This is a genomic window from Deinococcus phoenicis (genome assembly GCF_000599865.1).
GTDB lineage: Bacteria > Deinococcota > Deinococci > Deinococcales > Deinococcaceae > Deinococcus > Deinococcus phoenicis.
This window is the reverse complement of the sequence record NZ_JHAC01000025.1, coordinates 1-110,421: the sequence shown is the minus strand read 5'-3', so window position 1 is coordinate 110,421 and position 110,421 is coordinate 1. Positions and strand designations below refer to the sequence as shown.

Annotated in this window: 108 protein-coding genes, 3 tRNA genes and 1 pseudogene (1 of these 112 only partly in view); 68 read left to right on the top strand and 44 right to left on the bottom strand. The window is 69.5% G+C overall.

Annotated elements, in window-relative coordinates; translation table 11 throughout:
* Positions 1-1,108, top strand: the 3' portion of a protein-coding gene (locus tag DEIPH_RS08060) for an endonuclease (protein WP_034356544.1). It extends 836 nt beyond the left edge of the window; the window shows 1,108 of its 1,944 coding nt (coding positions 837-1,944); the start codon falls outside the window, past its left edge; its stop codon occupies positions 1,106-1,108.
* A gap of 31 nt (positions 1,109-1,139) precedes the next feature.
* Complete coding sequence (locus DEIPH_RS08055) at positions 1,140-1,544, top strand: hypothetical protein (protein WP_034356541.1); 405 nt, start codon at positions 1,140-1,142, stop codon at positions 1,542-1,544.
* Between the two features lie 141 nt (positions 1,545-1,685).
* Here DEIPH_RS08055 and DEIPH_RS08050 read toward each other — a convergent pair whose 3' ends face one another.
* Positions 1,686-1,979, bottom strand: coding sequence for a hypothetical protein (locus tag DEIPH_RS08050; protein WP_034356538.1), 294 nt, complete (start codon positions 1,977-1,979; stop codon positions 1,686-1,688).
* Positions 1,980-2,154: 175 nt separating this feature from the next.
* Here DEIPH_RS08050 and DEIPH_RS08045 point away from each other — a divergent pair, with 175 nt between their 5' ends.
* The 4 genes from DEIPH_RS08045 (at position 2,155) to DEIPH_RS08030 (ending at position 4,692) form a co-directional block, all read left to right on the top strand.
* A complete protein-coding gene (locus DEIPH_RS08045) occupies positions 2,155-2,679 on the top strand; it encodes a hypothetical protein (protein WP_051517240.1) in 525 nt (174 codons plus the stop codon).
* Position 2,680: 1 nt separating this feature from the next.
* Complete coding sequence (locus DEIPH_RS08040; protein ID WP_034356533.1) at positions 2,681-3,310, top strand: ComF family protein; 630 nt, start codon at positions 2,681-2,683, stop codon at positions 3,308-3,310.
* 92 nt (positions 3,311-3,402) lie between these two features.
* Complete coding sequence (locus DEIPH_RS08035) at positions 3,403-3,921, top strand: hypothetical protein (RefSeq protein ID WP_034356530.1); 519 nt, start codon at positions 3,403-3,405, stop codon at positions 3,919-3,921.
* A gap of 72 nt (positions 3,922-3,993) precedes the next feature.
* Positions 3,994-4,692, top strand: a complete 699-nt coding sequence (locus tag DEIPH_RS08030; RefSeq protein ID WP_034356527.1) for a DUF2259 domain-containing protein — start codon at positions 3,994-3,996, stop codon at positions 4,690-4,692.
* A gap of 53 nt (positions 4,693-4,745) precedes the next feature.
* Here DEIPH_RS08030 and DEIPH_RS08025 read toward each other — a convergent pair whose 3' ends face one another.
* The 4 genes from DEIPH_RS08025 to DEIPH_RS08010 form a co-directional block, all read right to left on the bottom strand.
* On the bottom strand, positions 4,746-6,401 hold the full coding sequence (locus tag DEIPH_RS08025; RefSeq protein WP_034356524.1) for a VOC family protein: 1,656 nt from the start codon (positions 6,399-6,401) through the stop codon (positions 4,746-4,748).
* 180 nt (positions 6,402-6,581) lie between these two features.
* Complete coding sequence (locus DEIPH_RS08020; RefSeq protein WP_034356521.1) at positions 6,582-7,076, bottom strand: MarR family winged helix-turn-helix transcriptional regulator; 495 nt, start codon at positions 7,074-7,076, stop codon at positions 6,582-6,584.
* A 77-nt stretch (positions 7,077-7,153) separates the two neighbouring features.
* Complete coding sequence (gene gdhA / locus DEIPH_RS08015; protein WP_081790838.1) at positions 7,154-8,545, bottom strand: NADP-specific glutamate dehydrogenase; 1,392 nt, start codon at positions 8,543-8,545, stop codon at positions 7,154-7,156.
* 125 nt (positions 8,546-8,670) lie between these two features.
* On the bottom strand, positions 8,671-9,954 hold the full coding sequence (locus DEIPH_RS08010; protein WP_034356518.1) for a PLP-dependent aminotransferase family protein: 1,284 nt from the start codon (positions 9,952-9,954) through the stop codon (positions 8,671-8,673).
* Positions 9,955-10,113: 159 nt separating this feature from the next.
* On the opposite strand from DEIPH_RS08010, the gene DEIPH_RS08005 reads away from it, so the two are divergent.
* The 3 genes from DEIPH_RS08005 (at position 10,114) to DEIPH_RS07995 (ending at position 12,421) form a co-directional block, all read left to right on the top strand.
* A complete protein-coding gene (locus tag DEIPH_RS08005) occupies positions 10,114-10,671 on the top strand; it encodes a LabA-like NYN domain-containing protein (protein ID WP_034356515.1) in 558 nt (185 codons plus the stop codon).
* A gap of 20 nt (positions 10,672-10,691) precedes the next feature.
* Positions 10,692-11,792 carry a tRNA preQ1(34) S-adenosylmethionine ribosyltransferase-isomerase QueA gene (queA, locus tag DEIPH_RS08000; protein WP_034356512.1) on the top strand — a complete coding sequence of 367 codons (1,101 nt, stop codon included), beginning with the start codon at positions 10,692-10,694 and terminating at the stop codon, positions 11,790-11,792.
* Between the two features lie 89 nt (positions 11,793-11,881).
* Positions 11,882-12,421 carry an ankyrin repeat domain-containing protein gene (locus DEIPH_RS07995; protein ID WP_034356509.1) on the top strand — a complete coding sequence of 180 codons (540 nt, stop codon included), beginning with the start codon at positions 11,882-11,884 and terminating at the stop codon, positions 12,419-12,421.
* A 3-nt stretch (positions 12,422-12,424) separates the two neighbouring features.
* Here DEIPH_RS07995 and DEIPH_RS07990 read toward each other — a convergent pair whose 3' ends face one another.
* The gene (locus tag DEIPH_RS07990) at positions 12,425-13,417 is read right to left on the bottom strand and encodes a GNAT family N-acetyltransferase (RefSeq protein WP_034356507.1); all 993 of its coding nucleotides are present in this window, start codon (positions 13,415-13,417) and stop codon (positions 12,425-12,427) included.
* Between the two features lie 98 nt (positions 13,418-13,515).
* Here DEIPH_RS07990 and DEIPH_RS07985 point away from each other — a divergent pair, with 98 nt between their 5' ends.
* Positions 13,516-15,591, top strand: a complete 2,076-nt coding sequence (locus tag DEIPH_RS07985) for a M3 family metallopeptidase (RefSeq protein WP_034356504.1) — start codon at positions 13,516-13,518, stop codon at positions 15,589-15,591.
* A 367-nt stretch (positions 15,592-15,958) separates the two neighbouring features.
* A complete protein-coding gene (locus DEIPH_RS07980; protein WP_034356502.1) occupies positions 15,959-16,462 on the top strand; it encodes a CAP domain-containing protein in 504 nt (167 codons plus the stop codon).
* A gap of 37 nt (positions 16,463-16,499) precedes the next feature.
* On the opposite strand, the gene DEIPH_RS07975 is transcribed toward DEIPH_RS07980, so the two are convergent.
* The 6 genes from DEIPH_RS07975 to DEIPH_RS07950 form a co-directional block, all read right to left on the bottom strand.
* Positions 16,500-17,267, bottom strand: coding sequence for a 3-hydroxybutyrate dehydrogenase (locus DEIPH_RS07975; RefSeq protein ID WP_034356500.1), 768 nt, complete (start codon positions 17,265-17,267; stop codon positions 16,500-16,502).
* Positions 17,268-17,337: 70 nt separating this feature from the next.
* The gene (locus DEIPH_RS07970) at positions 17,338-18,315 is read right to left on the bottom strand and encodes a serine hydrolase domain-containing protein (protein WP_034356497.1); all 978 of its coding nucleotides are present in this window, start codon (positions 18,313-18,315) and stop codon (positions 17,338-17,340) included.
* Positions 18,316-18,483: 168 nt separating this feature from the next.
* On the bottom strand, positions 18,484-21,507 hold the full coding sequence (locus DEIPH_RS07965) for a transcriptional regulator (protein WP_034356494.1): 3,024 nt from the start codon (positions 21,505-21,507) through the stop codon (positions 18,484-18,486).
* A 28-nt stretch (positions 21,508-21,535) separates the two neighbouring features.
* The gene (locus tag DEIPH_RS07960; protein WP_034356492.1) at positions 21,536-22,051 is read right to left on the bottom strand and encodes a chromate transporter; all 516 of its coding nucleotides are present in this window, start codon (positions 22,049-22,051) and stop codon (positions 21,536-21,538) included.
* Positions 22,048-22,641 (bottom strand): chromate transporter, encoded by a 594-nt coding sequence (locus DEIPH_RS07955; RefSeq protein ID WP_034356489.1) that lies wholly within the window; start codon positions 22,639-22,641, stop codon positions 22,048-22,050. The genes DEIPH_RS07960 and DEIPH_RS07955 overlap by 4 nt, the downstream gene beginning before the upstream one ends.
* 108 nt (positions 22,642-22,749) lie before the next feature.
* Complete coding sequence (locus DEIPH_RS07950) at positions 22,750-23,508, bottom strand: spermidine synthase (protein ID WP_051517239.1); 759 nt, start codon at positions 23,506-23,508, stop codon at positions 22,750-22,752.
* Between the two features lie 136 nt (positions 23,509-23,644).
* Here DEIPH_RS07950 and DEIPH_RS07945 point away from each other — a divergent pair, with 136 nt between their 5' ends.
* The 4 genes from DEIPH_RS07945 to DEIPH_RS07930 all read left to right on the top strand — a co-directional run bounded on the left by DEIPH_RS07945 (position 23,645) and on the right by DEIPH_RS07930 (position 27,049).
* Entirely contained in the window at positions 23,645-24,652 is a 1,008-nt protein-coding gene (locus DEIPH_RS07945) for an ABC transporter ATP-binding protein (protein ID WP_034356486.1), read from the top strand.
* A gap of 129 nt (positions 24,653-24,781) precedes the next feature.
* Positions 24,782-25,585 (top strand): ABC transporter permease, encoded by an 804-nt coding sequence (locus DEIPH_RS07940; RefSeq protein ID WP_034356483.1) that lies wholly within the window; start codon positions 24,782-24,784, stop codon positions 25,583-25,585.
* Between the two features lie 94 nt (positions 25,586-25,679).
* Positions 25,680-26,468 (top strand): ABC transporter permease, encoded by a 789-nt coding sequence (locus DEIPH_RS07935; protein WP_034356480.1) that lies wholly within the window; start codon positions 25,680-25,682, stop codon positions 26,466-26,468.
* On the top strand, positions 26,468-27,049 hold the full coding sequence (locus DEIPH_RS07930; protein WP_034356477.1) for a hypothetical protein: 582 nt from the start codon (positions 26,468-26,470) through the stop codon (positions 27,047-27,049). The genes DEIPH_RS07935 and DEIPH_RS07930 overlap by 1 nt, the downstream gene beginning before the upstream one ends.
* Positions 27,050-27,176: 127 nt before the next feature.
* On the opposite strand, the pseudogene DEIPH_RS19255 reads toward DEIPH_RS07930, so the two are convergent.
* Positions 27,177-27,464 (bottom strand): annotated as a pseudogene (locus tag DEIPH_RS19255) (GNAT family N-acetyltransferase); the annotation flags it as partial.
* A gap of 81 nt (positions 27,465-27,545) precedes the next feature.
* Between DEIPH_RS19255 and DEIPH_RS07925 the strand changes: the two are divergent.
* The gene (locus DEIPH_RS07925) at positions 27,546-28,649 is read left to right on the top strand and encodes an NADH:flavin oxidoreductase/NADH oxidase (RefSeq protein WP_034356843.1); all 1,104 of its coding nucleotides are present in this window, start codon (positions 27,546-27,548) and stop codon (positions 28,647-28,649) included.
* 49 nt (positions 28,650-28,698) lie between these two features.
* Here the strand turns inward: DEIPH_RS07925 and DEIPH_RS07920 are convergent, their stop codons facing one another.
* Entirely contained in the window at positions 28,699-29,409 is a 711-nt protein-coding gene (locus tag DEIPH_RS07920; RefSeq protein WP_051517238.1) for an ABC transporter ATP-binding protein, read from the bottom strand.
* 205 nt (positions 29,410-29,614) lie between these two features.
* Between DEIPH_RS07920 and DEIPH_RS07915 the strand changes: the two genes are divergently transcribed.
* Positions 29,615-30,307, top strand: coding sequence for a Crp/Fnr family transcriptional regulator (locus DEIPH_RS07915; protein WP_034356474.1), 693 nt, complete (start codon positions 29,615-29,617; stop codon positions 30,305-30,307).
* Between the two features lie 40 nt (positions 30,308-30,347).
* On the opposite strand, the gene DEIPH_RS07910 is transcribed toward DEIPH_RS07915, so the two are convergent.
* Positions 30,348-31,535 (bottom strand): class I SAM-dependent rRNA methyltransferase, encoded by a 1,188-nt coding sequence (locus tag DEIPH_RS07910; protein WP_034356471.1) that lies wholly within the window; start codon positions 31,533-31,535, stop codon positions 30,348-30,350.
* Positions 31,536-31,624: 89 nt separating this feature from the next.
* On the opposite strand from DEIPH_RS07910, the gene DEIPH_RS07905 reads away from it, so the two are divergent.
* Positions 31,625-32,350 carry a MerR family transcriptional regulator gene (locus tag DEIPH_RS07905; protein WP_051517237.1) on the top strand — a complete coding sequence of 242 codons (726 nt, stop codon included), beginning with the start codon at positions 31,625-31,627 and terminating at the stop codon, positions 32,348-32,350.
* A 73-nt stretch (positions 32,351-32,423) separates the two neighbouring features.
* On the opposite strand, the gene DEIPH_RS07900 is transcribed toward DEIPH_RS07905, so the two are convergent.
* On the bottom strand, positions 32,424-33,641 hold the full coding sequence (locus DEIPH_RS07900) for a saccharopine dehydrogenase family protein (protein ID WP_034356468.1): 1,218 nt from the start codon (positions 33,639-33,641) through the stop codon (positions 32,424-32,426).
* 198 nt (positions 33,642-33,839) lie between these two features.
* Between DEIPH_RS07900 and DEIPH_RS07895 the strand changes: the two genes are divergently transcribed.
* The 9 genes from DEIPH_RS07895 to DEIPH_RS07860 all read left to right on the top strand — a co-directional run bounded on the left by DEIPH_RS07895 (position 33,840) and on the right by DEIPH_RS07860 (position 41,117).
* Positions 33,840-34,121 carry a hypothetical protein gene (locus DEIPH_RS07895; protein WP_034356465.1) on the top strand — a complete coding sequence of 94 codons (282 nt, stop codon included), beginning with the start codon at positions 33,840-33,842 and terminating at the stop codon, positions 34,119-34,121.
* A 108-nt stretch (positions 34,122-34,229) separates the two neighbouring features.
* Positions 34,230-35,573 (top strand): 3-phosphoshikimate 1-carboxyvinyltransferase, encoded by a 1,344-nt coding sequence (gene aroA / locus DEIPH_RS07890; protein ID WP_034356462.1) that lies wholly within the window; start codon positions 34,230-34,232, stop codon positions 35,571-35,573.
* 132 nt (positions 35,574-35,705) lie between these two features.
* Entirely contained in the window at positions 35,706-35,948 is a 243-nt protein-coding gene (locus tag DEIPH_RS07885; protein WP_034356837.1) for a hypothetical protein, read from the top strand.
* A gap of 54 nt (positions 35,949-36,002) precedes the next feature.
* Positions 36,003-37,097: a PQQ-dependent sugar dehydrogenase gene (locus tag DEIPH_RS07880; protein ID WP_034356459.1), complete on the top strand. Its 1,095-nt coding sequence runs from the start codon at positions 36,003-36,005 to the stop codon at positions 37,095-37,097.
* A 67-nt stretch (positions 37,098-37,164) separates the two neighbouring features.
* Positions 37,165-38,199: a hypothetical protein gene (locus tag DEIPH_RS07875; RefSeq protein ID WP_034356456.1), complete on the top strand. Its 1,035-nt coding sequence runs from the start codon at positions 37,165-37,167 to the stop codon at positions 38,197-38,199.
* A 19-nt stretch (positions 38,200-38,218) separates the two neighbouring features.
* On the top strand, positions 38,219-38,995 hold the full coding sequence (locus DEIPH_RS07870) for a nitroreductase family protein (RefSeq protein WP_034356454.1): 777 nt from the start codon (positions 38,219-38,221) through the stop codon (positions 38,993-38,995).
* A gap of 1 nt (position 38,996) precedes the next feature.
* The gene (locus tag DEIPH_RS19775) at positions 38,997-39,362 is read left to right on the top strand and encodes a hypothetical protein (protein ID WP_152544857.1); all 366 of its coding nucleotides are present in this window, start codon (positions 38,997-38,999) and stop codon (positions 39,360-39,362) included.
* Between the two features lies 1 nt (position 39,363).
* Complete coding sequence (locus tag DEIPH_RS07865) at positions 39,364-40,545, top strand: trans-sulfuration enzyme family protein (protein WP_034356451.1); 1,182 nt, start codon at positions 39,364-39,366, stop codon at positions 40,543-40,545.
* A gap of 26 nt (positions 40,546-40,571) precedes the next feature.
* Positions 40,572-41,117, top strand: coding sequence for an endonuclease dU (locus DEIPH_RS07860; protein ID WP_034356834.1), 546 nt, complete (start codon positions 40,572-40,574; stop codon positions 41,115-41,117).
* Positions 41,118-41,289: 172 nt separating this feature from the next.
* Here the strand turns inward: DEIPH_RS07860 and DEIPH_RS07855 are convergent, their stop codons facing one another.
* From DEIPH_RS07855 to DEIPH_RS07845, 3 genes are all read right to left on the bottom strand, one after another.
* Positions 41,290-42,387: a M48 family metallopeptidase gene (locus DEIPH_RS07855; protein WP_051517236.1), complete on the bottom strand. Its 1,098-nt coding sequence runs from the start codon at positions 42,385-42,387 to the stop codon at positions 41,290-41,292.
* 43 nt (positions 42,388-42,430) lie between these two features.
* Positions 42,431-43,579 (bottom strand): YjgN family protein, encoded by a 1,149-nt coding sequence (locus DEIPH_RS07850; protein ID WP_034356450.1) that lies wholly within the window; start codon positions 43,577-43,579, stop codon positions 42,431-42,433.
* Between the two features lie 149 nt (positions 43,580-43,728).
* Positions 43,729-44,004: a cold-shock protein gene (locus DEIPH_RS07845; protein WP_034356447.1), complete on the bottom strand. Its 276-nt coding sequence runs from the start codon at positions 44,002-44,004 to the stop codon at positions 43,729-43,731.
* A gap of 168 nt (positions 44,005-44,172) precedes the next feature.
* Here DEIPH_RS07845 and DEIPH_RS07840 point away from each other — a divergent pair, with 168 nt between their 5' ends.
* The 3 genes from DEIPH_RS07840 to DEIPH_RS07830 are packed head-to-tail and all read left to right on the top strand — an operon-like array spanning position 44,173 to position 46,063.
* On the top strand, positions 44,173-44,640 hold the full coding sequence (locus DEIPH_RS07840) for an NUDIX hydrolase (protein ID WP_034356444.1): 468 nt from the start codon (positions 44,173-44,175) through the stop codon (positions 44,638-44,640).
* A 20-nt stretch (positions 44,641-44,660) separates the two neighbouring features.
* On the top strand, positions 44,661-45,200 hold the full coding sequence (locus DEIPH_RS07835) for a gamma carbonic anhydrase family protein (RefSeq protein ID WP_051517235.1): 540 nt from the start codon (positions 44,661-44,663) through the stop codon (positions 45,198-45,200).
* Positions 45,197-46,063 carry a hypothetical protein gene (locus DEIPH_RS07830; protein WP_034356437.1) on the top strand — a complete coding sequence of 289 codons (867 nt, stop codon included), beginning with the start codon at positions 45,197-45,199 and terminating at the stop codon, positions 46,061-46,063. Before DEIPH_RS07835 ends, DEIPH_RS07830 begins: the two co-directional genes overlap by 4 nt.
* A 47-nt stretch (positions 46,064-46,110) precedes the next feature.
* On the opposite strand, the gene ispH is transcribed toward DEIPH_RS07830, so the two are convergent.
* The 3 genes from ispH to DEIPH_RS07815 all read right to left on the bottom strand — a co-directional run bounded on the left by ispH (position 46,111) and on the right by DEIPH_RS07815 (position 50,614).
* Complete coding sequence (gene ispH / locus DEIPH_RS07825; RefSeq protein WP_034356434.1) at positions 46,111-47,106, bottom strand: 4-hydroxy-3-methylbut-2-enyl diphosphate reductase; 996 nt, start codon at positions 47,104-47,106, stop codon at positions 46,111-46,113.
* Positions 47,107-47,387: 281 nt separating this feature from the next.
* Positions 47,388-48,872, bottom strand: coding sequence for a phospholipase D-like domain-containing protein (locus DEIPH_RS07820; protein ID WP_034356432.1), 1,485 nt, complete (start codon positions 48,870-48,872; stop codon positions 47,388-47,390).
* A gap of 68 nt (positions 48,873-48,940) precedes the next feature.
* Positions 48,941-50,614, bottom strand: coding sequence for a glycerol-3-phosphate acyltransferase (locus DEIPH_RS07815; protein WP_034356429.1), 1,674 nt, complete (start codon positions 50,612-50,614; stop codon positions 48,941-48,943).
* An 83-nt stretch (positions 50,615-50,697) separates the two neighbouring features.
* Between DEIPH_RS07815 and DEIPH_RS07810 the strand changes: the two genes are divergently transcribed.
* Entirely contained in the window at positions 50,698-51,141 is a 444-nt protein-coding gene (locus DEIPH_RS07810; protein WP_235183195.1) for a hypothetical protein, read from the top strand.
* Positions 51,138-51,479, top strand: coding sequence for an RNHCP domain-containing protein (locus DEIPH_RS07805; RefSeq protein WP_034356424.1), 342 nt, complete (start codon positions 51,138-51,140; stop codon positions 51,477-51,479). Before DEIPH_RS07810 ends, DEIPH_RS07805 begins: the two co-directional genes overlap by 4 nt.
* A gap of 193 nt (positions 51,480-51,672) precedes the next feature.
* On the opposite strand, the gene DEIPH_RS07800 is transcribed toward DEIPH_RS07805, so the two are convergent.
* Positions 51,673-52,452 carry a substrate-binding periplasmic protein gene (locus tag DEIPH_RS07800; protein ID WP_034356422.1) on the bottom strand — a complete coding sequence of 260 codons (780 nt, stop codon included), beginning with the start codon at positions 52,450-52,452 and terminating at the stop codon, positions 51,673-51,675.
* Positions 52,453-52,648: 196 nt separating this feature from the next.
* On the opposite strand from DEIPH_RS07800, the gene DEIPH_RS20400 reads away from it, so the two are divergent.
* From DEIPH_RS20400 to DEIPH_RS07750, 11 genes are all read left to right on the top strand, one after another.
* Positions 52,649-52,822: a hypothetical protein gene (locus tag DEIPH_RS20400; protein WP_162833996.1), complete on the top strand. Its 174-nt coding sequence runs from the start codon at positions 52,649-52,651 to the stop codon at positions 52,820-52,822.
* On the top strand, positions 52,819-53,739 hold the full coding sequence (locus DEIPH_RS07795) for an MBL fold metallo-hydrolase (protein ID WP_034356420.1): 921 nt from the start codon (positions 52,819-52,821) through the stop codon (positions 53,737-53,739). Before DEIPH_RS20400 ends, DEIPH_RS07795 begins: the two co-directional genes overlap by 4 nt.
* Entirely contained in the window at positions 53,739-54,992 is a 1,254-nt protein-coding gene (purD, locus tag DEIPH_RS07790) for a phosphoribosylamine--glycine ligase (RefSeq protein WP_034356418.1), read from the top strand. The genes DEIPH_RS07795 and purD overlap by 1 nt, the downstream gene beginning before the upstream one ends.
* A gap of 81 nt (positions 54,993-55,073) precedes the next feature.
* Positions 55,074-55,156, top strand: a tRNA-Leu gene (locus DEIPH_RS07785).
* 15 nt (positions 55,157-55,171) lie between these two features.
* Positions 55,172-55,396 carry a preprotein translocase subunit SecG gene (secG, locus tag DEIPH_RS07780; protein ID WP_011530477.1) on the top strand — a complete coding sequence of 75 codons (225 nt, stop codon included), beginning with the start codon at positions 55,172-55,174 and terminating at the stop codon, positions 55,394-55,396.
* A gap of 311 nt (positions 55,397-55,707) precedes the next feature.
* Positions 55,708-57,492 (top strand): ABC transporter substrate-binding protein, encoded by a 1,785-nt coding sequence (locus DEIPH_RS07775; RefSeq protein WP_034356415.1) that lies wholly within the window; start codon positions 55,708-55,710, stop codon positions 57,490-57,492.
* An 83-nt stretch (positions 57,493-57,575) separates the two neighbouring features.
* Positions 57,576-58,559, top strand: coding sequence for an ABC transporter permease (locus tag DEIPH_RS07770; protein ID WP_161636047.1), 984 nt, complete (start codon positions 57,576-57,578; stop codon positions 58,557-58,559).
* Positions 58,560-58,577: 18 nt separating this feature from the next.
* Positions 58,578-59,714 carry an ABC transporter permease gene (locus DEIPH_RS07765; protein WP_034356408.1) on the top strand — a complete coding sequence of 379 codons (1,137 nt, stop codon included), beginning with the start codon at positions 58,578-58,580 and terminating at the stop codon, positions 59,712-59,714.
* Positions 59,715-59,805: 91 nt separating this feature from the next.
* Positions 59,806-60,852 (top strand): ABC transporter ATP-binding protein, encoded by a 1,047-nt coding sequence (locus DEIPH_RS07760; RefSeq protein ID WP_034356406.1) that lies wholly within the window; start codon positions 59,806-59,808, stop codon positions 60,850-60,852.
* Positions 60,849-61,877: an ABC transporter ATP-binding protein gene (locus tag DEIPH_RS07755; RefSeq protein ID WP_034356404.1), complete on the top strand. Its 1,029-nt coding sequence runs from the start codon at positions 60,849-60,851 to the stop codon at positions 61,875-61,877. Before DEIPH_RS07760 ends, DEIPH_RS07755 begins: the two co-directional genes overlap by 4 nt.
* A gap of 135 nt (positions 61,878-62,012) precedes the next feature.
* Complete coding sequence (locus DEIPH_RS07750) at positions 62,013-63,302, top strand: DUF4139 domain-containing protein (RefSeq protein WP_034356401.1); 1,290 nt, start codon at positions 62,013-62,015, stop codon at positions 63,300-63,302.
* Positions 63,303-63,510: 208 nt separating this feature from the next.
* Here the strand turns inward: DEIPH_RS07750 and DEIPH_RS07745 are convergent, their stop codons facing one another.
* Complete coding sequence (locus tag DEIPH_RS07745; protein WP_034356398.1) at positions 63,511-64,251, bottom strand: methylenetetrahydrofolate reductase; 741 nt, start codon at positions 64,249-64,251, stop codon at positions 63,511-63,513.
* The gene (metH, locus tag DEIPH_RS07740) at positions 64,248-67,940 is read right to left on the bottom strand and encodes a methionine synthase (RefSeq protein ID WP_034356395.1); all 3,693 of its coding nucleotides are present in this window, start codon (positions 67,938-67,940) and stop codon (positions 64,248-64,250) included. Before metH ends, DEIPH_RS07745 begins: the two co-directional genes overlap by 4 nt.
* 312 nt (positions 67,941-68,252) lie before the next feature.
* Here metH and DEIPH_RS07735 point away from each other — a divergent pair, with 312 nt between their 5' ends.
* The 3 genes from DEIPH_RS07735 (at position 68,253) to DEIPH_RS07725 (ending at position 69,443) form a co-directional block, all read left to right on the top strand.
* Complete coding sequence (locus tag DEIPH_RS07735; RefSeq protein WP_034356392.1) at positions 68,253-68,537, top strand: hypothetical protein; 285 nt, start codon at positions 68,253-68,255, stop codon at positions 68,535-68,537.
* A gap of 94 nt (positions 68,538-68,631) precedes the next feature.
* The gene (locus DEIPH_RS07730) at positions 68,632-68,844 is read left to right on the top strand and encodes a hypothetical protein (protein WP_034356389.1); all 213 of its coding nucleotides are present in this window, start codon (positions 68,632-68,634) and stop codon (positions 68,842-68,844) included.
* Complete coding sequence (locus DEIPH_RS07725) at positions 68,841-69,443, top strand: hypothetical protein (protein WP_235183194.1); 603 nt, start codon at positions 68,841-68,843, stop codon at positions 69,441-69,443. Before DEIPH_RS07730 ends, DEIPH_RS07725 begins: the two co-directional genes overlap by 4 nt.
* Positions 69,444-69,461: 18 nt before the next feature.
* On the opposite strand, the gene DEIPH_RS07720 is transcribed toward DEIPH_RS07725, so the two are convergent.
* Positions 69,462-70,385, bottom strand: a complete 924-nt coding sequence (locus tag DEIPH_RS07720) for a prephenate dehydratase (RefSeq protein WP_034356383.1) — start codon at positions 70,383-70,385, stop codon at positions 69,462-69,464.
* Positions 70,386-70,454: 69 nt separating this feature from the next.
* Between DEIPH_RS07720 and DEIPH_RS07715 the strand changes: the two genes are divergently transcribed.
* On the top strand, positions 70,455-71,891 hold the full coding sequence (locus DEIPH_RS07715; RefSeq protein ID WP_235183193.1) for an amidase family protein: 1,437 nt from the start codon (positions 70,455-70,457) through the stop codon (positions 71,889-71,891).
* A 213-nt stretch (positions 71,892-72,104) separates the two neighbouring features.
* A tRNA-Val gene (locus DEIPH_RS07710) sits at positions 72,105-72,179 on the top strand.
* Positions 72,180-72,266: 87 nt separating this feature from the next.
* Here DEIPH_RS07710 and DEIPH_RS07705 read toward each other — a convergent pair.
* Complete coding sequence (locus tag DEIPH_RS07705) at positions 72,267-72,662, bottom strand: Hsp20/alpha crystallin family protein (RefSeq protein ID WP_034356380.1); 396 nt, start codon at positions 72,660-72,662, stop codon at positions 72,267-72,269.
* A 334-nt stretch (positions 72,663-72,996) separates the two neighbouring features.
* Between DEIPH_RS07705 and miaA the strand changes: the two genes are divergently transcribed.
* Together miaA and glgC are read left to right on the top strand one after the other, a co-directional pair.
* On the top strand, positions 72,997-73,908 hold the full coding sequence (gene miaA, locus DEIPH_RS07700; RefSeq protein ID WP_152544856.1) for a tRNA (adenosine(37)-N6)-dimethylallyltransferase MiaA: 912 nt from the start codon (positions 72,997-72,999) through the stop codon (positions 73,906-73,908).
* Between the two features lie 253 nt (positions 73,909-74,161).
* Positions 74,162-75,403: a glucose-1-phosphate adenylyltransferase gene (glgC, locus tag DEIPH_RS07695; RefSeq protein WP_034356377.1), complete on the top strand. Its 1,242-nt coding sequence runs from the start codon at positions 74,162-74,164 to the stop codon at positions 75,401-75,403.
* A gap of 100 nt (positions 75,404-75,503) precedes the next feature.
* Here the strand turns inward: glgC and DEIPH_RS07690 are convergent, their stop codons facing one another.
* On the bottom strand, positions 75,504-77,150 hold the full coding sequence (locus DEIPH_RS07690; protein ID WP_034356374.1) for a methylmalonyl-CoA mutase family protein: 1,647 nt from the start codon (positions 77,148-77,150) through the stop codon (positions 75,504-75,506).
* A gap of 199 nt (positions 77,151-77,349) precedes the next feature.
* Here DEIPH_RS07690 and DEIPH_RS07685 point away from each other — a divergent pair, with 199 nt between their 5' ends.
* The gene (locus tag DEIPH_RS07685) at positions 77,350-78,036 is read left to right on the top strand and encodes a TetR/AcrR family transcriptional regulator (protein WP_051517234.1); all 687 of its coding nucleotides are present in this window, start codon (positions 77,350-77,352) and stop codon (positions 78,034-78,036) included.
* Between the two features lie 51 nt (positions 78,037-78,087).
* Here the strand turns inward: DEIPH_RS07685 and DEIPH_RS19250 are convergent, their stop codons facing one another.
* Both DEIPH_RS19250 and DEIPH_RS07675 read right to left on the bottom strand, forming a co-directional pair.
* Positions 78,088-79,449, bottom strand: coding sequence for a 3-oxoacid CoA-transferase (locus DEIPH_RS19250; protein WP_034356373.1), 1,362 nt, complete (start codon positions 79,447-79,449; stop codon positions 78,088-78,090).
* Positions 79,446-80,771, bottom strand: coding sequence for a thiolase family protein (locus DEIPH_RS07675; RefSeq protein ID WP_081790837.1), 1,326 nt, complete (start codon positions 80,769-80,771; stop codon positions 79,446-79,448). Before DEIPH_RS07675 ends, DEIPH_RS19250 begins: the two co-directional genes overlap by 4 nt.
* 206 nt (positions 80,772-80,977) lie before the next feature.
* On the opposite strand from DEIPH_RS07675, the gene pgi reads away from it, so the two are divergent.
* Positions 80,978-82,657: a glucose-6-phosphate isomerase gene (gene pgi, locus DEIPH_RS07670; protein ID WP_034356369.1), complete on the top strand. Its 1,680-nt coding sequence runs from the start codon at positions 80,978-80,980 to the stop codon at positions 82,655-82,657.
* Positions 82,658-82,877: 220 nt separating this feature from the next.
* Here pgi and DEIPH_RS07665 read toward each other — a convergent pair whose 3' ends face one another.
* Positions 82,878-83,666 (bottom strand): phosphatase PAP2 family protein, encoded by a 789-nt coding sequence (locus tag DEIPH_RS07665; protein WP_034356366.1) that lies wholly within the window; start codon positions 83,664-83,666, stop codon positions 82,878-82,880.
* A gap of 76 nt (positions 83,667-83,742) precedes the next feature.
* Here DEIPH_RS07665 and DEIPH_RS07660 point away from each other — a divergent pair, with 76 nt between their 5' ends.
* Positions 83,743-85,344, top strand: coding sequence for an ABC transporter ATP-binding protein (locus DEIPH_RS07660; protein ID WP_034356363.1), 1,602 nt, complete (start codon positions 83,743-83,745; stop codon positions 85,342-85,344).
* Between the two features lie 57 nt (positions 85,345-85,401).
* On the opposite strand, the gene DEIPH_RS07655 is transcribed toward DEIPH_RS07660, so the two are convergent.
* Positions 85,402-85,890, bottom strand: coding sequence for a hypothetical protein (locus DEIPH_RS07655; RefSeq protein WP_051517233.1), 489 nt, complete (start codon positions 85,888-85,890; stop codon positions 85,402-85,404).
* A gap of 105 nt (positions 85,891-85,995) precedes the next feature.
* On the opposite strand from DEIPH_RS07655, the gene DEIPH_RS20155 reads away from it, so the two are divergent.
* Entirely contained in the window at positions 85,996-86,442 is a 447-nt protein-coding gene (locus DEIPH_RS20155) for a hypothetical protein (RefSeq protein WP_161636046.1), read from the top strand.
* Between the two features lie 141 nt (positions 86,443-86,583).
* On the opposite strand, the gene miaB is transcribed toward DEIPH_RS20155, so the two are convergent.
* From miaB to DEIPH_RS07630, 4 genes are all read right to left on the bottom strand, one after another.
* Positions 86,584-87,963 carry a tRNA (N6-isopentenyl adenosine(37)-C2)-methylthiotransferase MiaB gene (gene miaB, locus DEIPH_RS07645; protein WP_034356353.1) on the bottom strand — a complete coding sequence of 460 codons (1,380 nt, stop codon included), beginning with the start codon at positions 87,961-87,963 and terminating at the stop codon, positions 86,584-86,586.
* A gap of 80 nt (positions 87,964-88,043) precedes the next feature.
* Complete coding sequence (locus tag DEIPH_RS07640; RefSeq protein WP_034356350.1) at positions 88,044-88,520, bottom strand: hypothetical protein; 477 nt, start codon at positions 88,518-88,520, stop codon at positions 88,044-88,046.
* A gap of 249 nt (positions 88,521-88,769) precedes the next feature.
* Positions 88,770-89,588: a hypothetical protein gene (locus tag DEIPH_RS07635; RefSeq protein ID WP_034356346.1), complete on the bottom strand. Its 819-nt coding sequence runs from the start codon at positions 89,586-89,588 to the stop codon at positions 88,770-88,772.
* A gap of 188 nt (positions 89,589-89,776) precedes the next feature.
* On the bottom strand, positions 89,777-90,970 hold the full coding sequence (locus DEIPH_RS07630; protein ID WP_034356343.1) for an amidase: 1,194 nt from the start codon (positions 90,968-90,970) through the stop codon (positions 89,777-89,779).
* Positions 90,971-91,048: 78 nt separating this feature from the next.
* Here DEIPH_RS07630 and DEIPH_RS07625 point away from each other — a divergent pair, with 78 nt between their 5' ends.
* The 3 genes from DEIPH_RS07625 (at position 91,049) to kynU (ending at position 93,442) form a co-directional block, all read left to right on the top strand.
* On the top strand, positions 91,049-91,531 hold the full coding sequence (locus DEIPH_RS07625) for a hypothetical protein (protein ID WP_034356340.1): 483 nt from the start codon (positions 91,049-91,051) through the stop codon (positions 91,529-91,531).
* 79 nt (positions 91,532-91,610) lie between these two features.
* On the top strand, positions 91,611-92,264 hold the full coding sequence (locus DEIPH_RS07620) for a cyclase family protein (protein ID WP_200868163.1): 654 nt from the start codon (positions 91,611-91,613) through the stop codon (positions 92,262-92,264).
* Positions 92,261-93,442 (top strand): kynureninase, encoded by a 1,182-nt coding sequence (kynU, locus tag DEIPH_RS07615; RefSeq protein WP_034356336.1) that lies wholly within the window; start codon positions 92,261-92,263, stop codon positions 93,440-93,442. The genes DEIPH_RS07620 and kynU overlap by 4 nt, the downstream gene beginning before the upstream one ends.
* 105 nt (positions 93,443-93,547) lie before the next feature.
* Here the strand turns inward: kynU and DEIPH_RS07610 are convergent, their stop codons facing one another.
* The 3 genes from DEIPH_RS07610 to DEIPH_RS07600 all read right to left on the bottom strand — a co-directional run bounded on the left by DEIPH_RS07610 (position 93,548) and on the right by DEIPH_RS07600 (position 94,808).
* A complete protein-coding gene (locus tag DEIPH_RS07610) occupies positions 93,548-94,012 on the bottom strand; it encodes an acyl-CoA thioesterase (RefSeq protein ID WP_034356333.1) in 465 nt (154 codons plus the stop codon).
* Positions 94,009-94,356 carry a 4a-hydroxytetrahydrobiopterin dehydratase gene (locus tag DEIPH_RS07605; RefSeq protein WP_034356330.1) on the bottom strand — a complete coding sequence of 116 codons (348 nt, stop codon included), beginning with the start codon at positions 94,354-94,356 and terminating at the stop codon, positions 94,009-94,011. The genes DEIPH_RS07610 and DEIPH_RS07605 overlap by 4 nt, the downstream gene beginning before the upstream one ends.
* A 71-nt stretch (positions 94,357-94,427) precedes the next feature.
* Positions 94,428-94,808, bottom strand: a complete 381-nt coding sequence (locus tag DEIPH_RS07600) for a hypothetical protein (RefSeq protein WP_034356327.1) — start codon at positions 94,806-94,808, stop codon at positions 94,428-94,430.
* A 146-nt stretch (positions 94,809-94,954) separates the two neighbouring features.
* Here DEIPH_RS07600 and DEIPH_RS07595 point away from each other — a divergent pair, with 146 nt between their 5' ends.
* The 3 genes from DEIPH_RS07595 to mutL all read left to right on the top strand — a co-directional run bounded on the left by DEIPH_RS07595 (position 94,955) and on the right by mutL (position 100,115).
* Positions 94,955-95,731 (top strand): hypothetical protein, encoded by a 777-nt coding sequence (locus DEIPH_RS07595; protein WP_034356324.1) that lies wholly within the window; start codon positions 94,955-94,957, stop codon positions 95,729-95,731.
* Positions 95,732-95,848: 117 nt separating this feature from the next.
* Positions 95,849-98,371 carry a DNA mismatch repair protein MutS gene (gene mutS / locus DEIPH_RS07590; protein ID WP_034356322.1) on the top strand — a complete coding sequence of 841 codons (2,523 nt, stop codon included), beginning with the start codon at positions 95,849-95,851 and terminating at the stop codon, positions 98,369-98,371.
* 82 nt (positions 98,372-98,453) lie between these two features.
* Positions 98,454-100,115 carry a DNA mismatch repair endonuclease MutL gene (gene mutL, locus DEIPH_RS07585; RefSeq protein ID WP_034356320.1) on the top strand — a complete coding sequence of 554 codons (1,662 nt, stop codon included), beginning with the start codon at positions 98,454-98,456 and terminating at the stop codon, positions 100,113-100,115.
* A gap of 81 nt (positions 100,116-100,196) precedes the next feature.
* Here the strand turns inward: mutL and DEIPH_RS07580 are convergent, their stop codons facing one another.
* Positions 100,197-100,670 (bottom strand): hypothetical protein, encoded by a 474-nt coding sequence (locus DEIPH_RS07580; RefSeq protein ID WP_034356317.1) that lies wholly within the window; start codon positions 100,668-100,670, stop codon positions 100,197-100,199.
* A gap of 70 nt (positions 100,671-100,740) precedes the next feature.
* On the opposite strand from DEIPH_RS07580, the gene gltX reads away from it, so the two are divergent.
* The 3 genes from gltX (at position 100,741) to DEIPH_RS07565 (ending at position 103,902) form a co-directional block, all read left to right on the top strand.
* A complete protein-coding gene (gene gltX / locus DEIPH_RS07575; RefSeq protein WP_034356314.1) occupies positions 100,741-102,183 on the top strand; it encodes a glutamate--tRNA ligase in 1,443 nt (480 codons plus the stop codon).
* A gap of 101 nt (positions 102,184-102,284) precedes the next feature.
* Positions 102,285-102,704 carry a cobalamin B12-binding domain-containing protein gene (locus DEIPH_RS07570; RefSeq protein ID WP_034356312.1) on the top strand — a complete coding sequence of 140 codons (420 nt, stop codon included), beginning with the start codon at positions 102,285-102,287 and terminating at the stop codon, positions 102,702-102,704.
* 13 nt (positions 102,705-102,717) lie between these two features.
* Positions 102,718-103,902, top strand: coding sequence for an MFS transporter (locus tag DEIPH_RS07565; protein ID WP_034356309.1), 1,185 nt, complete (start codon positions 102,718-102,720; stop codon positions 103,900-103,902).
* 321 nt (positions 103,903-104,223) lie between these two features.
* Here DEIPH_RS07565 and DEIPH_RS07560 read toward each other — a convergent pair.
* The 4 genes from DEIPH_RS07560 to DEIPH_RS07545 all read right to left on the bottom strand — a co-directional run bounded on the left by DEIPH_RS07560 (position 104,224) and on the right by DEIPH_RS07545 (position 106,971).
* Positions 104,224-104,313: transfer RNA gene (locus tag DEIPH_RS07560), tRNA-Ser, on the bottom strand.
* Positions 104,314-104,367: 54 nt separating this feature from the next.
* Positions 104,368-104,931, bottom strand: a complete 564-nt coding sequence (locus DEIPH_RS07555) for a DUF402 domain-containing protein (RefSeq protein WP_034356307.1) — start codon at positions 104,929-104,931, stop codon at positions 104,368-104,370.
* The gene (gene purN, locus DEIPH_RS07550) at positions 104,928-105,500 is read right to left on the bottom strand and encodes a phosphoribosylglycinamide formyltransferase (protein ID WP_034356304.1); all 573 of its coding nucleotides are present in this window, start codon (positions 105,498-105,500) and stop codon (positions 104,928-104,930) included. The genes DEIPH_RS07555 and purN overlap by 4 nt, the downstream gene beginning before the upstream one ends.
* Before the next feature lie 88 nt (positions 105,501-105,588).
* A complete protein-coding gene (locus tag DEIPH_RS07545; RefSeq protein WP_034356302.1) occupies positions 105,589-106,971 on the bottom strand; it encodes a dipeptidase in 1,383 nt (460 codons plus the stop codon).
* 193 nt (positions 106,972-107,164) lie between these two features.
* Here DEIPH_RS07545 and hspR point away from each other — a divergent pair, with 193 nt between their 5' ends.
* From hspR to DEIPH_RS07520, 5 genes are read left to right on the top strand one after another with little or no spacing between them, the layout of a single operon-like run.
* Positions 107,165-107,881, top strand: coding sequence for a heat shock protein transcriptional repressor HspR, fused homodimer type (hspR, locus tag DEIPH_RS07540; protein ID WP_034356300.1), 717 nt, complete (start codon positions 107,165-107,167; stop codon positions 107,879-107,881).
* The gene (locus DEIPH_RS07535; protein ID WP_081790836.1) at positions 107,878-108,348 is read left to right on the top strand and encodes an NUDIX domain-containing protein; all 471 of its coding nucleotides are present in this window, start codon (positions 107,878-107,880) and stop codon (positions 108,346-108,348) included. Before hspR ends, DEIPH_RS07535 begins: the two co-directional genes overlap by 4 nt.
* A complete protein-coding gene (locus tag DEIPH_RS07530) occupies positions 108,345-109,217 on the top strand; it encodes a metallophosphoesterase (RefSeq protein WP_034356297.1) in 873 nt (290 codons plus the stop codon). Before DEIPH_RS07535 ends, DEIPH_RS07530 begins: the two co-directional genes overlap by 4 nt.
* A gap of 37 nt (positions 109,218-109,254) precedes the next feature.
* Positions 109,255-109,785 carry a phosphoribosyltransferase family protein gene (locus tag DEIPH_RS07525; protein WP_034356294.1) on the top strand — a complete coding sequence of 177 codons (531 nt, stop codon included), beginning with the start codon at positions 109,255-109,257 and terminating at the stop codon, positions 109,783-109,785.
* Between the two features lie 34 nt (positions 109,786-109,819).
* A complete protein-coding gene (locus DEIPH_RS07520) occupies positions 109,820-110,365 on the top strand; it encodes a phosphoribosyltransferase family protein (RefSeq protein ID WP_034356291.1) in 546 nt (181 codons plus the stop codon).
* Positions 110,366-110,421 lie beyond the last annotated feature (56 nt).

Sequence of the window (110,421 nt, the reverse complement as noted above, 5' to 3'; positions counted from 1 at the left end):
GGGCCGCACCCTGCGCCGTGACGGCCAGCCCCTCCAACCCGGCGACCCCGACACGCTGATCGACTGGATCGCCAACGAGGGCGTGCGCGTCAGCCGCATCGTGGAGGACCTGCGCGCCCGGCCCGATGCCACGGGGAATGCCCTGGTCGCGGAGGTGCTGGCCGCGAACCGTCCGCCCGTGGTGGGGACGCCCGGGGGGCAGGAGAGGGGTGCCGCCTCCCGCGTGCTGGACCTGGGGGCTGTCACCGTGGGGGCGGACGGCGTGGTGGCTATCCCCCTCACCCTGCGGATGAGCGTGAACGGGGGAGAGGCGCAGCGGCCTGGCCCCGTTCCGTCCCCGGCCCGGCCCTACCTGGACCCGCAGGACGCCGGGCAGGCCGCGGCCTATTACGCGGGCCTCCCCGAAGGCGGCACTCCCCAGGCCCGTTTCCTGGCCCTCTCGGAACTCGTGACGCGCACGCACACCCGCACGCCCAGTTACGACCCGGCAGACGAGCTGTATCCCTGGGTGGACCTCTGGCCGGATGGAAAGTTGCGGAGCCTCTACTCGGCCCGCGAACATCGCCCGGAAGAACTGATCGCCGCCGACCGCGCCGCCCAGGAACGGCGCGCCGCCCTGGCCGCCCGCGAGAATCTCCGTGTGGACGCGCTGGAAGACGCGCTGCCGTACAACTGCGAACACGTCGTTCCGCAGTCGTGGTTCGGCAAGCGCGAGCCGATGCGCGGCGACCTGCACCACCTCTTCGCCTGCGAACCCGGGTGCAACTCCTTCCGGGGGAATACGCCCTACTTCGATTTCCCCGACTACGGCGAGGCCCTGCGGACCGACTGCGGCCGGCGCGACCCCGGCGAGTTCGAACCCGCCCACGGCAAGGGGGCCGCCGCCCGCGCCACCCTCTATTTCCTGCTGCGGTATCCCGGCGTGGTCCGGCAGTACGCCGGGCGCCATCTGGCGACGCTGCTCGCCTGGCACGCCGACGAGCCGCCCGCCGACTGGGAGCGCCACCGCAACGCCGCTATTTTTGAGCGGCAGGGCAACCGCAATCCGCTGATCGACCATCCGGAGTGGGCGCAGGGGGTGGCGTGGGGCGAGGGGCTGGGGCGCTGAAACGCCCGCCCGCGCGCTGTACCCTCCTCGCATGAAGACCTCTCCCACCTCCGCCCGCACCGACAAGGGTGTGCGCGGCTTCGATCTCGACCTGCACGTCACCTTTGCCCGTCCGCTGGCCCGCGAGTCGGCCCTGGCCGTGCTGCGCGCCGCCGAGGGCTTCACGGTGGACCTGTATGCCCCGCACGGCCAGCCGGACGCGCCCGTGCCCTCCGCCCGCCTGACCGGCCCCCTGCGCGACCCGGAAGCGGTGCGCGCCGCTCTCCGCGCCTGGCTCCAGGGCGAGGCGCGGATGGTCGAGGTCGGTCTGCACGGCTTCCTGCGGTCCTCCACCGGCCAGACCGACTGGATGCCCTGGCGGCGTAATGTGGTCCTGCCCCGCGCGGACGTCGGGCGCGTGGCCTTCGAGGAGGGCGTGAAGTACGTGCTGGAATAGAGCATTTGTCAAAAAGAGACTTCTTTTTGACCGAGCGAAGCGAGTGAAAGAGGGAGAGCGTTTGGGAGAATGGAGCCGGAGGAGGCGCTTTTTCTCCTCCGGCGTAATTCGGACAAATGCTCTAAGTTCCGGTGGGCGGTGTCAGGCGCTGAGGGGCAGCACCAGCGCCCGCGCCTTGGCCGCCTCGTCGAGCTGGGGGCGCAGCACCAGGACATGCAGCCGCACGTCGGGGCGCAGCAGGTACGGCAAGCAGGTGTAGGTCAGGGTCAGCAGCGCCTTGCGGGCCTGGGCCTCCGCGTCCCCGTGCGGAATGCCGCGCAGCACCAGCACGGCCTGCGCGCCGCTTCCGCTGGCCCACACGTCCACCGTGCCGAGCTGATCGACGCCCTGGTGGTCGCGGTACTCGAATTGATGGGCCTGCCTGAGCAGCTGCATTCCTCTTCACTCTCCTGGTCTGGCTCCTGACCCGCCTGGTCTGGAGCCGTGCTGCCCAGTGCCCCCTGTTGGGTCCCGGTCCAGCTGAACTGTCGCTACCTGCCCAGGGTAAGGGCTGAACATGTGGCCTTTGTCCCGCTGCCCCGCTCCGTTGCCACCGCTCTACAATGGCGGGATGACGGGGGGAGGCCTCAGGGAGATGCTGCTGGAGTTCCAGGGGTACGTCCTGGCCTACCGGCTGCGGACGGCGGTGGGGGGCCGCGTCCTGCCGGCGGGGGCGCTGCTGACCCTCGCGGAATACGCGGCGCGGCGGCTGGAACGCCAGGACCTCGCGCGGCGGCTGGTGCAGACCGGGCTGGACCCCCGGCAGGTGCAGCGGCTCGAAGCCCTGTCCGGCGAACTGATGTTCGGCTTCTGGCTGAACCCCGCCGAGGTCGCCGCCTTCCTGCGGGCCGCGCGGCGGCAGGGCGGGCACCCGGCCCTGGGCGACCCGGCCGCCTTTGCCGTCCTGCTGACTTCCGCCGAACAGGCGCGGCTGGGCGACCTCGGTGTGCGGCTGGTGTGCGCCCATCACCTCACCTGCCTGTCGCTGGCCTCGCCGCTGCTCGATCCGGACGCGCTCACGGACGTCTGGCAGCGCGTGGAGGCCACCACACCGCCCCTGTTCGTGGACGAACTCGCGCTGGCCGGTCAGGTCTAGGATGCCCGCCCTGGACCTCCTGCGCGCGCTTCTGCCGCGCCGTTGCCCCGGCTGCGACGGCCAGCTCGGGCGGGAGGCGGGCCTGTGCGCCCGCTGCCGCGCTGGCCTGCGGCCCCGGGTCGAGGCCCATTCGCCCCTGTCACCCCGTGCAGCAGGTCACCTCGTCACGCTGGGCGAGTACCGGGGCGTGACCCGCCGCGCCGTCCGCGCCCTGAAGTTCGGCGGGGCGCGGGACCTGGCCGGCGCGCTCGGCGGGGCGCTGGCAGACGGCGTTCCGGCGGCGTGGAACGTCCGCGCCGTCGTCCCCGTACCGCTGCACCCGGGCCGCGAGCGGGAGCGGGGCTTCAACCAGTCGGAGCTGCTGGGGCGGGCGGTCGCCGCCTCCCTGGGGGTGCCGTGTGTCCCCGCGCTGCGCCGCACCCGCGCCACGGCCCAGCAGGCCCGCTTGCACGCCGCCGAACGGGGGACGAACCTGGCCGGGGCGTTCCAGGCCGATACCTGCCGCCTTCCGCCCGGCCCGGTCCTGCTGCTGGACGACGTGATGACCACCGGCAGCACGCTCCTCGCCTGCCGGGACGCGCTGCACGCGGCGGGCGTGCCACAGGTGTACTGCGCGGTCGTCGCCCGCTGAAGGCTTTTCCCTGACCTGCGCCTGACGCCTCCTGCCGCCCTGTTCACGTCCGGCGCAGCGGCAACTCATGCGGGCGCGCTACCGTGCGGCCCATGAAGGTTTCCCTGCCCGCCACGCTCGCCGCCGCCCTGCTGAGCAGTGCCCTTGCCGGCACGGCGGGTGCCCAGACCCTCGTGCCTTTCAAGGACCCCAAGTTGCCCTTCACGGTCAGCCTGCCCAAGGGTTGGCTCGGGGCGAACTTCGCGGACGGCAGCAGCGGCGTGAGCGTCGTGTCGGCCAAGGCCCCGCCCGCCACCCTGATCCGCCTGCTGTTCATGCCCAAGAACGGCAAGGCCGCCGACGTGAACCAGGAGTTCCAGGGCTTCGAGGCGGGCGTGAAGCAGACCGGCGGCACCCTCCAGCAGCTCAGCAGCAAGGCGGCCCGCTACGGCGGCGTGAGCGGCGTCGAGCGCGAGTACAGCCTGACCCATCCCAAGGGCAAATTGCGCCTCCGCATCTGGTTCGGCAACGGCGCGAAAAACCTCTATTCCTTCCAGGTGACCGACACGCCCGAGCGGTACGCGGCCAGCAGTGCCCTGTTCAGCAAGGTGCTCGCCAGCGTCCGCTTCTGATCCGGCGTGGGTGGGCGGCCGACCGGAGGGGTGCCCCCTTTCCTCCCGGCCGCCCACCCGGTACGGTAGGCCATGCGCCCTCTGCTGACCGCCGCGCTGGCCCTGCTGGCCCTGGCCCCGACCGCCCGCGCGGGTGACCGCCTGGACGTGCTGCGGGTGGCGTTCTCGCCCTACGGCACCCGGGCGCTGGTCGTGACGGGGGGCGTGCAGGACGGCAGCGGCTTCAGCGTCGCGGCGCTCACGGTTCTGGGCACGGGGAACGGCCAGAACCTCCTGAGCGCGCAGGCCCGTTCCGAGACGCGGCCCGTGCCGACAGTCGTGACGGCCCTGCTGGCCCGTGAGCGGCCCCGCCTGATTCCCCTGGGCCTGGTGCCGGGCAAGACCCCGCCGCCCGTCTATGTCCGCACCTTTCCTGCCCTGGCCCCGGTCTGGGCCGAGGGGGTGCGGGCCGGGGCCAGCGCGACCACGCCCGTCCGCCTCTGGAGCCGCCCCGTCCCCGTTCGCCTGGCGGTGCAGCCTCTGCCTTCCCGCTGCCCCTACCCGAAGGCGCTGCCCCCCGGCGAGCGCCCCGCCGGGTTTACCCTGAGCGTGAACGGCCAGACGGTCCATGCCGACCGCGCGCTGCCCCCGGAGCGGCTCTGCGCGGCCCGCTACGCGCTCGACCGCGTGTACGTGCAGGGCAACCGCGCCATTTTTATCGTCCGGGCCTACACGCCGGGGTTCGAGGGGCCGAACGCGGAGGTCGTGGCGGTGGCGGCAATGTTGCGGTAGGGCCGGGAGGCGGGGCGCGGTGGCTGCCTTCCCGCGCCCCACCTCCCGTGGCCTCAGAGCCGCCCTGCCACCCCCTGCATGATCTCCCGCACCGCGTCCAGTTCATCTCGGTTGATGCTGTGGCCCAGGCCGGGATACACCCGGTCGTCTACCCGCGCGCCGCGTGCACGGAGCTGGGCCGCGCTCTCCTGAAAGCGCGCAAGGGGAATATGCGCGTCGTCGGGTGCGACGCCCATGAACACGGGCGTGCCACCCAGAGGGTCCGTGCGGTCCAGCGTGATCAGACCGCCGCTGAGGGCGACGACGCCGCCCAGCGGTTGTCCCGCCCGGCTGGCGTATTCCAGCGCCAGGCAGGCCCCCTGCGAGAAGCCGCCCAGCACCACGTTCTGCGGGGGGATACCCTGCGCCTCCAGTTCGGTCAGGACGGCGTCCACCGTGGCGAGGGCGCGGTCCAGCTCCGGCTGGTTGCGCTCCACGGGGGCCAGAAAGGACAGCGGATACCAGCTGTTTCCCTCCGCCTGCGGGGCGAGGTACGCGAAGGCACTCAGGTTCAGGTCGTCCGCGAGCGAGAGGATGTCCGGTGCCGTGCCGCCCCGCCCGTGCAGCAGCACCATCGCCACCCGCGCTTCGCCCAGCGGGCGGCCCGCCGCGTACACCTGCACGCCCTGAGGTTCAGGCGTGGCCTGAATGGCCCCGTTCGGCTTCAGCTCCCGCGTGCCGAGGGTCACGCCGTACTCGCGGTTCACGATCTTCGGCACATGCGCCTCGATGGTCGCGCGCCTCGGCTCGAACCACTCGGGCAGTTGGAGGTGTTTGCCGAGTTCCCCCACCGGTTCGTCCCCCACGAAGCCGGGCGCGTCGGTGGCGATCTCGAACAGGACGCCATTCGGCTCCCGGAAATAGATGGAATGGAAATACTGGCGGTCCTGCACGGGCGTGGGGCGGTAGCCCGCTTCGCCCAACCCCGTCAGATAAGCCGCCTGTTCGGCGTCGTCGCGGGTCCGCAGGGCGACATGGTGGATGCTGCCCGCCCCGAAGCTGCCGCGCGGCTGGCCGGGCCGCTCGACCACGTCCACGAACAGGCCCACGCCGTCCCCGCTGCCCCGGAAGCGGGTGCGCATGCCCTCGGCGTCCGGCTCGCGGCCCGCCTCCGTGAAGCCGAGCTGCCCCACCAGCAGGTCGCGCACCGGACCCGTGTCCCGCACCCAGGCCGTGACCGAATGAAAGCCGCGCAGGGCGTGTTCGGCGGGCACCGGGCTGCCGGGCCAGGGCTGCACGGGCTGGCCGTCCTCGAACACCAGTTCCACCCAGGTCCCGTCGGGGTCCTCGAAGGTCAGCACCCGGTCCCCAAAACGCTCACCCTCCGCGAACGTGACGCCCTGCCCCTCCAGGCGGGCCTTCCAGTAGCCTTCGCTGGTGCGGGGGGCGCTGTAGGCGGTCGCCACCACCTCGCCGTTGCCGCGCACGCCCTTCGCCGCGTCCGGCCAGGGAAAGTGGGTCATGACCGTGCCCGGTTGCCCGGTCAGGTCGCCGTAGTAGAAGTGGTAGGTGCCGGGATCGTCGAAGTTGACGGTCACCTTGACCAGCCGCTGCCCCAGCGTCTGCGAGTAAAAGTCGATGTTGCGCTGCGGGTCCGACGCCATCACCGTGACGTGATGCAGACCCTGGACCGGCGTGGTGCCGGGGAAGTGGGGGGAAGAAAGCGTCATGCTCACAATATAGTTTAATGTTAAGCGAATTGCTGTGATGGTCGCACCTTGAGGCCCGGATCCTGGCGAGCGCGAGCCGGGGCAGAACGCGGTCTGGAGGAGGTCGGGGTTCACGGACTCGGGGCCGACCGGCAAGGTCCCTGGCACGTCGCCCGGACGTGCGGCCAGCCCTCCCGGACTCTAGAGATCGCGCCGCTTTTGCCGGAGCGGGATTTCGTCCTCAGCTCCGACCAGCCCGCGCCCCAGCTTGCGGGTCAGAGCCGTCAACTGGTCCAGTTCCTCCGGGGCCAGAACCGCGAACACGTCCTGAATACCGCGCACATGGTCGGGCAGCACGCGCGTGACCAGTGCCTCGCCCGCCGCCGTCAGGAACACGTTCATCATGCGCCGGTCCTGGGGATTGCGCTCGCGGCGCACCAGGCCGTCCCGCTCCAGATTGTCGATCACCATGGTCAGGTTGCCGCTGGACCGCAGAATCTTGTCGGCCAGCTGGCGCTGGCTGAGCGGCCCCAGGTGATACAGCGCCTCCAACACGCCGAACTGGCTGATCGTCAGCCCGTGGTCCGTCAGGTGACGGTTCGCGGTCACCTCGACCGCGTGCGCCGCACGCCACAGCTTGATATAGGCGTCGAGCGCGGCGCGTTCCTGCGGTGAACCTGCGTAACGGGTGGGCATGCCGGCTATGGTCGGGGCAGAGGGGGCGGGAAATCAAGCGCTGGCCGGGTACGGGGTGGTCCTACTGGGTGGTCCGGTCAGACGATGCCCTGCGCCAGCATCGCGTCCGCCACCTTGATGAAGCCGCCGATGTTCGCGCCCCTCACGTAATCCACCGTTCCGTCGGGGCGGGTGCCGTACTGCACGCAGACGTTGTGGATGCTGCGCATGATGCCGTGCAGGCGCTGATCGACTTCCTGCGCCGTCCACGAGAGCCGCATCGCGTTCTGGCTCATTTCCAGGCCGCTCACCGCTACGCCCCCGGCGTTGGACGCCTTGCCCGGCGCGTAGAGAATCTCCTGCTCGGTGAAGATGTGGACCGCTTCCGCCGTGGAGGGCATGTTCGCGCCCTCGGCCACCAGGATGCAGCCGTTCTGAATCAGGGTGCGGGCGTCCTCGCCGTTCAGCTCGTTCTGGGTGGCGCAGGGCAGGGCGATGTCACAGGGAATAGCCCAGGGCGTCTGGCCGGGCCGGTACTCCAGCCGGAACTGCTGCGCATACTCCTCCAGGCTTCCCCGGCGGACATTTTTCAGGTCCATCAGGGCGTGCCATTTCTCCTCGGTCAGTCCCTCGGGGTCGTACACGGTGCCCTGCGAGTCGCTCCACGAGACGACCTTCGCGCCCAGGCTCATGCTCTTGAGGGCCGCGTACTGCGCCACGTTCCCCGAGCCGCTCACCGTGACCCGTTTCCCGGCGAAGTCATCGCCCCGGCTGTTCAGCATCTCCTGCGCGAAATAGACCGTGCCGTACCCGGTGGCTTCCGGGCGGATCAGGCTGCCGCCATACTCCGGCGCCTTGCCGGTCAGCACGTAGCCGCCCTGCCGCGTGATGCGCTTGTACTGGCCGTACAGGTAGCCGATCTCGCGCGCCCCCACGCCGATGTCCCCGGCGGGCACGTCGAAATCCTCCCCGATGTGGCGGTACAGCTCGGTCATGAAGGACTGACAGAAGCGCATCACCTCGCCGTCGCTGCGGCCCTTGGGGTCGAAGTCGCTGCCGCCCTTGCCCCCGCCCATCGGCAGGGTCGTGAGGCTGTTCTTGAAGACCTGCTCGAAGGCCAGGAACTTCATCACGTCCAGCGTCACGCTGGGGTGAAAGCGGAGGCCGCCCTTGTACGGCCCCAGCGCGCTGCTCATCTGCACCCGGAAGCCCCGGTTGACCTGCACCTCGCCCTGATCGTCCACCCACGGCACCCGGAAGAGGATCGCCCGCTCGGGTTCCACCATCCGCGAAAGCAGCCCCGCTTGGCGGTACTCGGGATGCTCCTCCAGAAAGGGCCACAGGCTCTCGGCCACCTCGCGCACCGCTTGCAGGAAGTGCGGCTGGTGCGGGTCACGCCCGGCCACGCTGTTCAGGAACTCCTCCAGGCCCGTTCCTGCTTTCCTCCCGGTTTTTACACCGGCACCGCCCTTCGCGAGAACCGTTTCCATAGGTGGGACAAGGGTAAAGGCAACACTCGGGGGGGCAGGGGAGGCGGTCTAGTTTTTTGTTAGACGTATCCTTTTTTCAAAGGTTGGCAGCTGGGCAGGCGTGGGGCAGCCGCCCGAGGCGCGCCTCAGCGCCCCGACTGCCCCTGGGCCGCCCGGTATTCCTCCGTTGCCAGCCGGATGCACGCGGCCACCCCCTGCATCGCCGTGCGCACGTCCTCTGCGGGCGGGCGGGTGGGAGCGAGGCGGAGATTACGGTGATGGGGGTCCTGTCCGGCGGGATACGTCGCCCCGGCGGGCGTGAGGCTGACCCCGGCAGCGTCGGCCAGCTCCACCACCCGGTCCGCGACCGGCTCTGCCGTGTCCAGGCTGATGAAGTAGCCGCCCTTCGGCAGCGCCCAGGTGGCGTACTCACCTCCCTCTCCCAGTTCGGCACGCAGTACCTCGTCCACGGCGCGGAATTTGGGGGCGATGATGGCGGCGTGGGCCTGCATCAGCCCTTCCAGGCCGCCGGGGTACTCCGTCAGGAACTTCACGTGCCGCGCCTGCTCCACCTTGTTCGGGCCGATGGACTGCGCGTTGAGGTACTTCGAGAGCCACTTGATGTTGTCCTCGCTGCTCGCCACGAAGCCCAGGCCCGCGCTGGCGAAGGTGACTTTAGAGGTGCTGGCGAACACGAAGGCGCGGTCGGGGTGGCCCGCGTCCCGGCACAGCGCCACGAAGTTCACGGGTTCGGCGCGGTCCTCTTCCGAGAGGTGGTGGACCCGGTAGGCGTCGTCCGCGAAGACGGTGAAGTCGGGGGCCGCCGCCTGCACGCCCGCCAGCCACCGCGCCTTTTCCGGGCTGATCGTCTCGCCGCCGGGGTTGGAATAGGTCGGCACGAACAGCACGCCCTTCACCGAGGGGTCCGTGCCGGCCAGCCGCTCGATGGCGTCCACGTCCGGGCCGTCGGGCTGCATGTCCACCGTCAGCAGCTCGAAGCCCAGCGTTTGCAACAGCAGGAAGTGGCGGTCGTAGCCTGGAACAGTCACGATCATCTTCGGGGCCTGCGCAAGCCAGGGGCCGATGCTGCCGCGTACCCCGTGCAGCAGGGCGAAGGTCAGCACCAGGCCCTGGAGTTCCAGGCTGGAGTTGTTCCACACCAGCACGTTCTCGGCCTTCACGTCGAGGTAATGCGCGAACAGCGCCCGTGCCGACGGCAGGCCCGCTACCCCGCCCGGATAGTTCCGCAGGTCCAGGCCGTCCATCCGGGTGTCGTCCTCGCCCAGCGCCGTCAGCAGGCCGTTCGAGAGGTCGAAGTCGGCGTCGGCGGGCTGCCCGCGCTGCATGTTGAGCGTAAGCGCGCGCGCTTTGAAGGCTTCGTAGGCCTGGCGGGCCGTGGCGACGGCCGGGGGGGAGGCTTCCTTCGTCATGCCTTCACGTTACCCGCGCCGCGCCCACAGGGGGAGGGGGGCTGCTTAGCGGGGCGTTGGCGCACCCTTGCGGCGGGGCACGCGGGCGGCCTATGCTGCGGCGCGGCCTGGCCCCGTTTTCGCCCCCCTTTTTGATCTCGCCCCAACAGGAGAAGTCTAATGCACTACGTCGTTTCCCGCCCACGCGTGGGCGTTTTTATCGATACCCAGAACCTCTACCACTCGGCCCGCGACCTGCTGGAACGCACCGTCAACTTCGAGACGATCCTGAAGTGCGCGGCCGAGGGTCGGGAGCTGGTCCACGCCATCTCCTACACGGTGGAGCGCGAGGGCGAGGCCACCGCGCGGCCCTTCATCTACAAGCTCTCGGCCCTGGGGTACAAGGTGCGGCGCATGAACCTCACGCTCCACCACGTCACGGAGGGCGGTAAGGCCATCTACGAGGGCAACTGGGACATGGGCATCGTGGCCGACATGGTGCGCCTGATGGACCACCTCGACGTGGTGGTGCTGGGCAGTGGCGACGGCGACTTCACCGACATCGTGGAGGTGTTGCAGGAACGCGGCAAGCGGGTGGAGGTCATCGCCTTCCGCGAACACACCGCCCAGAAGCTGATCGACGCCGCCGACCGCTTCACCCATCTGCCCGACATCGAGGAGGCGCTGATGCCCGCGCGCCAGAAGGTGGACAGGGCCGAGAAGGTGGAAAAGTCCTGAGCCATGAGCCAGGAGCAGCCATGAGCACGGAAGAGCCTCGGATTCAGGACGCCGACGCTGTCCTGGCGCGCCTCGCCTTTGACCTGCCCCAGGCGCGGATTGCCCAGACGGGAGCCGAACCGCGCGACTCGGCGCGGCTGATGGTGGTGACGCAGGGCGGCCTCACGCACCGCGTCTTCCGTGACCTGCCGGAGCTGCTGCGGGCCGGGGACGTGCTGGTCTTCAACGAGAGCCGGGTCATTCCGGCGCGGGTGCTGGCGCGCAAGCCCGTCACGGGGGACGGCCTCGGCGGCGGGCAGGTCGAGGTGCTGCTGCTGCGCGAAGAAGAACAGAATGTCTGGTCGGCCTACCTCAAGCCCGCCAAACGGGCCGGGAAGGAGCTGTGGCTGGGGCAGACCGGGGGCGTGCAGCACCGCGCGGAGGTGGTGGGCGTGCTGGAGGACGGCGCACGCCTGCTGCGCTTCGACCACGACATCAAGCCCCACCTGGACGAGATCGGGCGGCTGCCGCTCCCGCCCTACATCGACGCCGGGGCCAGTGACGAGACGTGGCGCGAACGCTACCAGACGGTGTACGCCCGCGACCCCGGCAGCGTGGCCGCACCCACGGCGGGCCTGCACTTCACGCCCGAATTGCTCGCGCGGCTGGACGCGCTGGGGGTGGAACGGCATGCGGTCACGCTGCACGTGGGCGCGGGGACGTTCCGGCCCATCACGGGCAGCGTGGCCGACCACGTGATGCACGCCGAACGGTACGCGATCAGCGCGGGGGCGGCGGGGGCGATCAACCGCGCGAAGGCGGAAGGCCGCCGCGTGGTCGCCGTCGGGACCACCACCGTCCGCGCCCTGGAAAGCAGCGCCGACGAGGACGGCACCGTCAAGCCCGGCGAGGGCGACACCCGCATCTTCATCACGCCGGGGACGCCCGTGCGGGTGCCCGACCTCCTCATCACGAACCTGCACTTGCCGGGCAGCACGCTGCTGCTGCTGGTCGCCGCCTTCGCCGGGGAAGGACGCATCCGGGCCGCCTACGACGCCGCGCTCGCAGGGGGCTACCGGTTCTACTCGCTGGGAGACGCGATGCTGCTCGAACGGCAGGGGGCGTCGGCGGCCCGTCCCTGACTCTGGGCTGGCGTCGGGAGAACTCGCCAGACCGGGAGGGCCGCCTGACCCACCGCACAGCCCACCGTACAGTCCACAAGGAGACCGACATGCAGGACGCTTCCGAAAAGAACCCCGCCCCGGCGCTCGATCAGGAGACGCTGGACTATTTGCAGGCCGTCTTCGAGCTGGTCCGGTCCGGGGACGCCGGCCGCCTCGGCCCACTGCTGGACCGGGGCGTGCCCGCCAACCTGCTCAACCAGAAGGGTGACAGCCTGCTGATGCTCGCCAGCTACCACGGCCATCTGGACACCGCGAGGCAGCTGCTGGAGCATGGGGCCGATCCCGAACTGCACAACGATCAGGGACAAACGCCGCTCCAGGGCGCGGTCTTCAAGGGCGACGAGGCGATGGCCCGGCTGCTGCTGTCGCATGGGGCCAGCGTGGAAAGCGCCGGACCCGACGGGAAGACGGCGCTGATGATGGCGGCCATGTTCAACCGGACTCAGCTGGTCGAGCTGCTCCTCGAACACGGGGCCGACCTTCAGGCGCGCGATGCCCGGGGGCTGTCGGCGCTGGACGTGGCGCGGATGATGGGTGCGCCCGATACCGTACCCCAGCTCGAAGAGCGGCTGCGGCAGGTGCCCTGAGCGTCACCCCTGGGTCGCCGCCCGCAGCAACGTCACCGTTGCCGCCTCCCGCACGAAGCCCAGCCGCTCGTTGATGGCGAGCATGGGGCGGTTGACGGCGTGGTTGCTGGTGCGGGCGTGGGTAAAGCCCCGCGCCAGCGCCGCGCGGGCCGCCGCGAGCTTCAGGGCGTAGGCGACCCCGTGCCCGCGCCACGCCGGGAGGACGCCGGTCAGGCCGTTGTGCAGCGTGCCGGGGCGGGTGAGCACCGGGAGAGACAGCTCGCTGACGCCGACCCATTCGCCGTCCGGGGCGACCGCGACGAACAGCCCGGCGGGATGGACCTGCTCCGCTGCCCGGCGCTGCCACGTCTCGAAGGGCCACACGCTGATCTGCGTCGTGCTGGGCACATCGCGCAGCAGGGCGGCGATCAGGGCATACAGGCGGCGCTGCGCGGCCTCGTCGAAGGTGCCCACCAGGTTGCCGAGGGGCTGGATGCGGACGCCTGCCGCCTGCGCCTTGGCCTCCTGCCAGGCAAAACGCGCGAAGTCCAGCGTCCGCAGGTCGAGGGTGCTGGGCCACATCCGGTCGTGTTCCCGGTAGCCGTGCGCCTCGGAGAAGGCTTTTTCCCACCAGTCCTCGCGGACCCGCGTGACCAGGGTGTGCGCGCCGTGCTGACGGGCCTGGGCCTCCGCGTGGGCCAGCAGCGCCTCCGCGAGCGGGCCTCCCGCGAGGTCCGGCCGCGTGCGGACCGTCACGTCCAGCCAGCCCGGGTGGCCGTCCATGCGCGGCACGCCGGTTTCGGCCAGGCCGACGATCTCCGTGCCCTGCCAGGCCAGCGTCCGGACGTGGGGTTCTCCCTCCAGGCGGCGGGCGTCCTGCCGCTCGATCTCCCCGGGCGCGACGGGCGATTCGGGGTGGGCCAGGCTCAGGAACGCGGCCACGCGGGCGGTCTCCGTGGGCGAGGCGGGGCGCAGGGTCAGGCCGGACGGCAAGGCTGGGGGCGAGGTCGGGACCATGGGGCAGGACAGCACAGCGGGCCACGCCGCGCCATCCGCCGTTTGGCGCAGTCCATTGGCGGCCTCTCCTCATTGCGCCGCTCTCTATACTCGCCCGTATGACACAAGCGCCCGATGCGCCCACAGAGCGCCAGGACAGCCGGAGTGACAATCCCCTGCTGAACGTCGGCTTCCGCATTCCCTTCGACCGGATTCGGCCCGAACATGCCGAACCCGCCGTGGACACGCTGCTGGCGCGGACCCAGGAGAGGCTGGAGACGCTGGCGCGGGCGGGCGAGCGGAACTACGAAGGGTTCATGGCCGACCTCGACACGCTGACCGAGCAGCTCGACACGGTGCGCGTGATCGTGGGCCACCTCGACGGCGTGGTGAGCAGCCCCGAGTGGCAGGCCGCCAAGCGCGCGATTCTGCCCAAAGTCACCGAGTTCTCCACCCAGCTCAGCCTGCACCCCGGCCTGTGGGCGGCGCTGAAGGGCTTTGCCGCGACAGAGGCGGGGCGCGGCCTCGACCCGGTGCGCGCCCGGCACCTGAAACTGACCATCGACGAGTTCCGCCGTCAGGGCGCCGACCTGCCCGAAGAGCAGAAAGCCCGTCTGCTGGCGGTGAATACCCGGCTGGCCCAGGTCACCAACGACTTTTCCAAGAACGTGCTGGACGCGACCGCCGCCTACGAGCTGTATGTGCCCGGCGAGCGGCTGGCGGGCGTGCCGGAGCGTGTGCGGGAAGCGACCCGGCTGGACGCCGAGAAGCACGGCCAGGCGGGCCACCGCCTGACGCTGCACCAACCCACGCTGGAACCCGTCCTCACCTACGCCGACGACCGCGAGTTGCGCCGTGAACTGTGGCTCGCGCAGAACTCGGTGGGCGTGGGCGTGGGCCGCGACAACCGCCCGCTGGTGGGCGAGATTCTGCGGCTGCGGCGCGAACAGGCCCGGCTGCTGGGCTTCCGTGACTTCGCGGATTACGTGCTGGAAGACCGTATGGCGGGCGGCGGCGAGCGGGCGCTGGGCTTCGAGCGCGACCTTGAAGCCCGCATCCGGCCCTTCTTCGAGCGCGAGAACGCCGAGCTGGAAGCCTTTTACCGGGGGCAGGCGGGAGCGGACGCGCCCCCGCTCGAAGCCTGGGACGTGGGCTACTGGGCCGAGAAGCAGCGTCAGGCGAAGTACGACTTCGACGAGGAGGCGCTGCGCCCCTACTTCGCGCTGGACAACGTGCTGGCGGGGATGTTCGAGATCGTGAAGCGGGTGTTCGGGATCACCGTCCGCGAGGCCCAGGCCCCCGGCTGGCACCCCGAGGTGCGCTACTACGACATCTTCGACGAGGCGGGCACCCACGTCGCCTCCTTCTACACCGACTGGTTCCCCCGCGACACCAAGCGCAGCGGCGCGTGGATGAACGCCTTCGTGACCGGCGGCCCGCGCGAGCAGGGTGTGGACCCGCACCTGGGGCTGATGTGCGGCAACATGACGCCCCCCAGTGCAGGCACGCCCGCCCTGCTGTCCATCCGCGAGGTCGAGACGGTCTTCCACGAGTTCGGGCACCTGCTGCACCACGCCCTCTCGCAGGTGGAGGTCCGCAGCCTCAGCGGCACGCGCGTGGCCTGGGATTTCGTGGAACTGCCCAGCCAGATCATGGAAAACTGGGTCATGGAGCGCGAAGCCCTCGACCTCTTCGCCCGCCACTACCAGACCGGCGAACGGCTGCCCGACGCCCTCTTCGGGCGCATGGTGGCGGCCCGCAACTACCGCGCGGCGAACGCGGCGATGCGCCAGCTTTCCTTCGGCACGGTGGACCTGTCGCTGCACGTCGAGTTCGACCCGGGCGCGCCCGGCGCCGACCCCATCCGCGAGGCGCGGGAGATCATGGCCCGCTTCTACCCCTACCCCTTCATCCCGGAATACGCCCGCATTGCGCAGTTCGGCCACCTGTTCAACAGCCCGGTCGGCTACGGGGCCGGGTACTACTCCTACAAGTGGGCCGAGGTGCTGGACGCCGACGCCTTTTCCCGCTTTGCCGGGGAAGGCATCTTCAACCGCGAGACGGGCCGCTCGTATGTGGACACCATCCTCAGCCGGGGCAACAGCGCCGACGCCGCCCAGCTCTACCGCGACTTCATGGGCCGCGACCCCGACCCCGAAGCCCTGCTGCGGCGCAGTGGCCTCGTCGAAGCGTAGGGCCTGACGCCCGGTTCGCCCGGCTCCCTCAACGCGAGGGGGCCGGGCACTTTCTGGCAGGGGGTCCCGCCACTTCGTGCCGTCTCAGCGCAGATTCTCACGCTGCTCCCCAGCCTTGCAGGTCCGTTCAGCAAGGTTCGGCAACCTGTACCGGCCCCGCCCTGGAGCATTGGACAGAAGGGAAGCCCCTGTGGCTCTTTCCCCGAGGGCTTCCCTTCTGTCCATGCTCTTCTCTCACCTGCTTCGTCGGCCAGCAACTGCGCAACCCCAGCGCATTCTTAGAGCCGCTGCCCTAGCAGAACAGGCCGCCCCTGTCTGCCGTCCGGCTCACTTCCTCTGCCCACCGCCGCCTTTAAGCTGCCTTCACATGCAGCGTGTCAAGGTCACGTTTCTGGCGGGTGTCCTCGCGGCCCTGCCTTTCCTGAATGCCCAGGCCCAGGGCGGGGGGCGGTCTTCTGCCGAGGCGCAACTGCTGGCCGGACTGAATCAGGCCAGGGCGCAGGGTGTGGTCTGCCCCGGCCTGGGCCGCCGTCCAGTTGCGGGGCCGCTCTCTGCCAGCGTCTCCCACGCCCTCGCCGCCCGGACCCAGGCCGGGTACATGAGCAGCAGCGGACGCATCACGCATACGGGCGCAGGGGGCAGCACCCCGCGCATCCGGGCGGCCAGCACCGGCGTGCAGGCGGTCAGCGTCACCGAGATCATCTATCTGGGTGCGGGCGTGGGTCCTCAGGGGGTAGTGCGCTGGTGGCTGAATTCGCCCGTCCACTGCTCGGTCCTGACGGACGCCCGCTACACGCACGCGGGCGCGAGCGCCGTGCAGGGATCACGCGGCACCGCCTACGTGGTCGTGCTGAGCAGTCGGCCCCGCTAAGGCAGACATCTTGTTGCAGACACCTTGAGGCGGGCACTTACCGTGCCGTCCACCCCAGATCCAGGTCCAGCACCGCGCCGGTCATGCCCCAGGCGGCGGGACTGACCACATAGCTGGCGAGGGCGGCCACGTCCTCCGGGTTCAGCAGCCGCTTGATGGCGGCGGGTTCCAGCATCACCTTCTGCTCGACCTCCTGCTCACTCAGGCCGCGCGTGCGGGCCTGGTCCCTGATCTGGCCTTCCACCAGCGGCGTGCGGACGTAGCCGGGGCAGATCGCGTTGACGGTCAGGCCCTGCTCGCCCGCCTCCAGCGCCGCCGTGCGCGTCAGGCCGATCAGGCCGTGCTTGGCGCTGATGTAGGCGCTCTTGAAGGGGCTGGCGACCTGCCCGTGGATGCTGGCGATGTTCACGACCCGGCCCTGTCCCGAGCGCGTGAGGTGCGCCCAGGCGTACCGCGTCAGCAGGAAAGGCGCCGTGAGCATCACGTGCAGCATGGTGTCCCAGGTGTCTTCCGGGAAGTCCCGGATGGGGTCGATGTGCTGAAAGCCCGCGTTGTTCACCAGCACGTCCAGGCCGCCCAGCGCTGCTGCCGTTTCCTCCACCGCGCGGCGGCAGTCCTCCCGGCGCGCGAGGTCGGCCCCGATAAAGGTGAAGCCGCCCTGCTGCGTGGCCTCGCGCCCCTGCGGGCGGTCGAGGTCCAGCACCGCGACCCGCAGGCCGTCCGCCTGGAGCCGCCGCGCGATGGCGAGGCCGATGCCGCTGCTGCCGCCCGTGACGAGGGCCACGCGGGATTCGTTGGGAGTCATGCGGGGAGTCTACGGTGGGGGTATCACGGGGCCGTTGCACAGGCGGTCCGGGGCACGTCGTACGGTTGCCTCAGCAGACCGCCCCGCGCACCTCCCGCGCGATGACGTGGCGGTGACTGGGATGGTTCTCCACCTTCCCGGTCATCACTGCCACCAGGTCCAGCTCCGGGAACACCGCCACGTATTGCCCGCCGTACCCGGTGGCGTACCAGCCCTCGGTGTTCCCCTCGCGCGTCACCCACCAGAGCAGGCCGTACCCGGGCAGGCCCTCCATCCACTCGTATCCCGGCACGTGCGGGCGCGTGGCCTCCTCCACCCATGCCGGGGAAACCACCCGCTGGCCCGCCCACTCCCCCCGTTGCAGGACCAGTTGTCCCAGCCGCAGCATCTGGCGCGGTGTGAGGCGCAGGCCGCCGCTGGCGAAGGGCCGGCCCTGGGGATCCCGTGGCCAGGGGGGCGCCGTGATCCCCAGGGGTGTCCACAGCGCCTCCTGCGCGAACGCCGCCAGGTCTTGCCGGGCGGCGTGGGCAAGAACAGCCCCCAGGACGTGTGCCCCCGCATTCGAGTAGTGAAAGGCGGTGCCGGGGGGAGAGACCAGGGCCTGCGCGAGGGCGAAGCGAACCGGGTCGGAACTCGTAAACCAGGCGTCGTCGTAGGCGGGGTCGGTGAGTTCGGAGGGCAGGCCCGAGGTCATGGTGAGCAGATGCCGCAGCGTCACGTGCGGCCAGCGCGTGTCCTTCACGCTGTCGGTGAGGCCGGGCAGGAGCGGTAAGACCGGCTGGTCGGGACCTGGCAGCAGGCCCCGGTCGAGGGCGATGCCGGTCAGGAGAGACAAGGCGCTCTTGGTCACCGACTGGGTGTCCTGCGGTTCGGTGGCCTCGATGCCGAAATACCGCTCGAAGGCGAGATGACCCCGGCGCGCGACGAGCAGACTGGTGACCTGGGGCAGATCGCGCGCCACATGCAGGCAGGCGGCGTGCAGCCGGGCCGGATCGAGGCCGACAGCTTCGGGTGGGGCGGTGGGCAGATCATGGACCATGCCGGTCATCCTGCCGGACAGCGTACGGGGGGACTGTCGGCCCTCCGGCCTACCGGGCGAGGCTCCGAAAAAGGGCGCTAAGTACAAAGCCAGAAGTTACGCGGGATGTGGGAGAGAGTCTGGCTGTGACGAGAGCTGGACACTGGCTCCCACTCCGCATGACTTTCAAGGTTGTACTTAGGCGTCCTGCCCCGTCAGCGCCCGGTGCAGCGCGTCCGTTTCCGGCAGGGGCGTGAGGCCCAGGTCGGTCAGGGCGGCGCGCAGGGCCGCGTAGGTGCGGGCGGCGGCGGCGGGATTCGCGCGGGCGTGGTGGGCGCGCATCAGGGCGCGGGCGGCGGGTTCAAAGGCGGGGTCGAGGTGCAGGGCGCGTTCGGCCAGCCGGGCGGCCAGGTCGGGCTGGGCAGACCGCAGGGCCTGGGCGGCTTCCGCCGTCAGCGCCTCCGGGAGGTGGGCGGCGTAGCGTTCGGCCTCGGTCTGCACAGCTTCGAGGTCGCTGTCGGTGACGGCGCCGGGGAGGGCCAGCAGGGCCGCCGCCCGGCCGGGCGTGCCGGGCGCGGCGTGCAGGTGCGTGCGCGCTTCCGTGAGGTCCACCGTCAGGTCGGGGCCGGGCCGCAGCCGCAGCCAGTCGCCGCGCTCCAGAAAAGTGCCGCTCGCCACGCCTTCTTCCAGCACCTGCCCCAGCGCGTGCAGCGTCACCCGGAAGTTGCGTTCGCCCACCTGGGGGTCCGCGCCGGGAAAGAGGGCCTCCTGGGCGGCCTCGCGGGGTAACCCCTCCGGGTGAACGGCCAGCAGCGCCAGCAGGTCGCGGGCACGCGCGCGGCCCCACTCACGCGCCCCCTGCCCCCCACGCAGGACCGCCACGCGGCCCAGCACCCCCACGCGCACGTCCACGCCCGGCACCTCCTCCGGCGTGGGCAGGTGCGCGTAGCCCAGCGCCCGCGCGACCGGAAGCAGCGCCGCCTGTGCCTCCGGCACCGCCGCGCCCAGCCGCGCCAGCAGGGCCGCCCGCGCCCCACGGTCCGGGGCGGGGGAGAGCAGGGAGCGCCGCGCCAGCAGGAAGGGAAAGCGGCCAGCGGCCTGCGCGGCGGCCCGGGCCTCCTCCCCGGTCGCCGCGTACAGGGCCAGCGCCGCCGCCCCCGTCCCGAAGGCGTCCCCGCAGGCCAGGAAAGTGGCCCGCGCGGCCCTCAGCCCCGGCAGCGCGCCCGCCGTGTCCCCCCCGTGCAGCCGCCCCAGGGCCGCCGTCAGGCGCGTCAGGCCCGCCACATAGTGGTCGCCGCCCGTGTGCGCGAGGGCCTGCGCCTCGTGTTCGGCGGCCAGGACCGGGTTTCCGGCGTTCGCCTCCAGATACGCGAGGCCCATGCGCGGCTCGACCTGGAGGCGCGGCACCACGGCCAGCGAGAGGGCCAGCGCCTCGGTGTAGGCGGCCCTGGCGGCGTCCATCCGGCCAGCGGTGACCTCCGCGTGGCCCAGCCGCGCCAGGGCCAGCGAGCGCACGAAGCGGCTCTCCAGCCGTTCCCCCTCGGCCAGCCCCGCGCGGGCGAGGCGGGCGGCCTCCTCCGGCTCGCCCAGGGCCGCGTGGAGGAAGCTGGCGAGCAGCAGGCCCTCACGGTGGTTCTGGGCGGCCCGCGCACCCCCCGCCTCGCCCCGCGCCGCGTGCAGGGCCAGCGCCAGCGCCTGGGTGAGTTGCCCGGAGCGCAGCGCGTATCTGGCCCCGTGGGCGAGGTCGGGGGCCAGCGCCAGCGCAGGCTCCAGTTCCCCAGCGTTCAGGTGGTTCTCGGCGCGCATCCGCCGCACCTGGGCGCGGGCGGCCTCGGCCACCGTGAGGGCCTCGGCCTCGTCCAGCGCCGCCCAGGCGAGATCGGGTTGCACCGTGTCCAGCGCGACCTGCGCCCCGCCCAGCGCGCGGGCCAGCGCGCCCGCCTGCGCGTAGGCCGCCAGCGCCTCCTCGTAGCGGGACGCGAGGCGCAGGGCGTCGCCGGAGAGGGCGTGCAGGGCGGGGGTCCAGGCGGACGCAGGCAGCCGCGCCAGGCTGCGGCCCACCAGCGTCACCCGGCCCTGTGCCAGCCAGCGCCCACCGGAGTCGGCGAGCAGTTCCGCCGCCCGCGCCGCATTCCCCGCCTGGAGGTGCGCCGCCAGCGCCCGCCGGGGCCGCCCGGTGCGCTCGAAGTAGGCCGCGCCCCGCGCCGCGACCGCGCATGCCTCGCCGGGAGCGAGCAGGCCGCGCAGGTGGGCACGCAGGAGGGGATGCGCCCGGTAGGTGTCGCCGGTGCGGGTCAGGAAGGTGCCGCCGCCCGCCAGCGTGTCCAGCAGCGTTCCCGCCTGCCCGCCTTCCGGCAGATCGGCCCCCAGCACGTCGGCCAGCAGTTCGGGCGAGAGTTCCTCGAAGACGCTGCCGCGCGTGAGCAGGGTTCGCAGGGCGGGGTCCAGCGGCCCCAGCACCTCCTGGGCGAGGTAGGCGAACAGGGTGCCCAGTTGCGCCTCCCCGCCGTCGATGTCCGCGAGGCTGCCCAGCCGCACCCGGCCCTGCGCCGCCGCCTGCGCCAGAAAGCGCGCGGCAATTGGCCAGCCTTCCGTGACTGCGTGGGCCAGCCGCACGTCCGCCCCGTCGGCCGCGACGCCCTGCGCGGCGAACAGCTCCGCGAGTTCGGCGGGCGTGAAGGCGAGGTCGGGGGCCGTGAGGCGGGTGAGGTCGCCGCCCGCCTCCAGCCGCGTGAGGGCCGGGCTGTCCAGCGGCGTGCGCGACAGCAGGGCCACCCGGCCCCCCAGCAGTTCCTTGAGCACATCCCCCGTCAGCGGCCCGGCGAGGTGCTGCGCCTCGTCCAGCACCAGCAGCGCGCCCGCCGCGTCCAGCACGTCCGCGGCGCGCGCCGCGACCCGCCGGGGTGCCCCGCCCGCGTCGAGCAGCGCCCCCGGACCCTCCCCGCCCGGCAGGCCGGCCACCGCCACCGCGAGGCCCGCCGCCAGCACCTGCGGGTCGGCGTCGTCCACGTCCAGCGTGAGCCAGGCGGCGCGGCCCAGGTCGGGCAGGTGGGCGGCCAGCGCGGTCGTCTTGCCGTAGCCCGCCGGGGCCACCACCGTCACCACCCGCGCCGACGCCAGCAGCGCCAGCAGCCGGGGCCGCGCCACCGCGCCGCGCACCTGCGGGGGCCGCGCCCGCCGCGAGGGGGCGTGTTCGCGCCAGTCCGTCGTCACGCCCGCCATGCTAGAGCATCCCCTCCAGCCCCAGTTCCTACAGCCCCAGCAGCGCCCCCACCGCCGCCGCACCCAGGACCACCACCGCGCTGTTGACCCGCGTGCGCCACAGCAGCAGAAAGGCAAGGACGGCGAGCAGCACGCCGGGCCAGGACGTGACGCTGGTCCGCGCCAGCACCAGTGCCCCCGCCAGCATCACCCCCCCGCCGAAGGGCAGCAGGGCATTCCGGAAGGCGATGACCCAGGGCTGCGCGCTGTGCCGCTGCCACGCGAGCGCGGCCAGGGCGCTGAGCAGGGCGGTCGGCCCGTAAAAGCCCAGGGTGGCGGCCAGCGCCCCGCCCAGTCCGGCGGCGGCGTACCCATAGTGCGTGACGGCCAGCATGTTCGGCCCCGGCATCAGTTGCCCCAGCGCGAACCCGTTGGCGAGCGTCCGCGCGTCGATCCAGCCATGCTGCAAGACCAGCGACCGCTCGATCTCCGCGACGTTGGTGCCGCCGAAGCTGATCAGGCCCAGCCGGGCGAAGGCCAGGAACATCTCCCCCAGGTCGGTCATGGGGCCTCGCCCCGGGCGGTGCGGGTGGGACGGTGAAGCAGCAGGCCCGCCCCGAGCAGCACCAGCAGCACGGGCAGCAGGTCCAGCCGCAGCACGCCCAGCGCGAGGAAGGCCAGCACCGTGATCACCGGGCCACCCCGCACGCTCCACCCCACCCGCACGACCGGCAGCGCGGCGGTGAGCAGCACGGCCAGCGCCGCGCAGGCCGCGCCCCGCAACCCGCTCTGAAGCGCGGGCGGCAGGCCGCCGGGCCGCCCCAGCGTCACCACGCTGACGGCCAGCATGGCGAGCAGGCCGGGCGTCAGCACACCCAGGGTGGAGGCTGCCGCCCCGGCCCGCCCGCTCAAACGCGCCCCCACCATCGCCGCGAGGTTCACCGCATTCGGCCCCGGCGTGAGCTGCGCCAGCGTGAAGGTTTCCGCGAACGCCTCATCGGTCATCCAGCCGCGACCGGTGAGTGCCCGGCGCGTGTGGGCGGGCAGCCCGCCGCCGATGCCTGCCAGCGCCACGCCCACGAACATCCGGGCGAGGGCCAGGGGTGTGGGGGATGAGGTCGCCGCGCCTTTCTCCGGGAGCGTGGTGGGGGTCATGCCCGGAGGGTAAGCCTGTCTCCGGCGCGCCGGGCCGTGACTGCCCGGGGAACAGCCGGGCACGTAACGCACGAAATGGCAGGGGAGACAGGCGGGGCGCTCAACGGGTCAGGACCGGGCGTCGCCCCGGCCTGTTCCCCGGGGGCGGGCCCCGCCGGTGCCGGTCTCTTTGCCGCCGGGCTTGCCGGGTGCGTGCGCCAGCCAGATCGTGTGGTGCGCGCCCTTGCCGGGCCGGGCGCGGACGGTGCGGACCTCCACCCGGAAGCCCGCCCGGTTCAGGCGCGCAGTGAAGCGGGTGTCCGGTGTGGCCGACCAGACCGCCAGCACGCCGCCGGGCCGCAACGTGCGCTGCGCGGCGGCCAGGCCTGCGGGCGAGTACAGCCAGTTGTTCCCGTGGTGCGTCATGCCTTCCGGGCCGTTGTCCACGTCCAGCAGCACGGCGTCGAACGCAGCCTGCCCCCGCCGCAGCAGCTCGGCCACATCGCCCACGTGGACACGGGTGCGGGGGTCGTTCAGCGGATAGCCCGCGCATTCGCCCAGCGGGCCTCTGTTCCACTCCACCACCTCGGGCACGAGTTCCGCGACCGTGACCACACCGCCCGGCCCCAGCGCCTTCAGGGCCGCCGCGAGCGTGAAGCCCATGCCCAGGCCGCCGACCAGTACGCGCGGTTGCGGTCGGTCCGCGATCTGCGCGCAGGCAAGCTCGGCCAGCGCGTCTTCCGAGGCGTGCATGCGGCTGTTCATCAGCTCGCTGACATAGCCCGAAATCTGAATGGAGAACTCGGGCAGGTCGCCCCGGCGGTACAGGCACAGCGCCTGTTCGGTGCCGGGAATGGGCGCGCGGCCCAGCAAGGCCCAGGGAATCAAGCGGGCATCCGGGGGGAAAGGGGGAAGGAGCCTGGAAGCATCCGCCGACTGTATCCCGTCCCGCGCCGGGCGGACCGGGACGGCACGCCATTTCGCGCATTCCTGCCCCGCGCCCGCCGCGTACTCTGAGGCAGCTATGACCACTCGCACCCCGGACGCCAGCGTGCATGTCCGTGATCTCCGCAAGCATTACGTCGTCCACGAGAAGGAGCCGGGCTTTCTGGGCAGCCTCAGGAGCTTCGTGAACCGCAAGAGCCGCGACGTGGAGGCCGTCCGGGGCGTCTCCTTCGACCTCCAGCCGGGCGAGGTGGTGGGCTTCCTGGGACCCAACGGGGCGGGCAAGACCACCACCCTCAAGATGCTCTCGGGCCTGCTGCACCCCTCGGGCGGCGAGGCGCGGGTGGCCGGCTTCGAGCCGCGCCGCCGCGAGGCCGATTTTCTGCGGCGCATCACGCTGGTGATGGGGCAAAAGCAGCAGCTTCTGTGGGACCTCCCCGCCCTCGACTCCTTTCTGGTCAACCAGGCGATCTACGAGATCAGTGACGCGCAGTACCACGCCACCATGCGCGAGTTCACCGAGGTGCTGGGCCTCGCGGGCATCCTGAAAAAGCAGGTCCGCAAGCTCTCGCTGGGCGAGCGGATGAAGTGCGAACTGGCTGCCGCGCTGCTGCACCGCCCGCAGGTTCTCTTTCTGGACGAGCCGACCATCGGCCTGGACGTGAACATGCAGGAGAGCGTGCGCGCCTTTATCCGCGACTACAACGAGCGGTACGGCGCGACCGTCATCCTGACGAGCCACTACATGGCCGACGTGACCGCCCTGGCCCGCCGCATCCTGGTGATCGACGCCGGGCAACTCGTCTTCGACGGCGACCTCGCCCATCTGGCGGGGCGCGGCAGCGGCGGCAAGCGGGTGCGGTTGCAGCTGCGCCAGTCCGTCAGCGAGGCGCACCTCGCCCGCTACGGCTCGGACGTGAAGGTCGATGGCCTCAGTGCCGAACTCACCGTCCCGCGTGCCGAGGTGAGCGCCAGGGCCGCCCGGCTCCTCGCCGACCTCGACGTGGCTGACCTGACGGTGGAGGACCCGCCCATCGAGACGGTGATGGCGGAACTGTTCGGGGGGCGGGAGGCAGAGCGTGTGTAGGGCTGTGGCGTGGAGCGTGTGGCTCATAGAGCAGGTGTCCCTCTTTTTCTACAAGACCTTTTTCTACTACAAGACCTTTTTCTACAGGCCACGAGCGACAAGCCACAAGCTCCGCACGGGGGGTGGGCCATGACCGCCATCTGGCGCAAAGCCCGCGTTCTCTTCTCCACCCAGTTCGCCCTGACCACCGAGTACCGCGCAGAGAGCATCATCTGGATGCTGTCGGGCACGCTGTCGCTGGTGATGATGCTGGTGTGGATGGCGCAGGCCGCCGCCGCACCGGGCGGGCAGATTCGCGGCTACACGCCCGCCGAGTTCGCCACCTACTTCCTGGGCACCTGGGCGGTGGGGCAACTGCTGGTCGTGTGGGTGGCCTGGGAACTCGACTTCGAGGTGCGGCAGGGCGCCCTCTCGCCCAAGCTGCTGCGGCCCCTGGACCCGATGTGGCAGCACTACGCGGGCCACGCCGCCGAGCGGGTGGTGCGCTTTCCCGTCATGCTGGTGCTGGTCGCCGTCTTCGCCTGGCTTTCCGGCGCGAGCTTCACGCGCGACCCCCGCGCGTACCTCGCCGCCTTCGGGCTGGTCGTGCTGGGCTTTTCCGCCCGCTTCCTGTGGGAATACAGCATCGGCCTGCTGGCCTTCTGGACCGAATCGAGCACCAGTTTTCAGGAGGTCGTGTGGCTGGTCTACGCCGCACTGGGCGGCCTGTTCGCCCCGCTCGCCTTCTATCCGGGGTGGGTCCAGACCATCGCCGTCTGGACGCCCTTTCCCTACATGCTGGGCCTCCCCGCGCAACTGCTGGCGGGCAAGGCCAGCCTGGCCGACGCCGGGCGCGGCGCGCTGGTGCTGGGGGCCTGGCTGCTTGTCTTCTGGTTCGTGCGGCTGGCCGTGTGGCGGGTGGGCCTGCGGAAATACGGAGCGGTGGGAGCGTGAGGCTTGTGGTGTGTAGCGCGTGGCCTGTGGAGCGGGTGTCCCTCTTTTTCCACAAGCCACCAGCGACAGGCGACCAGCTGCGCCGGGGGCGCGCATGACCCGCTACCTCCGCCTGATCCGCATCTTCACGGGCGCGACGCTCTCGGCGCAGCTGGAATACCGGGCGAACTTCTTCGGGGCCGTTCTCGCCAGCCTGGGCGAGGTGGGGGTGGCGCTGCTGGGCATTGCGGTGCTGTTCGGGCAGCCGGGCACGGCGGCGGTGGGGGGCTGGTCCTTCCATCAGGCGCTGCTGGTGGTGGGGCTGTTCATGCTGACGGAAGGCTTTATCAGCGTGTTCGTGCAGCCCAATCTCACCAAGATCGCGGAGGCCGTGCGGACGGGCAGCATGGATTTCACGCTGCTCAAGCCCATCGACGCGCAGTTCGGCGTGAGTACCCGATATCTCAACATGCTGCGCGTCACCGACCTGCTGATCGGGGCGGGCCTGACCGTCTCCGCCGCCTCGCACCTGCCGGTCACGCCGGGCGGGGTGCTGACCGCCGCCCTGCTGTACCTGTCGGCGTTGGTGATGGTGTACTGCATCTGGCTGGCCCTCTCCACGACCGCCTTCTGGTTCGTGAAGACGCAAAACGTCTCCGAGCTGTTCAGCGGCGTGTTCGGGGCGGCGCGTTTTCCGGTCACGGCCTTTCCGGTGCCCGTCCGCGCGTTCCTGACCTTTGTCGTGCCCATTGCCTTTATCACCACCGTGCCCGCCCAGGCGCTGACGGGGACCCTCTCGCCCGCGCTGGCCGTCGCCTCGCCGCTGGTGGCCGCCGCGCTGTTCGGGCTGACGCGCCTGTTCTGGCTGAAGGCGGTGGCGAGCTACACGAGTGCGAGCAGCTGATGTCCGGTGACCTGTGGGCGCAGTGGGCGGCGCTGGGGCAGCCGCGCCCGCGCTCGCTGAACCTGACGCCCGCCGCCCGTGCCCGGCTGACCCACCTGGCCGAACTGCGCGACGTGGCCTCGCCCTCGGACGCGGCGCGGGTCGGGGCCGAGCTGGCGTCCGAGCGCTGGCTGGCCCCCGACCTGCTCGCCGCGCGGCCCTGGCTGCCCCTGGACACGCCGGCCCGCGCGCTGCCGGGCGCCGTGCTGCACTCGGAATGGACCGGCTTTCTCGCCCTGCTGGGCGAGTCCGGCCCCTGGGTCTACGCGGCGAGCGTGACCGACCTGCAACGCCTCTCGCGCCTGTACGGCGAGCTGGTGGGTGCGGCTTCGCATGCCTCCGAGGCCACCGCGCTGGAGGCCGCCGGGTCGGGCGGCCCGCTGCCCTCGCTGTTGGCCCGCCTGGAGGAGACCGACTACCGCACGCCCGCTGCCCCGTCTCCCACCGCCTCCGAGCTGGTTGCCCTGGAGCGTGCCTTCTGGCAGGAGGCGCAGGCCCAGGCCGGGGCGCGGCGGGCAGCGTGGCTGGCGCGGCGGCGCTGAGGTCAGGGAGGGGGCGGGGGTTCCCCGCTTTGCCGGGCAGAGTTCCGCTGGAACATCGTGGTTCCCCGCTGAAACCCAGGCGCTCATAAAAGGGCACCAGTCCGTCGTCGCCGCTCAGGTCCACCGCGTAGAGGTGTTCGGGCTGAGCCAGCAGATGCCGCATCAGCGCCGAGCCGAGGCCCTGCCCCCGGCGCGTCGCCTGGACCTCCAGCAGCGGGACAAAGGCCGTGACGCCGTCGCTGATCGCCTGGGCAAAGCCCACCACCTGCCCTTCCCCGTCCACCGCGAGAGAAACGCGGTACGACCCGGCCAGCAGGCGGTGGAGTGTTTCCGGCGTGGGCGGGTCGGGCCAGCCCTCGAAGAAGCCCTGGAGCTGCGTGGGGCCGAGGCCGTCCAGGCTGGAGGTGAAGCGCATGGGAGCCAGCATGCTCCGCCCACGTTGCATGAAGCGTGCGCCATCTGGCGCAGCTTCCCGGCCTGCGGCTACATTCGGCGCATGACGCAGCCCGCCGCGACCTCCGACAGCCTGCCCACGCCGCTCCTGTTCACGCCGCTGAAACTGCGCAGCCTGACCCTGCCCAATCGCGCGGTCGTGTCGCCGATGTGCATGTACAGCGCGCAAAACGGCGTGGCGAACGATTTTCACCTCACGCACCTAGGCCAGTTCGCGCTGGGCGGTGCGGGCCTGATCTTTACCGAGGCGACCGCCGTCTCGCCCGAGGGCCGCATCAGCCCCGAAGACCTGGGCCTGTGGACCGACGAGCAGATCGTGCCGCTGGGGCATGTCACCGATTTCGTTCACCGCTCCGGCGGATTGATCGGCGTGCAGCTCGCGCATGCGGGGCGCAAGGCCAGCACCTCTGCGCCCTGGCGCGGGCGGGGCATGGTGCCCCCCGAGGCGGGCGGCTGGCAGGTGATCGGCCCCAGTGACGAGGCTTACAACGCCTTCTATCCGCAACCGGTCGCCATGACGGTGGACGAGATCCGGCGGGTGACCTCCGATTTCGCGGCGGCGGCGCGGCGGGCACAGATGGCGGGCTTCGACGCCGCCGAGATTCACGCGGCGCACGGCTACCTGCTGCACCAGTTCCTCTCGCCGCTGGCCAATGCGCGCACCGACGAATACGGCGGCACCTTCGAGAACCGCGTGCGCTTCCTGCTGGAGGTCGTGCGCGCCGTGCGAGCGGTGTGGCCCACGCACCTGCCCCTCTTCGTGCGGGTCAGCGCGACCGACTGGGCCGCAGGGGGCTGGGACGCCGACCAGACCGTCCAGCTCGCGGGCCTGCTGCGCTTCGAGGGCGTGGACGTGCTGGACGTGAGCAGCGGCGGCCTGACGCCCCTGCAACAGATCACCGCCGGGCCGCTGTATCAGGTGCCCTTCGCGGCCCGCGTGAAGGCGGAGGTGCCCGACTTGCACGTGATGGCCGTCGGCATGATCGACACCCCCGCCCAGGCCGAGCAGGTGCTGGAGGAAGGGGCCGCCGACCTGATTGCCCTCGCCCGCGCGTTCCTGCGCGACCCCCACTGGCCGCAGCGCGCCGCCCACGAGTTCGGCCTGACGCCCACGCTGCCCGACGTGTACGCGCGGGCGGGGTGGTAAAGGACGGCCGGGGAGCCTGCCCGCGCCAGTGCGCAGGTCGGGGCGCAGGTCAGTGCGCGGGCCGCGCGGGTTCCCGCTGCACCGTCTCCCCGTCCACGATCCGCCCGTCGAGCAGGTGCAGCGCCCGGTCGGCCAGAGCCGCGAGCCGCTCGTCGTGGGTGACGAGCAGCACGCCCGCCCCCTCCCCCCGCGCCAGATCGAGGAGCAGCCGGGCAATCACCTCCGCGTTCGCCCGGTCGAGGCTGCCGGTGGGTTCGTCGGCCAGCACCACGGCGGGCCGGGTCGCCAGCGCGCGGGCGACGGCCACCCGCTGACGTTCGCCGCCGCTGAGGACGCCGGGCAGCGCTCCCTCTCGTCCGGTCAGCCCCACGCGCGCAAGCAATTCGAGCGCCCGCCCGGTGCCGTCCTGGCCGGTCAGCAGGGCGGGAACCAGCACGTTTTGCAGCACCGTCAGGTCTTCGAGCAGGTAGTGGTGCTGGAAGACCAGCCCGACCCGGCCCGCCCGGCGCACCGCCCGCGCCTGGGTCCCCAGCGTGTCCACGCGCTCGCCCGCCCACCACACCTCGCCCTGCTGCGGCGTGTCGAGGCCGCCCAGCAGGTGCAAAAGGGTGCTTTTGCCGCTGCCGCTGGGGCCGGTCACGGCGACCACCTCGCCCGCGCCCACCGCCAGAGAGACGCCGTGCAGGACCGTCATGCTTCCGAACCCATGGCGCAGATCGTGGGTCTCAAGGGCGGGGGCCGGAGTCGTCACGCGGGGCACTGTAGCGCAGCGGGCGCCGGCGGCCCAACGTGTCGTCGGGCCTGGGCAGCCGCCTGCCCTGACGCTAGAGCATTTGTCAAAAAGAGACCTTCTTTTTGACCGAGCGGAGCGAGTGCAAGAGGGAGAGCGTTTGGGAGAATGGAACCGTTGGAGGCGCTTTCCCTCCAACGGTGTAATTCGGACAAATGCTCTAGGATGGCGCGCGATGGCCCGCCTGGATGATCTGAAGCGCTCCCCCCTTTTCCAGAACGTCCCCGAGGACGCTGTGCGCGAGGCGCTGGGGGTGGTTACCGAGCGCACCTTCCGGCCCGCTGACCTAGTGGTCGAGCAGGACGCCGAGGGCGAGGCCCTGCACCTGATCGCGGCGGGCGTGGTGCGCGTCAGCCGTGTGAGCCTGGGCAGCCGCGAGCGCGTGCTGGGCGACATCTACGCGCCGGGTGTGGTGGGCGAAACCGCCGTGCTGGCCCGCCAGGAGCGCAGCGCGTCCGTGCGCGCCCTGACCGAGGTCCGCACGCTGATGCTGCACCGCGAACACTTCGAGCTGATCCTGCGCCGCCACCCGCGCGTCCTGTGGAACCTCGCGGAGATGCTGGCCCGGCGCGTCACTTTCCTGAACGACGAACTGATCGCCTTCGGCCTGAACACCGAGGCAGCGCTCTCACACGTCTTCGCCAACCTGTACCGTCAGCGCGCGGCGGCGGGCGTGCCCCAGCCGGAAGTCCTGCCCCTCGGCACGGCGGACATCATGGCCCGCACCAGCAGCAGCCGCGAAACCGTCTCGCGCGTCCTCAAGAAGCTGGAGGCGCAGGGCGTCCTGACCGTCACGCCCCAGGCGGTGACCCTCCTCGATCTGGCGGGGCTGGAGGCCGTCTCGGTCGAGGTGGAGGGCGTGGACTGAAGCTCAGGGGAGAGGGGGAGGTGGGTGCGTCCCCCTCCCGTCACGCCTCCTTGCGCAGGAGGATGCTCTTGAGGTAGAGGCTCTCGGGCACGCTCAGCAGGTGGGGGTGGTCGGCGGGCTGGTAGGTGACGGCCACGACCTCCGCGCCGCAGTTCGCCTCGCCGGCGGCCACCCGCGCCGCGTCCAGCAGGTCGTCCACCCGGATGTAGTGCGCGCAGGTGCTGATCAGCAGGTGCCCGCCCGGCTTCAGCATTCGCAGCGCGCGCGTGGCCCCATCGGTGAAGATGCGCTTGGCACGCGGCACATCGTCCTTGCGCTTGGCGAGAGTGGGCGGATCGAGGACCGCCGCGCCGAACACGCGCTTCTCGCGTTCCAGGGCCGTCAGCGTCTCCAGCGCGTCGCCCCAGCGCACGCCCACGCTGACGCCGTTCTCGCGTGCCTCGCGCTCCAGCACCCCCAGCGCGACCTGGTCCTTGTCCAGCGCCACGGGCTTGGCCCCCGCGCGGGCCGCGTGCAGGCTGAAGCCGCCCGTGTAGGAGTACACGTCCAGAAAGCCCTCGCCCGGCTGGACCAGCGAGCGCATCAGGCGGCGGTTGTCGCGCTGGTCCAGAAAGAAGCCGGTCTTCTGCGCGTCCATCGGCGCAAAATGCAGGTTCAGGTCGTCCTCGAAAAAGGTCACGCGCTCAGGCACGTCGCCCCACAGCACGCCCGTCCGCAACGCCAGTCCCTCGCGGCGGCGCTCGCCCGTGTCGCTGCGCTCGAAGGCGGAGGCCGCGCCCGTCTCCTCGCGCAGCGCCCGCACGATCAGGTCGCGGTGGCGCTCCACGCCCGCATTCCTGAACTGCACGCTCAGCACGTCCCCGAAGCGGTCCGCGACCACGCCGGGCATCCCGTCCGCCTCGGCGTGCAGCACGCGCAGGGCGTCCGTCCCGGTGATGCGGCCCTCGCGCCGGGCCAGCGCCGAACGCACCCGCGCGCGGTAGAACTTCAGGTCAATGTCCTCCCGCCCCCAGGTCAGCATCCGCAGCGGCGTCGCACCCTGGGGGTTGAAGTACCCGCGCCCGATCCCGGGGCCGTCCGGCGTGCGGACCTCCACCACGTCGCCCGGCGTGATCCCCGCGTCCGCGTCCTGAATGTCCCCCGTGTGCCCGAACGGATAGCGGCCCGCGATGCGCCGCACCGCCCCCGGCTTGAGGGTCACGCTGCTCAGTTTGCCTGCCTTGGTCATCCGTGCAGGGTAGCAAGGGGGGACCGGGACGGCAGGGGGCTTGATCCTGACGTAACGTCCGGTTCTAAGGTGGGGGCAGGAGGACAGGCATGAAACTCAGGATCGGCGAACTCGCCCGGCGCACCGGACTGACCGTCAGGACGCTGCGCCACTACGACCAGATCGGGCTGCTGACGCCGAGTGGGCGGACCGAAGCCGAGCATCGCCTGTACTCCGAAACCGACCTGCGGACCTTGCAGCAGATTCAGAGCCTCAAGGCCATCGGCCTGCCGCTGGGGCAGATCCGGGCCGTCCTGCAAGACCCCGGCCATGATCCCCAGCGGGTGATCGCGCAGCATATCCGGGTGCTGGAAGAGGGGCTGGCGCGGCAGCGTGCGTTGCTGGAGCGCCTGAGGCGGCTGGACCTGGCCGGGGCGAGCTGGTCGGACCTCACGGAGGTGATCGGGATGAGCGAGAAGGTAGAGAGGATGCTGGACACGGCCCGCCGCGTCGGGGAACAGCCCAGGTTCGACGACGAGCAGATGAAGTACCTGGAAGGGCGCAGGGCGGAGGTGGGTGAAGCCCGAATCCAGGAGGTCGAGGCCGAGTGGCCCCGCCTGATGGCGGAGGTGCTGCGCGAGATGGCAGCGGGGACGCCCGCCTCTGACCCGCGTGTTCTCGACCTCGCCCGCCGCTGGCGGGGGTTGGTCGCCGAGTTCACCGGGGGCCGCGCGGACATCGGCGGGACCCTGAACGAGTCGTACCGGGCGAACATGACGCCCGAGATGCAGGCGATGTGGAGCTACATCGGGGAGGCGCTGGGGCACCTTCAGTAAAAGAAATCAGGAAAAGAAACGAGAAAAAGAGAGGCGGCCCCATCTGCAAGGGGCCGCCTCCTTCTACTTGTGCTCAGTCCTTGACGAGTTCGATGCCGGCCAGTTCGTCCACCGGCAGGCCCCATTCGTTCATTGCGGCGATAAAGGGATCGGGGTCGAATTCCTCGACGTTGTAGACGCCGGGTTTCATCCACGTTCCCTGAAGCATCAGCATCGCGCCGATCATGGCGGGCACGCCGGTCGTGTAGCTGATGCCCTGCGCCTGCACTTCCCTGAACGTCTCGGCGTGGTCGGTGACGTTGTAGACGAAATGCACGTTCGGCTGTCCGTCCTTGCCGGTGCCCCGGGCCTGCACGCCGATGCAGGTCTGCCCGGTGTAGTTCGCGGCGAGGCTCTCGGGGGCGGGCAGCACGGCTTTCAGGAACTCGATGGGCGCGATCTTCTGGCCCCGGAAGTCGATCGGCTCGATGCTGGTCATGCCGATGCCTTCCAGCACGTTCAGGTGCTTGATGTACTGCTCGCCGAAGGTCATCCAGAAGCGGGCACGCTTGATGGTCGGGAAGTTCACCACCAGCGATTCGAGTTCCTCGTGGTACAGCACGAAGCTTTTGCGGGTGGCGACCTTCGGATAGTAGATGTCCTGGCTGATTTCCAGCGGCGCGGTTTCGACCCACGCCCCGTTTTCCCAGTAGCGCCCGTTGGCGGTGATCTCGCGGATGTTGATCTCGGGGTTGAAGTTGGTGGCGAACGCCTTGCCGTGGCTGCCGTTGTTGCAGTCCACGATGTCCAGATACTCGATGGCCTGGAAGTGGTGCTTGGCGTGGTGCGCCGTGAATACGTTGGTTGCGCCGGGGTCGAAGCCGCAGCCGAGGAGCGCCATCAGGCCCGCCTGCTCGAAGCGCCCCCGGTAGGCCCACTGCCAGGAATACTCGAACTTGGCCACGTCGCGCGGCTCGTAGTTGGCGGTGTCCAGGTAATGCACGCCCGTCTCCAGGCAGGCGTCCATGATCGTGAGGTCCTGGTACGGCAGCGCCACATTAATGACCAGTTCCGGGCCGAACTCGCGGATCATGGCCGCCAGTTCCGGCACGTTGTCGGCGTCCACGGCGGCGGTCGTAAAGACCGTGCGGCTCCCGGGGAGATGTTCGCGGATTTCCTGGACGATCTTGTCGCACTTGCTGACCGTGCGGCTGGCGAGCAGCACTTCCGTGAACACGCTGTCGTTCTGGGCACACTTCTTGGCGACGACGTTGCCCACGCCACCCGCGCCGATAATCATGACCTTGCTCATCCCGAGCAGTGTAACGCGCGGGTGCCCGGTGCCCCGGTCATGCCCGCGTCAGGTTCGCGCCGCAGCATGGCAACCGAGCGGCTCTTTGGTTCCCGCTCGCCCCCGCGGGCCGCGCCTCCCTCCCTCCTCCAGGGCGCGGCCCGCCCCCTTTGCCGGGGTGGGGGCGTGGCCGGGGCGGTGCGCTAGCCTGCCGGGCGTATGCGGACGTTCCTGCTGATCCTGCTGGCCTTCGTGGCGGGCGTCATGATTCTCGTCGCGGTCTTCTCCTGGCAGGGCCGGGCAGCCCGCGAGTATGGCCGGGAGGCGGTGCAGGCCGCGCAGCGTGTGGGCCTCTCCCCGGACGCTGAAACCCCCTGCGCCGACCTCCTCAAGCGTCCGCCGCCCGCGACCGTCCAGAGTTGCGTGGTGAAGGCTGCAGGCGGGCAGGCGACCGCGACCGTGACGCTGGAGGGGAACCGGGCGTTTCGCGTCGGCCCCTGATCTGCGTCGGCCCCTGATCCGAGGGTGCCGGGTGGGGCCGGGGGGCCTTCACTCCCTTGTCTCGACCCTTTTGCCGGTGGAGCGCGGCCCCGCGCTAGCCTGCCCCCCATGACCGACGGCCTGCCCGAGCGTTTCGATGTCCTGGTTCATCCGGCCCCCCGACTGCGGGGCGAACTGCGCGCGCAGCCCAGCAAGAACTACACCACCCGCTACCTGCTCGCGGCGGCCCTGGCCGAGGGCGAAACGCGCGTGGTGGGGGCCGCGACCAGCGAGGATGCAGGAGCCTTGATCCGCTCTTTGCGGGAGTGGGGTGCCGGTGTGGAGCGCGTGGGGGACTTGCAAAGCTCCGCAGGAGAGGACGTGGTGGTGCGCGGGTTCGGGGCGCGTCCAGCGGCGGGCGTGACGCTGAATCCGGGAAACGCGGGGGCCGTCGCCCGCTTCCTGATGGGCGTGGCGGCGCTGACGACCGGGACCACCTTCGTCACCGATTACCCGGATTCGCTGGGCAGGCGGCCCCAGGGGGACCTGCTGGAAGCGCTGGCGCGGCTCGGGGCGCGGGTGGGCAGCGAGGGCGGGCGGCTCCCCATTGCCATCAGCGGCCCGGTGCGCGGCGGGCGGGTGGAGGTGTCGGCCCAGCGGTCCAGCCAGTACGCCAGCGCCCTGATGTTCCTCGCGCCGCTGTTGCCGGAAGGGCTGGACCTGCACCTCACGGGCGAGATCAAGAGTCACGCGCCGCTGCGGCAGACGCTCGCCACGCTCGCCGCGTTCGGCATTCAGGCCAGCGCCAGTGCCGACCTCGCCCGGATCAGCATTCCGGGCGGGCAGGCGTACCGGGCGGGCCGCGTGCTGGTACCGGGGGACTATCCGGGGAGCGCGGCGCTTCTGGCGGCGGCGGCCCTCCTCCCCGGCGAGGTGACGGTGACGAACCTGCGCGAAGGCGACCTCCAGGGCGAACGCGAGGCGCTGGCCGTGCTGCGCGGGATGGGCGCAGACCTGGTGCGCCAGGGGGACCGGGTGACGGTGCGCGGCGGGCGGCCCCTCCACGCCGTAACCCGCGACGGCGACAGCTTCACGGACGCGGTGCAGGCGCTGACGGCCGCCGCCGCTTTTGCCGGCGGCACGACCACCTGGGAGAACGTGGCGACGCTGCGCCTCAAGGAATGCGACCGCATCAGCGACACCCGCCGCGAACTGGAACGCCTGGGCCTGAGGGCGGGCGAGACGGCAGACAGCCTCAGTGTCACGGGCACCGAACGCATCGCCGGGGGCGTCACCGCCGACGGGCACGGCGACCACCGCATGATCATGCTGCTGACGCTGCTGGGATTAAAAGCCGACGCGCCCGTGCGGATCACCGGGGCGCACCACATCCGCAAGAGCTACCCGCACTTTTTCCGTCATCTGGAGGAACTGGGGGCGCGGTTTGACTATCTGACGACGGACGCGCCCTGAAAGCATGGGCTGTGGGCGGCGGGAGGCCCTTCACTTCGTTCAGGGCAACAGGTTCCGCGCTCCCGATCCCGGCTTGTCGTGCCGGGCTGGAGGCGAGGCCTCTCCAGGGGAACGTTGCTCTTACACTGGGGCATGTTCCCGCCCTCTGACGCCCCGCTCACCTCCGGGCAGCGGTTCATTCTGCTGATCCTGACGCTGTTTTTCCCGGTGCTACTGGTCATGTATATCGTTGCCTTCTTCTGGTTCCGTGACACGTATCCCCAGCGGGCACGGAGCATTGCGGGCGTCGGGTTGACCTTTATGCAGGGCGTGTTGCTCGTGGTGGTGGTTGCCGTCGCGTTTCAATTCCTGGCGGCCCTGTTCGTGCGTTCCTGACCGCCTTTACCCGCCTCCCCGCGCCTTCTCACGCCCCCGTGGTCTTCTGAACCCATGCAAAAAAGGATGCTGGTGGTGGCCGGCGCTCTGGCCCTCGCGGGGCTGGCTGGGGCGCAGGCCCCCGACCTGAAAGCCCCGGACGGCTTCAAGGTGTCCGTGTTCGCGGAGGGCTTCAAGCAGCCGCGCTTCATGGCGGTCGCGCCGAACGGGGACGTGTTCGTGAGCGACCCGCAGGCCGGGACCGTCACGGTGCTGCCTGACCAGGATGGCAACGGCGTCGCCGACGGCAAGACGGTCTTTGCCTCGGGCCTGAACCGCCCACACGGCCTGGCCTTTCAGGGCGGTTTCCTGTACGTGGCGAACACGGACGGCGTGGTGCGTTTTGCCTACAAGGCGGGGCAGACGAAGGCGGGCGGCGCGCCCCAGAAGCTCCTCAGCCTGCCCGCAGGGGGCGGACACTGGACGCGCACGGTGACATTCGGCCCCGACGGAAAAATGTACGTGGCGACCGGCTCCTCGTGCAATGTCTGCGAGGAGAGCAACAGCCACCGTGCTTCGGTGTGGGTCTATGACGCAGATGGCTCGAACGGCAAGCCCTACGCCACCGGTCTGCGCAATCCGGTGGGTCTGGAGTGGTTCGGCGGCACCCTCTACGCCACCAACAACGGGCGCGACCTGCTGGGCGACAACATTCCGCCCGAAGGCTTCTACAAGCTCCGGGCAGGCGGCTTTTACGGCTGGCCCTACTGCTACACCACCGAGGCCGGGCAGCCGCAGGTCTGGGACAAGGATTTCGGGAAGAAGAGCGCCGCCACCTGCCAGGACGCCACCCCCGCCTTTGCCCTGACCACCGCGCACAGTGCGCCGCTGGGGCTGGCCTTCTACGACGGCAAGACTTTCCCCGCCGCCTACCGGGGCCAGATGTTCGCCGCGCTGCACGGCTCGTGGAACCGCAGCACCAAGAGCGGCTACAAGGTGGTGCAGGTCAATCCCCAGACAGGCCAGGTCACCGACTTTCTGACCGGTTTCCTGAGCGGGCAGCGGACGCTGGGCCGCCCCGTGGACCTCGTGGTGGCGCAGGACGGTGCGCTGCTGCTGACCGATGACGGCGAGGGGCGCATCTGGCGGGTGCAGTACGTGGGGAAGTAGGCGAGAGGGACGGGGAATGGCCGGCCCTTTTCGCTGGCCCCCGATCTCCCCCCACGTACACTGACCCATGACTACCGCGCCCTCCACCTCCGCGCCCGCACCGGAGGCGTCCCCGCGCGCCACACCCGCCCAGAACCTCGTCACCATCACCCTCGGGTGGTGGCTCACGGCGGGCATCTTCGTGGACGGGTGGGCGCACAACCGCTTCGGGGAAAGCCTGGAGACGTTTTTCACGCCCTGGCACGCGCTGTTCTACTCGGGGTTCCTGGCGGTGGCGGCCTGGGTGCTGTGGCTGGCCGTGCGGGGCTGGCTGGCCGGGCGGCGGGGCTTCGCGGCCTTCCCGGAGGGCTACCACCTCGCGGCGCTAGGGGTGCCGATTTTCCTGCTGGGTGGGCTGGGCGACCTGACCTGGCATACGGTGTTCGGCATCGAGGTGGGCATCGAGGCCCTGCTGTCACCCACCCACCTGCTGCTGTTCGCGGGAGCGATGTGCCTTCTGTCCGCACCGCTGGTAAGTGCCTGGCGCGCACCGACGCCCCGCGCGGCCCCGGCGGGGGTGGCCTGGACCGCCGTGCTGGCGGCCACCTCGCTGCTGAGTTTCGTGGCCTTTATGCACATGTACCTGTGGGGCTTGCTGCTGGCTCCGCAGGGCCTCGGCTTCGTGCAGACGCGCGGCGAACTGGGTGGCATCCTGCTGACCGCGCTGATTCTGGCCGCGCCCGTGCTGCTGCTCCTGCGACGCTTCCGCCTGCCGTTCGGGGCCGTTACGGTCATGTACGGCCTGAATACGGTCCTGATGACGCTGATGCTGGTGCCGGGCGAATGGCGGGTGCCGCTGCTGATGGTGGCGGCCGGGCTGGTGGTGGACGCCCTGCTGCTGGTGCTGGACCCGTCGCCCGCCCGGCCCTGGGCGCTGCGGGCCTTTGCCTTTCTGCTGCCGCTGGCCGTGTGGGGGCCGTACCTGGGCGGCCTGACACTGCTGCATCTCAGTAACCTCAGCCTGGAGCTGTGGCTGGGCGTGGCGGTGATGGCGGGGCTGGGCGGCGTGGCGCTGAGTGCGTTGGTGGTGCCGCCACCCGTGCCGGCGGAAGCCGGGGGCTGAGCGGCGTATCCTGCCCCGCATGACTGCCCGAACGCCCGGGGAAGTGCGGGCCTTTTACGACGCCCACCGCACCGTCCGCCACTACGTCACGCGGGAGGACGGCACGCCCTTGCCGCTGCCCGCCGAGCATCTGGACGCCATGCTCTACGCTGCCCAGCGCGCCCCCACCGACGCGACCGCGCAGCTTTACTCGCTTATCCGGCTGGTCAGCCCGGAAGTCCGCGCCCGCCTGGCCGAACTCACCACCAACGCACACATTGCCACGGCCTCCGAAGCCTTCGTGGTCTGCCTGGACGTGCGGCGGGTGGGGCGGGTGCTGGAGGTCGCGGGGCAGGGGGTCGGCCACTGGCCCGCCATCGCCGTGCATTTCGGCATCGGGGATGCCGTGCTGGCCGGGCAGAACCTCCTGACCGCCGCCGAGATGCTGGGGTATCAGGGCTGCTGGATCGGCGGCGTGCTCAACGGGCTGGAAGGCATTCTGGACGTGCTGGAGCTGCCCGCCGGGGTGCTGCCCTTCGCGGCCCTCACCATTGGCACGCCCGCCGAGCAACCGCTACTCCGCCCGCGTGTGCCCCGGCCCCTGGTCGTCCATGAGGACCGTTACCGCGACGGGACGGAGGAGGAATTACGCTACGCCATAGAGGTCATGAACCCCATCGCCGCACGCGGGGACAAGCCCGGCGACTGGGTCCGGCTGCTGCGGGCGTACTTCGCGCCAAGCGGCAGCATGGAGAAGCGCGAGCCGGGGCTGGTGGCGGCCTTGAAACGGCAGGGGTTGTGGGCGGGGGGGGAGTGAAATGAGTTACACGTTATATATCTCTCCGATTGAGGCGATGCAAGCCATCAAAGCTGGGGGTGATTGGGAGGATGTGGAAAATGTTCTGCTTGAATCTGCTGCTAGGGAGCGCCTACTAATGAGGCTGGAAAAGTATGGCTACCAGCTTGCTCATGAGCGGCATGGAGTGCGTGAGTACGAGAAGGCTTTTAAAGGTCAGCCCGTTCGGGTTCACGTTTACGACACAGAAATTGCTTTCTCAGCCTCATATTGGGAAAGGCTGAACGATATTCTCTTTGATCTTCGTATGGAGATCATGGAGCTTGCAGACTCCCCACGTCTTGCTTTTTATGATCCTCAGCAGGACGAATGGATAAGCGGTGAATAACATGTCCATACCCGACTACGACCTGACCACCCTCGCCGCCCGCGCCGGGGAGGAGGCCCGCCCGAACGCCAGCGTGCCCCTCGTCCAGCCCATCTACCAGTCCACCGTGTACGCCTTTCCCGACCTGGACGCCCTGGAACGGTCCATGAGCGGCGAGGAGCCGAGCAGCTTCTACTACCGCAACGGCACACCGAACGCGGGAACGCTGGAGCGCGCCCTCGCCGTGCTGGAGGGCACCGAGGCGGCGTTGGTGGCCGGAAGCGGGATGGCCGCCATCAGCGCCGCGCTGCTGGGCGTGCTGAAGGCCGGGGACCACATCGTCGCGGATGCCCGCGTCTACGGCGTGACCTACGCCCTGCTGGCGGAGGAGTTCCCGCGCCTGGGGATTGAGACGACCTTCGTGGACGCCTGCGACCTGGAGGCCGTGGAAGCCGCCTTCCGGCCCGCCACACGTGTGCTGCACGCCGAGAGCCTGACCAACCCGCTGATGACGGTGCCGGACGTGCCCCGGCTGGCGGACCTGGCCCACGCGCGCGGCGCACTGCTGAGCGTGGACAACACCTTCGCCAGCCCCGCCGTGTTCCGGCCCGCGCTGCACGGGGCCGACCTCGTGACGCATTCGGTCAGCAAGTACCTCAGTGGGCATTCCAACGCGTTCGGTGGCGTGGCCTGTGGACGCGCCGACCTGATCGCCTCTGCCCGCACCCGGCTGACCCGCCTGGGCGGCACCATGAGCGCCTTCGACGCCTGGATGACCCTCCAGGGCCTCAAGACGCTCGGTCTGCGGATGCGTGCCCACAGCGGCAACGCGCAGGCGGTCGCGGACGTGCTGGCCAACCATCCGCGCGTGCGGGCGGTGTACCATCCCGGCCTGTCCGACCATCCGCAGTTTCACCTGGCAATGGACCTGTTCCCGCAGGGCTTCGGCGGCATGCTCAGCGCCGACATCGAGGACGCCCCGGCCTTTGTCCGCGCGCTCTCTGGCCGCATTCCCCTCGCGCCCAGCCTGGCGGACGTGGTCAGCACCCTCTCGTGGCCCTGGGGCACCAGCCACCGCGCCCTGCCCGAAGCCGAACGCCGCCGCCTGGGCATCACGCCGAATCTGCTGCGCCTCTCGGTCGGCATCGAGGACATCGGGGACCTGCTGACCGAGATCGAGGGGGCGCTGGAGGGGACAGGCTGAGCGTCTCCGGCCCCTTCTCCCACGCCATCGGCTTCGACGACGCGCCCTTCGCCCGCGAGGACCGGGGCAATGTGCGGGTGTTCGGCACCGTCTATGCGCGCACCACCCTGCACGCGGTGGTCAGCGGGCGGGTGCGGCGCGACGGGCGCAACAGCACGCCGGAACTCGCCCGGCTGGTGGGGGAGAGCGGCGCGCGGGAACACCTGCACCTGATTCTGCTTCAGGGGGTGGCGCTCGCGGGCTTCAACGTGGTGGACGCGCCTGCCCTGGGTGCGCTCACCGGCCTGCCCGTCCTGATCGTGGCCCGCCGCCCACCGGACTTTGAACGCATCCGCGCGGCCCTCCTGACCCGGGTGCCGGGCGGGGCCAGGAAGTGGTGGTTGATCGCGGCGCTGGGGCCGATGGAACCTTGCCGGGGCGTCTGGGTGCAGCGCGTGGGCCTGAGCCTGGGAGAGGCGGAAACGGCCCTCGCCGCCCTCACGGTGACGGGCCGCATTCCCGAAGCCCTGCGGGCCACCCACCTGATCGCGGGGGGCGTCACGCGGGGGAGCAGCCGGGGCGGGCGGGTGTAAGACGAACGCCGACTGAATCGTTGACGGCGTGATTCCACCCGAGCGGGAGGAGCAGCGTCCTCATGGGCGTCTGTTCGCGACGACGCGAGAAGGAGAACAGACGGGTTCCGGGAGCTGGATTGACTTCCGGCACTGTTCCGGAAGGAAAGGAATCAGACGGAATCCGTCTGATTCAGCGCCCCCGCGCCTCGATGTCCCGCAGGTGCCGCAGGCGCTGGGCGGTACCGGGATGCGTCTGGAGCAGGTCCTCGGTGCGGCTGCCGCCCCGCACGCTGCTTTCGTCGGCGTTCCGGTCCTCCCGGTCCAGCCGGGCGAGAATGTCGCGCAGGGGCCGGGTCGTGCCGTATGTCCCCATCAGGTAACGGCCCGCGCCCTCGTCGGCCTGCGTCTCGGCGGCCCTGGAGTAGCCGTTACGCAGCAGGGCGGCGGGCACGGCGGCGGCAAAGGTTCCGGCGCTGATCAGGTCACCCGTCACGGCCACCGAGAGCAGCGTCAGCCCCAGGCCCTGGTACACCCCAGCCAGCCCGTGCCGGTGCGTGACATGCCCCGTTTCGTGCGCCAGGACGCCCAGCAGTTCGCGGTCACTGCGCGCCAGGGCCACCAGTTGGTCAGTCATCACGACCGTGCCGTTGGGCAGGGCAAAGGCGTTGGCCCCCAGTTGAAAGGGCGCGTCCTCCGGTGCGCCGTCCCGCAGCAGCAGGCGGTAGGGATAGCCGCCGCCTGCCCAGGCCGTCACGCGCCGGAACTCGGTCTGGAGCTGTGCCTGACGCGCGGCGCTGAGCCGGCTGGAACCGAGATAACCGCCGTCTTCCAGAAACTGGACCGTTTCCCGGTCGAAGGTGGCCAGGACGCTGCGCGGGGTGGCCTTTGCGGCCCCCCGGGCCAGCGCCGGAATCCCGTACGCCACGAAGCCCCAGGCCAGGGCCAGGGTCAGGGCCAGCGCACCCAGGGCGGTCCACCAGCGGGTTTCCAGGCGGCGCACCTGGCCCAGCGCGCGGTTGCGGCCCGTGCGGGCTTCCAGCGCCGTCACGCTGGCGTCGTCCGCCGTCTCGAAGCGCGAGCCGTCGGGAAACTTCAGGACGCGCCGCACGCCGGGCACGGGCGGGTCGATACGGAGCTGCGTGACGGCCCAGCGGGTTTCCAGCCCGCCGTCCACCCGCAACTGCGCCTCGCCTGCGGACACGGTCAGGGTGGCGGCGCGGTCGCGGCTGGTCCGTCCGTCGAAGAACACACCGGACAGCGAGAGGGGGTCAGGGGCAGGCAGCGTCACAGGGCACCTCGGGGGTCGGGGCGGGACAGGCCGGGCAGGGGCATCAGAAGCCGAGGTTGATGTCGAGCAGTTCGGTGGCGGCCTCTCCCAGCGCGCTCTCCGACGGGGCGGCGTCGGCGGCGAAGTCGTCCAGGCTGGCGATGGCGCGGACCTGTACCCCCTGCACGACGTAGCGGGCGCGGCGCACGGCCGCCCAGGGCGTGGCGAGGCCCAGCGTGAGCGCCTGCACCAGCGCGTTCGACACGCCGATCCACACCAGCCGCCACGGGCTGAAGGTCGCGCCGGTGCGGACCACGCCGCCCACCTCCACCCGGTTCAGCACAGAGCGCAGCGTGGCGGCGCGCACGTACTGCCACGCGACGGCGTACAGGGCCAGGAGGGCGAGGTAGGCACCGACCAGCCCGGCCACCAGTCCGGGGGTGAACGTTTCCCCGCCCGCTTCCGGAAAGTTCGCCCCTCCCAGCAGGAAAAAGAGCGCGATCAGGGGAAGGGCCAGCAGCACCCCGCCCCCGATCCCGACCGCCAGCCCGGTCAGCCCGATCACGTAGAAGTCGCCCACATCCCCCCGAAAGGTCGCGTGGGCGTTGCCGTACGCGGCGTTCTGCACCTGATAGCGCCTCTGCATGAACCAGGCCCAGGGCAAGGCCAGCCCGCCCGTCAGCCCCGCCGCGACGTTCGCCAGCCCGTAGGCCAGATACGCCCCGCCCGCCTTTCCGTGATGCCGGAACCGCAGGCCCCGGTAGGTGGTACTCGCGGCCACGAAGCGCAGCGACTTCATCACCAGCCAGGGATACAGCCCGAAAAACAGCACGGCGATCAGGCCCGCGATCCACAGGGTCGAGTCGAAGTTCGCCGTCACCGAGTACGCCAGGAAAAAGGCCCCCACGATCAGGTACCCGCGCAGCAGGGCGACCGGGCTGGCGGTGTACTCGAAGTTCTGCCCGTCCAGCCAGGTGTGTCCGTAGAAGTACTGCCGCTGCCGCACCCGCGCCCACGGCAGGTAAAGGCCCAGCGTCACGATGCTCAGCGCCGTATTCACGATCCAGATGCGGAAATACTCGCCCGCCTGCCCGGTAAAGGCCAGCGGGTAGGTCGTGACCACGGGCAACTCGGAGACGGCCTGTGCCCCTCCCGCAGGGGCCAGGGGCCGGTCGTGTCGGCCCGGTGGGGCGGGAGGCGGCGCGTCGGTCATGCAGGCATCCTACGGGGCGGACGGGGGCTGCGGGGCCGCACCTGCCCACACACCCCGGGAAGACGGCAGCAGAAGGGGCGAACACCCGCTGGCGTTCACCCCTGGAAGTTCAGATGACCGGGTTCAGGTCCCCGGGTGTGGGTCCGGCCTTACCAGCGGCTCCCGCCGCCCCGGTTTCCGCCGTCCATGTTGCTCCCGCCCATCGGGGCAGGCGCGGCGTTCGTGACGACCACGTTCTTGGCCTGGGGGCCTTTGTTGCCCTGACCGGCCTCGACCTCGAACTCGACCTCATCGCCCTCGTTCAGCTTGCGGAAGCCGCCGCTCTGGATGGCGCTGTAGTGTACGAACACGTCAGGGTTGCCGGGGTGTTCGATAAACCCGTAGCCCTTCTCGACGTTAAACCACTTTACCCGACCTTGAGCCATAACTCTCCTTGCATCTCAATATCTGGAACCCGGTTTTCGGCCCTCTGAGCCGAAACCTCTTGATGGGGGATTTGAGACGTGTGCAGTATCGCATGTCCGCCCGGGGGAGATGCACCCGAATCGGGAAATGGTGAAGGCCGCCGGGGCCGGGGCACGTATACTCCCGGCATGGCTTCTCCCGCTTCTTCCCGTGAGGCCTCTGCCGGCGCGGCTTCTTCCGCCGCCCCCACACCCGGCGCGGGCGGCGTCGTCCTGGATGCTGCCGGGCAGGTCCTGCTGGTCCGCTACCGCAGCGGCGCGTGGGCTTTTCCCAAGGGCCACGTCGAGGTGGGCGAGACGTTCGCCCAGACCGCCGTGCGCGAGGTCCACGAGGAAACCGGCGTCACGGCGACGCCCCTCGCGCCCCTGCCGGACACCCGCTACACCAACGACCGGGGCGAGGCCCGCGTCATCCACTGGTTTGTCATGCGGGCCGCGCCCACTGACCCGGTGGCCGCCCCGACCGCCCTGGAAGACACCTTCGCGGAGGGCGGCTTCTTTCCGGCGGAGCAGGCGGCAGGCATGTTAACGTATCCCGAAGACCAACAACTGCTGCGCGCCGCGCTGGCTCTCACGTCTGGCGTGAACAGCCGGTGAGGGCCGCACCCGGAGGCCCCATGCCCCTGTACGCCCTCGACGGAGTTTGCCCGGAGATTCACCCCACCGCCTTTCTCGCGCCCAGCGCCGACCTGACCGGGCGCGTCTCGGTCGGTGAGGCGGCCAGCGTGTGGTTCGGGGCAGCGGCGCGCGGCGACATCGAGGCCATTACCATCGGCCCGCGCTGCAACGTGCAGGACGGCGCCGTGCTGCACAGCGACCCCGGCTTTCCCTGCACCCTGGAGGCGGACGTGACGGTCGGCCACCGCGCCGTCGTCCACGGCGCGTCCTGCGGCCCCGGCAGCCTGGTCGGCATGGGGGCCATCATGCTCAACGGTTCTCGCCTGGGTGCGGGCGCGGTGCTGGCGGCCGGGGCACTCCTGCGCGAGGGCCAGCAGGTTCCCGACGGCATGCTCGCGGTGGGCGTACCTGCCCGCGTGGTGCGGGAGGTCGAGCCTCCGGCCAACGCCGCCCGCTACGTGGAACAGGCCGCCCGCTACCGCCGCAGTCTCGTGCGGGTGGAAGACGGCACGGTGGCCGATCCCCGGAGTACCCCATGACGCCCCCGGGGGAGGGGCCGCGCGGTGACGGCCTGCGCGGAGAGGGGCTGAGGGGGAGCGACCCGCCCCCGCCCAGCCAGCCCCCCGCAGCCGGCGAGGAACTGGTCCCGGAGCTTGCCCCCATGTTCCCGGGGGCGGCCCCATTCCTGGCGCGGTTCCTGCCGCATTCGCCGCCCACCCACACGGGCCTGAGTGTGCAGTTCTGCGATCTGCACGCCCTGTTGCGCCACCTGCACGAGCAGGGTTGGTTCGGCTACCTGCACGCCATGCTGGGCGACCAGCACGCGGTCGTGCTGCTGTTCGAGGGCCGGGCCGTCACCGCCGCCGCCGTGAGCACCACCGGGGAACAGGCGCTGGGCGAGCTGCTGAATCTCTACGAGCAGGGGGCGGTCCTCAGCGCCCACCCGCTGCCCCCGACCCACGCGCACGTCCTGAGCGGCGTGGGCAGCCGGGCCTGGAAGTTCAACCTGACGGAAGACTTCACCGGCCTGCACGCCTGCCCGACCGGCGCCATCTTCTACGCGGGTGGCGAGGTCGTGGCGACCATGAATGTGGCCCTGCCCTACGAGGGGGCCTTTCCCGCCCCCCTGCGCCCGCAGACGCTGATTCTGCCCCGCAGCCTCGCGGGGTGGGCGCATCAGCCCTACACCCTGACGCTGCGTGGGCGCGACGCCCTGAACGCCATCACCGATGTTCACCGGGGCTTCCGCTTGCAGCACGGTGCGGTGGGCCTGGGCTTTTTGCGGGCACTCTGGGAAAAGCTCACGCCCGCCGAGTACGCCATGCGCGGTGATCTCGCCCTGCATGACCTCGAACCCCTGCTGGGCGAGTTTCTGAAAACCGGGCTGGTGCGCGGGGGCTAGGCCGGACAGAAAACCGGAACGGCCCTGACGGTTTCCCGCGCCCGCCCCTACTGCATCGTGCGCGGCAGCGCCTGCGTCGGCAGCAGTTTTTTCGGCTCGCGGAACTCGATGTTTTCCCACTCGCCTTCCTCGATCACGGCCAGGCCTGGATTCAGGCGGCGGAAGTGCGCCACCACATCCTGCACCAGATCGTCGGGGGTGCTGGCCGCGCTGGTGATGCCCAGCGCCTGGACCCCCGTCAGGTCGAGGTGTGCGAGGTCCTCAGCCGTTTCCAGCCGCTCGGCGCGGCCACACAGGTCCCGGGCCAGTTCCAGCAGCCGCATCCCGTTGCTGGAGTGCGTGCTGGTCAGGACCAGAAAGGCGTCCACCTGCGGGGCGATGGCTTTGACGGCGTCCTGGCGGTTTTTGGTGGCGTAGCAGAGGTCCTCGCTGGGGGGGACCACCAGCGCCGGAAAGCGGGCTTTCAGGATGTCCACCGTGCGCCGGGTGTCGTCCACGCTGAGGGTCGTCTGGGTCAGGACCACCACCCGTGCGGGGTCGGGCACCTCGACGGTGTGCGGATCGTGCAGGCCCGCGCCGCTCTTGCCCAGCACGCCCACCACGATCGTGTGTTCCGGAGCCTCGCCGCGCGTGCCGATCACTTCCTGATGCCGCGCGCTGTCTCCGATCAACAGGATGGTGTAGCCCTCGCGGGCGTACTTCTTGGCCTCGGTATGCACTTTGGTCACCAGCGGGCAGGTGGCGTCGATGGTGCTCAGACCCAGTGTCCGCGCCCGCTCGCGCACCGCAGGGCTGATGCCGTGGGCGCTGAAGACCACCGTCTCGCTGCCGTCCGGGAGCGCCGTGAGGTCGTCCAGGCTCTCGACGAACTGCACGCCGCCCTGCTGCTCCAGGCGCTCCACGACCGTGTGGTTGTGGACGATGGAGTGGTAGACCGTTACCGGCTTGTCCTCGGTCCGCGCGGCACGCTCGACCGCCTGGATCGCCATGACCACGCCCGCGCAGAAGCCGCGCGGCTTGGCGAGATGAATGCGTTCAACCATGTGAGGCTCCCGTCACGCCTCCAGTGTAGGCGGGCGGCCCTGGCCAGAGGGTGCGGGAAGTCCCGGAAGGGTGGCCGCCCAGGCTCAGGGCCTGTTTCAAAAGGGTCCTCATAGACGGCGAAGTGCACGGGGAAGTCGTGCCCGTTCCCCCCTCTGCCTCGCAGCTTTGCAAGTCCCAGCCTCCCCCGCCAGGGGGGACTCGCAGAGCTGCTTGCAGAGGAGTAAAAAGTGCGTATTCTCCAGCGAGATGAGGGCACCCGCCAAACTTTTGAAACACGCTCTCAGGGCGTGGGCCCCTCCACGTTCCGCATCCACCATTCCTGCGGCACCTCGCGGCTGTGGTGTGCCCAGAGGTCCTCGAAGCTCGCGCGCTGCTTGTCCACCGCTGCGGGGGCCGTCGTCGCCAGCATCGCCTCGTTCAGGCCCAGCGGTCCCCAGGCCGAGAAGTGCAGGTTCTGGCTTCCGGCCAGCACCACGCGCCCGTCCACCGTCATGGCCTTGGTGTGCATGTTGAAGGTCACGTAGCGGGCCTCGAACCGGTCCTCGATGCCGCGCCGCCGCGCCGCCAGCCGCATCAGGGCCACGCCGCTGCGGTTGGCCGCCCGGTCGGTGCCGTAGTCCACCATCAGCGCCCGGACCTTCACGCCGCGTTCCATCGCGCCCAGAATGGCGCGGAAGTACACCGGCCACCCGCTGACAGGGCAGTCGTCGGGGTTCAGGTAGGCATACCAGCAGTGCAAGCTGGGGCTGAAGTTCGCCTGCATCAGGTCGAGACTTTCGCGCGCGGCCCCGAACAGCGCCACCTGCGCGCGGTCCGCCTGGTCGAACCCGGGGCGGCGGTAGAGCAGGAAGGCCCGCGCCTGGCCGGCGGGCGTCAGCGTGCGGGCCAGCGGGGGATGGGTGGGCGTTTCCGGGGCGTTCAGGGTACAGGTGCTCATGACCGCCGTTGCCGCCGTCCCGGCCGGACAGGACACCTGCCGCGAGTGCCGCCACAGGTCGTCGAACACGGCGGCGCCGTCCTGGGCGACCGGCCCGCGCATCCGCAGCCCCAGGTCGTGCAGGTCCCGGCCGACCGGCACCGTTCCGGGCAGGTGCCAGTCGGTGTAGTTGTACCCGGCGACCGTCAGGTCCTGCCCGTCGATCACGTGCAGCTTGACGTGGCTGTGCGGGAAATACCCGTAGTTGGCGACTGCCAGATGCCAGCCCGCCCCGGCGTCGTTCAGCGGCACCCCCAGCCGCGTGAGGTCCCGCACGAGTTCCAGCGCCTGCGTGCCGCCGTCCCGGCGTTTCAGGTCGGGAAAGCCGCCCAGCGACACGCGCACCGTCATCCCCTGCGGATAGGCGGCCGGGTTCGCCCGCACCTTCGCGTACAGGTCGCGGACCGCCTGCGCGAACGTCCACCCCGGATGCCCCTCGCCCGCGTGCCACTCCATACTGGCGAGCAGGACTTCCGCGCGGGCCTCCCGTACCTGCCCCGCCGTCACGTCAAAGGCGTCCGGGTGTCCGGGTGTGGCCGGGGTCCGCAGAAAGCCCACGAAGGCGTTCTCGCATGAATGGTCGGGGCGTCCGCCCTCCGTGGTGACGCGCCACAGCGCGAGTTCGAGGGGGTCTTGCGGCGCGGCGCAGCTCAGCGCGGCCGGATTCAGGGGCGCGGCGGGCAGCAGGGGACCCAGCCCCACCGGAAACTCTGCCGCGCCGCTCACCCCGGAGAGGGTGAGGGCCGCCAGCAGCAGGGGACGGACGGGAAAGGGAGGGAGGCGGGCCATCGCCCCGGCAAGATACGCCCCTCTCTCTCGGGAGAAGGGTGAGGTTTCTGACGGGGCGTGAAGGGTTCTCAGTCCACCACCGTGAAGCCCAGCCGGTCGGCCTGCTCCACGAAGAAATTGATGTTCTCGGTCAGGGTCTGCGGCCCCAGGCTCTTGCGGTCATGTTCGCCGGTCGCCGCGATGATCAGCGTCTCGGCCAGGCAGGCGGGCACCGCGCCCTCCCCGAACTGCAAGTCGATGTTGCTGGTCATGCCGCCGGGGGGCCGCACCACGCCGCCGGGAATCAGGCGCACGCCGGGCACCTCCCGCACGCTCTCGTCGGCGTCGGCGGGGCGGCCCTCGTCGAAGATCCACGCGCCAGGTTTGACGTGTTGCGGAAAGATCACGGGGTTGGGGTCGCTGGTGGCGCTGAAAATCAGGTCGGCTTCCCTGAGGGTGTCGTAACTGGTGGTGGTCACGATCTCGGTGTCCCGGGCAGCGCGGCGCAGGGTGGCGGCGCTGCGTTCCAGCCGCTCCAGGTCCCGCCCGATCATGATCACCTTGCCCACCTGCGGCGCGATGGTGCGCGCGATCCCGAAGGCCACCACGCCGTTCGCGCCGACAATGCCTGCGGTGGCCTGCTTCAGGTCGCGGCCGGTCTGCTGAAAGTGGTCCAGAATGCCGGGAATCGCCGCCTTGATGGTGCCGCTGGTGTACGCGCCGCCGTTGGTGATCGTGATGTCGGGCACCGCCGTCTGCACGTCCACGCCCTTGTTCCCCACCACGCTCCAGAAGGCCCCCAGACCGAAGACCTCCGCCCCCAGCTCCTGCGCAAGGCGCGCGCCCTCGATGGCCCGCCGGGTAGCGAGTTCCGGCTGGTCGCGGAATACGTCGGGCAGCAGCGGACTGCTCAGCAGGTAGCAGCGGATTTCCTTGCCTCCCGCCGTCTTGATGCCGTGCAGCTCGCCCACCTTCATGGGCCGCAGGTTCTCGGCCATCTGGCGCACGCTGGCCTCGCTGATCACGCCGCGCTCGACCAGCGGTTTCATCCAGGCGAAGCGGCGCGATTCCCAGAAGTTCTCCAGCGTCATCGGGTGGATCATGAAGGCGGCGACGACCTGATCGGCGCGTTTGCCCGCGACCGGCACGTCCTCCCCGAAGCGCGGCTCGGTGCGGTCGAGGATGCGCCCCAGGTTTTCCTTGAAGCGCCAGGTCGCCGCGATCAGCAGGCCCAGCGCCCCCAGCTTGGCCGGAATGCCCAGTGGCGAGAGCGCGACCAGGCCCGCGAAGACCAGCAGCCCGGCCAGCGTCGCCGCGCTCACGTAGCCCCAGAACCCTATGGCCGCCGCGTACACGACCACCGGCAGGACCGTCAGCCACAGGCTCAGGCCGCCTGCCACCGAAAGCCCGGCCAGCACGCCCAGAAGCACCAGATTGCCCCGCCCGCGCGGGGGTGTCTGCCCGTACAGGAAGCGGGGCGGGTTGAGGTGCCCCAGGTACGCGGCGAGCGCGGCCAGCACGCACAGTTCCGGCGAGCCGAGCGCCGAGGCCATCAGCACGGCCACGAAGCCCTTGGCAAAATCCAGCGCCGCGCTCGCGGCGGCCAGCCCCGGCCCGACGCGCCGCAGCACGTTCTCGACGCCCAGGTTATGCGCGTTGTTCACACGCGGGTCCACGCCCATGCGCGAAAGCAGCCAGTGCCCCAGCGGCAGGCTTCCCACCGCAAACGAGGCACCCAGGAGCAGCACGGACAGAAAGGCCATGAGCGGCATTCTAGCCGGGCCGCGCGCCCTTCCCGTGACCCCCGTCCTGGTCGCCCCCGCTCCACCTGTGCTGGAATGCGGGCGTGAGCCTCCCCACACGCGACCCGTCTCCCTTCGACCCCGCCCTGGCCGGGGCGGGCCGCACGCCCACCCTGGTGGTGCTGGCGGGCCTCTTTATGCTGGCGACCACGCCCTTTTTCGGGCACCTGCTTCAGGGGGACACCCGCAACCTCGCGCGGAACGTGCTGTATGCGGCGGCCACCGCCGTGCTGCTGGGGCAGGTCTGGCGCGGCAGCGTGTGGGCCTGGCGGCTGACGGTGGGCTTCAGCATGTTCGCGGGCCTGCTGGTGTTCGTGGTGGGGATGCTGGCGGGCGTCAGCAACTGGCAGGGCTGGATCGTGAGCCTCGCGGGTCTGGGCTTTTTGCTGCTGGGTACCTGTCTGGTGGCGGTGCCGAGTATCCGCGCCTTTCTGGACGCGCGCTGGGCGGCCCGCAGCGGGCAGCGCCAGCAGGGGAGGCGCACGTGACCGCGCGGCGCTTCACGGTGCAGGGCACCAACAACGCCTTTATCTGCGCCCACTGCGGCGCCTCCGTGCAGCCCCTCCAGAACGGCTCGGTGCGCAACCACTGCCCCGAGTGCCTCCATTCGCTGCATGTGGACGTGCAGCCCGGCGACCGCGCCAGCGACTGCCACGGCGTAATGGTCCCGGTCGGTGTCGAGCAGAGCGGCAAGAAAGGGTGGGTGATCCTCTACCGCTGCCAGAAGTGCGGCTTCACGGGCCGCAACAAGGCCGCCCTGGACGACCCGGTGCAGCCCGACAGCTGGGACGCCCTGGTGGCGCTGAGCAGCAGGCGGCGCGAGTAATACGAACTTAAGGTGAGTCGAAGACGAACCCGAGCGGAGCGAGAATAAGAGAATACTGGCTGGCGGCGATGGAAGAACATCCGGTGTTGTGCCCGGATGTTCTGGAATCAGAGCAAGTCGGTATAACGCAGCACGCAAGAGGGGAGGGCACCGGCACCTTCCGCCCGGCCCCTCCCCAGACCAGTACCTCTCCTCAGCTCGTGCAGCGCACGTCCTTGCCGAAGTGCTTGAGGCTGAGGCTGGCATAGCTGCCGCTCTGCATCAGTTTCGTGAGGCTGGCGTTCAGCGCGAGGCGCGTGCTGGCGTTGTCCTCACGCACCATCATGCCGATCGGCACGCTCCACAGCTCCGGCCCGAAGGACAGGGGAGCCTTGGGCAACATCTTCTTGATGGCGGGCTGCATGACGGTGTAGGCGAAGGTGGCGTCCACGCCGCGCGAGATCACGGCAAAGATCACGTCGTTGACGGTCGGGTAGACGTTCACCTTCTTCTCGAAAGGCAGCTTCTGCACGTAGGCCTGCATGATCGACCCCGCGCTCACGGCGATGGTCTTGCCGACCAGATCGGTGTGTTTCTGGAGGCCGGGGTTCATGGACGCCACCGAGACGCCCGCGCACGCGGTCGGCACCGTGAAATCCACCTTGTTCTCCCGCGTGCTGGTGATGCCCTGCGCGCCGACCGCCACGTCCACGCGGTCTTCCTGGAGCAGCCGGACGAACTGATCGCCCCGGGCGGTCTCGTAGCTCACGCGCACGCCCAGATCGCTGGCGACCGCTTCGAGCAGCTCCGGCTCGAAGCCGCTGTAGCGTCCGGCATTGACCACCGTGAAGGGGGGCATATCCCCCGTCGTCGCCACGCGCAGGACGCCGCTGGCCTTGATCTGGGCCAGGGTGCGGGCCTCGGCGTGGGGGGCGGCCAGCAGGGCGAGGAGGGCGGCCGTCAGGAAGGGGAGGGGGGGCAGGGAGGCATTCATGGTCACGTCCTTGGGATGGGGCGGGAAGGGGGGAACTTCGGGGCAACGCCAGTGCGGCGCGGCCAGGAGCAGAAAGAGGCTAGAAGGCCGGCCCTGTCAGAACCCTGACCGGGCTGGGGAGCGCCTGTGCATGGTGGCCCAGCCCCTCTGGACCGGACGCCCGCGCGGCCAGATGACCCCTGGTACACTCGGCGCTATGGGCCTGTGGCTGGTGGTGGCATTTATCGCGCTGAGCGCGACTCTTATTCTCGGGCTGACCTTCGGGCCGCTGCGGCCAGCGGCGAACGTGCGGGTGATCCGGGCCTTTGCGGCGGTGCAGTACGCGGCGGCGGCCCTGCTGGCGGGCGCGCGCCTGACGGGGAACGCGTGAGCGGCCCGCAGACCATCGACCTGAACTTTCAGGATGTGCCGGGCGTGATCGCGGCGCACGTGCTGGACACCGGGGACGGCCTGGCCATCGTGGACGTGGGACCGGGCAGCACCCTGCCCGCGCTGGAGGCAGGTCTGGCGGAGATGGGAGCCTCCCTCTCCGATGTGCGGCACGTGCTGCTGACCCATATTCACCTCGACCATGCGGGCGCGGCGGGCACCCTTCTGGACCGGGTGCCCCGGGCGCGCGCGTATGTCCACGAGCGCGGCGCGGCCCACCTGTCGCGGCCCGAGCGCCTGCTGGCGAGCGCGAGCCAGATTTACGGCGACCAGATGGAGCGCCTGTGGGGCGAGATGCGGCCCATCGACCCGGACCGCCTGAAGGTGCTGGAGGGCGGAGAGACGCTGAAGATCGGTCAGGCAGAGGTGTTGCCGCTCTACACACCGGGACACGCCGTCCACCACCTCGCCTACCACGTGGGGGACGATCTGTTCGTGGGCGACGTGGGCGGCGTTCGCCTGGACCCCCGCCAGACGCCCCGCGCGCCCACCCCGCCGCCCGACATCAACCTGCCCGCGTGGCGCGAGAGTATCGCTGCCCTGCGCGGCGTGGACGCCCGCACGCTCTACCTCGCGCACTTCGGCCATCATCCCCAGGAGGCGGCGCACTGGGACCGCCTGCTGACCACGCTGGAGCAGGACGCGGACCTCGTCCGTGGGGGCCTGGAAGCCGGGGAACCGCTGGAGGCCATCACCGAGCGCTACACCGCCGAACTGCTCGGCGGGTTGCGCCAGGAAGCCCCCGAACTGCCCGAACGCTACGAGTTCGCCTGCCCCCCCTGGATGAGCGTGCAGGGCCTGGTGCGCTACTGGCAGCGGGCCACCGCGCGCGGAACTGAAGCCAGGAGCCAGGGCTGATGCGCGTTCTGGTGGTGGGCGGCGGTGGCCGCGAACACGCCATCGTGGACGCCTGTGCCCGCATGGGCCACGAGGTCCTGTGTACGCCCGGCAATCCCGGCATCGCGGCCCAGGCGCGCGTGATCGGCGGCCCCCAGGACCCCGCTTCCGTCGCGGCCCTCGCGGCGCGTGAGCAGGTGGCGGTGGTGATCGTCGGTCCCGAGGCGTATCTCGCCGCCGGGCTGGTGGACGCTTGCCGCGAGCGGGGGGTGCCCGCCTTCGGCCCTGGCCGCGCCGCCGCCCGTCTGGAGGGCGACAAGGCCTGGAGCAAGGCGTTCATGCACCGTCACGGGATCCCGACCGCCGCCCACCGCAGCTTCACGGTGCTGGAGGAGGCCCTGGCCCACGCCGCCGCGCAACCCCTGCCGCTGGTCGTGAAGGATGCCGGCCTGCGCGCCGGAAAGGGCGTGACCATCGCCCGGACCCACTCAGAGGCGGAGGACGCCCTGGGCGACATCTTCACGCAGGAGGGCGCCCAGGCCGTGCTGGAGGAGTTCATGACCGGCCAGGAAGTCACGGTCCTGGCCCTGACCGATGGCGACCGCTACGCGCTGACTCCCCCCAGCCAGGACCACAAGACCATCTTCGAGGGCGACACCGGTCCGATGACCGGCGGCATGGGCGTGATCTGCCCCTTTCCGCTGGCCGACACGGACCTGGACCGCATCCGCCGCGAGATCATCGAACCCACCCTCGCCGGAATGCGCGCCGAGGGGCACCCCTTCACCGGCGTCCTGTACGCGGGCCTGATGCTCACCCCGGCTGGCCCGAAAGTGGTGGAGTTCAACGCCCGCTTCGGCGATCCCGAGGCCGAGGCGGTGCTGCCCCTGCTGGCCTCCGACCTCGCCCAGCACGCCCTCGACGCGGCCAGTGGACACCTCGACCCGGCTGCGGTGCGCTTCCGCGAGGCGGCCAGCGCGGTCGTGATTCTGGCCGCCCCCGGCTACCCCGGCGAACCGCAGAAGGGCATTCCCCTGCGTCTTCCCGTCCCCCAGCGCGGTGAGGTGATCTACCACGCCGGGACCGCCGAGCGGGAGGGGCAATTGGTGAGCAGTGGGGGCCGGGTGCTGGCGGTCACCGCCGTGGCCCCCACCCTGAATGCCGCGCTGGGCCGCGCCTACGCCCTGGCAGAGCAGGTGGACTTTCCGGGGGCGCAATGGCGCCGGGACCTGGGGGGACGAATCGGTGCGCGTCCTGATCCCCTTCCCGTTTGATCCGGCCAGTTTGACCCCTGGACCCCCGGCGCGCTAGCATCCGCGTTGCCCCAGCCGGTTTTCCAGGTTGGCGGGGCGCGTGCCGGAGTGGCGGAATTGGTAGACGCACTCGACTCAAAATCGAGCGGGAAACCGTGCGGGTTCGAGTCCCGCCTTCGGCACCAGACAAGAGGTACACCATGATTCTGACGCTGTTCATCATTCTGTTTGCCCTCGTCTGCGTGGGCCTCGTGTTCTTCGTGCTGCTGCAAGTGCCCAAGCAGGCCGGTCTGTCGGCCAGCATGGCGTCCGGTGGCTCCCTGCTGGGCGGGCGCGGTGTGGAGGGCGGCCTGATTCGCGTGACCAGCGTACTGGGCGGCCTGTTCATGCTGCTGGCCCTGCTGATCAGCTTCGTTTCCCACTGACCGCTTCAGGCGTTCACGAGTCGCTTTGCCCTGCAAGGCGACTTTTTTCATGCAGCTTTTCATGCATCTGTCCGGCCTGCTGGGCCTCTCCATCCCCTTGCCGCCGCTCCGGAAACTCGCTGTCGAACACGTTTTTTCCTGATCAACCTGTGACCGAAGTGTGATGACTTATGCACCATAGTGGGGGCTGTACTTGACCTCACGCAAATGTTGTCCTTATATTGGCCGCGCTGGAACCCCCCAAATAGCCCGTTTGGACCGCCCCCTGGCCTGTGCCCGGGTGCGCTGAATTTCCAGATCAGGAGGAAGTCATGAAAAAAGCCCTGTTCGTTGCAATGGCGATGACGCTCGGCAGCAGCCTGGCCGCGCCCTTCGTGTACCCCGCGAGCTGGACCACCAACAAGCCCAGCGAGGTTCAGACGGGCGGCACGCTCCGCACCGTGAACCTCCAGGACTTCAAGACCCTCAACCCCTTCGTCAGCTCGGAAAGCCCCAACCTGCCCGACAGCCTGACGGCGGGCAGCTTCCTGACGCAGGACCCGGTCACCGACGAGTTCATCCCCTACATGGCGGAGAAGTACACCCAGTCGGCGGACAAGCGCACCTTCACCTTCACCATCCGCAAGGGCATGAAGTGGAGCGACGGCAAGCCGATCACGGCGGACGACTGGATCACCAGCTACACCATCCACAGTGACAAGAACGTCGGCAGCAACATCTACGACTACATGTCCATCAACAACCAGCCCATCAAGGTCACCAAGGTGGACGCCGACACCGTGCGCGTCGTGTTCCCCAAGGCCGATGTGACGGCGCTGGAATGGGTCAGCGGCATCCTCTACCCGGAGCCGACCCACGTGTTCATGCCGGTCTACAAGAGCAAGGGCGCGGACGGCATCAAGAACATGTGGACCATCAGCACGGATCCCAAGGACATCGTGACGAGCGGCAGCTTCATGCTCGACCGGTACCAGCGCGGTGAGCGGGCCATCCTGAAGAAGAACCCCTACTTCGGCGAGTGGAACAAGGACAGCGCCGGCAAGCCCCTGCCTTACCTCGACGGCGTGCAGATCAACATCGTGGCGGACGCCAACGCGCAGCTCACGCAGTTCCTGGCGGGCAACATCGACGTGTACTCCCCCGGCGACCGCGACAAGCTCGCCCAGGTGAAGGCCGCGATGGACGCCAAGAAGATCAATGGCGTGCTGATCCCCAACGCCAGCGCCCGCGCCAGCAGCGACTTCGTCGTCTTCAACCTGGACGACAGCGCCACCTACAAGACCAAGCTGTTCAGCAACCCCAAGTTCCGTCAGGCGTTCAGCATGATCGTGAACCGCGACGCGATGGTGGACCTGACGCTCGGCGGCCTGGGCGCGCCCACCTACACCGGCGTGTACCCCGTCTACAAGGACTGGGTCGCCAGCGGCGTGGACAAGTACAAGTTCAACCCGGCGGGCGCGATCAAGCTGCTGAATGAACTCGGCTTCACCAAGAAGGGGCCGGACGGCGTCCTGGTCGACAAGAACGGCAACAAGCTGGAGTTCACGCTGATCACCAACGCGGAGAACACCCGCCGCCAGGGCTTCGCCAAGATCATCCAGGACGAGGCCAAGAAGATCGGCATGAAGGTCAACACCAGCTTCATCGCCTTCAACCAGATGACCACCATGCTCGACGCGAAGGACAACTTCGGTCGCCGCAACTTCGACGCGATCCTGATCGGTCTGACCGGCGGCGGCAAGGTCTTCCCGGTGAGCGGCCCCAGCGTCATCGAGTGCAGCGGCCTGGGCGAGGGCGGCAACCTGCACATGTTCAACCAGAGCAACAAGTGCCGTTTCCCCTTCGAGACGCAGACCATCAACCTGTACTGGAAGGGCCGCGCCGAGTTCAACCTCGCCGCCCGCAAGGCGATCGCCAACCAGATGCAGAAGATCGAGGCCGAGCAGCAGCCCTACGTTCAGCTCGCCGCGCAGACCGTCCACTTCGCCTGGACGGCCCGCACCCAGGGTGAGCTGCCGCGTGCAGCGGTCAACAGCCTGAACGCGAGCACCCTCTACGGGCCGCGCATCCTCGACCTGACCTGGATCAAGCGCTAAGGCAGACCCGCCAGCGCTGCGAGCTTCACACGTAGGGGCGCGGGGCCATAACGGCCCCGCGCCCTATGCTGAGCGAGGTATCCGTGCTTCCATACATTTTCCGCCGCATCTTGCAGTTCATCCCGACTTTCCTGCTGGCCACCCTGCTGGCGTTTTTCATCGTGCAACTCGCGCCGGGTGATTTTCTCTCGCAACTCAAGGAAAACCCCTCGGTGCGCCCCGAAACGGTCGAGCGTCTCCGTAAGGAATTCGGGCTGGACCAGCCCATCATCGTCCAGTACTTTTACTGGCTGAAGAACTTCGTGATGGGCAACCTGGGGCAGTCCTTCCAGTACAAGCGGCCCGTGAATGAAGTCCTTCCCGGACCGTTCATGAACAGTCTGATTCTGGTCATCATCGGCACGGTTCTGCACTTCGCCGTTTCGATTCCGGTGGGGGTCTACAGCGCCGTCCGGCCCTACAGCACGGCGGACAAGACCTTTACCTTCCTGTCGTACATCTTCCTGGGGATTCCCAGCTTCTTCTTCGCGCTGCTGGTGATCTGGGGCATGCTCAAACTCCAGCAGAACTTCGGCTGGGATATGCCCCTCGGCAACAAGACGAGCAGCAAGCTCCCGACGGATATTTCCTGGTGGCGTTCCGCCTGGGACGTCTTTATTCATGCGCTCGCGCCGACCATCATTCTGGTGCTGCGCGGCATCAGCAGCGAGAGCCGCTTTATTCGCGGGCAGCTGCTGGAGGTCCTGGGGCAGGATTACGTGCGGACCGCCCGTGCCAAGGGCGTGGCCGAGAACCAGGTGGTTTACAAGCACGCCCTCCGCACGGCCCTGATTCCCACGATTGCGGGGCTGGGCGGTCTGCTGCCCGCCTTGATCGGTGGGGCGGGCTTTATCGAGGTGGTCTTCAACTGGCCGGGGCTGACGCCGCTGCAACTCACGGCGCTGGGAAACCAGGACATCTACATCCTGCAAGCGGTGACGGCGGTGGCCACCCTGCTTTATCTGGTCGGCAACCTGCTTTCGGATGTGCTGCTGTCTGTCATCGACCCCAGGATTCGGTACCACTGAGATGCTGAAGGAGCAGCCGTGACCACCACTGTCCCCACCCCCGTCCGCAAGCCCCGCTCCCAGAGCCAGTGGAGCATCGTCTGGAGTCAGTTCAAGCGCAATCCCCTGGCGCGGGTCGGCCTGGGCCTGCTGGGCCTGCTGTATCTGATGGCGATTCTGGCGGGCTTTCTCGCGCCCTACGGTCTGACGGAGTACAGCACCACCGACCGCATCAGCTGGGCACCCCCGACGCCGATTCACTGGCGGGATGCCCAGGGCCACTTCGGGCCCTATGTCAACGGCATCAGGCGCGATATCGACATGGAAACCTTCCGCGACAAGTACGTCGAGGACACCTCGGTGACCTGCCCGGTGAAGTTCTTCCAGACGCACCCCGGGATGGAGGGGCGCACCTACCGCTTCCTGGGCTTTATTCCCACCAGCCTGAAGCTGTTCAGTGTGGACGCCCCCTGCAAGCTGTACCTGTGGGGGAGCGATTCCTACGGGCGTGACCAGTTTTCCCGCGTGATGTACGGGTCGCAGATCAGCCTCAGCATCGGCATCATCGCGTCGGTCCTGACCGTGATTCTCGGGCTGATCATGGGGGGCATCGCCGGGTATTTCCGGGGCCTGACCGATACCCTGATCATGCGTATGGTCGAAGTGCTCTCGGCCATCCCGGAGCTGTTCTTGCTGATTACGCTGCGCGCCCTGTTCCCCCTGAACGCCGATCCGATTCTGGTGTTTTACATCGTGATCGGCATTCTGGCCGTGATCGGCTGGGGAGGGCTGGCCCGCATCGTGCGCGGACAGATCCTGTCGTCGCGCGAGCAGGATTACGTGCAGGCCGCCACGGCGCTCGGTGCGTCCGATACCCGGATCATCGCCAAGCACCTGTTGCCCAACACCGCCACCTACATCATCATCTTCCTGTCGCTCGCCATTCCCGGCTTCATCCTGAGCGAGAGTGGCCTGAGCTTTATCGGCATCGGGATCGTGGAGCCTTACGCCTCCTGGGGCAGCCTGCTCAAGGTGGCGCAGGACGGCGGCTTCGAGAGTCTGGATGCCCGGCCCTGGACGCTGATTCCCGGTGTGTTTATCGTGCTGGCGGTGCTGGCCTGGCAGTTCGTCGGTGACGGCCTGCGTGACGCGTTCGACCCCCGCCGCCGCCGGTAACTTCGGCAGCGGTGCCCCACATGCCCGTGGGGCACCGCCCGACCTGTATGATGATGCGCGTGCCTGGCAACCAGTTGCAGATGGAGGAAAGATGACCCCTCAGGGTGAGGTTTTGCTGGCCGTCAACGGCCTGAAGACGTACTTCAACACCGACGACGGTGTGGTGAAAAGCGTGGACGGTGTGACCTTCCACATCAACAAGGGCGAGACGCTGGCGGTGGTGGGCGAATCGGGTTCGGGCAAGAGCGTGACCAGCCTCAGCATCATGCGCCTGATCCCGATGCCCCCCGGTCAGATCGTGGACGGCGAGATTCTGTTCACGGGCAAGGACGGCGTTCAGAAGAACATCGTCAAGCTCAGTGAAGCCGAGATGCGCAAGATTCGCGGCAACGACATCTCCATGATCTTCCAGGAACCGATGACCAGCCTCAACCCGGTCTATACGGTCGGTGACCAGATCGCCGAGGCGGTCATGCTCCACCAGGGCAAGAACAAGAAGGAAGCCATGGGGGTCGCGGCTGACATGCTGCGCTTCGTGGGCATTCCCGCGCCCGAAAAGCGTGTGAACGAGTACCCGCACCAGATGTCCGGCGGGATGCGCCAGCGCGTGATGATCGCGATGGCCCTCTCGTGCAACCCGGCCCTGTTGATCGCCGACGAGCCGACCACTGCGCTCGACGTGACCATTCAGGCGCAGATTCTGGACCTGATGCGTAAGCTCCAGCGCGACATCGGCATGAGCATCCTGTTCATCACCCACAACCTCGGCGTGGTGGCCGAGATGGCCGACCGCGTGGTCGTGATGTACGGCGGGCGCGTGGTCGAGGAAGGCGACGTGGTCGAGATTTTCAAAGCCCCCCGCCACCCCTACACCATGGGGCTGCTGAACTCGATTCCCCGCCCCGGCGAGCACGTTCACGTGCCCGGCCAGCCCAAGGGCCGCCTGGAAGCCATTCCCGGCAACGTGCCCAACCCGCTGAACCTGCCGCGCGGCTGCGCCTTCGAGCCGCGGTGCAAGTTCGCGGTGGAAGCCTGCCGTGAGGCCGTGCCGCCGCTGTTCGATACCGGCAATGGGCACATGGCCCGCTGCATCCGCTGGCAGGAATTCGAGCAGGTGCAGCAGGAGGTGACGGCATGACGACGATTGCGACGGTGGCCCCCGGGGCCGGGCAGCGCGTGGTCCCTGCCACGGGCGAGACGCTGCTGGACGTGCAGAACCTCGAGAAGTTCTTCCCGATCCGGGGCGGCCTGCTGTCCCGCGTGGTGGGCAACGTGAAGGCCGTCAACGACGTGTCGTTCAGCATCGGTCGCGGCGAGGTCGTCGGGCTGGTGGGCGAGTCGGGGTCGGGCAAGACCACGGCGGGCCGCGCGATTCTGCGCCTGATCGAGCCGACCGGCGGGCAGGTGCTCTTCAACGGCACCGACATCACCAAGCTCTCCAAGGGCCAGATGCGCGATTACCGCCGGGAGATGCAGATTATCTTCCAGGACCCCTTCGCTTCTCTCAACCCGCGCATGACAGTGGCCGACATCATCGGCGAGGCCATGCAGATTCACAACCTGAATCCGGGCAAGCAGCGCATCGACCGCATCGCGGAGCTGCTGGAGAAGGTGGGATTGCGCCCCGAGCATATGCGCCGCTACCCCCACGAGTTCTCGGGCGGTCAGCGTCAGCGCATCGGCATCGCGCGGGCGCTGGCGGTCAACCCCAGCTTCATCGTGGCCGATGAGCCGGTGTCGGCGCTGGACGTGTCCATTCAGGCGCAGGTGGTGAACCTGCTGCAAGACCTTCAGGAAGAACTGGGCCTGACGGTGCTGTTCATCGCGCACGACCTGGCGGTGGTCGAGTACATCTGCGACCGCATCATCGTGATGTACCTGGGCCGCGTGATGGAAATCGCCCCCAGCCGCGAGCTGAACAACAACCCCAAGCACCCCTACACCGAGGCGCTGCTCTCGGCGGCCCCGGTGCCCGACCCGACGGTCAAGCGTCAGCGCATCATTCTGGAAGGGGACATCCCCAGCCCGATCAATCCGCCCTCGGGCTGCGTGTTCCGCACCCGTTGCCGCTACGCCATCGATGACTGCGCCAAGATCGTCCCCGAGCTGCGTGAGGTGGCCCCCGGTCACTTCAAGGCCTGCATCCGCGACGACATTCTGTAAGCGGTCAGTGGTCAGAGGCCCCCTGCACCGTGCGGGGGGCCTTTTTGCTGGCCTTTTTCTGCTGAAAGCTGGCCGCTGACGGCTGAACGCTCCCCCTCTCACACTTCATCAGCGGGCGCGGGGCAAGCTGCCCTCATGACTGTGCCTTTGAACAGAATGGTGACGGCGGCGCTGGCTCTGACGCTCGGTACGGCCTCGGCGGCAGACCTGCGCATCTACCCCAGCTTCACGGAAGTGCGCGAACCCGTGCGGGCGGCCGGGAATACCCTGACGGTCACGCTGCCCGAGGCGGCCTGGGCAGGGTTGATCCCCGGCACCCTGGACCTCGACGGCCTGACGTTCAGCAGCGCGGTGCAGCGCCAGGAGGCGAACTGGCTCGCCTCGCTGGAAGGGAAGACGGTCTACCTGAAAGAGGACGGCACCGCCGAACCCGTCACGCTGATCCGCGCCCGCGACCTGCTGGTGCGCGACGCCCAGGGCCGCTACCGCACCGTCCGCTTTGAAGACCTGATGTTCGATGCGCCCCCGCCCCTGAACCCGCAGTCGCCCTCGCAGACGCTGACCTTCACGCTGCCCCAGCCGGGAGCGGGGACCCTGACCTACCTCACACGGGCCGTGACCTGGGCACCCCGCTACACCCTCAAGGCGGGCACGGGGGGCGCGCAGCTCTCGGCGCTGGCCGATATCCGCAACATGACCGACCTTCCTTACGAGGTGAAGGGGACGGAACTGTACGCCGGGGACGTGGAGGTGCAGGGGCAGCCGGTGCCTGCGCCGATGGCCCTGGAAAGCCGTGCGATGGCTGGGACTGCATCCGCCGACTTTGCCGCCCCCAAGATCAATTCCCTCGGTGAACTGCGCGGCCTCTACCGCTACGCCCTCTCCACGCCCTTCACGCTGCCCGCCAACAGCACGGTGACGCTGCCCTTCCTGACACCCAAGCTCACGCAGTTCGAGCGGTACGCGGGCCTGGATACCTACTTCACGCCGCAGAACACGGGCGGCACCCTCAGCCGTTTCTACCGCTTGAAGGCCGACGAGCGTCTGCCGGGCGGGAGCCTCACCGTGCGCGAGGAGGGCCGCATCGCCGGGCAGACCACCATCCCCGAGACGGCCAAGGGCGCGGAGATCGAGTTCACGCTCGGCAACGACCCCGACGTGCGCTACACGCGCACGGTGCAGACCGTCAGCAGCGAGAAAAACGCGCAGGGGAACGTCATGAAGTCCACCTACAAGGTGACGTACGTCTTCGAGAACAGCAAGGACCGCCCCGTCCGCGCCGAAGTGACCGAACGCATCGGGGGCCGCCGCATCCTGATCGACGGCGTGGCGAAGGGCCAGAACCCCGCCGCCGAACTGCGGGTGGACGTGCCCGCGAACGGCAAGGTGACCAGGAGCTTTACGCTGGTGGTGGACAACAGCTAGGGCGGCGCTCCGTTGCGTTGCCGCGCGTCCTAGGCGTCCACTCCACTGCGCGCCGCCCTTTTTGCGCTTCTCGCTTCGCTCGGAAAGGTTGCCAAAAGACGGCAACCTTTCTGCGCCCCGCCCTAGGAGAGCAGCCCGCTTTCGGTACAGAAAGGACTCCCCGGCCTGCGCTGGGGGGTCTCTCTTTCTTGGCTGACCGCTGGAAGCGCTAAACAATCCCCTCCAGATATGCCCGCACGTCCGCCTTGACCGGCATGAAGTACATGTGCTGGCCGCGCTCACGGGCAAAGGCGAGGGCCTGGGCGGCAAACTCGCGGTTCCATTCGAGGGTCGGGGTGAAGGAGCGGGGGAAAACCGCGTGGTTGCGGGCACGCCAGTAGTTCAGGGTGGCGTCGTTGGTGACGGTGGTGGCACCCCACCAGACCTCGGCGCTCTCGGGGATCAGATCGGCAAAGGCGTTCATCAGGCGCAGGTCGAAAAAGGGCTGGGTGAAAAAGCCGCAGGCGCCCGCGTCCAGCTTGCGCTCCAGGTAATCCCGCTCGCGCGCGAAGCTCTGGCGGTAGGGGTCCAGCCCTGCGTAGACCCGCACATGCGGCAGCTCGCGGCGAAAGCGGCGGATGGCCCGCACGGCGTCCACGTCGTAGACGCGCGCGCTCATGTCGGCGGGAGCGTCTCCGGTCACGATCAGCACCTCGTCGATGCCCGCTGCTTCCAGCGCCTCCGCCATCGGCAGGACTTCCACGGGGTTCAGGTCTACCGCGCGGACATGCGGAATCGCGCGGTAGCGGGGCCGGGCAAACCCGCAGCCCACCCACGACCGCGTGGAAAAGCGCGTGAGGTCGGGCACGTTCACGGTGCAGATGCCGGGCAGGTGCTGCGCGACCACCTCCAGCTCGGCCTTCAGGCTCGACCGGCTGCGGGGAACCAGTTCGATAGAGACGCGGGTCATTGCCCGCCCCCGGCGGCGGGTTGTGGGCCGTGGGTTGTGGGGTGTGGGGGGGGCGGCGTGACCTTTGCCGGATCATACGCCAGGATCGGCCCCAGCCAGCGCTCGGCTTCATCCAGCGTCCAGCCTTTGCGGTCCGCGTAGTCCTCCACCTGATCGTGCCCGATGCGGCCCACAGCGAAATAATGGGCATCGGGGTGCGCGAAGTACAGGCCCGAGACGGCGGCGGCGGGGAACATCGCGCCGGACTCGGTGAGCGACAGACCGGCTTCCTCCGCGTTCAGCAGGCCAAAGAGGGTGCGCTTCTCGGTGTGGTCGGGCTGGGCGGGATAGCCGGGCGCGGGGCGGATCCCCGCGTAGCGTTCCTTGATGAGGTCGTTGTTCTCCAGTGCCTCGTCCGGTGCATAGCCCCAGTACCGCGTGCGTACGTCGCGGTGCAGCTTTTCCGCGAAGGCCTCGGCCAGCCGGTCGGCCACCGCCTTCACCAGAATCGCGTTGTAATCGTCGTGCTGCGCCTCGAAGCTGCGGGCCAGTTCCTCCGCACCGTGAATGGCGACGGCGAAGGCGCCGAGATGGTCGCCCCGCAGCGCCACGAAATCGGCCAGGGCCGTGTTGGGCGTGGCCTGGTCGCGCTGCTGGCGGAGGGTGTGGAGGGTGGCGATCTTTTTCTGGGGAGAGAAGACCTCGATGTCATCCCCCACCCGCCGGGCCTCCCACAGCCCGATCACGCCCCGCGCCGTCAGCAGCCCCTCGTCCACGATGCGCCGCAAGAGGGCCTGCGCGTCGTTGAACAGGTGCCGCGCCTCCGCGCCGCGCAGGGGGTCGGTCAGGATGTTCGGGTAGATGCCTTTCATCTCCCAGGCGATGAAAAAGGGCGTCCAGTCGATGTAGGCCAGCAGGTCCGCGATGGGCTGCTCGATGACGTGGCGGCCCGGTTCACGCGGGGCCGGGGGCAGGGCGGGGGAGAGGCGGGGCGCGCGGGCGCGGGCTTCCGCCAGGGAAATCAGGCGCACCTTGCGCTCGCCGTGCCGTTCGCGCAGGGCGGCGTAGTCCTCCCGCACGCGCTCCCGCAAGGCTTCCGGCTGCGAGAGGAGGTCCCCCACCACACCGACCGCGCGGCTAGCATCCGCCACGTGGACGACGGTGCCGTCGTAGGCGGGGTCGATCTTGACGGCAGTGTGTGCGCGGCTGGTGGTCGCGCCGCCGATCAAGAGCGGGGTGTCCAGGCCCCGGCGCGTCATCTCGCGGGCCACGTTCACCATCTCGTCGAGGCTGGGGGTAATCAGGCCCGACAGGCCGATCACGTCCGCCCCCAGTTCCCGCGCGGTGTCCAGAATCTTCTCGGTCGGGACCATCACGCCGAGGTCCGTCACCTGATAGCCGTTGCAGGCCAGCACCACGCCCACGATGTTCTTGCCGATGTCGTGCACGTCGCCCTTCACGGTCGCCAGCAGCACCTTGCCCTTGCCCGTCAGGTCGCCCTTCGCCAGCTTCTCGGCCTCCATGTACGGCGTCAGGTGGGCCACCGCCCGTTTCATCACGCGGGCCGACTTCACCACCTGCGGCAGAAACATCTTCCCGGCCCCGAACAGGTCGCCTACCACGTTCATCCCGTCCATCAGCGGCCCCTCGATCACGGCGAGGGGGGAGCCGAGGCGTTGATAGGCTTCCTCCGCGTCCTCGACCACGTGGTCGGTGATGCCGCTGACCAGCGCGTGCTTGAGGCGTTCGGCCACGGGGAGGTCACGCCAGGCGCTCTGGGCCGTCGCCTCGCGCTTCACGCTCTTGTAGCTCTCGGCCAGCGTGATCAGGCGTTCGGTGGCGTCCGCCCTGCGCGCCAGAATCACGTCCTCCACCGCTTCCCGCAACTCCGGCTCGATGTCCTCGTACACCGCGAGCATCCCCGCATTCACGATGCCCATGTCCAGACCCGCGCGGATGGCGTGGTACAGGAAGACGGCGTGCATCGCCTCGCGCACATGGTTGTTGCCCCGGAAGGAAAAGGACACGTTGCTGATCCCGCCCGACACCAGCGCCCCTGGTAGGTTCGCCTTGATCCAGCGCGTCGCCTCGATGAAGTCCAGCGCGTAGCGGTCGTGTTCCTCCATGCCGGTCGCCACCGTCAGCACGTTGGGATCGAAGATGATGTCCTGCGGGGGAAATCCGGCCTGCTCGGTCAGCAGGCGGTAGGCGCGGGCGGTGATCCCCTGGCGGCGTTCCAGATTGTCCGCCTGCCCCTGCTCGTCGAAGGCCATCACCACCGCCGCCGCTCCGTAGCGCCGCAGCAGGCGTGCGCGTTCCAGAAACTTCGCCTCGCCGTCCTTCAGGGAAATGCTGTTCACGACGGCTTTGCCCTGCACCCGCTTGAGGCCCGCTTCCAGAATTTCCCACTTGGAGGAATCCAGCATCAGCGGCACCCGTGAGATGTCGGGTTCCCCGGCCAGCAGGTTCAGGAACTTCACCATGGCAGCCTCGCCGTCCAGCATGCCCTCGTCGAAGTTCACGTCCACGAGCTGCGCGCCGTTTTGCACCTGCTGCCGCGCGATCTTGAGGCCCGCGTCGTAGTCCCCGGCCAGGATCGCCTTGCTGAATTTGGGGCTGCCGGTCACGTTCGTCCGCTCGCCCACGTTCACGAAGTTGGTGTCGGGCGTGACGGTAAAGGCTTCCAGGCCGCTGAGGCGCAGGTAAGGCGGGAGGTGGGGCGCGGTACGCGGGGGGAGTCCAGCGACCGCGTCCGCAATTGCGCGGATATGTTCGGGCGTGGTGCCGCAGCAGCCGCCCACGATGTTCACCAGCCCCTCTTCCGCGAAGGAGCGCAGGACCGCCGCCGTGTGTTCTGGCGTCTCGTCGTACTCCCCGAAAGCGTTGGGGAGGCCCGCGTTGGGGTGGACGCTGACCAGCGTTTCCGCATTCGCCGCGATCGCCCGCAGGTGGGGCCGCAGCAAATCCGCCCCCAGCGCACAGTTCAGCCCCACGCTGAAGAGGTCGGCGTGTTCGGTGCTGATGACGAACGCTTCCGGCGTCTGTCCGCTCAGGGTGCGTCCCGAAGCGTCCGTGATGGTCCCCGACAGCATGATCGGGAGCTTCTTCCCGGTCCGCGCGAACGCTTCCTCACAGGCGAAGAGGGCCGCCTTCGCGTTCAGCGTGTCGAACACGGTTTCGATCAGGATCAGGTCCGCCCCGCCCACGATCAGCCCTTCGATCTGCTCCACGTAGGCCGCGACCAGATCGTCGAAAGTCACGTTGCGGAACTCGGGCCGCTCGACATCGGGGGAGAGGGTGGCGGTGCGATTGGTCGGCCCCACCGAACCGGCCACCCAGCGGGGCCGCCCGTCGCGGGCCGTAAACTCGTCGGCCACCTCGCGGGCCAGCCTTGCCCCGGCCTCGTTCATCGCGTGGGCCAGATGCTCGGTGCCGTAATCCGCCTGCGAGATCACGGTGGAATTGAAGGTATTCGTGCTGGCGATGTCCGCCCCCGCCTCGAAGTAGGCGCGGTGAACATCCCGGATCACGCCGGGTCTGGTCAGTTGCAACAGGTCGAAGTTGCCCCGGTACATCCGCAGCGGGTCCGCGCCGTCCCACCTGAAATCGCCCTCGGTCAGCCCGGCCCGCTGGAGCATGGTGCCCCACGCGCCGTCGAGCACCAGAATCCGTTCCCGCGCGTGTGCGCGAATATCGCGTGTGTCCGCCATTCCCTCACCTCAAAAGACAACAGGCCGCGTCCCTGCGGCCCGTGCAACCTCGAATACGCCAAAAAAGCGCCGCCTCTGGGCCATCGCTGCCCCGCTCGCGCCATCGTCGGCGGACCTGCGCGGGGCCTTCCAGTTGAGGCACCGTGCCGTGATGAGGGCCGGTTGCCGCGCCGTCAGCGGGGCTGGAATCCCCTCGGGCGCTCAGGATGACCGTGCCGGGGGCACGACGTGGGCAGTCTAGCGTGGGCGGGGCGGGGGGAAAGGTGAGAGGGGCAGACAAGGGGAGGAGAGAAGGCGGCAAATGGCCTTCCCATGCACCTCGTTCAACGCCTGCTCCCCCTCTCCGACCACGCGGGTCAGCCCTTTGACCCCGGCCACTGTGCCCGGATTCGGCAGCCCTTCACTGAACGCTTCAGCGGCCTGACGGCCTACACCCGCGCCCCCGCTGCCGGCCTCTGGCAGGACGAGCGGCAGACCGTCCGCGACGACGTGGTGGTTTACGAGGTGATGGTGGAGGAGCTGGACCGGGAGTGTTGGGCAGGCGTACCGGGAGGGGTTGCGGCTTGCCTTCAGGACGAACCGGGGATGCGGGCATAGGTGGTGGAGGTGCTGTAAGGGGGAATCGGGGAGGGTGTAGCAGCTGCGTCAATAGAAAGTTGACAAAGCCGATGCGTCAACCTACTGTTGACGTATGGAAAAAGACAGCGCCAAATCCAGCGGGCCTGCCCTGAACGCCGTCTGGCTGAGTGTGGCGGCGACCTTCCTGGCGGCCTTCGCGGCCAACAACCAGAGCTGGCTCCGCTTCGTGGCGCTGGCGGTGGCGTTGTTGCTGATCGTCGCGGCCGGCGCTCTGCTTGGACAATCCACAGCCCAGGCCCGCCAGCGAAAACAGAATCGGCAATGATGGGATCGGCCCCGAAAGACGAACTGCTGCGTGAACGGCTCTCGGGGGCCATTGCGGAGAGCATCCCCGGACTTCAGGACCGCCTGACCACCGATCCTGAAGTTCATCTGGAGTTGATCCAGTACACGGCCCAGGCCAAAGCCGAGACAGAAGCCCTGTTGCACTCCAGTGTCACGGCCGCCCGCAACGCCGGACACAGCTGGGAAGCCATCGGGCGTGCGCTGGGCATGACACGCCAGGCCGCCCAGCAGCGCTTTGGCAGAGGGGGGCCGCCGGTGGAAGGCTTGGGCGAGACGCGCCGCCTGTCGCCTCTCACCTCACTGGACGAGATGGACATCCTGAAGCGTGCCGGGCGTTATGGCTGGCATTCCACCGGGTTCGGCACGCTTTACCACACCGTCCAGAAAGACACTCAGCAGTGGGAACATCGCCGGGTCGTGGTGTTTGACCCGTCCAGGCGAGGACTGGAAGCGGAAGGCTGGCAGCGCATCGGCAATCTGTGGTTCCCCTGGGGATACTACAAACGTCCCACCGGTCGGCCGGCCTTGGCTCCTCCGCACACCGGGTACGACTTCTTCAGCGCCGACGCGGACGAATGAACGCGGACGAGCAAAGCCTCACCCCACCGTTTCCCGCGCCGCCGGATAACTCCCGATGATCTTCGCGTAACTGGCCTTTCTCAGCACCCCGGCGAGGGCCTGGGCCACCTGCGGGTCGCGGGCGCTCCCCTCGATGTCCACGTACATCAGGTAGCTCCAGGCGCGGTCACGGCGTGGGCGCGACTCGATGCGCGAGAGGTTCAGGCCGCGCAGCTCGTTCAGGGTCTCGACCAGAAAGCCGGGGGTGTGGCGCACGGCAAAGACCAGACTGGTCTTGTGCGGCACGTCGGCGGGGGCGGGTTCCTGCCGCGACAGCAGCATGAAGCGCGTGAAGTTGAAAGGTTCGTCCTCGATCTCGCGGGCCAGAATCTCCAGGCCGTACAGCTCGGCGGCGCGGGCGGAAGCGATGGCGGCCTCGTCACGCGCCCCCCGCGCCGCGAGGTCCTTGGCACTTCCGGCGGTGTCGTGCGCGGCGACGGGTTGCAGGCCGTACTTACGAATCAGGCCGGTGCACTGGTCCAGCGCGGGCTGCTGGCTGGCGACCTTCCGCACGTCCTCCAGCCGCACGCCGGGCAGCGCCATCAGGCAGTGGGTAACGCGGACCACCACCTCGCCCGCCACGTGCAGGTCGATTTCGGTCAGGAGGTCGATCGCCTGGTGGATGGCGCCCATCAGGCTGTTCTCGACCGGCAACACGCCGTAGTCAGCCTCGCCGCTCTCGACCGCCCGCGCGACCTCGTGGAAGGTGGGAAAGCCGCGCGTGGTGACGCCCGCGTGGGGAATGCCTGCGCTGGCGAGGGCGTGCAGCGCCGCGATCTCGCCATAAGCGCCGGGATTGCCCTGAAAGGCGACCGTCAGGTGCGGCGCGCTCGCCGGTGCTTCCCTCTGCTCCTGTCCTGCGGCCTGCCCTGCCTCCTGCGGCACCGTCCCCCTGTCGCTCATGGGAGGCAGGCTAGCGCACCGCGTTCCAGACGGGCCGGAGGCGGGGTAGATGTGGCCTAGACTGCCTCTGTGTCCTCTCCGCAGATACCCGATCCCGTCCTCGACCTCGACGCCGCCGCCCTCAGCGCCGCCACGCGCCGGGGCGACCTGACGGCGCTGGAAGTCACCCGCGCTTATCTGGCCCGCCTGCGGACCCACAATCCCCGTCTTCATGCCGTGATTACCGTGAACGAGGATGCGGAGGCCGACGCCGAGCGCCTGGATACCCTGCCCGAAAACCAGCGCGGCCCGCTGCACGGCGTGCCCATGCTGATCAAGGACAATATCGATGTGGCGGGCCTGCCGACGACCGCCGGAAGCCTGCTGATGACGCGGCATGTGCCGACGCAGGACGCGCCGCTGGTGGCCCGCCTGCGCGCCGCCGGGGCCGTGATTCTGGGCAAGGCCAACCTGACCGAGTGGGCCAACTTCATGACGCTGGGAATGCCCAACGGCTACTCCGGCGCGGGTGGACAGACGGTGAACCCCTGGGGCGAGGGGCTGGACACGGGCGGCAGCTCCAGCGGCAGCGGCGCCGCTGTGGCGGCCCGGCTCTGCGCGGCGGCGGTCGGGACGGAAACCAGCGGCAGCATCCTGAGTCCCGCGCAACAGAGCGGCGTGATCGGCCTGAAGCCGACGGTGGGCCTGATTCCGCGCACGGGCGTTGTGCCGATCAGCCACAGCCAGGACACCGCCGGGCCGATCACCCGCAGTGTCCGTGACGCGGCCCTGCTGCTGGGCGTGATGGCCGGACCCGAGGACGCCGACCCCGCCAGCCGCCGCCTCCCCGTTCCCGACCTGACCCTGCAAGCGGGCGCGCTCGCGGGTGCCCACATCGGCGTGCTGCGCGACCCGCCCGGCAGCCCCGTCAGCGAGGCCGAACGCGCCGCCCTGTCCCGCGCCGAGGCCACCTTGACCCTGGCGGGCGCAACGTTGCAGGACGTGACGCTCGAAAGCGCCCCCGAACTCAGCGGCTGGCGGCTGGACGTGCTGGTCTACGAGTTCAAGCACGACCTGAATGCCTATCTCTCGGGCGTGCAGGACGGCCCCCGCAGTCTGGCGGAAATCATAGAGGCGAACGATGCCGACCCCGAACGCCTCCAACGCTACGGGCAGACGCTGCTGTACGCGGCCCAGGGCACGCGCGGCGACCTCAGCGAGCGGGCTTACCAGGAAGCCCGTGCCCGCGACCTCGACCAGACGCGCACGCGGGGCCTCGACCCCCTCTTTGCCCTGGGCCTGGACGCGCTGCTGTGGCCGGGGCTGCACGGCTACGCCGTGGGCGCGAAGGCCGGCTATCCCAGCGTCACGGTGCCCACCGGACTGCACGACGCGGGTGCAGACGGAAGCGGGCCGACCGGTGTGCTGCTCACGGGTCCGGCGGGTGGTGACGGCCGGCTGCTCTCGCTGGCCGCCGACCTGAACCTGCGCCTCGGTGGAGTGCAGTTCCCGCCCGATCCGGTCTGATCCGGATGATGGATTCGGGTTGGACAGTGACCCTAACGGTTCGGCCCGACCAGAGGAGCAGGAAAAACGGTTTTCAGGAAAGGCGTTCTTACGGCGGCACACTCCCGATTTGCTAACCGGTTGGACGGAAACCCTGTGACCGCTTGACCGGCTGCGCCCGTCCGACTAGCATGGGCGGGCTGCCCCCCGTGGGTGGTCCTGACACGGGGACAGGGGCGGTTAGCTCAGCGGGAGAGCTTTCGCTTTACACGCGACGGGTCGGGGGTTCGAATCCCTCACCGCCCACCATCCCAGCCCCCACCTCCGGGTGGGGCTTTTTGCGGTCACTGCGCCGTGCGGGCGGCACGGAGGGGAAGACACAACGCCGAAGGCCTCTCAGGCCCGGTTCGCGTCGCTCGCATTCACGTCGATGGTCGGGCGGCGTTTCTCGAAGCGGACGCTCAGCACCCCGGCGTTCAGGCTGGCCTGACCACTTTGCGGAATGACCACTTCCGGGAAGGTGAGGGTCCGGGTAAAGGTTCCGGTGGGGCGCTCGGCACTCAGGAGGCGTTCGGCAGCCTCGCGGCGGCCCGCGACCGTCACGGTGCCGTCCTCCTCATGCAGTTCCAGGGTTCCGGCATCCACGCCCGGGACATCGAGCAGCAGCAGCAGGTGGGTGCCCTGATCCACCCAGTCGGCGGGCGGTGTCCAGGGACCCCCCAGGCCGAGCGTCTCGACCTCCTCGCGGAGGGTCATGAGCTGCTGGAGGCGGGCAAGAACCGGCTCGTTCATGGGCCATACGCTACCACCCGGCCCGGGGCGAATGGCCCGGCTTCGGGCTGGAGGGAAGAAGGTTCTCCCGGTCTGGAGCTGGGCCGAGCGGCGCCCTAGAGCATTTGTCCGAATTACACCGCCCTGGGGAAAGCGCCTCCAACGGTTCCATTCTCTGCTTCGCAGCTTTGCAAGTCCCAAACGCTCTCCCTCTTGCACTCGCTGTCTTGGGCAGAACGGACTGTCGGTCAGAACGGACTCGCTTGAGCAAGCCTGCCCTCCCCTTGAGGACGCCTGCCCGCCCGCTCGGTCAAAAAGAAGGTCTCTTTTTGACAAAGGCTCTAGAATCGCGCCTGTGACGTGCGTCCCCATCCTCACGGCCCCGACGGCGGCGGGCAAAACGGCGCTGGCGCTGCGGCTGGCGCGGCAGTTCGGGCTGGAAGTGGTCGCGGCAGATGCCTTCACGGTGTACCGGGGGCTGGACATCGGCACGGCCAAGCCGACCCCCGCCGAACGCGCGCAGGTGCCGCACCACCTCCTCGACGTGGCCGACGTGACGGAGGATTACGACGTGGCCCGCTACGTCCGTGAGGCGGAAACCGCGATCAAGGCTGTCCTGGCGCGTGGCCGGCTGCCGCTGGTGGTGGGGGGGACCGGCTTTTACCTCTCGGCCCTGTTGCGCGGGCTGCCGCTCACGCCGCCTGCCGACCCATGCCTGCGCGCCGAGGTGGAAGCCGACCTGGCCGCGCGGGGCCTGGACGCCCTGCTGGCCGAGGTGCAGGCCGCCCGGCCCGCCGAAGCCGCACGCCTGGAACGCAACCCGCGCCGGGTCGTGCGGGCGCTGGAGGTGTACCGCCGCACCGGAAAGTTTCCCGGCGAGTTCGGGTACAGCCCTCCGGCCTTCCGCACCCGCGTCTTTGCCTTCACGCGGCCCTGGCCCGAGCTGGAAGCCCGCACCGCCGCCCGTGTGGACGCCATGCTGGCCCAGGGCTGGCCGCAGGAGGCCGCCTGGCTCGCCGCGCAGGTGTCACCCGAGCAGACGCCGCGCCCGACCGCCTGGCAGGCCCTCGGTTACCGGGAGGCGCTGGCGGTCCACGCGGGCACCCTCGCGCCGGAGGAGGCCGCCCGGCGGATCACGCTCGCCACACGGCAATACGCCAAGAGGCAGCTGACCTGGACCAGGACCCAGCTGGACGCTGCTCCCCTGGCCGCAGATGAGGTGGCCGGGACATTGGCCGCCTTTCTGGCAGATTCCACGGCGCCGTGAGGTGAGGGGACGGAGGCTGGACGGTCGAAACAGCGCTGCCCGGCGAGCTTTTGCCGGCCTCCATCTGTTCTTCATAGTCCGCCTGCCGCTTCGGGGGCGGTTCGGGCGGTCCCGTCCGACCCGTTACACTGGACCCTGAGCACCACCGCCACTGCGCCCCCGCAGAGCCTGAATCCTCCAGGGGGCGTTCGGTCACGGACCCTGACAGGTCCCGGTTATGCCGCCTCCCGGCGGCTCTCAAGGGGGGAAGCATATGAAGCCACGCGTTCTCGGCATGATTCTGGCGGGGGGGCAAGGGTCCCGCCTCGCGCCATTGACCCTCAAGCGCAGCAAGCCCGCCGTGCCCTTCGGCAGCAAATACCGCATCATCGACTTTGCCATCAACAACTTCATCAACAGCGGCGTCTTTTCTATCTACGTGCTGACGCAGTACAAGGCGCAGAGCCTGACCGAGCATATCCAGCGCGGCTGGCGCTTCGGTACCTTCCTCCAGGACTACTTCATCACGCTGGTGCCCGCGCAGATGTACCGCTACGAGGAACTCGGCGCGGTGTGGTACCGGGGCACCGCCGACGCCGTCTATCAGAACATGCACCTGATCGACAACTTCGACGCCGATTACGTGGCGATCTTCAGCGGCGACCATATCTACAAGATGAACGTGGAACACATGCTTCAGGCGCATATCGACGCCCGCGCTGACGTGACGATCGCCGCCTACCCGATGGCGCAGTCCCAGGCGCACCAGTTCGGCGTGATGCACGTGGACGACCGCTGGAAGATCACGGACTTTCTGGAAAAGCCCAAGGACCCCCCCAGCATCCCGGGGCAGGAGGGCCTGAGCCTCACCAGCATGGGCAACTACATCTTCAGCCGCCGCGCGCTGGAAGAACTGCTGCACACCAGCATCAGCGGGAACGAGGAAGGCTTCGACTTCGGCCACGACGTGATTCCCCGCGCCCTCAGCGACGGATACCACGTGCAGGCCTACGACTTTCACCGCAACCCCGTGCCCGGACAGACCGGCCCGAACCTGTACTGGCGCGATGTCGGCACGCTCGACGCCTACTTCGAGGCCAGCCTCGACCTCGTCAGCGTGAACCCCGAGTTCGACATCTACAACCCCGAGTGGCCGCTGCGCACCAGCAGTGAATTTTCACCGCCCGCCAAGTTCGTCCACGAGGCCGAGGGCCGCAAGGGTCAGGCCTTCAACACCATCATGGCCGGGGGCGTCATCATCAGCGGCGGCACCGTGCGCGACAGCGTCCTGGGCCGCAATGTCCGCACCCACTCCTACTCGCTGGTCGAGAGCTGCGTGCTGTTCGACAACGTGGAGGTCGGCCGACATTCCCACCTGCGCCGCGTGATCGTGGACAAGGACGTGACCATCCCCCCCGGCACCAAGATCGGTCTGAACCCGGAAGAGGACCTGGCGCGCGGCTTTACCATCACCGAGAGCGGCGTGACCGTGGTGCCCAAGAGCTATACGTTCTGAAGCGTTAGAGGGGTTGGGGATTAGGAAAAGAGGAAGGTGGGCTGCCCGAACTGGCATGGCCCACCTTCCTCTTTTCCCTACAACCCACATCCCACAACCGTTACACCAGCACCGGCTCCACGTACTCCCCGTACACGCGCTTCAGGGTGTCCATCTGCTCGCCCAGCGTGGTGTAGGCGTGCGCGCACTCCAGGAAGGCGGGCATGGTGTTGGCCCCCGTCACGGCGGCGTCGCGCAGGGCGGTCAGGGCCGCCTCGGCCCGCACGGGGTCACGCTCGCGGCGCACCTGGGCCAGCCGGGCTTCCTGCACGCGCTCGACTTCGGGGTCGATCAGCTGGATCGGCACCTCGACGGCGTCCTGCACGAACTCGTTGACACCCACGATGATGCGGTCTTTCTTCTCGACCTCGCGCTGGTAGCGGTAGGCGGCCTCCGCCATCTCCAGCTGGAAAAAGCCGTTCTCGATCCCGGCCTCCACGCCGCCCATGTGGCGGATCTGCTCGATGTAGCCCATCGCGGCGGCCTCGATGTCGTCGGTCAGTTTCTCGACGTAGTAGCTGCCCGCCAGGGGGTCGATCACGCCCGCCACGCCCGTCTCGTAGGCGATGATCTGCTGGGTCCGCAGCGCGATGGTGGCGGCCTCCTCGGTGGGCAGGGCCAGCGCCTCGTCGAAGGAATCGGTGTGGAGGCTCTGGGTACCGCCCAGCACGGCGGCGAGGGCCTGAATCGCCACACGGGCGATGTTGTTCAGCGGTTGCTGGGCGGGCAAGGATACCCCGGCGGTCTGCGAGTGTGTCCGCAGCATCCAGCTTTTGGGGTTCTTCGCGCCGTAGCGGTCCCGCATCTGCCGCGCCCAGATGCGGCGGGCGGCGCGCATCTTGGCGATTTCCTCGAAAAAGTCGTTGTGGATGTCCCAGAAAAAGGAGATGCGCGGCGCGAACTCGTCGATGTCCAGCCCCCGCTCCAGCGCCTTTTCCACATAGTGAAAGCCGTCCGCCAGCGTGAAGGCGAGTTCCTGCACGCCCGTCGCGCCCGCCTCGCGGATGTGGTAGCCGCTGACCGAGATGAAGTTCCATCTGGGCACCACGCGGGGACCCCACTCGAAGGTGTCGATGACCAGTTTCACACTGGGCGAAGGCGGGTAGATGAACTCCTTCTGCGCGATGAATTCCTTGAGGATGTCGTTCTGGATGGTGCCGCCTACGCGCGTCAGGTCCTTGCCCTGCTTCTGCGCGTTGGCGATGTACATGGCCCAGATCGCGTTGGCGGGGCTGTTGATGGTCATGGAGGTCGTGACCTTTTCCGGGTCGATCCCCTGAAACAGAATCTCCATGTCCGCCAGGCTGCTCGCGGCCACGCCGCATTTGCCGACCTCGCCCTTGGAAAAGGGATGGTCGGAGTCGTAACCCATCAGGGTGGGGAGGTCGAAGGCGGTCGAGAGGCCCGTCTGGCCGGCCTTCAGCAGGGCGTGGAAACGTTCGTTGGTCTGCTCGGCGCTGCCGAAGCCCGCGAACATCCGCATGGTCCAGAGCTTGCCGCGGTACACGCTCGCTTGCACGCCGCGCGTGTAGGGGAACTCGCCGGGGTAGCCCAGGTCACGCTCCGCGTCCCAGTCTTTCAGGTCGTCCGCCGTGTAGATCGGCTCCGGGTCCATGTCGGACAGGTTCTTGAAGTTGTATTTGCGCTCGGGAAACTTCTGGGTGGCGGGCTGGTAGACGCTTTGCAGCCACTCATTCTTGGTTTTCATGCAGGGACCTCCGAAGGGACGGAACCAAACGCTCGTTAGGTAGAGACAGGGTAGCAGAAAGGCCCGTTTCAGACTGGACCCGGGTGCCGCTGGTGACCCGAGTGGGGGCTGGCCCGCCCGGGCCGCAGTCAAGACAACCGCCGCCCAACCGTGAGGGAAGGGACTGGGAGAACCTGCCGCCCGGCGCTACCCTGAGGGCGTGAAGGTGGACCGCGAGGAACAGGACGACGCCCGACGCGAACGCATCGCCCGCGCGGCTTTCGAGTTGTTTGCCCGCAGTGGCCTGGAGGGGACCAGCGCGCAGGAAATTGCCCGCGCTGCCTTCGTGAGCCGTACCAACCTCTACCGCTACTACCCCAGCAAGGTCCATATGCTGCTGGCCCACTTCGAGCGCACTGTGCGCGACACCCATGACGAGGCCGTGCGCCACCTGCACGCGGGCGCGGCCCCGCAGGCGGTGTGGGGACACGTGACGGCCCGCATGGCCGATCTGGGGGTGCGTTACCGTCACCTCGTCGGGGCGGTCGGACACGCGGTGCTGGGCGCGCGGCAGGGCACCGGCGAGGGCGTCCGCACTGCGTTGACCCTGGGGGCGCTGGTCGAACCCGTGTTGCTCGCCATGCGCGACCGGGGCGCGCTGCGGGGCGGCGTGGATACCCACTTGCTCAGCGCCCTGCTGGTGGACGCCTGCCTGCTGGCCCTGCTGCACGGCGGCCACCGCGACCAGCGCGAGGTGCTGCGCGACTGGCAGGACCGCTTCAGTCTGCTGCTGTACGGCGCACTTGCGCCGGGGGTGGAGCGGGAGACCCTGGGGGTGGGGGAAAGCCGCGTGGTCGTTCCGGTCGCTGGGGCGCGGGACCTCACCGGCCAGCCTCGACTGGACTAACCCGGACGGGCGAGGACGCGGCCAGGCGGAGCCTCCGCGTTCCCGCCCCATTCAGCCCGAGACGGGCACCGTCAGCCGCTCCGTGAAGCGTGCGCCGGTGGTGGCGCGGACCTCTTCCAGCGTCGCGCCGGGCAGGAGTTCGGTCAGAATGAGCTGGCCGTCCTGGAACTCGAAAACGGCCCTGTCGGTGATGACCAGATCAACCTTGGCCCGTGCGGTCAGCGGCAGCGTGCAACTGGACACGAGCTTGGGCGTGCCGTCGGGGTCGGTGTGGGTCATGGTCACGATCAGGCGTCTGGCCCCACTCGCCAGGTCCATCGCCCCCCCGACGCCCAGCAGGGGTTTGCCCGGCACTGCCCAGTTCGCCAGATTGCCTGCCTCGTCCACCTGAAGGCCGCCCATCACCGCCACGTCCACGTGGCCGCCCCGGATCATCCCGAAGGAATCGGCGGAGTCGAAGTAACTCGCGCCGGGCAGCGCCGTGACGGGAATCTTCCCCGCGTTGACGGGATAGTCCATCGCGCCGCCCACCTCGGGGGCCGGGCCGACGCCCAGCATCCCGTTCTCGGTGTGCAGGTTGACCCCGTGTTCCGGGGTGATCAGGTCCGCGACCAGGGTGGGAATGCCGATGCCCAGATTCACCACGTCGCCGGGGCGCAGTTCCCGCAGGGCGCGGCGGGCCATGTGCATCCGCGCCTCGTCCGCCCGCCTGGCCCCACCCTTCACGCTGGCGCTGCTGCCCAGGTCTTCCGGGGTCAGGGTGGCCTGCACCAGATAATCCACGTACAGGCCGGGGGTATGGACCTGCTCGGGCGGAATCGTTCCGACCTCCACGATCTCCTCGACCTCGGCCACCACCAGGTCGGCGGCGGTCGCCATGCCGGGATTGAAGTTCTGCTCGGTCAGGCGGTACTGGAGGTTCCCGGCCGTGTCGGCCCGCCACGCGCGGATAAAGGCCACGTCACCCCGCAGTGCGGGCACGAACACCATTTCCCGGCCATTCAGGGTCCGCACGTCGGACCCGGAAGCGATCACCGTTCCGGCAGCGGTCGGGGTGTAGAAGCCTCCCAGCCCCGCGCCCCCGGCCCGCACCGCCTCGGCCAACGTGCCCTGCGGCAGCAGCTCGACGTCCAGTTCTCCGGCCTGGTAGGCCCGCACGGCTTCGGGGTTGGAGGTGAAGTAGGAGCCGATGGCCTTTTTGATCTGCCCGTTTCTCAGCAGGCGGCCCCCGCTCAGGCCGGGTTCGGAGACGTTGTTGGCGACGTAGGTGAGGTCGCGGGTGGGAAGTTCGGCCAGGGCGTGCATCAGGTGAACGGGATTGCCGGTCATGCCGAAGCCGCCGACCAGCAGCGTATCGCCCGACTTCACCAGGGCCGCCGCTGCCTGGGCGGTGAGGACGGGGACGGTCTTCATGCCTCCACCCGCTCGATCAGGGCCGCTTCCCCCTGGCCGACCCCGACGCAGAGGGTGGCGAGGCCGTACCTGGCCCCCCGCCGCCCCAGCTCGTGCGTGAGGGTCGTGACCAGCCGCGCGCCGCTCATCCCGAGGGGATGCCCCAGCGCCACCGCGCCGCCGTTCACGTTGACCTTTTCAGGGTCCAGGTCCAGTTCGCGGATACAGGCGAGGGCCTGCGCCGCAAAGGCCTCGTTCAGTTCGATCAGGTCCACGTCCTGCACGTCCATCCCCAGGCGCTCCATCAGTTTGCGGGTGGCGGGAACCGGGCCGAGGCCCATCACGCGCGGGTCCACGCCCGCCGAGGCGGCCCCGACCCAGCGGGCCAGGGGTTTGATCCCCAGTTCACGGGCCTTTTTCGCGCTCATCAGCACCAGGGCCGCCGCGCCGTCGTTGAGGCCCGAGGCGTTGCCCGCCGTGACGGTCCCCCCCTTGCGGAAGGCCGGTTTCAACCCGGCCAGCGTCCCCTCGTCGGTGGCGAGGGCAAACGTGTCGCCGTCGCGCCGGGCGCGGGGATGTTCGTCGGTGTCGAAGACCGTCACGCCCTTGCGGCCCCGGATCTCGACCGGCACGATCTCCTCCCGGAAGGTGCCGGCGTTGAGCGCCGCGACCGTCCGCCGCTGCGACTCCAGCGCGAAGGCGTCCTGGGCCTCGCGGGTGATCTCGCCTCCGGCGACGTTCCCTTCGCGGCTGCGCTGCACGATGTTCTCGGCCGTCTCGCCCATCGCTTCGAGGGGAAAGAGTTCCTCCAGCGCGGGATTGGGAAAGCGCCAGCCCAGCGTGGTGTCGTACACGGTGATGTTGCCGCCCGCAAACGCCTGCCCGCCTTTGGGCATTGCCAGCGGGGCGCGGGTCATGCTCTCGACGCCGCCCGCCACGTACACGTCGCCGTCGCCGTTGCGAATCGCCCGCGCCGCCGTGTTGATCGCCGAGAGGCCCGAGGCACACAGCCGGTTGACCGTCAGCCCGGCCACCGTCTCGGGCAACCCGGCCAGCAGGGCCGCCATGCGCGCCACGTTGCGGTTGTCCTCGCCCGCCTGGTTGGCGCAGCCCAGAATCACCTCCTCGATCTGGTCGGCGGGCACCCCCGCCCGGCTCACGGCCTCCCGGATCACGAGGGCCGCCAGATCGTCGGGGCGGACGGTGGACAGCGCGCCGCGAATCGCGCCGATGGGCGTCCGCACGGCGGAGACGATCACCACGTCGCGGTCTTGCAGGGGCTGAGCGGTCCGGGAGGGGACAGCTGGAGACTGAGCTGTTGAACTCTGGGCAGGGGTAGACATGACGGACGTTCCTTTCGGGGAAGGGGACAGGAGTGGGAAGCAGTACGGCTGTCATTCAAGCGCGGGCAGCCCCCGGTTTCCATCCCTGCGGTCCGGGATTCGGAACGCGCCCACCTGACAGTTGCGAGGTGAAGGGGGCCTTTTCGGTCCCTTCATACCTGGAGGTGCCGTCCGGGCAGGTTCGGGGCCGCTGGTATGCTCGGAAAATGAGCGAGCCTTCCTCCCCGCCGCGCCCCGGCCTGACGCAGCTTCCCGCCTGGCAGGCCCTGAAAGCGCATGCCGAGGCGGTGCGCGGCACCCACCTGCGCGACCTGTTCGCGGCGGACCCGGGGCGCGGCGAGCGCCTGAGCGCCGAGGGCGCGGGCCTGTACCTCGACTACTCCAAGAACCGCGTGACGGACGAAACCCTGCGCCTGCTGCTGCAACTCGTGCGCGAGACGGGGGTGGAAGCGCGGCGCGGCGCGATGTTGGCGGGCGAGCGCATCAACCTGACCGAGAACCGCGCGGTGCTGCACACGGCCCTGCGCGCCCCACGTGGCGGGACGGTGATGGTGGACGGCCAGAACGTGGTCCCCGACGTGCAGGAGGTGCTGGACCGCATGGGGGCTTTTGCCGACCGTGTGCGCGGCGGGACGTGGCTGGGGGCGACCGGCAGGCCCATCCGCAACATCGTGAACATCGGCATCGGGGGGTCGGACCTCGGCCCGGTGATGGCGTATGAGGCGCTGAAGTTCTACAGCGACCGCCGCCTGACGCTGCGCTTCGTGTCCAACGTGGACGGCACCGATCTGGTCGAGAAGACCCGCGACCTCGACCCGGAGGAAACGCTGTTCATCGTGTCCAGCAAGACCTTTACCACCCAGGAGACGATGGCGAACGCAAAAAGCGCGCGCGCCTGGCTGCTGGCGGGGCTGGTCAACCTGCCCGACGAGAACACCGCCGTCGCCCGGCACTTCGTGGCGGTCAGCACCAACGCCGCCGAGGTCGAGCGGTTCGGTATCGACACCGCGAACATGTTCGGCTTCTGGGACTGGGTGGGGGGGCGCTACAGCATGGACAGCGCCATCGGCCTCTCGCTGATGGTCGCCATCGGTCCGGCGGGCTTCCGCGACATGCTGGCGGGTTTTCACGAGATGGACGAGCATTTCCGCACTGCGCCGCTCGAACAGAATCTCCCCGTGCTGCTGGCAGTGCTGGGCGTGTGGTACCGCGACTTTTTCGGCGCGCAGACGCACGCGGTGCTGCCCTATGACCAGTACCTCGCCTCTTTCCCGGCCTATCTCCAGCAGCTCGACATGGAGAGCAACGGCAAGCACGTCACCCTGGAGGGGCAGATGGTGGATTACGACACCGGCCCGGTCGTGTGGGGCCAGCCGGGCACCAACGGGCAGCACGCCTTTTACCAGCTGATCCACCAGGGCACCACCCTGATTCCCTGCGATTTCCTGGGCTTCTGCCAGACCCTCAACCCCCTGGTCACGCCGGATGGCCCGCCCCACCACGACCTGCTGATGGCGAACGTGTTCGCGCAGACCGAGGCCCTGGCCTTTGGCAAGTCGCGCGAGCGGGTGGAGGCCGAGGGGGTCGATGCCGACCTCAGTCCCCACCGCGTCTTCGAGGGGAACCGCCCGACGAACACGCTGCTGGCCGACCGCCTCACGCCTCACACGCTGGGCGCGCTGATCGCCCTCTACGAACACAAGGTCTTCGTGCAGGGGGCCATCTGGAACATCAATTCCTTCGACCAGTGGGGTGTGGAACTCGGCAAGGTGCTGGCCGGAAAGATCGTGCCGGAACTGGAGCCGGGAACCGAGCCGGACCTGAAGCACGACTCCAGCACAAATACCTTGATCCGGCGCTACCGAGCGCGGCGCGCGGAGGGGTAAGGGGGCGGAGTGCTGTAAGTGGGGCGGGCGGGAGCGTGTGGGACAGCTCCCGCCCCCCTGTCTTTTCCATGTCCGTCGGTGGCCGCCGAGCCGTTCGGCGCGTCAGCATCGAGGCCGGATACGTTCCCGCTCCAGGCAACCCCGCCGCCTCAGGGAACAACTCTTGCCGAACCCAGCGAAGAACTCCCCCTGCCCTCTGCTGCGCAGCCCCAGACGCCCCTCAAGCCCTCGGTAGCCACCGCCGCAGCAACAGCGGCACCCCTTCCACCGCCACCAGCACCAGCACGGCATACCGCAGCGCCCGCACCAGCCCGATGTCCTTGACCGACTGCGGCAGCGCCCCCAGCCCGAAGAACACGGCGAACACGATCAGCAGGCCCAGCAGCCCCACGGTGATGCGGCCTGCCACGTCACGCGGCGGCGCAAAGTCGGGCCGCGCGAACCAGAAGCCCGCCAGCAACCCCAGCCCCGTCCCGTACTCGCGCGGCGTGCCCGCCGGGAGGAAGGCGGCCAGGGCCAGCAGGAGGACGGGCACCAGCCAGCGCAGCGCGCCTTGCTGCGGAAAGTACCCACTCGCCGCCAGCGAGGCAAAGGCCGCGCCCAGCAGCAGCCCCACGATCACGTCGCTGGGGTAGTGGACGTGCAGCGCGAGCCGCGAGACGGCGATCAACGCGATCAGCAGCAGCGCGGCTGCCCACATGCCCCTGCGCCCGACCTGCGCCGCGATGCCCCCCCAGAGCGTAGCGGCCATCTGTGCGTGGCCGCTGGGCAAACCGGGGCCACCCGCCGTCGCCCGCGCCGCCTCACTTGCCACCGCCGGGTCACTGCTGAAGGGACGGGGGAGATTGAACCCGTATTTCAGGGCGCTGTTCACCAGATACGAGAGGGCGAACGCGCTGCCCAGGTTCCGGCCCCCGCGCGGGTTCACCAGCCAGGTGTACAGCGCGAGCACCACGATGAATACCTCGTCACGTCCCAGGGTCGTGACGGCCAGCCAGAAAGCGTCCATGTCCGCCTATTGTGACGGATACCGCGTTTCTGGGGAGGGACTGGCGGCGCTCCGCTCCGGCGCTAGACTGGAGCCTATGACCGTCCCGACTGACGACGTGCTGCAAACGGTGCGGCACAACGCCGAATACGCGCTGGAACTGCGCGGCATCACCAAACGCTTTCCGCTGGTCCTGGCAAACGACAACATCAGCATGGCCGTGAAATGGGGGAGTGTCCACGCCCTGTGCGGCGAGAACGGCGCGGGCAAAAGCACCCTGATGAAGATCGTCTACGGCGCGCAGCCCCCCACCAGCGGCGAGATCGTCGTGGACGGCGAGGTCGTGAACCTGACCGACCCGGCGCAAGCCATCGCGCGCGGCATCGGCATGGTCTTCCAGCACTTCATGCTGGTGGATACCCTGACCGTGACCGAGAACGTGATCCTGGGCGCCGAGCCGAAGGCAGGCACCTCTATCGACTACGCGGGGGCACGCCGCCGCGTGGCGGAACTGATCGCGCAGTTCAACTTCGACCTGAATCCTGACGCCCTGGTGGGCGACCTGCCGGTGGGCCTCCAGCAGAAGGTGGAAATTCTCAAGACGCTCTACCGGGGCGCGCGCATCCTGATTCTGGACGAGCCGACCGCCGTCCTCACGCCCAGCGAGACCGACGAGCTGTTCGCCTTCCTGAAAAACCAGTACGCCGCCAGCGGCAACGCGGTGATTTTCATCAGCCACAAGCTGCACGAGGTGCTGCACATCAGCGACACCATCAGCGTGATCCGCGACGGCAAGATGATCGGCTCCATTCCCGCCGCCGGGGCCACCACCGAGACCCTCGCCCGCATGATGGTGGGCCGCGACGTGACGCTGAAGGTGGACAAGACCCCCGCCCGCCCCGGTGAGGTCGCCCTCGACGTGCGCGGCGTCACGGTGAAGGGCGAACACGGCAACGCGGTGAACAACGTGTCCTTTCAGGTCCGCGCGGGCGAGATCGTCGGCATCGCGGGCGTGGAGGGCAACGGCCAGAGCGAACTCGTCGAGGCGATCACCGGCCTGTTGCCGGTAGCGGGCGGCGAGATCACCTACCTGGGCCGTCCGGCGCGGGGCGTGCGCGAGGTCGAGGCGAGCGGCCTCTCGCACATCCCGGAAGACCGCAACGAGCGCGGCCTGGTGCTGGACATGACCACTGCCGAGAACTACATCCTGGGCGAACACGACCGCGCCCCCTTCGCCGGGCCGCTGGGCTTCCTGAGGCTGGACGCCATCGAGGAAAACGCCCGCGTTCTCAGCGAGAAGTACGACGTGCGCCCGCGCAGCGCCAGCCTCCAGGCCGGGCGCTACAGCGGCGGCAACGCGCAGAAGCTGATCGTGGCCCGCGAGATGCGCAAAGAGCCGAAAATCCTGGTCGCCAGCCAGCCGACGCGCGGCGTGGACATCGGGGCCATCGAGTTCATCCATGCCCGCATCGTCGAGGCGCGCGACCAGGGCCTCGCCGTGCTGCTGATCAGCGCCGATCTGGGCGAAGTGATGAACCTCGCCGACCGCATCCTGGTGATGTACGAGGGTGAGGTCGTGGGTGAGGTGGACGCCGCGAACGCCACCGAGACGCAACTCGGCCTGCTGATGACCGGCAGCGGGAATACGGGTGGGCGCAGCGGCGCGGTGAGTGATACGCAGGAGTACGGCGGGCGCTGAGCGGGGAAAAGAAGAAGGGCCGCCTCCGTGCTGGGGCGGCCTTGTTGCTGGCGGGGCTTACAGGCAGTCCACCACCGGGAGCACGTAGGAGGACTGCTGAACGCTGCCCGTATTGCCCTGGAGGTCGACGGCCTGGGCCGCCAGGCGGGTGTATCCCTTGACGTTCACGGTCGTCACCGGATTCACGATGATGCTCTGAGGCGCGGTAAAGGCCCCAACGGTGAAGGTCAGAGCCGCGCTGCCGGGAGCGGCCGAGTTCAACTTATAGTTGGCGAGGTATTTCCCTTCGCCGTAATACTCGCCGTAGGCCAGCAGATTGATGGCGCTGGTCCCCGCAGTCCAGCTGACATTCAGTTCGACGTTGGTGTTCTTGTTGTCGCAGATCACGTAGGTTCCCTGCTTGAGGACCCTTCCGGTGTTGACGTCTGTCACATCCGTGGAAAGCTGGTACTGGCTGCGGATCCCCAGGCTGTCGTCCACCGTGACACTCCCGCAACTCGCCAGCACCGCACTCAATCCCACCGCTCCCAGCAGCATCTTTTTCATACCTCTCACTGTGCCGGGTGAATCTGACGTCAGGGTGATGGGGCCTTGAGAGAACGTGAGGGGAACACAAATACAGGCGTGCTGCCCGAAGTTCATGCTGGAGGGATGAGGCAACTTGCTGGCGTTCTGGTGCTGGGCCTGCTGACGGCGTGTGCCCCCGCCACCACCACCCCGAAGTCGTCGCTGGCCGCACAGGCGACCCTCCAGGGCAGCCAACTCACGGTGACGGTCGTCAATACCGGGCCGTATGACCTGCTGCTGGAAGACGGTTGCCCCCGCCCCTTCACGGCGGGCTTCAATGTGCTGCCGGTGCCGAACGACCTGTCGGCCTCCAACGCCGATCAGCCCTGTGTGGCGTCCATCCTTCCCCCCCGGCTGTGGCGTGTGGGCGAGCGCCTTTCGGCGTCGCTGACGGTGGCGCTGCCCGTCGGCACCCGGACGGTGCAGGCGTGGGCCAGGCCCCGGGTCCGGCTCGCGCCGGGTGGGCAACCCCAGGGCGACGTCAAGGTGCTCGACGTGGTGACGCCCACCTTTACCATCACGGTCCGCTGAGGGGCACGAGGGCTGATGGCCGGAGTGCCGTCCGGCCCTCGCGCTTCCGCCGGGGAAGCCTCGTCCCTCACCTGCCCCTCTCCGTTCCCTGAACGCGGAAGGCCGGAGCTGGTCTCGGCCCCGACCTTCCGCGCGCTGCATCTAGGCCAGCTGCAAGGGGCTGCTCAGGGCCGCCGCCTCCGGGTTGAAGCGGGGCAGTTCCGGCAGATCCTGACCGTCCGCGCCGATCAGGCGGCCATACAGCATGTGCGGCGTGGCGTGTTCGATACGGGCGTGGTAGAGGCCGGGGCCACTCGCGCCGACCGCCTTGGGGACGACCGTCGGGTGGTTGCCGCGCGTGTGGCCTTCCAGAAAGCCGGAGTCGTGGGCATTGCCGCGCAGCAACACTTCCTGCACGGTGCCCACCTTCGCGGCATTCTTGCGCGCGCTCCATTCCTTCTGCTTCACGATCAGGCGCTGGAGGCGTTCGGTTTTGAGTTCGCGCGGCAGGTCCGCAAAGTGCTTGTAACTCGGCGTACCGGGGCGCGGGGAGTAGATGAACATATACGCGCTGTCATAGCCGACCTCGTCGTAGAGGCTCAGCGTCTCCTGAAAGTCCTCCTCGGTCTCGCCGGGAAAGCCCACGATGATGTCGGTCGCCAGGACCACCTTCGGAAGGTGCTTTTTGATGTCCGCGATGTGCCCCAGGTACTTCTCCCGGGTGTACTCGCGGGCCATGCGCCGCAGCACGCGGCTGGACCCGCTCTGCACCGGCAGGTGGACGAACTCGCAGACGGCGGGCGTTTCGCTCATCGCGGCGGCCACGTCTTCGGTGAAGTTCATGGGGTGGCTGGTGGTGAACTTGATGCGGCGAACGCCCGAACGGCCCACCCGCCGCAGCAGGTCCGCAAAACTGGGGTATCCGGCCAGTTTTGCGCCCTGGTCCACCCCGTAGGCGTTCACGTTCTGGCCCAGCAGCGTGACTTCCTGCACCCCGGCGGCCAACTGCATGTCCAGTTCGCGCAGGATGTCGTCGGGGTGACGGCTGACCTGCGGGCCGCGCGTGGTGGGCACGATGCAGTAGGTGCAGTGGTGGTCGCAGCCGCGCATGATCGTGAGGTGCGCTTGCAGCTTCCCGGCGGGCGGCGGCGGAATATGGGCGTGCAACTCGTCCTTGAATTGCAGGCCCCAGAAGCGTTCGTTCGCCTCCAGCGCCCTGCCGATGTCGAGCAGGCTGCCGGGGCCGAGCAGCACGTCCACCTCGAACTTGCGGGCGATCTGCTGGCCTTCTTCGAGCTGCGCGAGACAGCCCATCATGCCGACCACCAGGGGACGCTGCTGCTTTTGCTTGCGGAGGTCGCCCAGCAGCGAGCGGATCTTGTCCACGGGCTTGCCCCGCACCGCGCAGGTGTTGATCAGCACGAAGTCGGCCTCGTCGATGCTGCCGACCATATCCGCGCCGAAACTCACGAGCTGGGACTCGACCAGATGCGAGTCGTACTCGTTCATTTGGCAGCCATAGGTGATCAGGTGTGCCTTCATTTCTCTCTCCTCGGCCTGGCGGAGGGATTCCGGGGCCTTCACGCGCCGCCTGGGGCAGCGGGCGGGGGAGATTCTAGCGTTCAGGGCGTGCCGGGTGCCGGGGAGATGGGCATGGCGGCCCCCTCCACCTGTTTGTCCAGATTTACCGTGTACCCCAGCAGTTCCTTGCCCAGCAGCACCGTGCGCAGGACGCCGCTGAGTTTCGTGCCCGTGATCTCGGCCCGCAGGGTGCCGCGCAGCTTGTCGCCGTCCTCGTACAGATTCACGTCGATGTTGCCGCCCGGCCCGGCCCGCCTGAACTGACCGCTCACGGCGTAGGCCTTATGGCTTTCCAGATTGGTGATGACGCCGCTGGCGCGGCCCTCACGTTCCTGCACGTACAGGATCAGGCGGTAGGGCACCCGCCCCGTGCCGCCCACGCCGATGCCCTCGTAGGTGCCGTTGATGGCCCGCTCAAGCGGCGTGTTCGCACCGATGTACGCGCCGAAGGCGCAGCCCGTCAGGGCAGTGAGAAGCGCGGCGGCGGGCAGGACGCGGTGCAGGACGGAAAAGCGCATGCCGGAGCTTAAGCGGCCCTCATGAAATGTGTCTGACGGCGGCTTTGCGGGGGCGGGGAACGCTCAGGCCAGGCACGGACAGAGGACCCACCTTGCGCCTGAGACGAACTCCGGTTGAATCTTTGACGGAGTGGTTCAATCCGAGCGGACGCGAGAAGGAGAACAGACGGATTCCGGGAGATGGCTTAACCTCCGGCAGTGTGGCTTCCGGCGCTGTCCCGGAAGGAAAGGAATGGGACGGAAGCCGTCTTAGGGTTCGTTCGGCCCTTTCAGCGGGTAGGTGGCGCTGTCCACGGCCTGCACGCGGCCCTCCGGCTGGGCATAGGCCGCGTTGATCAGACCCGTCCGGTGCTGGCGGAACCAGTCGCGCAGCGGGGCCGACTTCGTGAAGACCTGCGTCCTGAGCATCTGTTCGGCCTGGGTGCCCTGTCCGGCCAGCAGCATGTTCGCGTAGTAGCCGCCCAGCTGGGCCTTCAGGATGTCCTGGGCGGTGCCGGATTGTTGCAGCCCAGCGAGCAACTCGCGCAGATTCCGTGCCGCCTCCTGCGCGGGGACATACGCGTAGGCGCGGGTGCGGTCGGCCAGGCGCACGCCGTCCCAACCCAGAACCGTCAGCAGCGCCGGACTCACCGCATAGCTCCAGTCGTAATACGCGAGGGTATCGCTCGCCAGCAGCAGTTCCTTCGTCCCGTCGCCGTTCAGATCCGTGAACCTCAGGCCATAGTTTCCGGCCTCGATGACCGCCAGATTCTCCACGCTGCCCGTATCTTGCGTGAAGACGTAATAGGTCGAGCAGCAGTGCGCGCCGCCCGAATACCCGGTCAGGACCAGTTCCGGCAGGCCGCCGGGCCGCAGCGGTTGCAACTCCGCCGACACGTTCCACCCCTTCACGGTCAGCACTGTCCGGGTGCCGTTCTTCACGGTGGCCTGTGCCTCGGCGTCAAAGTTCTCTGCCGGGCGGGGCGTGACTGTCACGGTCAGGTTGCCCCACTTCAGGGGTTGGGGCGCGGCGTTCGCCGCCGGGAGGAGCGCCAGCAGAACCGGAAGGAGGAGCAGGGGCCGTTTCATGAACCCACCTTATACGGGTTCCGTCCGATTCCTTTCCTTCCGGGACAGCGCCAGGAGGCACACTGCCGGCAGTCCATCCATCTCCCGGAACCCGTCTTCTCTCCTTCTCGCATCGTCGCGAACAGACGCGCATGAGGACGCTGCTCCTCCCACCCGGATTGAATCACTTAACGATTCACTCGGGGTTCCTATTGGCCTTCCAGTCCCAGCGCCAGACCCAGCAACCGGTTGTCCTGGCCGTGCCGCCCCACCAGTTGCAGGCCTACGAATGGGGCGGAGGAGGGGAGGACAGCGGTGGGCGCTCCCAGCAGGCTGAACGGCGCGGTGAGGCGCAGCACGGCGCGGCGTAGGGGAACCCGGCCCTCCTGCACTTCGGCCTCTTCCTGCCCGGTCAGCGGGGGCGGGGTGGGCACGGCGGGGGCCAGCAGCACGTCGAAGCGGGTGAGCAGGTCGTCCAGCCGTGTGCGGTAGGCTGCCCTCCGCTCGAACGCCGCCTGCACCTCCGCTTCCGTCAGCGCCTGGCCCTGCCGCAGCGAGGCGAGGGTGAAAGGCAGAAAGCCGGGGTCGGCCTGCCGCAGCGCCTCCGCGTGAACCCGCGCCGCCTCACTCAGCACGATGGGGGAGTAGGCGTCGAGGACATCCGGGAAGGTAACGGCTTCCAGCGTGGCCCCCAGGCCCGCCAGTCGTGCGGCGAACAGGTGCGTGGCCTCCTGTACCGTGCCGTCCACCCAACCTTCCGGGAGCCACACGCCCACCTTGACGCCCGCCCACGCCTGGGCCTCCACCTGCCGCCCGGTCAGCGCCTCCTGCACGCGCACGATGGTGGAAACGTCCCGCGCCAGGGGTCCGGCGTGGTCGCAGGTCCAGGAGAGGGGCAGCACACCTGCGGTGCTCCAGGCCGGATGGTCCTTCGTCGGCTTGTACCCCACCACGCCGCACCAGGCCGCCGGAACGCGGATGCTGCCGCCGGTGTCCGTCCCCAGGGCAAAGTCGACTTGCCCGAGCGCCACGCTCACCGCCGCCCCGCTGCTGCTGCCGCCCGGCACGCGCTCCGGCAGGAAGGGATGCGCCGTGCCCCCGAAGCCGTTCATGCCGGTGATTCCCAGCGCGATCTCATGCAGGTGCGTCTTACCGGTGGCGCTGGCACCCAGGTCCAGCAGCCGCCGCACTAGCACGCTCTCGCCCAGATCGGGCACTGGGGCGCGGGTGCTGGCCCTCAGCGGCCACCCCGCCACGCCGTACAGGTCCTTCACGCTGAAGGTCAGGCCGCAGAGCGGTCCGTCCGCCGCACCGGACAGCGGAGAGGCCGGCAGATACGCCCAGGCCCGCTGAGGATCGGGGAAGGGGGCCGGGGCGGGGGCAGAATCTGGGGCAGGCGTCATGCCCTACACGGTAACCGCAGGAACCGCGCGGCCCCACGGCGGCACCCCCCAGGCCCCGCCCGCGTTACGCTGACGCCCATGGAGTTCCTGCGGCTGATTCACGGGTACCAGTTCGACAATGCGCTCGCGCTGCTGTTCCCGACCCCCTACGCGCTCGGCACGCTCATTCTCTTTCTGTGGAGTTTCGGTCCGGCGCTGAAGGGCGGGGTCCGGCTGGGCTTCCTGGTCTGGCTGCGGGTGGTGTGGGCCTTGACGTTGATCCCGGCCGTGACCGGCGTGATTCTCGCGGTGGGCGGCGAGAAAGTGCCCAGCGCCACCAGCGTCGGCGGTGGCCTGACCCGCTACGGCTACCCGGTCGACCCCAGCCGCGACTGGGAACACTGGATGTATTCCGCCTTTGCCCTGCTGAGCCTGTACGTGATCGAGGTGCTGGTGAAGGGCCGCATGATTCCGCACCGCGCGGGCCTGCGCTTCCTGCCGGTCGCCACCCTGTTTCTGTACGGCTGCGCCTACATGATCGGGCGCGTGGCGGTGTTTCCGGGCAGCACGCCGGGGACGTGAGGAGCGGTGAACCGGCCCCGGCCCCGGCTTTCGCCCGCGCCTTCATGGCTCGCGGGCTGCGGCCCTATATCCTCTCCCCATGACCGACCCCATCATCGACATCTCGCGGCAGCTCACGCCGGGACACCCCAACTGGCCGGGCGACGCGCCCTTCCGGGTGGAGGCGGGCGCGCGCATCGCGCAGGGGGACAGCGTGAACACGGGTGAGATCTGCACCAGCACCCACACCGGCACCCACGTGGACGCCCCCTGGCACTACGCCGACACGGGCGCGCGGCTCGACGAGGTTGGCCTGGACGTGTACCTGGGCCGCTGCCGGGTCCTGACCGTGCGGGCGGAGGGCGGGCTGGTCGGCCCGGCCACGCTCGCTGACCTGCCTGCCGTCCTCCCGCCCCGGCTGCTGCTGCACACCGGGCAGCCCGCGCGCTGGGCCGAGTTCCCGCAGGACTTCGCCGCGCTCGACCCGGCGTTCGTGCGGGAGGCCGCGCGGCGGGGCGTGCGCCTGATCGGCACCGACAGCCCCAGCGTGGACCCGCTGACCAGCAAGACCCTGGACGCGCACCGCGCCTGCCTGGAGGCCGGGGTGCTGATTCTGGAGGGCCTGAACCTCAGCGGGGTGCCGGATGGCGACCACGACCTGGTGTGCTTGCCGCTGCCGCTGGCCGGCGTGGACGGTGCGCCTGCGCGCGCGGTGCTGCTGCCCGCCGGAACGCTGCCGGGAGGTGAGGCGTGAGGCGCGACCTCTTTGCCCTGCCGCCCGGCATCTACCTCGACGGCAACAGCCTGGGCCTGATGCCGCACGCCGCCCGCGCCGCCGTCCTGCGCCGCCTGGACGAGTGGCGGGACGACGCCGTGAGCGGCTGGGACGGGTGGTTCGGCCTGGCGGAATCGCTCTCGCCCTCCATCGCGCGCCTGGTCGGCGCGCAGCCCCACGAGGTGATCGCCACCGGGAGCATCACCGCCAACCTGCACGCCCTCCTCGCCACCCTTTACCGCCCGGACGCGAAACGGCGCCACCTCGTCGCCACGTCCCTCGATTTCCCGTCCGACGTGTACGCCCTGCAATCCTGGGCCGAGCGTGCCGGAGCCGAGGTGCGCCTGATCCCCAGCCGGGACGGCCACACCCTGCACGAGGACGACATCCTGGCAACCCTCACCGACGACGTGGCCGTGGCGCTGCTGCCCACCGTGCTGTACCGCAGCGGGCAACTGCTCGACGTGCCGCGCCTGACCCGCGAGGCCCGGGCGCGCGGCCTCCTGATCGGCTGGGACGCGGCGCACGGGGTCGGCAGCGTGCCGCACGACTTCCACGCGGCGGGGGCAGATTTCGGCGTGTGGTGCCATTACAAGTACGTGAACGCCGGACCCGGCGCGCCCGGTGGCCTGTACCTGCACGAACGGCACCATGACCGCGTGCCCGGGTTGCGCGGCTGGTGGGGCCACGACAAGGGCACGCAGTTCGAGATGGCGCACGCCTTCCGCCCGGCTGCCGGCGCGGGGGCGTACCAGCTCGGCACGCCGCCCGTCCTCGCGCTCGCGGCGCTGGAAGGGGCACTCACGGTCTTCGACACGGTGGACATGGAGGAGGTCCGAACGCGCAGCCTGGCGCTGACCGCTCACCTGATGGCCCTGGTGGACACGCACCTGCCCGAAGTCCAGGTCGTCACGCCCCGGGACCCCGCGCGGCGCGGCGGGCATGTCGCCCTCGCCCACCCGGAAGCGCACGCTCTCAGCCTGGCTCTGCGGGCGCGCGGCATAACGCCCGACTTCCGCCAGCCCGACATCCTGCGCCTGGCCCCCGTCGCCCTCTACAACACCGAAGCCGAACTGGGAGAGACGGTACGGGTGCTGCGCGAGCTGCTGGATACGGGCGCACACCGGACGGTGGAGGCGGCGGGGCTGGTCACGTAGGGCCAGCCGCAGAAGTCGCAGAAAGCGGAAGCCGGTTCAGGCGGCGCAGCCGGGCGAGTGGTGAAAACGGGTGGCGTGGAGCTTTGTTCCTGCCCTTCTGGCGGCTCAGAACCCGAACGCCTCCAGCACCTCGCGCGGGGTGCGTTTGGGGCGGCCGCTGACCGGGTCCACCCACACCCACTCGGTCTGACACTCGGCGAAGCGTTCGCCGTCGCTGCCGTCCCCGGTGGCCCGGTCGAGGGTATAGGCGCGGATGCTCCGCACGCCTGCACTCTGCGTCAGGGCGGTGCGGACCCGGAGGCGGTCCCCCAGGCGCGCGGGGCGCTGGTAGGTGATGACGTGTTGCCGCGCCACCGGAACGGCCCCGAGCGCGATCAGGGCGCCGGTGCCCATGCCCAGGCTCAGGGCGTGGGCGCGGGCCGCCTGCTCGCACCACCCGAGATACACGGTGTTGTTCACGTGGTTCAGGTCGTCGAGGTCGGCGGGCTGCACCGTCACGGTCATCTCGTACCGGCGCTGAGGCGGCAGGCTGTCCCACAGGGTGTCGGCGTCGGGAATGGTCAGCTTCAAACGCCCGTTCCCCCGGCCCCCGCCAGCTCGTCCCACAGCGCGTTCACAGCCCGCGCGCCCTCCAGGTCCCGCTGCGTCACGCCCCCCGCGTCGTGGGTGAAGTAGTTGACCCGGACCTTCCGGAAATAGATGTGCAGGTCGGGATGGTGGCCCTGGGCCTCGGCCAGCGCGGCCACCCGCACCGCGAAGTCCACGCACGCCGGATAGGTGCCGAAGTGGAAGTCACGGAACAGCTTGCCGTCGTCGCCCCACCAGCCCTCGGGTTTGAGGTCCTGCACGTCGCCGTCGGTCAGCTTGCGGCGGGGGTCGTACCCCATGCGGGGGTCATAAAGTTCGGGACACATGCGGCCATGCTAAAGGAGGGAAGGGGGCGCGAAAGGGAGCGTGGGACGCGGTGCAGGGGCGTGCGGCGGCCCTACTGCCCGGCCAGCCCCAGATACCGCGTCGGTCCCGAGATGCCGATCACGGCCGTGATGAAGTGGCTGCCCCGCTGGAACTGGTAGGTCTCGTTCCTCGGCCCCTTCTGTGCCCTGACCTTCTTGTAGCCACTTTTCTGGATGCCCGCGAGAATGCGCTCCGCCTGGCCCTGCCCGGTCCGGTCGGCGGCCAGGGCATACATCTCGGTCCATTTGGCCCCCGAGAGGCTGTTCTTGAAGGCCAGATAGAGCGGACCGCAGATCGGCGTGGTCTGACTGGCATCCTTGAACAGGCCATTGGCGATGTACCCCTGTTTGACGGGGCAGGCGAGTGCGGCGGAGGCCAGCAGGGGCGCGGCGAGGAGGAGAAGCTTTTTCACAGGTGGGACCTCCGGGGAAAGGGAGCGGAGAACGTGCGGAGAACGCCGGGCAGGGGCTGGCCCTCCTGGGTTCTGCACAGGGAAGACGTCAGCCCTGGTCATATCTGCTTGCCGGGCCTGGCTGGTCCCGTTAGGGTGAGCCTCGGATGAAGAACTTCAGACTTCTGCTGCTGGCCGGCTCCGCCCTGCTGCTCGCGTCCTGCAACACTGACAAGGTGCCCGGCTACGGCCTCTCCGGGACCGTCGTCGAGGGAACCTATGACTCGTCTGGCATCCTCACCACAACACCCTGGAAAGGCGGGGTCGGGTCGGTCGTAGCCAGCATTCCCACGCAAGACGGGCGTGACCTGACGGAACTGGCCAGGACCACCCTGGCCGCCGACGGCAAGTTCAACCTGAGCTTACCCCGCCCGGCAAATAACCAGCTTGGCCCAGTAGACGGCGAGGATGTCGCGGGGTCGGGTGCGCACTGCCAGGGCACGATCGAGATCAGCGACAGGCAGGCGCAGGGCACAGGGCTTTTCCTGAGTGTGGACGCAAAGGACGCGAGTAAGGACGGTTTACTGGCCCTGGTCGCTGGCTCCACGGTCATGACTGGCGACAAGGTGGTCATTGATCAGGTGAGTGGTGGTCTGATGTATGTGGACCGGGACGTGAAGATCAAGGGTGTTCGGACCTGCATCGTGAGTCTCAAAGAGGGTACGGCCACCACCACCAACGACGTGAATCTGACGCTTCAGAAAGGTTGGAACAAGTTCACCACTGCCCTGAAGATCGAGGCTGATGGGACCCGGAGCCAGGGCACGATCACCCTGCGTAGCGGCAGCTTCCCCACGGACAACTGGGTCTTCATGTCCCCGGGCATCGCCCAGCCCCTCGGCCTCCAGAGCCTGAAGACCTTCAATATCCCCTTCTTCCGCTGACCCCCTCCCGCCTCCGCCCCGTGCCTTTCCGCGCGGGGCGGTTTTCCCTTGTGTCTCCCTTCCCAATTGCAACCCCGATTCCGCCCACAACAGAACGGCGTGCGCTATCCTCCGCCCATGCCGGTGGGAGTGCCTCAGAGCGTGCTGAAGGGAACAGGGTCGGGGGTGCTGCCTCCGATGCTCGAACAGTACGTGGCGCTGCGCGACGCCCATCCTGATTTTCTGCTGCTGTTTCAGTGTGGAGACTTCTACGAAACCTTCGGGGAGGACGCCGAACGCGCCGCCCGGCTGCTGGGCATCGCGCTGACGCACAAGAGCAGCAAGGATTTCTCCACCCCGATGGCGGGCGTGCCGCTGCGAACGCTCGACAGCAACGTCGAGCGGTTGCTGGCAGCGGGCGTGCGGGTGGCGGTCGCCGACCAGATCGAGGAACCGGGCGGCGGTCTGGTCGAGCGCAAGGTCACGCAGCTCCTCACGCCGGGCACGGTGACGGAAGAACGCCACCTCACCGCCGACGAGAACTACCTCGGCGCGGTGGCGACCGGCGACGGCTACGCGCTGGCGCTGCTGGACGTGAGTACCGGCGAGTTTCGCTGCGCCGCCTTCCACACCCGCACGGCCCTCTACGACGAACTGGCGCGGCACCGAGCGCGTGAGGTGCTGCTCGCGCCTGAACTGGCCGGAAATGCCGCGCTGCTGGCCGACTTCCAGGCCCGTTTCCCGGTGATGCTCTCGCCCGCCAACTTCGGAGAGGAGGGCGCGCGCGGGGAATTGAAGGCCGTGCTGGGCGAGGTGCCGGGGTCGCTCGGGTCGGCGGCGCTGGTGCGGGCGTGCGGCGCGGTGCTGGGGTACGCCCGCCTCACGCAGCAGGGGCGGCTGGAGATGGTGCGGCGGGTGGTGCGCTTCGAGCCGGGGGCGCATATGCGGCTGCCCGACGCGGCGGTGCGCGCGCTGGAGGTCTTCACGCCCCAGTCCCCGCAGGGCGTCACCCTGATGGACGTGCTGGCCGAGACACGCACGGCGGGCGGACGGCGGCGGCTGCGGGCCTGGCTGCGCGCGCCGCTGCTGGACGAACTCAGCGTCCGGGCACGGCTGGACGCGGTGGAGACGCTGACCCGTGCCCCCGACCTGCGGGGGGCGGTGCGTGCCCTGCTTTACCGCGCGCACGACCTCGAACGCCTGTCGGCGCGGGTGGCGACCCGCCGCGCCTCCCCGCGCGAGGTGGCGTCGCTGGCCCGCACCCTCGATCTGTTGCCCGACGCGGCAAACCTGCTCGAACCCCAGGACGGGCTGCTCGCGGGCATCCGCGCCCGTCTGAGCGCCCTGCCCGACGTGGTCACGCTGATCCGCGCCGCCCTGGTGGACGACCCCCCCATCCGCGCGGGCGAGGGCGGATTGATCCGCGACGGCTTCCACGCCGAACTGGACGGCCTGCGTTCCGAGGCGCTGGGTCACCGCGCCTGGCTGGCCGAGCTGGAAACCAGCGAGCGCGTCCGCACCGGCATTCAAAGCCTCAAGGTGGGCTTCAACAACGTCTTCGGCTATTACCTGGAGGTCAACGGCCCCCACCTGGGCAAGGTCCCCGCCGACTACCGCCAGATTGCCACCCTCAAGGACCGCGCCCGCTTCACCCGCCCCGACCTGCGCGAGCGTGAGCGGGAGATCGCCCGGCTGGAGGCGGCGGCGGGGCGGCTGGAACTGGAAGTCTTCACCGAACTGCGCGACGGCCTGAGCGCCCACGCCGAGGCCCTGGCGGAAGCGGCGGGCGCGCTGGCCGAGCTGGACGTGCTGGCGGCGCTGGCCGAGATCGCCGTGGGATGCAGCTGGGTGCGCCCCCAGACGGTGACGGGGGCGGCGCGGCTGGTGCAGGCCCGTCACCCCGTCGTCGAGCGGGCGACCGGCGGACGCTTCGTGCCCAACGACGCCGAACTCGGTCCGCACCGGCATACGCTGCTGCTGACCGGGCCGAACATGGCGGGCAAAAGCACGTATCTCCGCACGGTGGCCCTGTGTGCCCTGCTGCATCAGGTCGGCTCCTTCGTGCCCGCCGACCACGCCGAACTCCCCATCTACGACGCCATCCATACCCGCATCGGGGCCAGCGACGACCTCGCCGGGGGCCGCTCCACCTTCATGGTGGAAATGAGCGAACTGGCGGCCATCCTGCACGGCGTCACCCACCGCAGCCTGGTCATTCTGGACGAGGTGGGGCGCGGGACCTCCACGCTGGACGGCCTCGCCATCGCGCAGGCAGCGCTCGAACACCTGCACGCGGCGGGCGCGCACACTTTATTTGCCACCCATTACTTTGAACTCACCCGCCTGGAGGCCGACCACCCCGGCCTGGTCAATCTGCACGTCGCCGCCGAGGAGGACGAGGCAAATGGCCTCACCTTCTACCATCAGGTCGTTCCCGGCGCGGCCCGCCAGAGCTACGGCGTGGAGGTCGCGCGCCTCGCCGGGCTGCCCGCGCCCGTCACCACCCGGGCGGCGGGGCTGCTGACCACCCTGAACGCCCAGGGCGACGACCGCAAGCTGCTGCGTGAACTCGCCGCGCTGGATCTGGGCCGCCTCACACCACTGGGGGCGCTGGAGGTCTTGCACCGCTGGCAGCGCGAAGCGGGAAAGGAGGAGGTCTGAAGGTCTAACCGTCTGACTGTCTAACGGCTGCGAGCCGGTTCCTTCTTAGACAGTTAGACCTTTTGACTTTTAGACATCGCCCATGGCCATCCACCTCCTGCCCCCCCACATCTCGCGCCTGATCGCGGCGGGTGAGGTCGTGTCGCGTCCGCTCGACGTGGTGCGCGAACTGGTGGAAAACGCGCTGGACGCGGGGGCGACCCGCCTGGAGGTCGAGGTGGAAGGCGGCGGCCTGGCGCTGGTCCGGGTGCGCGACAACGGGGCGGGCATCCCGGCGGACTCGGTGGCACTGGCCCCGGTGCGGCACGCGACGAGCAAGCTGGAACCGGAGGCGGCGGCGGTGGAGCGCGTCTCCACGCTGGGCTTCCGGGGTGAGGCGCTGTGGGCGGCGGCGCAGGCGGGCGAGCTGCATCTGGTGACCCGCCCGGCGGCGCAGGTCGGCGCGTCGGAGGTGCATGCCTCGGGCGAGGCCGTGACGGTGCGGCGCACCTCGGCCCCCGCAGGCACGACGGTGACGGTACGCCACCTCTTTGCCCGCCTGCCCGCCCGCCTCCGCACCCAGGCACTGCCCGCCGTAGAGGTCCGCGAGATCACGGCGCTGGTGGGCCGCTACGTCCTGCACCATCCCGGCCTGCACTGGCGGCTGACCGTGGACGGCGAAGCCCGGCTGACCCACGCCCCCGCCGACCACCGGGGCGCGGTGGCGAGCGTGTACGGTCCCTTGAGCGCGAACCGCGTGCTGAGGGTGGAGGCCCAGACGACGGGGGGACTGGGCGTGCGCGGCGTCGTCTCCCGCCCCGAACTTACCCGTGCCCGGCGCGACCGGATGCACTTCAGCGTGAACGGGCGGCCCATCCTCGCGCCGCTGGAGCTGGAAAAGGCGGTGATCGAGGGCTTCGCGGAGCTGCTGCCCTCCGGCGTGGCGCCGCTGTGCGTGCTGGATTTGGCCGTCGCGCCCGAAGACCATAACCCCAACGTTCACCCGGCCAAGCAGGTCGTGGCCCTGGCCGATCTCCCCGGCGTGGCGGCCCGCGTCCGTGCGGCGGTCGCGGAGGCTCTGGCACAGCATCCTCTGGCCCGCGCCGCCCCCGCGCTGCTGGCGGCGCCTGAACCGCAGGCCGCTCCGGCGCGCGGCACCTTCCCCGCCCTCACCCTCGTTGGCGTCTATCAGGAACTCTACCTGCTGGCCCAGGGTGAGGGGGACCTGTGGGTGGTGGACGCGCACGCCGCGCACGAACGCGCCCTGTATGAGCGCCTGGCCCGTGAACTGGCCGCCGCCCCCCCTTCCGATCTCCCCGAACCCGAACTGCTGCACCTCACGCCCGAACAGGTCGCGCGGCTGCACGAGCGCGCCTCCGAGCTGCGCGCCTGGGGCCTGACCATCGAGGATTTCGGCGCGGGGCTGGCGCGGTTGCGGACGCTCCCCGCCGCCCTGGCCGCGCTGCCGGTCCCGAGACTCCACGAGCAGATTGTCGAGGCCGCGCTGGGGGGCGGCCCCGACCCCCGCCGCGAGGTGCTGGGCCGCCTCGCCTGTGCCCCCGCGCTCAAGGCCGGCATGCTGGACGCGGAAAGGGGAGAGGGGGTGCTGGCCGCCCTGTCCGCCTGCGAGCAGCCCTGGTCCTGCCCGCACGGGCGGCCCACCGTGCTGCGCCTCTCAGAACGCGACCTGGCCCACGCCTTCGGGCGGCGCGGCGTCCGGGACGTGGCGCGGGGGCGCGACGAGGCACCGAACCTCAAGCGCTGAGACAGGCGGCTGAGGCAGCTCCGGAGGCGACGGAAAAGCGGCGGGGTCCGCGGGGTGGCCGGGAACCCAGCAGAATCCGTCTTAGCGGTGGGTGAGTTCCAGGGTGCCGCTGTTCAGGGCGCTGGGGCTGTACCCGCCGGTCGTGGCGTCGCAGGTCTGGTAGGCCACGTACCCCCGCGCCCCCACGGCCCCGTTGCGGCCCGCGCGCTCGAAGACGGCCTGGACCTGATAACGCTCGGTGAAGCCGCCGGGGCAGGCGCTGCCACTGCCCAGCTCGGCCAGCGTGTTCACCGTGACGGGGCTGGCTTTGTACACGCTGCGGGTGCCCACCAGCGTGAAGCTCTGGCCCGTTTCGCGGCTCGTCATGGCGGCGCTCACGCGCAGGTCCTTTTCCTGCACGGCCACGTCGATCAGGGCGCTGCGGCCATCCTGCCCGACGATGCGGCCCACGTAGCTGCCGCTCAGATCAATATTCGGCTGTTCCAGCAGAGAGGACCCGCAGGCGGCGAGCAGGGGCGCAATCAGGAACAGGGCAGGCCGCGTGTGGCGTCGCATACCCGAAGGTACCAGGCCCCGGTCGCGGAGGCTGCCGCACCTGCGGTCCGCACCTCGTATCCTGTCCCCCATGCCTGTCGTCACCCGCATCGCCCCCAGCCCCACCGGTGACCCGCACGTCGGGACCGCGTACATCGGCCTCTTCAACCATACCCTTGCGCATCAGGCGCAGGGCAGGGGGGAGGAAGGCAAGTTCATCCTCCGGATCGAGGACACCGACCGTGGCCGCTACGTGCCCGACTCCGAGAAACGCATCTTCCAGATGATGCAGTGGCTGGGCCTGACGCCCGACGAGTCCCCGCTCCAGGGCGGCCCGAATGGCCCCTACCGCCAGAGCGAGCGCTTTGACCTGTATGGCGAATACGCCCGCAAGCTGGTGGAATCCGGCCACGCCTACTCCGCCTTCGAGACGCCCGAGGAACTCGCCGCCCTGCGCGAGGAGGCCCAGAGGGAAGGCCGCGTGATCGCCGTTCCCAGCCGCGACCTCGACCCGGCGGAAGCGCAGCGGCGGGTGGACGCGGGCGAGGCCGCCGTCATCCGCCTGAAGGTGCCGCGTGAGGGCGAGACGGTGGTCAATGACGCCCTCCGTAAACCCATCGCCTTCCAGAACACGGAAATCGACGACAAGGTGCTGCTGAAGGCCGACGGCTATCCCACCTACCACCTCGCCAACGTGGTGGACGACCGGTTGATGGGGGTGACGCATGTGGTCCGCGCTGAGGAATGGATCACCTCCACGCCCATTCACGTGCTGCTGTACCAGGCATTCGGCTGGCCCCAGCCCGTCTTCGCCCACATGCCGCTGCTGCGCAACGCCGACAAGTCCAAGATCAGCAAGCGCAAGAACCCCACCTCGGTGGAGTGGTACATGGAACAGGGCTTCCTGCCCGAGGCGATGCTGAACTTTCTGGCCACGATGGGCTGGACGCACCCGGAAGGCCTGGAAATCTTCGACCTAGCCGAGTTCCAGCGCGTCTTCCGCCTGGAGGACGTGACGCTGGGCGGCCCGGTCTTCAGCCTGGACAAGCTGAAGTGGATGAACGGCAAGTACCTGCGCGAAGTGCTGACGGAGGAGGAAGTGGCGAAACGGCTGCACGATTACCTCGCCGGGCAGAAGCACGACCTCCCCGATGACGACTACTTCCGCGCGGTGGTCCGCATGATGATTCCCCGCATGGACGTGTTTTCCGAGTTCCTGGACAAGACGCCCTACTTCTGGTCCGAGGAGTACCCGGTGAACGAGAAGGCACAGAAGTTGATCGAGGAGGGCCGTTCCTTCCTGCCCGAACTCGCCGCCCGCCTGAAGAACCTGCCCCGCTTCGACCAGGCGACCACCGACGCGGCCCTGCGGGCCTTTGCCGTGGAATTGGGCCTCAAGCCCGGCAAGGTGATGCAGCCCCTGCGCGCCGCCATCGCCGGAACCAGCGAAAGCCCCGGCATGTTCGAGATGCTCGAAGCATTGGGGCAGGCGCGCGTGGTGGCGCGGGTGGAGCGGGCGGCGGAGGGCCGGTAGCCGAGGGCGGAAGGCCAGAAGCCGGTTGCCGGCTGCTTTCTGCCTTCGGCACCCCGCAACCCGTACAATGCTCCCAAACGAGCGTTAGGAGGAACACAGACATGGAAGATCGCCGCATCAGGGTCCTGATTGCTAAGCCCGGCATGGACGGACACGACCGGGGCGCGAAGGTGGTGGCGCGGGCGCTCCGCGACGCCGGGATGGAAGTGGTGTACACGGGGCTGCGCCAGACCGCCGAGATGATCGTGAACGCCGCCGTTCAGGAGGACGTGGACGCGATTGGCCTCAGCGTGCTGTCGGGCGCGCACATGCACTACTTCCGCGAGGTGATGGGCCTGCTGCGCGAACGCGGCGCGGAAGACATCATCGTGTTCGGCGGGGGCATCATCCCGGATCAGGACCTGCCCAAGCTGGAGGAACTGGGTGTGGGCAAGGTCTTCACGCCGGGCGCGAACACCGAGGACGCCGCCGAGTACCTGAAGCACGCCGTGGCGCGCCGCTGGGCCGCGCAGGGCCGTTGAGCTTCCCCTCTCCGTGAGCGCCGAGACCCGGCCGACCGCCGCCCCCGTCCTGCCGCTGGGGCGGATTGCGCCTCTTTACGCCGCCCAGGCCCTCGCCACCGGCGCGACCACCGTCAGCACCGTCCTCGCCAGCCTGATCATGAGTAGTCTGGGCCGGGAGAGCCTGTCGGGGCTGCCCAGCACCCTGATCAGCACGTCGGCGGCCCTCTCGGCGGGCCTGTTCGGGGCGCTGATGCTGCGCTCGGGCCGCCGGTTGGGCCTGGGCCTGGCCTTCACGCTGGGGGCTTGCGGGGCTGGGGTGGGCTTCCTGGGGGCACGGGCCGGGATCACGCCCCTCTTTCTGCTCGGGGCGGCCATGATGGGCGGTGCACAGGGGGGCTACCAGCAGGCCCGCTACGCCGCGGCCGAGAGTGTGCCCGAGCAGAGGCGCGGCACGGCCCTGGGCCTGCTGATGCTGATGAGCGTCCTGGGATCGTTCCTGATGACGGGGTTCTCGGGCGCCGTGGAAGGGCTGGGCACCCGCCTGGGCACCTCCGCCGAGGTCGCCGGGTGGCTGGTCGGCGGAGGTCTGCTGGGCCTCGCGGCGCTGCTGATGCTGCTGTGGACGCCGGCGGCCCCACCCGCCCAGGCGAGAACCGGGGCGCGGCTCACGGTGCGGGAGGCGTTCGCGGTGCCCGGCGTGCGCTCCACCGCCCTGGCCCTCGCCACCGCCCAGGGCCTGATGGTCACCCTGATGAGCCTCACGCCGCTGCGGGCGCACCACCTGGGGATGGACCACGGCAGCGTCGCCGCCCTCATTTCGGGGCACATCGCGGGCATGTTCGGCTTCGGCTGGCTGACCGGCCCCCTGATCGACCGTCTGGGCCTGCGGGTGGGATACGTGGGGGGAGCCTTGCTGCTGGCCGCCGCCGCCCTCACCGCGCCGCTGCCCGGGTCTGCCTGGCTGGGGGCCAGCATGTTCCTGCTGGGCCTGGGGTGGAACCTCGCCTTCGTGACCGGGAGCAAGGCGCTCTCCCGTTACCCTGCCGCCCAGGGGGTGACCGATGGCCTGGGCTACGTCGCGGCGGGCGCGGGGACACTGATCGGTGGGCTGGTCCTTGCGCGGGCGGGGTTTCCGCTGCTGGCCTACGCCTGCGCTGGCCTCGCGCTGCTGCCGCTGGTCAGCGCCTGGCGGGCAGGGCGGACGGCCCCGGCCTAGAGCATTTGCCATAAGAATGCGGTGGTGTTCCGCGTTCGTTGGCCGAGCGGAGCGAGCGAATTCAGGAAGAGCATTGGGCAGAATGGAGGCACCTGGGGCGCCGTTCCCCGGGGGCCGTAATTCTGTCAAATGCTCTAGGGCGGCGCTCCATTACGTTGCCGCGTGTCCTGGGCGGCAACTCCACTTCGCGCCGCCTGCATCGCGGTTACTCACTCCATTCGGCCCAGAAAGATTGTCAGACCTTTCTGGGCACCGCCTCAGGAAACGAAATCAGGAAGCGCGGGCCATCCTGAACAGGGCGGCCCGCGCTTCGACTGTTGCTGGCGGAACGGGAGAGATTCGAACTCTCGGTACGGTTGCCCGTACACACGCTTTCCAGGCGTGCCCCTTCAACCACTCGGGCACCGTTCCAGCGCTAGGCAGATTAGCGGAAGGGATGGGGAAAATCAAACGGGCACGGGGGAGTCAGGTGTAAGGGTCCTCCAGATACGCCCGCAGCACGTGCAGAGGCGCGTAGGTTCCCGCCCGGAGCTGCGCTTCTATCTGCCGCGCGTGCGTCCAGGTCTGTCTCGCCTGCTCAGGCGACACCAGGCCCGCCTCCACCGCCCCGGCCAGTTCCTCTCCGTCGATGATCTGTGTTGCGATCACCTGCCAGGGGTGGGAAGGGTCCGGGTGGCCGATCACGTCGAGATAGAGGTCGTCGTGCCAGGGCAGGCCGCTGATATGCAGGCCCTCGCCGCCGTGCAGGTCCACGTAGAACTGCACCGGCTGCCCGGCCGCGCCAAGTTGGACGGTCACCGAACTGCCGGGGATGCCCGCACCCCCTCCGGCAGGATGGGCACGCACCCAACGGTAGCCGCTGTCCAGGATGCGGACCAGCTCCGGTCCCGCCGGGGTACGCACGTCCAGCGGACGCGTGACCTCGTGGGCCGTAAAGTCCACGATCACGTACCCCGGCACCTGTGTCACCGTTTGGGTCTGCCGGGCCACACGCGGCCAGGAGCGCAGGTCGAAGACCTTGCGTTTCAAACCAGGCTCCGCAGGGCGCGCAGCAGCAATTCCCCCTCGGTGGCCTGCACCCGCGCCTTGAGGCTTGCCAGCGTGTCGCCGGGCCGCACCGGCACCCGCACCTGCGCCAGCACCGGCCCCTCGTCGATGCCGGCGGTCACGAGGTGGACGCTCGCCCCCGATTCGGTGTCGCCCGAGGCCAGCACCGCCTCATGCACGCGGTCGCCGTACATGCCGCGCCCGCCGTGCCGGGGCAGCAGGCTGGGGTGGATGTTCACCAGCCGCCCCTCGTAGGCCGAAAGCACGCGCGGCCCCAGCGCCTTCATGTACCCGCTGAGGACCAGCGTATCCACGCCCGCTTCCTGCAAAAAGGCCAGGATGGCGGCGTCCAGCGCGGCCGGGTCCGGATGTTTTGCGCCGCTGAGATGCGCGGCCTTCAGCCCGGCCTCCCGCGCCCAGGCCAGCGCGGGGCTGCCGCTGTTGTTGCTGGCGAGGGCCACCGGCAGGGCATTCAGCCGTCCGTCCTGGCAGGCTTTCGTCAGAAAGCGCGCCGCGCTGCCGCCGTGGGAGGCGAGAAAGCCTAGGCGCATGGGTGCTCCGGTATGTGGTGCGTGGGACGCGGGACGCGGGAAAAGCTGTCACCGCGCACCCCGTACCGCGCACTGCTTCCCCCTTCCCTCACTCCCCCAGCTCCTGAAGCCCCAATTCCTGAAGCAGGGCCGCACTCGTCAGAATCCCGTTGTGGTAGTCCTCCAGCGCAAAGCTCTCGTTGGGCGAGTGGGGCGCGTCCTCGTTCAGGCCGAAGTCCACCAGCAGGACGGGCGCGCCCAGGATGCGGCGGAAGTCCGCGACGATCGGGATGCTGCCCCCGCCCCGCGCGAAGGCGGCGGGCTTGCCGTACACGCGGCGCAGGGCGCGGTCGGCGGCCTGGACGAAGGGGTTACCCAGGTCCACCTTCACCGGCTGGCCGCCGTGCAGCGCCCGGACCTCCACCTGGGCACCCTGGGGCGCGATGGTGGGCACGTACTCCTGAATCAGGCGGGTGATGCGCTCTGGGTCCTGGCCGGGCACTAGCCGCATGGACACCTTCGCCCCGGCCTTCGCGGGAATCACGGTCTTGCTGCCCTCGCCCTGGTAGCCGCCCCAGATGCCGTTCACGTCCAGCGTGGGCCGCGCCCACAGGCGTTCCAGCGTGCTGTACCCCTGCTCGCCGGGCAGCGCGGACGCCCCGATGGAGGCCGCGAAGTCCTGGTCGGAGTGGGGCAGGCCCGCCCACATGTCGCGCTCTTCCTGCGTCAGTTCTTCCGCGCCGTCATAGAAGCCGGGGATGGTGACGCGGCCCTGGTCGTCCTTGAGCCTGCTGATGATCTCGCACAGCGCGTTGATGGGGTTGGGCGCGGCCCCGCCGTAGCTGCCGCTGTGAAGGTCGCGGTTCGCGCCCTGCACGTGAATCTCCACGTAGCTCAGGCCGCGCAGGCCGTAGGTGACGGTGGGCACGTCCGGCGCGAAGCGGCTGCCGTCACTGATCACGATCACGTCAGCCCTGAGTTCCTCGGCGTGGTCGCGCAGGTACGCTTCCAGGCTGGGGCTGCCCACCTCCTCCTCGCCTTCGAGCAGGAATTTCACGTTCACGGGCAGGGGTCCGGCCCGCAGCAGCAGTTCCACGCCGCGCACGTGGGCGTAGGCCTGGCCCTTGTCGTCGGTGCTGCCGCGCGCGTAGATGCGCCCGTCCCGCACGGTCGGCTCGAAGGGGGGCGTTACCCACTCCTCCAGCGGCGCTTCGGGCTGCACGTCGTAATGACCGTAGATCAGCACGGTGGGCTGACCGGGGGCGTCCAGCCGCTCGGCGTAGACCAGCGGGTGTCCGGCGGTCGGGTCCACCCGCGCCGTGAAGCCGAGGCTTTGCAACTTGAGTTGCAGGAAGTCCGCCGCCCGCGTCATGTCCCCCGCGTGGGCCGGGTCGGCGCTCACGCTGGGAATCCGCAGCAGCTCGAACAGTTCCTGCTCGGCCCCCGCGCGGTCTTGCAGGGCGGACAGGTCAGCGTTCTGGGGGTGGGTCATGGGCGGATGATAGCGGGGGGAGGCCGTGCGCGGTACGCCGGCGGCAGGCAAAAACCGTCTTTTCCAGCGGCCCACGTCCCCAGCGACTGGACGCCCCGCCCTTTTTGCCGCGCACCACCTCCGGCGGACTACGTCCCTCTTTTCACCTTTCCCCACGTTCAAAAACCTTGCTTCACGTATACTCAAGCAAGGTATGGCCACCGATTCCAAGCAACGCCCCGTCTACGTGATCTCGGTCGCGGCGGAACTCGTGGACATGCACCCGCAGACCCTCCGCCTGTACGAACGCAAACAGCTGATCCGCCCGGGGCGCAGCAGCGGCAAGACCCGGCTGTATTCCGAGCGTGACATCGAGCACCTGCGCGAGATTCGCCGCCTGACCCAGGAACTCGGCGTCAACCTCGCCGGGGTTGAGGAGGTGATGCGCCTCCAGCACGAACTCGACGACCTTCAGGGCGAGTTCGAGGCCGAGATCGAGAGCATCGAGGACGAGCTGCGCGAGCGGGCGGCCCCGCCGGCTCTTCCCGCACCGGACGGCCGGCTCGACCCCAAGGACCGCCCCGTCTACGTGATCTCCATCGCGGCGGAACTCGTGGACATGCACCCGCAGACCCTCCGCCTGTACGAACGCAAACAGCTGATCCGTCCGGGGCGCAGCAGCGGCAAGACCCGGCTGTATTCCGAGCGTGACATCGAGCACCTGCGTGAGATTCGCCGCCTGACCCAGGAACTCGGTGTCAACCTCGCCGGGGTCGAGGAGATCATGCGGCTGCGGCACCAGCTGGAAGCGGCGCGGGCACATCTGGAAGGCAACGTGCAGCGTCTTCAGCAGGACCTCGCGGGCCGCATGACGAGCTGGCGCACCCTGCCGGCTCCGGAACAGGACGGGGACACGGAAGACGCCGGATGACGGCGGGCCTCCGGGACTTCGTTCTCAAGCGGCGCGGGGGGGCCGGGCCGGTGCGCCAGCGGGTCGGCGCGGGCGTGGCGGTGCTGAATGACCGGGACGAGGTTCTGCTGGTGCGCCGGGGTGACGACGGCCTGTGGGACCTTCCGGGCGGGGCCGTGAACGTGGGCGAGGAGGTCGAGGCCACCGCCCGCCGCGAGCTGCGCGAGGAAACGGCGCTGACTGCCGGAGCACTCACGCTGCTGGGCGTGTTCAGCGGCGAGGCCCACCGCTACACCTACCCGGACGGCAACGTGGTCGCCTGGGTGACGGTGCTGTACACCACCCGGCAGGCCGCCGGGGCAGCCAGTGCCGGGGATGACGCCGCGCAGGTCGCCTGGTGGCCGCTGGCCGCCTTGCCGCAGGACGTGGGTGCCGGGACGCAGGCGTACTTTCTGGCGCTGCGGGCTGACGCCGGGGCGCGGACATGACCTCCGCCGACCCTGACCTGTGGGTGGTGGGGGACATTCATGGGGCGCTCGCCAAGCTGCGGGTGCTGTTGCGGCGCGCGGGCCTGATGGACGGGGAAGGAGCCTGGACCGGGGGGCGGGCGCACCTCGCGTTTCTGGGCGACTACCTCGACCGGGGTCCGGACGGGGCGGGCGTCGTCCGCCTGATCCGCCGCCTGGAAGCGGAGGCCCGCGCGGCGGGGGGGCAGGTCACGGCGCTGCTGGGCAACCACGAGGTGATGCTGCTGGCTGCCCTGCGGTTTGCCCGCCGTGACCCACAGGACCGCTACGGCTTCCGCGACTACTGGGTGTCGAACGGCGGTCAGCCCCAGGACGCGGGCCGCCTGGATACCGCCGAGCAGACCTGGCTGGCCGCCCGCCCCGCCCTGGCCCGCGTGGGCCGCTGGCTGCTGCTGCATGCCGATACCTCGATGTACCTGCACCTGGGTCGCAACGTGGAGGCCGTGAATGCCCACGTGGCGCGGCTGCTCCAGAGTGACGCGCCCGAAATCTGGGGCCACTTCGCCAACGCCTTCGCGGACCGCCTCGCCTTTGTCCCCCCGGGCGGCGAGCAGGTGGCGCGGCAGCTGCTGACGACCTTCGGCGGCAACCGGCTGGCCCACGGCCATACCCCCGTCTCCATTCTGCTGGACGAGCAGGGATACGGCCCGGCAATTCTTCCCGGTCCCGGCAGCCCGGTCACCTACGCGGGCCAGCTTTGCGTCGCCGTGGACAGCGGTATGGCCTACCGGGAGGAGGCGGGCTTCATCACCCGGCTGACAGAGCGGGGGGTCGCGGAGGTCGTGGGCTATCCGGGCGCGGACCCTCCCGGCGCCGGCCCGCCGGGCTGAGGCGCGTGCCCCGGCGGCAGCGCGTTACACTCGGCCCGTGAGAACGCACAAGGTCGAGGTCGGGAACGTGACGCGCGAGCTGCCGGTGGTGCCGGTGGCTCCGGGGGTCAGCGTGGCCCTCTTCAACATGCTGGGAGACACCGAGGTCACCGAAGCCGCCGGGCGCGAGCTGGCGAGGCTCCTGCCCCCGGATATCGACGTGCTGGTGACGCCGGAGGTCAAGGCGCTGTCGCTGGCCCACGTCATCAGCCGCGAGACGGGCAAGCCCTACATCGTGATCCGCAAGACGCAAAAGCCCTACATGGTGGACCCGATCGCCCGCGAGGTCGTGAGCATCACCACCGGAAAGCCCCAACTGCTGGTGCTGGACGGCTTCGACGTGCCCAAGATCCGGGGCCACCGGGTCGCCATCGTGGACGACGTGGTCTCCAGCGGCGGCACCCTGCACTCCATCCGCCAGATCATCGAGGAGGTCGGCGGCGAGGTCGCGTCGGTCGTGGCCGTCTTCACCGAGGGCCAGGAACGCCCCGACGTGACGGCCCTGGGGCACCTGCCGCTGTACACCTGACCCGCGCCGGGGAACTTCGGGTAGGGTAGGCGGCATGACCCAACACGACAGGACGGCCCTCAGCGTCACGGTCGGTGACGTGACCCGTGAGTTTCCCACCGTGCGCGTCGGCAGCGTGGGCCGCGTGCCCCTGGTGGAGTTCATCGGGGACAGCGCGTTTACCAACGCCGCCGCCCAGGCCATGCTGCCCCTGATCCCGGAAGGGACCGAGGTGCTGCTCACGGTGGTCACCAACGCGCTGCCGCTGGCACACGAACTCAGCGACCGCTCCGGCCTGCCCTACGAGGTGGTCCGCAAGAAGCGCCGCACTTACATGCAAGACCCCCTGATTCAGGACGTGCCCAGCATGACCCTGGGGGTGGCTGAGACCCTCTGGCTCGACGGCCCACACGCGGCCCGGCTGAAGGGGAAGCGCGTGACCATCGTGCAGGACGTGGTGGCCTCGGGCGGAACGGCGCAGGCCCTCGCGCGGCTGGTCGAGCGGGCGGGCGGGACGGTCGCGGGCTACCTCGCGGCCTTCAAGCAGGGCACCTCGACGCTGCCCCTCACCTATCTTCAGGAGCTGCCCCAGAGTCTCTGAGAGCGTGTTTGAAAAGTGCAGAGGGAACAGCGCAGCGGGCCAGGTTCTGGTCCGCT

Bases quoted from the DNA above. Each gene is read 5' to 3' on its own strand.
- DEIPH_RS08055 (WP_034356541.1), top strand. From the start codon at position 1,140: ATGAAGACCTCTCCCACCTCCGCCCGCACCGACAAGGGTGTGCGCGGC.
- DEIPH_RS08050 (WP_034356538.1), bottom strand. From the start codon at position 1,979: ATGCAGCTGCTCAGGCAGGCCCATCAATTCGAGTACCGCGACCACCAG.
- DEIPH_RS08045 (WP_051517240.1), top strand. From the start codon at position 2,155: ATGACGGGGGGAGGCCTCAGGGAGATGCTGCTGGAGTTCCAGGGGTAC.
- DEIPH_RS08040 (WP_034356533.1), top strand. From the start codon at position 2,681: ATGCCCGCCCTGGACCTCCTGCGCGCGCTTCTGCCGCGCCGTTGCCCC.
- DEIPH_RS08035 (WP_034356530.1), top strand. From the start codon at position 3,403: ATGAAGGTTTCCCTGCCCGCCACGCTCGCCGCCGCCCTGCTGAGCAGT.
- DEIPH_RS08030 (WP_034356527.1), top strand. From the start codon at position 3,994: ATGCGCCCTCTGCTGACCGCCGCGCTGGCCCTGCTGGCCCTGGCCCCG.
- DEIPH_RS08025 (WP_034356524.1), bottom strand. From the start codon at position 6,401: ATGACGCTTTCTTCCCCCCACTTCCCCGGCACCACGCCGGTCCAGGGT.
- DEIPH_RS08020 (WP_034356521.1), bottom strand. From the start codon at position 7,076: ATGCCCACCCGTTACGCAGGTTCACCGCAGGAACGCGCCGCGCTCGAC.
- gdhA (WP_081790838.1), bottom strand. From the start codon at position 8,545: ATGGAAACGGTTCTCGCGAAGGGCGGTGCCGGTGTAAAAACCGGGAGG.
- DEIPH_RS08010 (WP_034356518.1), bottom strand. From the start codon at position 9,954: ATGACGAAGGAAGCCTCCCCCCCGGCCGTCGCCACGGCCCGCCAGGCC.
- DEIPH_RS08005 (WP_034356515.1), top strand. From the start codon at position 10,114: ATGCACTACGTCGTTTCCCGCCCACGCGTGGGCGTTTTTATCGATACC.
- queA (WP_034356512.1), top strand. From the start codon at position 10,692: ATGAGCACGGAAGAGCCTCGGATTCAGGACGCCGACGCTGTCCTGGCG.
- DEIPH_RS07995 (WP_034356509.1), top strand. From the start codon at position 11,882: ATGCAGGACGCTTCCGAAAAGAACCCCGCCCCGGCGCTCGATCAGGAG.
- DEIPH_RS07990 (WP_034356507.1), bottom strand. From the start codon at position 13,417: ATGGTCCCGACCTCGCCCCCAGCCTTGCCGTCCGGCCTGACCCTGCGC.
- DEIPH_RS07985 (WP_034356504.1), top strand. From the start codon at position 13,516: ATGACACAAGCGCCCGATGCGCCCACAGAGCGCCAGGACAGCCGGAGT.
- DEIPH_RS07980 (WP_034356502.1), top strand. From the start codon at position 15,959: ATGCAGCGTGTCAAGGTCACGTTTCTGGCGGGTGTCCTCGCGGCCCTG.
- DEIPH_RS07975 (WP_034356500.1), bottom strand. From the start codon at position 17,267: ATGACTCCCAACGAATCCCGCGTGGCCCTCGTCACGGGCGGCAGCAGC.
- DEIPH_RS07970 (WP_034356497.1), bottom strand. From the start codon at position 18,315: ATGACCGGCATGGTCCATGATCTGCCCACCGCCCCACCCGAAGCTGTC.
- DEIPH_RS07965 (WP_034356494.1), bottom strand. From the start codon at position 21,507: ATGGCGGGCGTGACGACGGACTGGCGCGAACACGCCCCCTCGCGGCGG.
- DEIPH_RS07960 (WP_034356492.1), bottom strand. From the start codon at position 22,051: ATGACCGACCTGGGGGAGATGTTCCTGGCCTTCGCCCGGCTGGGCCTG.
- DEIPH_RS07955 (WP_034356489.1), bottom strand. From the start codon at position 22,641: ATGACCCCCACCACGCTCCCGGAGAAAGGCGCGGCGACCTCATCCCCC.
- DEIPH_RS07945 (WP_034356486.1), top strand. From the start codon at position 23,645: ATGACCACTCGCACCCCGGACGCCAGCGTGCATGTCCGTGATCTCCGC.
- DEIPH_RS07940 (WP_034356483.1), top strand. From the start codon at position 24,782: ATGACCGCCATCTGGCGCAAAGCCCGCGTTCTCTTCTCCACCCAGTTC.
- DEIPH_RS07935 (WP_034356480.1), top strand. From the start codon at position 25,680: ATGACCCGCTACCTCCGCCTGATCCGCATCTTCACGGGCGCGACGCTC.
- DEIPH_RS07930 (WP_034356477.1), top strand. From the start codon at position 26,468: ATGTCCGGTGACCTGTGGGCGCAGTGGGCGGCGCTGGGGCAGCCGCGC.
- DEIPH_RS07925 (WP_034356843.1), top strand. From the start codon at position 27,546: ATGACGCAGCCCGCCGCGACCTCCGACAGCCTGCCCACGCCGCTCCTG.
- DEIPH_RS07915 (WP_034356474.1), top strand. From the start codon at position 29,615: ATGGCCCGCCTGGATGATCTGAAGCGCTCCCCCCTTTTCCAGAACGTC.
- DEIPH_RS07910 (WP_034356471.1), bottom strand. From the start codon at position 31,535: ATGACCAAGGCAGGCAAACTGAGCAGCGTGACCCTCAAGCCGGGGGCG.
- DEIPH_RS07905 (WP_051517237.1), top strand. From the start codon at position 31,625: ATGAAACTCAGGATCGGCGAACTCGCCCGGCGCACCGGACTGACCGTC.
- DEIPH_RS07900 (WP_034356468.1), bottom strand. From the start codon at position 33,641: ATGAGCAAGGTCATGATTATCGGCGCGGGTGGCGTGGGCAACGTCGTC.
- DEIPH_RS07895 (WP_034356465.1), top strand. From the start codon at position 33,840: ATGCGGACGTTCCTGCTGATCCTGCTGGCCTTCGTGGCGGGCGTCATG.
- aroA (WP_034356462.1), top strand. From the start codon at position 34,230: ATGACCGACGGCCTGCCCGAGCGTTTCGATGTCCTGGTTCATCCGGCC.
- DEIPH_RS07885 (WP_034356837.1), top strand. From the start codon at position 35,706: ATGTTCCCGCCCTCTGACGCCCCGCTCACCTCCGGGCAGCGGTTCATT.
- DEIPH_RS07880 (WP_034356459.1), top strand. From the start codon at position 36,003: ATGCAAAAAAGGATGCTGGTGGTGGCCGGCGCTCTGGCCCTCGCGGGG.
- DEIPH_RS07875 (WP_034356456.1), top strand. From the start codon at position 37,165: ATGACTACCGCGCCCTCCACCTCCGCGCCCGCACCGGAGGCGTCCCCG.
- DEIPH_RS07870 (WP_034356454.1), top strand. From the start codon at position 38,219: ATGACTGCCCGAACGCCCGGGGAAGTGCGGGCCTTTTACGACGCCCAC.
- DEIPH_RS19775 (WP_152544857.1), top strand. From the start codon at position 38,997: ATGAGTTACACGTTATATATCTCTCCGATTGAGGCGATGCAAGCCATC.
- DEIPH_RS07865 (WP_034356451.1), top strand. From the start codon at position 39,364: ATGTCCATACCCGACTACGACCTGACCACCCTCGCCGCCCGCGCCGGG.
- DEIPH_RS07850 (WP_034356450.1), bottom strand. From the start codon at position 43,579: ATGACCGACGCGCCGCCTCCCGCCCCACCGGGCCGACACGACCGGCCC.
- DEIPH_RS07845 (WP_034356447.1), bottom strand. From the start codon at position 44,004: ATGGCTCAAGGTCGGGTAAAGTGGTTTAACGTCGAGAAGGGCTACGGG.
- DEIPH_RS07840 (WP_034356444.1), top strand. From the start codon at position 44,173: ATGGCTTCTCCCGCTTCTTCCCGTGAGGCCTCTGCCGGCGCGGCTTCT.
- DEIPH_RS07835 (WP_051517235.1), top strand. From the start codon at position 44,661: ATGCCCCTGTACGCCCTCGACGGAGTTTGCCCGGAGATTCACCCCACC.
- DEIPH_RS07830 (WP_034356437.1), top strand. From the start codon at position 45,197: ATGACGCCCCCGGGGGAGGGGCCGCGCGGTGACGGCCTGCGCGGAGAG.
- ispH (WP_034356434.1), bottom strand. From the start codon at position 47,106: ATGGTTGAACGCATTCATCTCGCCAAGCCGCGCGGCTTCTGCGCGGGC.
- DEIPH_RS07820 (WP_034356432.1), bottom strand. From the start codon at position 48,872: ATGGCCCGCCTCCCTCCCTTTCCCGTCCGTCCCCTGCTGCTGGCGGCC.
- DEIPH_RS07815 (WP_034356429.1), bottom strand. From the start codon at position 50,614: ATGGCCTTTCTGTCCGTGCTGCTCCTGGGTGCCTCGTTTGCGGTGGGA.
- DEIPH_RS07800 (WP_034356422.1), bottom strand. From the start codon at position 52,452: ATGAATGCCTCCCTGCCCCCCCTCCCCTTCCTGACGGCCGCCCTCCTC.
- DEIPH_RS20400 (WP_162833996.1), top strand. From the start codon at position 52,649: ATGGGCCTGTGGCTGGTGGTGGCATTTATCGCGCTGAGCGCGACTCTT.
- purD (WP_034356418.1), top strand. From the start codon at position 53,739: ATGCGCGTTCTGGTGGTGGGCGGCGGTGGCCGCGAACACGCCATCGTG.
- secG (WP_011530477.1), top strand. From the start codon at position 55,172: ATGATTCTGACGCTGTTCATCATTCTGTTTGCCCTCGTCTGCGTGGGC.
- DEIPH_RS07775 (WP_034356415.1), top strand. From the start codon at position 55,708: ATGAAAAAAGCCCTGTTCGTTGCAATGGCGATGACGCTCGGCAGCAGC.
- DEIPH_RS07760 (WP_034356406.1), top strand. From the start codon at position 59,806: ATGACCCCTCAGGGTGAGGTTTTGCTGGCCGTCAACGGCCTGAAGACG.
- DEIPH_RS07755 (WP_034356404.1), top strand. From the start codon at position 60,849: ATGACGACGATTGCGACGGTGGCCCCCGGGGCCGGGCAGCGCGTGGTC.
- DEIPH_RS07750 (WP_034356401.1), top strand. From the start codon at position 62,013: ATGACTGTGCCTTTGAACAGAATGGTGACGGCGGCGCTGGCTCTGACG.
- DEIPH_RS07745 (WP_034356398.1), bottom strand. From the start codon at position 64,251: ATGACCCGCGTCTCTATCGAACTGGTTCCCCGCAGCCGGTCGAGCCTG.
- metH (WP_034356395.1), bottom strand. From the start codon at position 67,940: ATGGCGGACACACGCGATATTCGCGCACACGCGCGGGAACGGATTCTG.
- DEIPH_RS07735 (WP_034356392.1), top strand. From the start codon at position 68,253: ATGCACCTCGTTCAACGCCTGCTCCCCCTCTCCGACCACGCGGGTCAG.
- DEIPH_RS07730 (WP_034356389.1), top strand. From the start codon at position 68,632: ATGGAAAAAGACAGCGCCAAATCCAGCGGGCCTGCCCTGAACGCCGTC.
- DEIPH_RS07725 (WP_235183194.1), top strand. From the start codon at position 68,841: ATGATGGGATCGGCCCCGAAAGACGAACTGCTGCGTGAACGGCTCTCG.
- DEIPH_RS07720 (WP_034356383.1), bottom strand. From the start codon at position 70,385: ATGAGCGACAGGGGGACGGTGCCGCAGGAGGCAGGGCAGGCCGCAGGA.
- DEIPH_RS07705 (WP_034356380.1), bottom strand. From the start codon at position 72,662: ATGAACGAGCCGGTTCTTGCCCGCCTCCAGCAGCTCATGACCCTCCGC.
- glgC (WP_034356377.1), top strand. From the start codon at position 74,162: ATGAAGCCACGCGTTCTCGGCATGATTCTGGCGGGGGGGCAAGGGTCC.
- DEIPH_RS07690 (WP_034356374.1), bottom strand. From the start codon at position 77,150: ATGAAAACCAAGAATGAGTGGCTGCAAAGCGTCTACCAGCCCGCCACC.
- DEIPH_RS19250 (WP_034356373.1), bottom strand. From the start codon at position 79,449: ATGAAGACCGTCCCCGTCCTCACCGCCCAGGCAGCGGCGGCCCTGGTG.
- DEIPH_RS07675 (WP_081790837.1), bottom strand. From the start codon at position 80,771: ATGTCTACCCCTGCCCAGAGTTCAACAGCTCAGTCTCCAGCTGTCCCC.
- pgi (WP_034356369.1), top strand. From the start codon at position 80,978: ATGAGCGAGCCTTCCTCCCCGCCGCGCCCCGGCCTGACGCAGCTTCCC.
- DEIPH_RS07665 (WP_034356366.1), bottom strand. From the start codon at position 83,666: ATGGACGCTTTCTGGCTGGCCGTCACGACCCTGGGACGTGACGAGGTA.
- DEIPH_RS07660 (WP_034356363.1), top strand. From the start codon at position 83,743: ATGACCGTCCCGACTGACGACGTGCTGCAAACGGTGCGGCACAACGCC.
- DEIPH_RS07655 (WP_051517233.1), bottom strand. From the start codon at position 85,890: ATGAAAAAGATGCTGCTGGGAGCGGTGGGATTGAGTGCGGTGCTGGCG.
- DEIPH_RS20155 (WP_161636046.1), top strand. From the start codon at position 85,996: ATGAGGCAACTTGCTGGCGTTCTGGTGCTGGGCCTGCTGACGGCGTGT.
- miaB (WP_034356353.1), bottom strand. From the start codon at position 87,963: ATGAAGGCACACCTGATCACCTATGGCTGCCAAATGAACGAGTACGAC.
- DEIPH_RS07640 (WP_034356350.1), bottom strand. From the start codon at position 88,520: ATGCGCTTTTCCGTCCTGCACCGCGTCCTGCCCGCCGCCGCGCTTCTC.
- DEIPH_RS07635 (WP_034356346.1), bottom strand. From the start codon at position 89,588: ATGAAACGGCCCCTGCTCCTCCTTCCGGTTCTGCTGGCGCTCCTCCCG.
- DEIPH_RS07630 (WP_034356343.1), bottom strand. From the start codon at position 90,970: ATGACGCCTGCCCCAGATTCTGCCCCCGCCCCGGCCCCCTTCCCCGAT.
- DEIPH_RS07625 (WP_034356340.1), top strand. From the start codon at position 91,049: ATGGAGTTCCTGCGGCTGATTCACGGGTACCAGTTCGACAATGCGCTC.
- DEIPH_RS07620 (WP_200868163.1), top strand. From the start codon at position 91,611: ATGACCGACCCCATCATCGACATCTCGCGGCAGCTCACGCCGGGACAC.
- DEIPH_RS07605 (WP_034356330.1), bottom strand. From the start codon at position 94,356: ATGTGTCCCGAACTTTATGACCCCCGCATGGGGTACGACCCCCGCCGC.
- DEIPH_RS07595 (WP_034356324.1), top strand. From the start codon at position 94,955: ATGAAGAACTTCAGACTTCTGCTGCTGGCCGGCTCCGCCCTGCTGCTC.
- mutS (WP_034356322.1), top strand. From the start codon at position 95,849: ATGCCGGTGGGAGTGCCTCAGAGCGTGCTGAAGGGAACAGGGTCGGGG.
- mutL (WP_034356320.1), top strand. From the start codon at position 98,454: ATGGCCATCCACCTCCTGCCCCCCCACATCTCGCGCCTGATCGCGGCG.
- DEIPH_RS07580 (WP_034356317.1), bottom strand. From the start codon at position 100,670: ATGCGACGCCACACGCGGCCTGCCCTGTTCCTGATTGCGCCCCTGCTC.
- gltX (WP_034356314.1), top strand. From the start codon at position 100,741: ATGCCTGTCGTCACCCGCATCGCCCCCAGCCCCACCGGTGACCCGCAC.
- DEIPH_RS07570 (WP_034356312.1), top strand. From the start codon at position 102,285: ATGGAAGATCGCCGCATCAGGGTCCTGATTGCTAAGCCCGGCATGGAC.
- purN (WP_034356304.1), bottom strand. From the start codon at position 105,500: ATGCGCCTAGGCTTTCTCGCCTCCCACGGCGGCAGCGCGGCGCGCTTT.
- DEIPH_RS07545 (WP_034356302.1), bottom strand. From the start codon at position 106,971: ATGACCCACCCCCAGAACGCTGACCTGTCCGCCCTGCAAGACCGCGCG.
- hspR (WP_034356300.1), top strand. From the start codon at position 107,165: ATGGCCACCGATTCCAAGCAACGCCCCGTCTACGTGATCTCGGTCGCG.
- DEIPH_RS07535 (WP_081790836.1), top strand. From the start codon at position 107,878: ATGACGGCGGGCCTCCGGGACTTCGTTCTCAAGCGGCGCGGGGGGGCC.
- DEIPH_RS07530 (WP_034356297.1), top strand. From the start codon at position 108,345: ATGACCTCCGCCGACCCTGACCTGTGGGTGGTGGGGGACATTCATGGG.
- DEIPH_RS07520 (WP_034356291.1), top strand. From the start codon at position 109,820: ATGACCCAACACGACAGGACGGCCCTCAGCGTCACGGTCGGTGACGTG.